This window comes from Candidatus Cybelea sp., from assembly GCA_036489315.1.
GTDB lineage: Bacteria > Vulcanimicrobiota > Vulcanimicrobiia > Vulcanimicrobiales > Vulcanimicrobiaceae > Cybelea.
This window is the reverse complement of sequence record DASXFZ010000060.1, coordinates 1-112,791: the sequence shown is the minus strand read 5'-3', so window position 1 is coordinate 112,791 and position 112,791 is coordinate 1. Positions and strand designations below refer to the sequence as shown.

119 protein-coding genes, 6 tRNA genes and 1 pseudogene (1 of these 126 only partly in view) are annotated in these 112,791 nt (G+C 61.3%); 45 read left to right on the top strand and 81 right to left on the bottom strand.

All coding sequences use genetic code 11. The features are described from left to right. Together rpsB and VGG51_14145 are read right to left on the bottom strand one after the other, a co-directional pair. Window positions 1-770: the 5' portion of a 30S ribosomal protein S2 gene (gene rpsB, locus VGG51_14150; protein ID HEY1884168.1), read on the bottom strand. 4 nt of this gene lie to the left of the window's left edge; only the first 770 of its 774 coding nucleotides appear in the window; it begins with the start codon at window positions 768-770; its stop codon lies off the left edge, out of view. Between the two features lie 311 nt (window positions 771-1,081). Further along, a complete protein-coding gene (locus tag VGG51_14145) occupies window positions 1,082-2,155 on the bottom strand; it encodes a methyltransferase domain-containing protein (GenBank protein HEY1884167.1) in 1,074 nt (357 codons plus the stop codon). A gap of 1 nt (window position 2,156) precedes the next feature. On the opposite strand from VGG51_14145, the gene VGG51_14140 reads away from it, so the two are divergent. Genes VGG51_14140 through VGG51_14130 form a run of 3 tightly spaced genes read left to right on the top strand, consistent with a single transcriptional unit; the run spans window position 2,157 to window position 6,709 of the window. Next, on the top strand, window positions 2,157-4,961 hold the full coding sequence (locus VGG51_14140; GenBank protein HEY1884166.1) for a LuxR C-terminal-related transcriptional regulator: 2,805 nt from the start codon (window positions 2,157-2,159) through the stop codon (window positions 4,959-4,961). Between the two features lie 33 nt (window positions 4,962-4,994). Next, a complete protein-coding gene (gene rfbB, locus VGG51_14135; protein HEY1884165.1) occupies window positions 4,995-5,978 on the top strand; it encodes a dTDP-glucose 4,6-dehydratase in 984 nt (327 codons plus the stop codon). Beyond that, window positions 5,975-6,709 (top strand): sugar phosphate nucleotidyltransferase, encoded by a 735-nt coding sequence (locus VGG51_14130; GenBank protein ID HEY1884164.1) that lies wholly within the window; start codon window positions 5,975-5,977, stop codon window positions 6,707-6,709. Before rfbB ends, VGG51_14130 begins: the two co-directional genes overlap by 4 nt. Here the strand turns inward: VGG51_14130 and VGG51_14125 are convergent. From VGG51_14125 to csrA, 4 genes are read right to left on the bottom strand one after another with little or no spacing between them, the layout of a single operon-like run. Then, window positions 6,706-7,488 (bottom strand): sulfite exporter TauE/SafE family protein, encoded by a 783-nt coding sequence (locus tag VGG51_14125; GenBank protein HEY1884163.1) that lies wholly within the window; start codon window positions 7,486-7,488, stop codon window positions 6,706-6,708. The genes VGG51_14130 and VGG51_14125 overlap by 4 nt on opposite strands. Further along, on the bottom strand, window positions 7,485-9,293 hold the full coding sequence (cysC, locus tag VGG51_14120) for an adenylyl-sulfate kinase (protein HEY1884162.1): 1,809 nt from the start codon (window positions 9,291-9,293) through the stop codon (window positions 7,485-7,487). Before cysC ends, VGG51_14125 begins: the two co-directional genes overlap by 4 nt. A gap of 17 nt (window positions 9,294-9,310) precedes the next feature. Continuing rightward, the gene (gene cysD, locus VGG51_14115) at window positions 9,311-10,120 is read right to left on the bottom strand and encodes a sulfate adenylyltransferase subunit CysD (GenBank protein ID HEY1884161.1); all 810 of its coding nucleotides are present in this window, start codon (window positions 10,118-10,120) and stop codon (window positions 9,311-9,313) included. Then, window positions 10,120-10,356, bottom strand: coding sequence for a carbon storage regulator CsrA (gene csrA / locus VGG51_14110; protein ID HEY1884160.1), 237 nt, complete (start codon window positions 10,354-10,356; stop codon window positions 10,120-10,122). Before csrA ends, cysD begins: the two co-directional genes overlap by 1 nt. 120 nt (window positions 10,357-10,476) lie before the next feature. On the opposite strand from csrA, the gene VGG51_14105 reads away from it, so the two are divergent. Continuing rightward, window positions 10,477-10,845, top strand: a complete 369-nt coding sequence (locus VGG51_14105) for a VOC family protein (protein ID HEY1884159.1) — start codon at window positions 10,477-10,479, stop codon at window positions 10,843-10,845. Here the strand turns inward: VGG51_14105 and VGG51_14100 are convergent. Next, window positions 10,842-12,611: an ABC transporter ATP-binding protein gene (locus tag VGG51_14100; protein HEY1884158.1), complete on the bottom strand. Its 1,770-nt coding sequence runs from the start codon at window positions 12,609-12,611 to the stop codon at window positions 10,842-10,844. The genes VGG51_14105 and VGG51_14100 overlap by 4 nt on opposite strands. A gap of 115 nt (window positions 12,612-12,726) precedes the next feature. Between VGG51_14100 and VGG51_14095 the strand changes: the two genes are divergently transcribed. Then, entirely contained in the window at window positions 12,727-13,299 is a 573-nt protein-coding gene (locus tag VGG51_14095; GenBank protein ID HEY1884157.1) for a DUF4870 domain-containing protein, read from the top strand. On the opposite strand, the gene VGG51_14090 is transcribed toward VGG51_14095, so the two are convergent. The 11 genes from VGG51_14090 to VGG51_14040 form a co-directional block, all read right to left on the bottom strand. Then, the gene (locus tag VGG51_14090; GenBank protein ID HEY1884156.1) at window positions 13,275-14,702 is read right to left on the bottom strand and encodes a deoxyribodipyrimidine photo-lyase; all 1,428 of its coding nucleotides are present in this window, start codon (window positions 14,700-14,702) and stop codon (window positions 13,275-13,277) included. The genes VGG51_14095 and VGG51_14090 overlap by 25 nt on opposite strands. A 15-nt stretch (window positions 14,703-14,717) precedes the next feature. Beyond that, entirely contained in the window at window positions 14,718-15,317 is a 600-nt protein-coding gene (locus VGG51_14085) for a hypothetical protein (protein ID HEY1884155.1), read from the bottom strand. Further along, the gene (locus VGG51_14080; GenBank protein ID HEY1884154.1) at window positions 15,317-15,862 is read right to left on the bottom strand and encodes an RNA polymerase sigma factor; all 546 of its coding nucleotides are present in this window, start codon (window positions 15,860-15,862) and stop codon (window positions 15,317-15,319) included. Before VGG51_14080 ends, VGG51_14085 begins: the two co-directional genes overlap by 1 nt. 75 nt (window positions 15,863-15,937) lie before the next feature. Continuing rightward, complete coding sequence (gene moaA / locus VGG51_14075) at window positions 15,938-16,930, bottom strand: GTP 3',8-cyclase MoaA (GenBank protein HEY1884153.1); 993 nt, start codon at window positions 16,928-16,930, stop codon at window positions 15,938-15,940. Beyond that, complete coding sequence (locus tag VGG51_14070) at window positions 16,927-17,553, bottom strand: hypothetical protein (GenBank protein ID HEY1884152.1); 627 nt, start codon at window positions 17,551-17,553, stop codon at window positions 16,927-16,929. The genes moaA and VGG51_14070 overlap by 4 nt, the downstream gene beginning before the upstream one ends. Then, window positions 17,550-18,704, bottom strand: coding sequence for a tRNA epoxyqueuosine(34) reductase QueG (gene queG / locus VGG51_14065; GenBank protein HEY1884151.1), 1,155 nt, complete (start codon window positions 18,702-18,704; stop codon window positions 17,550-17,552). The genes VGG51_14070 and queG overlap by 4 nt, the downstream gene beginning before the upstream one ends. Next, window positions 18,701-19,549, bottom strand: a complete 849-nt coding sequence (locus tag VGG51_14060; protein ID HEY1884150.1) for an aldo/keto reductase — start codon at window positions 19,547-19,549, stop codon at window positions 18,701-18,703. Before VGG51_14060 ends, queG begins: the two co-directional genes overlap by 4 nt. A 2-nt stretch (window positions 19,550-19,551) precedes the next feature. Next, window positions 19,552-20,655 carry a molybdopterin-synthase adenylyltransferase MoeB gene (gene moeB / locus VGG51_14055; GenBank protein ID HEY1884149.1) on the bottom strand — a complete coding sequence of 368 codons (1,104 nt, stop codon included), beginning with the start codon at window positions 20,653-20,655 and terminating at the stop codon, window positions 19,552-19,554. After that, window positions 20,652-21,374, bottom strand: a complete 723-nt coding sequence (locus VGG51_14050; protein ID HEY1884148.1) for an alpha/beta fold hydrolase — start codon at window positions 21,372-21,374, stop codon at window positions 20,652-20,654. The genes moeB and VGG51_14050 overlap by 4 nt, the downstream gene beginning before the upstream one ends. Beyond that, window positions 21,367-21,789, bottom strand: a complete 423-nt coding sequence (locus VGG51_14045; protein HEY1884147.1) for a molybdenum cofactor biosynthesis protein MoaE — start codon at window positions 21,787-21,789, stop codon at window positions 21,367-21,369. Before VGG51_14045 ends, VGG51_14050 begins: the two co-directional genes overlap by 8 nt. After that, window positions 21,782-22,027, bottom strand: a complete 246-nt coding sequence (locus VGG51_14040) for a MoaD/ThiS family protein (GenBank protein HEY1884146.1) — start codon at window positions 22,025-22,027, stop codon at window positions 21,782-21,784. Before VGG51_14040 ends, VGG51_14045 begins: the two co-directional genes overlap by 8 nt. A gap of 65 nt (window positions 22,028-22,092) precedes the next feature. Here VGG51_14040 and VGG51_14035 point away from each other — a divergent pair, with 65 nt between their 5' ends. The 3 genes from VGG51_14035 to VGG51_14025 all read left to right on the top strand — a co-directional run bounded on the left by VGG51_14035 (window position 22,093) and on the right by VGG51_14025 (window position 24,584). Beyond that, window positions 22,093-22,476: a hypothetical protein gene (locus tag VGG51_14035; protein ID HEY1884145.1), complete on the top strand. Its 384-nt coding sequence runs from the start codon at window positions 22,093-22,095 to the stop codon at window positions 22,474-22,476. A gap of 115 nt (window positions 22,477-22,591) precedes the next feature. Continuing rightward, entirely contained in the window at window positions 22,592-24,028 is a 1,437-nt protein-coding gene (locus VGG51_14030; protein HEY1884144.1) for a hypothetical protein, read from the top strand. 16 nt (window positions 24,029-24,044) lie between these two features. Next, entirely contained in the window at window positions 24,045-24,584 is a 540-nt protein-coding gene (locus tag VGG51_14025) for a histidine phosphatase family protein (GenBank protein ID HEY1884143.1), read from the top strand. A 6-nt stretch (window positions 24,585-24,590) separates the two neighbouring features. Here the strand turns inward: VGG51_14025 and VGG51_14020 are convergent, their stop codons facing one another. Genes VGG51_14020 through phoU form a run of 3 tightly spaced genes read right to left on the bottom strand, consistent with a single transcriptional unit; the run spans window position 24,591 to window position 27,042 of the window. Continuing rightward, the gene (locus tag VGG51_14020) at window positions 24,591-25,253 is read right to left on the bottom strand and encodes a hypothetical protein (protein HEY1884142.1); all 663 of its coding nucleotides are present in this window, start codon (window positions 25,251-25,253) and stop codon (window positions 24,591-24,593) included. Further along, entirely contained in the window at window positions 25,250-26,404 is a 1,155-nt protein-coding gene (locus VGG51_14015; GenBank protein HEY1884141.1) for an aminotransferase class V-fold PLP-dependent enzyme, read from the bottom strand. Before VGG51_14015 ends, VGG51_14020 begins: the two co-directional genes overlap by 4 nt. Beyond that, the gene (gene phoU / locus VGG51_14010) at window positions 26,401-27,042 is read right to left on the bottom strand and encodes a phosphate signaling complex protein PhoU (GenBank protein ID HEY1884140.1); all 642 of its coding nucleotides are present in this window, start codon (window positions 27,040-27,042) and stop codon (window positions 26,401-26,403) included. The genes VGG51_14015 and phoU overlap by 4 nt, the downstream gene beginning before the upstream one ends. Window positions 27,043-27,143: 101 nt before the next feature. On the opposite strand from phoU, the gene VGG51_14005 reads away from it, so the two are divergent. Further along, the gene (locus VGG51_14005) at window positions 27,144-27,929 is read left to right on the top strand and encodes an enoyl-CoA hydratase-related protein (GenBank protein ID HEY1884139.1); all 786 of its coding nucleotides are present in this window, start codon (window positions 27,144-27,146) and stop codon (window positions 27,927-27,929) included. Here VGG51_14005 and VGG51_14000 read toward each other — a convergent pair. Together VGG51_14000 and VGG51_13995 are read right to left on the bottom strand one after the other, a co-directional pair. Beyond that, window positions 27,926-28,462, bottom strand: a complete 537-nt coding sequence (locus VGG51_14000; protein ID HEY1884138.1) for a TlpA disulfide reductase family protein — start codon at window positions 28,460-28,462, stop codon at window positions 27,926-27,928. The two genes, VGG51_14005 and VGG51_14000, sit on opposite strands and share 4 nt — an antisense overlap. After that, entirely contained in the window at window positions 28,452-29,669 is a 1,218-nt protein-coding gene (locus tag VGG51_13995) for an acetyl-CoA C-acyltransferase (protein HEY1884137.1), read from the bottom strand. The genes VGG51_14000 and VGG51_13995 overlap by 11 nt, the downstream gene beginning before the upstream one ends. 78 nt (window positions 29,670-29,747) lie before the next feature. Between VGG51_13995 and VGG51_13990 the strand changes: the two genes are divergently transcribed. After that, window positions 29,748-30,695 (top strand): DUF2249 domain-containing protein, encoded by a 948-nt coding sequence (locus VGG51_13990; protein ID HEY1884136.1) that lies wholly within the window; start codon window positions 29,748-29,750, stop codon window positions 30,693-30,695. Between the two features lie 145 nt (window positions 30,696-30,840). Here the strand turns inward: VGG51_13990 and VGG51_13985 are convergent, their stop codons facing one another. The 12 genes from VGG51_13985 to VGG51_13930 all read right to left on the bottom strand — a co-directional run bounded on the left by VGG51_13985 (window position 30,841) and on the right by VGG51_13930 (window position 42,032). Beyond that, window positions 30,841-31,257 (bottom strand): carboxypeptidase-like regulatory domain-containing protein, encoded by a 417-nt coding sequence (locus tag VGG51_13985; GenBank protein HEY1884135.1) that lies wholly within the window; start codon window positions 31,255-31,257, stop codon window positions 30,841-30,843. A gap of 29 nt (window positions 31,258-31,286) precedes the next feature. Continuing rightward, window positions 31,287-31,838: a hypothetical protein gene (locus tag VGG51_13980; GenBank protein HEY1884134.1), complete on the bottom strand. Its 552-nt coding sequence runs from the start codon at window positions 31,836-31,838 to the stop codon at window positions 31,287-31,289. 2 nt (window positions 31,839-31,840) lie between these two features. After that, window positions 31,841-32,353, bottom strand: a complete 513-nt coding sequence (gene coaD, locus VGG51_13975; GenBank protein HEY1884133.1) for a pantetheine-phosphate adenylyltransferase — start codon at window positions 32,351-32,353, stop codon at window positions 31,841-31,843. Beyond that, window positions 32,350-32,895, bottom strand: a complete 546-nt coding sequence (gene rsmD / locus VGG51_13970; protein ID HEY1884132.1) for a 16S rRNA (guanine(966)-N(2))-methyltransferase RsmD — start codon at window positions 32,893-32,895, stop codon at window positions 32,350-32,352. The genes coaD and rsmD overlap by 4 nt, the downstream gene beginning before the upstream one ends. A 1-nt stretch (window position 32,896) precedes the next feature. After that, window positions 32,897-34,624, bottom strand: a complete 1,728-nt coding sequence (locus VGG51_13965) for a DUF885 domain-containing protein (protein HEY1884131.1) — start codon at window positions 34,622-34,624, stop codon at window positions 32,897-32,899. After that, window positions 34,621-35,322 carry an HAD family hydrolase gene (locus tag VGG51_13960; protein HEY1884130.1) on the bottom strand — a complete coding sequence of 234 codons (702 nt, stop codon included), beginning with the start codon at window positions 35,320-35,322 and terminating at the stop codon, window positions 34,621-34,623. The genes VGG51_13965 and VGG51_13960 overlap by 4 nt, the downstream gene beginning before the upstream one ends. A gap of 22 nt (window positions 35,323-35,344) precedes the next feature. Further along, the gene (locus VGG51_13955) at window positions 35,345-37,960 is read right to left on the bottom strand and encodes a pitrilysin family protein (GenBank protein ID HEY1884129.1); all 2,616 of its coding nucleotides are present in this window, start codon (window positions 37,958-37,960) and stop codon (window positions 35,345-35,347) included. Between the two features lie 88 nt (window positions 37,961-38,048). Then, window positions 38,049-40,208 (bottom strand): ATP-dependent DNA helicase RecG, encoded by a 2,160-nt coding sequence (gene recG, locus VGG51_13950; protein ID HEY1884128.1) that lies wholly within the window; start codon window positions 40,206-40,208, stop codon window positions 38,049-38,051. Then, window positions 40,118-41,062: a 2-dehydropantoate 2-reductase gene (locus VGG51_13945; GenBank protein ID HEY1884127.1), complete on the bottom strand. Its 945-nt coding sequence runs from the start codon at window positions 41,060-41,062 to the stop codon at window positions 40,118-40,120. Before VGG51_13945 ends, recG begins: the two co-directional genes overlap by 91 nt. Window positions 41,063-41,105: 43 nt before the next feature. Next, window positions 41,106-41,180 (bottom strand) — tRNA-Cys (locus VGG51_13940). 19 nt (window positions 41,181-41,199) lie between these two features. Then, window positions 41,200-41,273, bottom strand: a tRNA-Gly gene (locus VGG51_13935). 69 nt (window positions 41,274-41,342) lie between these two features. Continuing rightward, window positions 41,343-42,032, bottom strand: coding sequence for a hypothetical protein (locus VGG51_13930; GenBank protein ID HEY1884126.1), 690 nt, complete (start codon window positions 42,030-42,032; stop codon window positions 41,343-41,345). A gap of 90 nt (window positions 42,033-42,122) precedes the next feature. Between VGG51_13930 and VGG51_13925 the strand changes: the two genes are divergently transcribed. Both VGG51_13925 and VGG51_13920 read left to right on the top strand, forming a co-directional pair. Beyond that, the gene (locus VGG51_13925) at window positions 42,123-42,458 is read left to right on the top strand and encodes a DUF5069 domain-containing protein (protein ID HEY1884125.1); all 336 of its coding nucleotides are present in this window, start codon (window positions 42,123-42,125) and stop codon (window positions 42,456-42,458) included. Beyond that, window positions 42,459-43,148, top strand: coding sequence for a dienelactone hydrolase family protein (locus VGG51_13920; GenBank protein ID HEY1884124.1), 690 nt, complete (start codon window positions 42,459-42,461; stop codon window positions 43,146-43,148). 64 nt (window positions 43,149-43,212) lie between these two features. Here the strand turns inward: VGG51_13920 and VGG51_13915 are convergent. From VGG51_13915 to VGG51_13905, 3 genes are all read right to left on the bottom strand, one after another. Beyond that, a tRNA-Phe gene (locus VGG51_13915) sits at window positions 43,213-43,288 on the bottom strand. A 68-nt stretch (window positions 43,289-43,356) separates the two neighbouring features. Next, window positions 43,357-43,433 (bottom strand) — tRNA-Asp (locus VGG51_13910). Between the two features lie 27 nt (window positions 43,434-43,460). After that, window positions 43,461-43,532 (bottom strand) — tRNA-Val (locus tag VGG51_13905). Window positions 43,533-43,571: 39 nt separating this feature from the next. Here VGG51_13905 and VGG51_13900 point away from each other — a divergent pair. After that, entirely contained in the window at window positions 43,572-45,029 is a 1,458-nt protein-coding gene (locus tag VGG51_13900; protein HEY1884123.1) for a tetratricopeptide repeat protein, read from the top strand. A 1-nt stretch (window position 45,030) separates the two neighbouring features. Here VGG51_13900 and VGG51_13895 read toward each other — a convergent pair whose 3' ends face one another. Continuing rightward, window positions 45,031-45,228, bottom strand: a complete 198-nt coding sequence (locus tag VGG51_13895) for a hypothetical protein (GenBank protein HEY1884122.1) — start codon at window positions 45,226-45,228, stop codon at window positions 45,031-45,033. Between the two features lie 316 nt (window positions 45,229-45,544). Between VGG51_13895 and VGG51_13890 the strand changes: the two genes are divergently transcribed. Next, window positions 45,545-45,619 (top strand) — tRNA-Val (locus tag VGG51_13890). Window positions 45,620-45,758: 139 nt separating this feature from the next. Next, entirely contained in the window at window positions 45,759-46,982 is a 1,224-nt protein-coding gene (locus VGG51_13885; protein HEY1884121.1) for a site-specific integrase, read from the top strand. Window positions 46,983-47,014: 32 nt separating this feature from the next. Here the strand turns inward: VGG51_13885 and VGG51_13880 are convergent, their stop codons facing one another. The 4 genes from VGG51_13880 to VGG51_13865 all read right to left on the bottom strand — a co-directional run bounded on the left by VGG51_13880 (window position 47,015) and on the right by VGG51_13865 (window position 48,934). Next, window positions 47,015-47,452 carry a hypothetical protein gene (locus VGG51_13880; GenBank protein HEY1884120.1) on the bottom strand — a complete coding sequence of 146 codons (438 nt, stop codon included), beginning with the start codon at window positions 47,450-47,452 and terminating at the stop codon, window positions 47,015-47,017. A gap of 80 nt (window positions 47,453-47,532) precedes the next feature. Continuing rightward, window positions 47,533-47,934 carry a hypothetical protein gene (locus VGG51_13875; GenBank protein HEY1884119.1) on the bottom strand — a complete coding sequence of 134 codons (402 nt, stop codon included), beginning with the start codon at window positions 47,932-47,934 and terminating at the stop codon, window positions 47,533-47,535. 6 nt (window positions 47,935-47,940) lie between these two features. Further along, window positions 47,941-48,246, bottom strand: a complete 306-nt coding sequence (locus VGG51_13870) for a hypothetical protein (GenBank protein ID HEY1884118.1) — start codon at window positions 48,244-48,246, stop codon at window positions 47,941-47,943. A gap of 148 nt (window positions 48,247-48,394) precedes the next feature. Then, on the bottom strand, window positions 48,395-48,934 hold the full coding sequence (locus VGG51_13865; GenBank protein HEY1884117.1) for a hypothetical protein: 540 nt from the start codon (window positions 48,932-48,934) through the stop codon (window positions 48,395-48,397). A 1,320-nt stretch (window positions 48,935-50,254) separates the two neighbouring features. Here VGG51_13865 and VGG51_13860 point away from each other — a divergent pair. Next, the gene (locus tag VGG51_13860; protein ID HEY1884116.1) at window positions 50,255-50,509 is read left to right on the top strand and encodes a hypothetical protein; all 255 of its coding nucleotides are present in this window, start codon (window positions 50,255-50,257) and stop codon (window positions 50,507-50,509) included. A gap of 511 nt (window positions 50,510-51,020) precedes the next feature. On the opposite strand, the gene VGG51_13855 is transcribed toward VGG51_13860, so the two are convergent. From VGG51_13855 to VGG51_13845, 3 genes are all read right to left on the bottom strand, one after another. Continuing rightward, complete coding sequence (locus tag VGG51_13855; protein HEY1884115.1) at window positions 51,021-51,623, bottom strand: hypothetical protein; 603 nt, start codon at window positions 51,621-51,623, stop codon at window positions 51,021-51,023. A gap of 313 nt (window positions 51,624-51,936) precedes the next feature. After that, window positions 51,937-52,371, bottom strand: a complete 435-nt coding sequence (locus tag VGG51_13850) for a helix-turn-helix domain-containing protein (protein HEY1884114.1) — start codon at window positions 52,369-52,371, stop codon at window positions 51,937-51,939. Window positions 52,372-52,534: 163 nt separating this feature from the next. Continuing rightward, window positions 52,535-52,807, bottom strand: a complete 273-nt coding sequence (locus VGG51_13845; protein ID HEY1884113.1) for a hypothetical protein — start codon at window positions 52,805-52,807, stop codon at window positions 52,535-52,537. Between the two features lie 520 nt (window positions 52,808-53,327). Here VGG51_13845 and VGG51_13840 point away from each other — a divergent pair. From VGG51_13840 to VGG51_13830, 3 genes are all read left to right on the top strand, one after another. After that, window positions 53,328-53,660 (top strand): hypothetical protein, encoded by a 333-nt coding sequence (locus VGG51_13840; protein HEY1884112.1) that lies wholly within the window; start codon window positions 53,328-53,330, stop codon window positions 53,658-53,660. 156 nt (window positions 53,661-53,816) lie between these two features. Next, on the top strand, window positions 53,817-54,509 hold the full coding sequence (locus tag VGG51_13835) for a hypothetical protein (GenBank protein HEY1884111.1): 693 nt from the start codon (window positions 53,817-53,819) through the stop codon (window positions 54,507-54,509). 7 nt (window positions 54,510-54,516) lie between these two features. Then, the gene (locus tag VGG51_13830) at window positions 54,517-55,374 is read left to right on the top strand and encodes a hypothetical protein (GenBank protein ID HEY1884110.1); all 858 of its coding nucleotides are present in this window, start codon (window positions 54,517-54,519) and stop codon (window positions 55,372-55,374) included. Window positions 55,375-56,024: 650 nt separating this feature from the next. Here the strand turns inward: VGG51_13830 and VGG51_13825 are convergent. Then, window positions 56,025-56,510: a pyridoxamine 5'-phosphate oxidase family protein gene (locus tag VGG51_13825; protein HEY1884109.1), complete on the bottom strand. Its 486-nt coding sequence runs from the start codon at window positions 56,508-56,510 to the stop codon at window positions 56,025-56,027. A gap of 502 nt (window positions 56,511-57,012) precedes the next feature. On the opposite strand from VGG51_13825, the gene VGG51_13820 reads away from it, so the two are divergent. Next, window positions 57,013-57,504: a hypothetical protein gene (locus tag VGG51_13820; protein ID HEY1884108.1), complete on the top strand. Its 492-nt coding sequence runs from the start codon at window positions 57,013-57,015 to the stop codon at window positions 57,502-57,504. Window positions 57,505-58,170: 666 nt separating this feature from the next. Here VGG51_13820 and VGG51_13815 read toward each other — a convergent pair. Beyond that, window positions 58,171-58,338: a hypothetical protein gene (locus VGG51_13815; GenBank protein ID HEY1884107.1), complete on the bottom strand. Its 168-nt coding sequence runs from the start codon at window positions 58,336-58,338 to the stop codon at window positions 58,171-58,173. A gap of 1,442 nt (window positions 58,339-59,780) precedes the next feature. On the opposite strand from VGG51_13815, the gene VGG51_13810 reads away from it, so the two are divergent. Then, window positions 59,781-60,470: a recombinase family protein gene (locus tag VGG51_13810; protein ID HEY1884106.1), complete on the top strand. Its 690-nt coding sequence runs from the start codon at window positions 59,781-59,783 to the stop codon at window positions 60,468-60,470. Window positions 60,471-60,710: 240 nt separating this feature from the next. Further along, window positions 60,711-61,085 (top strand): hypothetical protein, encoded by a 375-nt coding sequence (locus VGG51_13805; protein ID HEY1884105.1) that lies wholly within the window; start codon window positions 60,711-60,713, stop codon window positions 61,083-61,085. Between the two features lie 415 nt (window positions 61,086-61,500). Here VGG51_13805 and VGG51_13800 read toward each other — a convergent pair whose 3' ends face one another. After that, a complete protein-coding gene (locus tag VGG51_13800) occupies window positions 61,501-61,842 on the bottom strand; it encodes an STAS domain-containing protein (protein ID HEY1884104.1) in 342 nt (113 codons plus the stop codon). A 792-nt stretch (window positions 61,843-62,634) separates the two neighbouring features. Between VGG51_13800 and VGG51_13795 the strand changes: the two genes are divergently transcribed. Beyond that, window positions 62,635-63,165, top strand: coding sequence for a hypothetical protein (locus VGG51_13795; protein HEY1884103.1), 531 nt, complete (start codon window positions 62,635-62,637; stop codon window positions 63,163-63,165). An 81-nt stretch (window positions 63,166-63,246) separates the two neighbouring features. Here VGG51_13795 and VGG51_13790 read toward each other — a convergent pair. Then, window positions 63,247-63,375: pseudogene (locus VGG51_13790) on the bottom strand (transposase). A gap of 307 nt (window positions 63,376-63,682) precedes the next feature. Here VGG51_13790 and VGG51_13785 point away from each other — a divergent pair. The 4 genes from VGG51_13785 (at window position 63,683) to VGG51_13770 (ending at window position 68,683) form a co-directional block, all read left to right on the top strand. Then, entirely contained in the window at window positions 63,683-64,645 is a 963-nt protein-coding gene (locus VGG51_13785; GenBank protein ID HEY1884102.1) for a hypothetical protein, read from the top strand. Between the two features lie 72 nt (window positions 64,646-64,717). Beyond that, window positions 64,718-65,926, top strand: coding sequence for a hypothetical protein (locus tag VGG51_13780; GenBank protein HEY1884101.1), 1,209 nt, complete (start codon window positions 64,718-64,720; stop codon window positions 65,924-65,926). A gap of 1,131 nt (window positions 65,927-67,057) precedes the next feature. Beyond that, entirely contained in the window at window positions 67,058-67,486 is a 429-nt protein-coding gene (locus VGG51_13775) for a hypothetical protein (protein ID HEY1884100.1), read from the top strand. 114 nt (window positions 67,487-67,600) lie between these two features. Next, window positions 67,601-68,683 (top strand): hypothetical protein, encoded by a 1,083-nt coding sequence (locus VGG51_13770; protein ID HEY1884099.1) that lies wholly within the window; start codon window positions 67,601-67,603, stop codon window positions 68,681-68,683. 624 nt (window positions 68,684-69,307) lie between these two features. Here the strand turns inward: VGG51_13770 and VGG51_13765 are convergent. From VGG51_13765 to VGG51_13740, 6 genes are all read right to left on the bottom strand, one after another. Then, the gene (locus tag VGG51_13765) at window positions 69,308-70,120 is read right to left on the bottom strand and encodes a nickel-binding protein (GenBank protein ID HEY1884098.1); all 813 of its coding nucleotides are present in this window, start codon (window positions 70,118-70,120) and stop codon (window positions 69,308-69,310) included. Window positions 70,121-70,143: 23 nt separating this feature from the next. Continuing rightward, the gene (locus tag VGG51_13760) at window positions 70,144-70,572 is read right to left on the bottom strand and encodes an OsmC family protein (protein HEY1884097.1); all 429 of its coding nucleotides are present in this window, start codon (window positions 70,570-70,572) and stop codon (window positions 70,144-70,146) included. A gap of 225 nt (window positions 70,573-70,797) precedes the next feature. Next, a complete protein-coding gene (locus tag VGG51_13755) occupies window positions 70,798-71,448 on the bottom strand; it encodes a tail fiber protein (GenBank protein HEY1884096.1) in 651 nt (216 codons plus the stop codon). Then, window positions 71,445-71,687, bottom strand: coding sequence for a tail fiber protein (locus VGG51_13750; GenBank protein ID HEY1884095.1), 243 nt, complete (start codon window positions 71,685-71,687; stop codon window positions 71,445-71,447). The genes VGG51_13755 and VGG51_13750 overlap by 4 nt, the downstream gene beginning before the upstream one ends. 264 nt (window positions 71,688-71,951) lie before the next feature. Next, window positions 71,952-73,811, bottom strand: a complete 1,860-nt coding sequence (locus VGG51_13745; GenBank protein HEY1884094.1) for an aspartyl protease family protein — start codon at window positions 73,809-73,811, stop codon at window positions 71,952-71,954. Between the two features lie 43 nt (window positions 73,812-73,854). Continuing rightward, on the bottom strand, window positions 73,855-74,226 hold the full coding sequence (locus tag VGG51_13740) for a helix-turn-helix transcriptional regulator (protein ID HEY1884093.1): 372 nt from the start codon (window positions 74,224-74,226) through the stop codon (window positions 73,855-73,857). A 516-nt stretch (window positions 74,227-74,742) separates the two neighbouring features. On the opposite strand from VGG51_13740, the gene VGG51_13735 reads away from it, so the two are divergent. Beyond that, entirely contained in the window at window positions 74,743-75,642 is a 900-nt protein-coding gene (locus tag VGG51_13735; GenBank protein ID HEY1884092.1) for a retropepsin-like aspartic protease, read from the top strand. Window positions 75,643-75,764: 122 nt separating this feature from the next. Here the strand turns inward: VGG51_13735 and VGG51_13730 are convergent, their stop codons facing one another. Continuing rightward, window positions 75,765-76,064 (bottom strand): hypothetical protein, encoded by a 300-nt coding sequence (locus tag VGG51_13730; protein ID HEY1884091.1) that lies wholly within the window; start codon window positions 76,062-76,064, stop codon window positions 75,765-75,767. A 126-nt stretch (window positions 76,065-76,190) separates the two neighbouring features. On the opposite strand from VGG51_13730, the gene VGG51_13725 reads away from it, so the two are divergent. Continuing rightward, window positions 76,191-76,322 (top strand): hypothetical protein, encoded by a 132-nt coding sequence (locus tag VGG51_13725; GenBank protein HEY1884090.1) that lies wholly within the window; start codon window positions 76,191-76,193, stop codon window positions 76,320-76,322. On the opposite strand, the gene VGG51_13720 is transcribed toward VGG51_13725, so the two are convergent. Both VGG51_13720 and VGG51_13715 read right to left on the bottom strand, forming a co-directional pair. Beyond that, complete coding sequence (locus tag VGG51_13720) at window positions 76,319-77,074, bottom strand: ferredoxin reductase (protein ID HEY1884089.1); 756 nt, start codon at window positions 77,072-77,074, stop codon at window positions 76,319-76,321. The two genes, VGG51_13725 and VGG51_13720, sit on opposite strands and share 4 nt — an antisense overlap. Beyond that, window positions 77,044-77,652, bottom strand: a complete 609-nt coding sequence (locus VGG51_13715; GenBank protein ID HEY1884088.1) for a sulfite oxidase-like oxidoreductase — start codon at window positions 77,650-77,652, stop codon at window positions 77,044-77,046. Before VGG51_13715 ends, VGG51_13720 begins: the two co-directional genes overlap by 31 nt. 175 nt (window positions 77,653-77,827) lie before the next feature. Here VGG51_13715 and VGG51_13710 point away from each other — a divergent pair, with 175 nt between their 5' ends. Next, window positions 77,828-78,100 (top strand): hypothetical protein, encoded by a 273-nt coding sequence (locus VGG51_13710; protein ID HEY1884087.1) that lies wholly within the window; start codon window positions 77,828-77,830, stop codon window positions 78,098-78,100. Between the two features lie 61 nt (window positions 78,101-78,161). Here VGG51_13710 and VGG51_13705 read toward each other — a convergent pair whose 3' ends face one another. Further along, window positions 78,162-79,517 carry an alkaline phosphatase family protein gene (locus VGG51_13705; protein ID HEY1884086.1) on the bottom strand — a complete coding sequence of 452 codons (1,356 nt, stop codon included), beginning with the start codon at window positions 79,515-79,517 and terminating at the stop codon, window positions 78,162-78,164. A 233-nt stretch (window positions 79,518-79,750) separates the two neighbouring features. On the opposite strand from VGG51_13705, the gene VGG51_13700 reads away from it, so the two are divergent. Then, window positions 79,751-80,011, top strand: a complete 261-nt coding sequence (locus VGG51_13700; protein HEY1884085.1) for a GlsB/YeaQ/YmgE family stress response membrane protein — start codon at window positions 79,751-79,753, stop codon at window positions 80,009-80,011. Window positions 80,012-80,095: 84 nt separating this feature from the next. On the opposite strand, the gene VGG51_13695 is transcribed toward VGG51_13700, so the two are convergent. The 7 genes from VGG51_13695 to VGG51_13665 all read right to left on the bottom strand — a co-directional run bounded on the left by VGG51_13695 (window position 80,096) and on the right by VGG51_13665 (window position 84,598). After that, a complete protein-coding gene (locus tag VGG51_13695; protein ID HEY1884084.1) occupies window positions 80,096-81,088 on the bottom strand; it encodes a hypothetical protein in 993 nt (330 codons plus the stop codon). Next, window positions 81,085-81,444, bottom strand: a complete 360-nt coding sequence (locus VGG51_13690) for a hypothetical protein (GenBank protein ID HEY1884083.1) — start codon at window positions 81,442-81,444, stop codon at window positions 81,085-81,087. The genes VGG51_13695 and VGG51_13690 overlap by 4 nt, the downstream gene beginning before the upstream one ends. Beyond that, window positions 81,441-82,118: a hypothetical protein gene (locus VGG51_13685; protein ID HEY1884082.1), complete on the bottom strand. Its 678-nt coding sequence runs from the start codon at window positions 82,116-82,118 to the stop codon at window positions 81,441-81,443. Before VGG51_13685 ends, VGG51_13690 begins: the two co-directional genes overlap by 4 nt. Beyond that, the gene (locus VGG51_13680) at window positions 82,115-82,570 is read right to left on the bottom strand and encodes a hypothetical protein (GenBank protein HEY1884081.1); all 456 of its coding nucleotides are present in this window, start codon (window positions 82,568-82,570) and stop codon (window positions 82,115-82,117) included. The genes VGG51_13685 and VGG51_13680 overlap by 4 nt, the downstream gene beginning before the upstream one ends. Before the next feature lie 121 nt (window positions 82,571-82,691). Next, window positions 82,692-83,147 carry a hypothetical protein gene (locus tag VGG51_13675; protein ID HEY1884080.1) on the bottom strand — a complete coding sequence of 152 codons (456 nt, stop codon included), beginning with the start codon at window positions 83,145-83,147 and terminating at the stop codon, window positions 82,692-82,694. A gap of 120 nt (window positions 83,148-83,267) precedes the next feature. After that, window positions 83,268-83,741: a hypothetical protein gene (locus VGG51_13670; GenBank protein ID HEY1884079.1), complete on the bottom strand. Its 474-nt coding sequence runs from the start codon at window positions 83,739-83,741 to the stop codon at window positions 83,268-83,270. A 200-nt stretch (window positions 83,742-83,941) separates the two neighbouring features. After that, window positions 83,942-84,598 (bottom strand): hypothetical protein, encoded by a 657-nt coding sequence (locus tag VGG51_13665; GenBank protein HEY1884078.1) that lies wholly within the window; start codon window positions 84,596-84,598, stop codon window positions 83,942-83,944. Window positions 84,599-84,680: 82 nt separating this feature from the next. Here VGG51_13665 and VGG51_13660 point away from each other — a divergent pair, with 82 nt between their 5' ends. Next, window positions 84,681-85,127, top strand: a complete 447-nt coding sequence (locus VGG51_13660) for a GNAT family N-acetyltransferase (GenBank protein ID HEY1884077.1) — start codon at window positions 84,681-84,683, stop codon at window positions 85,125-85,127. Here VGG51_13660 and VGG51_13655 read toward each other — a convergent pair. After that, window positions 85,124-85,654, bottom strand: a complete 531-nt coding sequence (locus VGG51_13655; protein ID HEY1884076.1) for a GNAT family N-acetyltransferase — start codon at window positions 85,652-85,654, stop codon at window positions 85,124-85,126. The two genes, VGG51_13660 and VGG51_13655, sit on opposite strands and share 4 nt — an antisense overlap. 79 nt (window positions 85,655-85,733) lie before the next feature. Here VGG51_13655 and VGG51_13650 point away from each other — a divergent pair, with 79 nt between their 5' ends. From VGG51_13650 to VGG51_13625, 6 genes are all read left to right on the top strand, one after another. Continuing rightward, window positions 85,734-86,228, top strand: coding sequence for a peptidylprolyl isomerase (locus VGG51_13650; protein ID HEY1884075.1), 495 nt, complete (start codon window positions 85,734-85,736; stop codon window positions 86,226-86,228). Between the two features lie 297 nt (window positions 86,229-86,525). Beyond that, complete coding sequence (locus VGG51_13645; protein HEY1884074.1) at window positions 86,526-87,122, top strand: short chain dehydrogenase; 597 nt, start codon at window positions 86,526-86,528, stop codon at window positions 87,120-87,122. Between the two features lie 102 nt (window positions 87,123-87,224). Next, window positions 87,225-87,950 (top strand): DJ-1/PfpI family protein, encoded by a 726-nt coding sequence (locus VGG51_13640; protein ID HEY1884073.1) that lies wholly within the window; start codon window positions 87,225-87,227, stop codon window positions 87,948-87,950. Window positions 87,951-87,956: 6 nt separating this feature from the next. Beyond that, window positions 87,957-88,625, top strand: a complete 669-nt coding sequence (locus VGG51_13635) for a hypothetical protein (GenBank protein HEY1884072.1) — start codon at window positions 87,957-87,959, stop codon at window positions 88,623-88,625. Beyond that, window positions 88,558-88,869, top strand: a complete 312-nt coding sequence (locus VGG51_13630; GenBank protein HEY1884071.1) for a hypothetical protein — start codon at window positions 88,558-88,560, stop codon at window positions 88,867-88,869. Before VGG51_13635 ends, VGG51_13630 begins: the two co-directional genes overlap by 68 nt. 10 nt (window positions 88,870-88,879) lie before the next feature. Next, the gene (locus VGG51_13625) at window positions 88,880-89,683 is read left to right on the top strand and encodes an AraC family transcriptional regulator (GenBank protein HEY1884070.1); all 804 of its coding nucleotides are present in this window, start codon (window positions 88,880-88,882) and stop codon (window positions 89,681-89,683) included. Between the two features lie 3 nt (window positions 89,684-89,686). Here VGG51_13625 and VGG51_13620 read toward each other — a convergent pair whose 3' ends face one another. From VGG51_13620 to VGG51_13600, 5 genes are all read right to left on the bottom strand, one after another. Further along, on the bottom strand, window positions 89,687-90,463 hold the full coding sequence (locus tag VGG51_13620; GenBank protein ID HEY1884069.1) for an alkaline phosphatase family protein: 777 nt from the start codon (window positions 90,461-90,463) through the stop codon (window positions 89,687-89,689). A gap of 551 nt (window positions 90,464-91,014) precedes the next feature. Further along, window positions 91,015-92,202, bottom strand: coding sequence for a hypothetical protein (locus VGG51_13615; GenBank protein HEY1884068.1), 1,188 nt, complete (start codon window positions 92,200-92,202; stop codon window positions 91,015-91,017). Between the two features lie 26 nt (window positions 92,203-92,228). Next, window positions 92,229-93,383: a hypothetical protein gene (locus tag VGG51_13610; GenBank protein HEY1884067.1), complete on the bottom strand. Its 1,155-nt coding sequence runs from the start codon at window positions 93,381-93,383 to the stop codon at window positions 92,229-92,231. 373 nt (window positions 93,384-93,756) lie between these two features. Next, a complete protein-coding gene (locus VGG51_13605; protein ID HEY1884066.1) occupies window positions 93,757-95,106 on the bottom strand; it encodes an alkaline phosphatase family protein in 1,350 nt (449 codons plus the stop codon). Window positions 95,107-95,254: 148 nt separating this feature from the next. Further along, window positions 95,255-96,580, bottom strand: a complete 1,326-nt coding sequence (locus tag VGG51_13600; protein HEY1884065.1) for an alkaline phosphatase family protein — start codon at window positions 96,578-96,580, stop codon at window positions 95,255-95,257. 361 nt (window positions 96,581-96,941) lie between these two features. Here VGG51_13600 and VGG51_13595 point away from each other — a divergent pair, with 361 nt between their 5' ends. From VGG51_13595 to VGG51_13585, 3 genes are all read left to right on the top strand, one after another. Then, complete coding sequence (locus VGG51_13595; protein HEY1884064.1) at window positions 96,942-97,733, top strand: alpha/beta hydrolase; 792 nt, start codon at window positions 96,942-96,944, stop codon at window positions 97,731-97,733. A gap of 39 nt (window positions 97,734-97,772) precedes the next feature. Beyond that, the gene (locus VGG51_13590) at window positions 97,773-99,290 is read left to right on the top strand and encodes an alkaline phosphatase family protein (protein ID HEY1884063.1); all 1,518 of its coding nucleotides are present in this window, start codon (window positions 97,773-97,775) and stop codon (window positions 99,288-99,290) included. Window positions 99,291-99,395: 105 nt separating this feature from the next. Further along, a complete protein-coding gene (locus VGG51_13585; protein HEY1884062.1) occupies window positions 99,396-100,166 on the top strand; it encodes a CPBP family intramembrane glutamic endopeptidase in 771 nt (256 codons plus the stop codon). 687 nt (window positions 100,167-100,853) lie between these two features. Here the strand turns inward: VGG51_13585 and VGG51_13580 are convergent. Continuing rightward, the gene (locus tag VGG51_13580) at window positions 100,854-102,092 is read right to left on the bottom strand and encodes a choice-of-anchor tandem repeat GloVer-containing protein (protein HEY1884061.1); all 1,239 of its coding nucleotides are present in this window, start codon (window positions 102,090-102,092) and stop codon (window positions 100,854-100,856) included. A 202-nt stretch (window positions 102,093-102,294) separates the two neighbouring features. On the opposite strand from VGG51_13580, the gene VGG51_13575 reads away from it, so the two are divergent. Next, the gene (locus tag VGG51_13575) at window positions 102,295-102,780 is read left to right on the top strand and encodes a nuclear transport factor 2 family protein (GenBank protein HEY1884060.1); all 486 of its coding nucleotides are present in this window, start codon (window positions 102,295-102,297) and stop codon (window positions 102,778-102,780) included. Here the strand turns inward: VGG51_13575 and VGG51_13570 are convergent. Next, window positions 102,731-103,714 carry a hypothetical protein gene (locus tag VGG51_13570; GenBank protein ID HEY1884059.1) on the bottom strand — a complete coding sequence of 328 codons (984 nt, stop codon included), beginning with the start codon at window positions 103,712-103,714 and terminating at the stop codon, window positions 102,731-102,733. The two genes, VGG51_13575 and VGG51_13570, sit on opposite strands and share 50 nt — an antisense overlap. A gap of 405 nt (window positions 103,715-104,119) precedes the next feature. Between VGG51_13570 and VGG51_13565 the strand changes: the two genes are divergently transcribed. Next, entirely contained in the window at window positions 104,120-104,692 is a 573-nt protein-coding gene (locus VGG51_13565) for a hypothetical protein (GenBank protein ID HEY1884058.1), read from the top strand. A 4-nt stretch (window positions 104,693-104,696) separates the two neighbouring features. Here VGG51_13565 and VGG51_13560 read toward each other — a convergent pair whose 3' ends face one another. From VGG51_13560 to VGG51_13550, 3 genes are all read right to left on the bottom strand, one after another. Continuing rightward, window positions 104,697-106,049: an alkaline phosphatase family protein gene (locus VGG51_13560; GenBank protein ID HEY1884057.1), complete on the bottom strand. Its 1,353-nt coding sequence runs from the start codon at window positions 106,047-106,049 to the stop codon at window positions 104,697-104,699. A 54-nt stretch (window positions 106,050-106,103) separates the two neighbouring features. After that, entirely contained in the window at window positions 106,104-106,379 is a 276-nt protein-coding gene (locus VGG51_13555) for a DUF4242 domain-containing protein (protein ID HEY1884056.1), read from the bottom strand. 86 nt (window positions 106,380-106,465) lie between these two features. Further along, entirely contained in the window at window positions 106,466-107,419 is a 954-nt protein-coding gene (locus VGG51_13550; protein ID HEY1884055.1) for an alpha/beta hydrolase, read from the bottom strand. A 359-nt stretch (window positions 107,420-107,778) separates the two neighbouring features. Here VGG51_13550 and VGG51_13545 point away from each other — a divergent pair, with 359 nt between their 5' ends. After that, on the top strand, window positions 107,779-108,573 hold the full coding sequence (locus VGG51_13545) for a hypothetical protein (GenBank protein ID HEY1884054.1): 795 nt from the start codon (window positions 107,779-107,781) through the stop codon (window positions 108,571-108,573). 13 nt (window positions 108,574-108,586) lie between these two features. On the opposite strand, the gene VGG51_13540 is transcribed toward VGG51_13545, so the two are convergent. Next, window positions 108,587-110,026 carry an alkaline phosphatase family protein gene (locus VGG51_13540; GenBank protein HEY1884053.1) on the bottom strand — a complete coding sequence of 480 codons (1,440 nt, stop codon included), beginning with the start codon at window positions 110,024-110,026 and terminating at the stop codon, window positions 108,587-108,589. Between the two features lie 115 nt (window positions 110,027-110,141). After that, window positions 110,142-111,539 carry an alkaline phosphatase family protein gene (locus VGG51_13535; protein HEY1884052.1) on the bottom strand — a complete coding sequence of 466 codons (1,398 nt, stop codon included), beginning with the start codon at window positions 111,537-111,539 and terminating at the stop codon, window positions 110,142-110,144. A 216-nt stretch (window positions 111,540-111,755) separates the two neighbouring features. Between VGG51_13535 and VGG51_13530 the strand changes: the two genes are divergently transcribed. Continuing rightward, on the top strand, window positions 111,756-112,127 hold the full coding sequence (locus VGG51_13530) for a hypothetical protein (protein ID HEY1884051.1): 372 nt from the start codon (window positions 111,756-111,758) through the stop codon (window positions 112,125-112,127). Here VGG51_13530 and VGG51_13525 read toward each other — a convergent pair. Continuing rightward, window positions 112,124-112,791 (bottom strand): hypothetical protein (locus VGG51_13525; protein HEY1884050.1); only part of this gene is annotated, 668 nt, incomplete at its 5' end. The two genes, VGG51_13530 and VGG51_13525, sit on opposite strands and share 4 nt — an antisense overlap.

The window sequence follows — 112,791 nt, the reverse complement described above, 5'->3', positions numbered from 1 at the left end:
CGTCCCGCCTCCGCCATCGTTGGGGCAGCTTCCTCGCCGTACGACGGCGCCGGCTCCTCATAGGCTCCTTGATCGTAGGCGCTCTCGCTCTCCGTCTTCCCCTCGATGATCGCGTCGGCGATCTTGCCGACCATCAGCTTGACGGCGCGGATCGCGTCATCGTTGCCGGGAATCGGATAGTCGATCTCGTCAGGATCGCAGTTTGTGTCGATCACCGCGATAATCGGGATTTTCAGCTTGCGGGCTTCGAGTACCGCGATGCGTTCTTTCTTCGGATCGACCACGAAGATTGCATCGGGCAGGCGGTGCATGTCTTTGATGCCGCCGAGGAAGCGCTCTAAGCGGTTCATCTCGTCTTGAAGGTTCGCGACCTCTTTCTTGGGCAGGCGTTCGAAGTCGCCCTGAAGCTTCATATTCTCGAGCTCACGCAAACGGGCGATCCGCTTCTGAATCGTCGCGAAGTTGGTCAGCGTGCCTCCCAACCAACGCTGGTTGATGAAATACGTGCCCGCGCGCTCGGCCTCTTCGCGAACGACGTCTTGTGCCTGCTTCTTGGTGCCGACGAAGAGAATGACCCGGCCCGCGCGCGCGAGGTCCCTAACGGCCTCGTAGGTCTCCCGCAGCTTCTGCACGGTCAGCGCGAGGTCGATGATATAGATACCGTTGCGCTCTTGGAAGATGTACGGCTTCATCTTCGGGTTCCAGCGGCGGGTCTGGTGTCCGAAATGGACGCCCGCCTCCAGAAGCTCGCGCATGGTGACGACGCTCATGAGATAACCTTTCTGGCTCCCGACCTCCGCCCATCCTGACCGGGGGTCCTCTTTGGAGCCATAGACACCCAGCCTCCCTGCCGGGTGGAGTAGGACAACCGCGCGATTATAGCACGCGAACCGCGCGGCTCCTAGGAGTCTGTCGGGTTATGGCAATTTTCGGATTTGGCGCCGAATTTTGTTCGAAGACGAGGCGCGATGAGCGACAAAAGCAGCGCTTTGCGAGCGAAGAGCAACGACGTATTCCGACAAAACGCGGCGCAGAGACGAGAATTTGGCATAACCCGACCGACTCCTAGAGTCCAAGAGGGCTACGGGCGGGCTTCGTAGATCAGGTTGAATGGGGTCTCGGACGCCCGCCGGAAGTGCGAAAACCCGGCGCCGGTGACCACCTTGCGGATCGCCGCCTCGCCTGCTTGCGCCCCCATCGCCAAGCCCACCTCTTGAGCGAGCGACGCCGGCGTGCAGAGCATCGTCGAGGCGCCGTAAAAGATCCGGCCGATCGGATTGAGGTTCTGCTCGAGCGCGTCCCCGGCGTAGGGTTCGACGATCAACAGCGTGCCGTTGGCCTTGAGCGCGCGGCGCGCGCCGGCAAGCACTCCGACCGGATCGCCCATATCGTGGACGCAATCGAAGCAGCAGATCAGGTCGAACTGCCCCTGAGGCATCGTCTCGGCGGTTCCGACCTCGAAGCTGACCCGGTCTGCGACGCCGGCTCGCTTGGCGGCCTTGCGGGCGGCCTCGATCGAAGCGGCGTGGTAGTCATAGCCGATGAATCGGGACATCCGGTAGGCCTCGGCCATCATGATCGTCGAGCTGCCGTACCCGCAGCCGAGGTCGGCGACGGTCGCACCGAGCCGCAGCTTTGCCTCCACCCCTTCGAGCGCCGGGATCCAGTCGGCGACTAGATGCGCCGCATACCCATTGCGGAAGACACGATTCGTCAGTCCGTACAGGCGCGAATCGTGCTCGTGCCAGCCGACACCCTTTCCGCTGCGAAACGCTTCGGTGATCGCTGGTTCGTCGGCGAACAGCGGCTGCGCCATCGCAAAGAGGCCGCACATGTTTACCTCGCTATCGTCGTCGGCGAGTACCGGAACGTGCTCCGCCGGCAGAGAGAAACGCTGCGTTCCGGCATCGTACGTGATGTAGCCCGATGCGGCTTGGTTTGCCAGCCATTCCCGAATGTAACGCTCGTGCGTTTTCGTCGCTTTCGCCAGATCCTCTGAGGTTTGCGGCCCGTTTTCCGCCAGTGCCTTGTAGAGCCCCAGACGATCGCCGGTGACGACCGCGACCGCGCTTATCGCGCTGCCGACGTCGCCGAGAAAGCGCAGCACGGCGGCGTGAAGCTTCTCCGGATCGAGCGGCGCGGTAGTAATACTCAAAGTGGTTTCCTCCGTTGAAAGATTTTCTGCACTAGCATACGGAAGCTATCGGAGTCGTGCATCGGGGCGTGTACGGAGGAAACGCCGCCCGAGCTCGGAGCCCGCTCATCGGCCGAGAGTCCGTGCTGGCCGAGCTCGAGGAGGTTTACCAGCGAGTCCGCGACGACGGTCGCGCGAGCTTCCTTTTGCTGTGGGGCGAGGCAGGCGTTGGAAAACGCGCCTGCTCGACGATTTCGGTGCGAGGGTGGCGACCGACGGCGCGCGCGTCGCGCTTGGTACGTGCGCCGATGGTCTCTGCCCGCCTTTTGCGCCGTTACGCGAGATCTTTTCCGCCCTCGCGCTCCCAGCGCCATTCGAGACCGGCGAGGAGCTCTCGGGCAGCGGAGCGGCCTCCGAGGCGAAGCGATATCGGGCCTTTGTTGCGGCGAGCGCTGCCCTCGCCTCGACGCAGCTTCCCATCCTCGTGCTGCTCGAAGACCTCCACTGGGCGGATTTTGCAACCTTGGAGTTTCTCGCGTTTTTCGCACGCCGGTTCGGAGCGGCACCGGTCCTCGCGATCGCTACCGTGCGTTCCGACGACCTCGAACGCGACCACGCGCGGCTCGACGCGCTCAACACATTGCTGCGAAACGGAGCGCGCCGCGTCAACGTCGACCCGCTGGGCCGCGACGACATGCATCGTCTGGTCGCGCTATTGCTGCCGCTCGAATCACCGCACCGTTCGCACCAGGTCGAACGCATCAGCGCGCTCGCCGAGGGCAAACCATACTTCGCCGAGGAACTGGTCAGCAGCACGGTGGCGCTCGATGCCCCGGCGTCCTTCGATGCGGTGCCGCTGAGCATTCGCGCGGGAATCCTCGCGCGTTTCGAGCGCCTCCCTCGCGACGATCGAGATACGCTGCTGCAAGCCTCGGTGATCGGCCAAACGTTCTCGCCGGTGCTGCTCGCCGAACTCACGAAACGAGATGAGCGCGGCGTTGCGGCCGCGCTCATCGGGGCGCGGGACCTGCAGCTCGTGCGCGAGATCGAAGGCAGCGGACTCTTCGCATTTCGGCACGCGCTTACGCGCGAAATCCTCTATCGCGAACTGCTGCAAGCGCAGCGGCAAATGACGCATCGCGAGCTGGCAGCCCTCTTGGAGCGCGCCAAATGGCCGGCCGACCCCGGGCAGATCGCTTTTCACTGGAGCGCCGCGGGCGAAAGCGCACGCGCAACCCGCGCCTACGAACTGGCCGGCGATCACGCGGCAGCGCGCAACGCGCACCGCGACGCGCAAGACGCGTACGGTCGGGCGGCACGCATGCGCGCCGAGCCGGGCGCGGACGTTGCCGCCCTCTACGAGAAGTACTCTCGCGCGCTCTCGATCGGCGGCAACCTCGCCGAATCGTGTCTCTATCTCGAGCGCTCCGTCGACGCCTACGAGGCGCGGGGCGATCGGCGCAAAGCGGCGTCGCTCGCGACACGGCTGGCCCGCAGATACTTCGAGTACGCGCGCCCGCACGACGCGTCGCGGGCCATTGCGCGCTCCCTGCAGCTCTGCGAGGGAGGCGGCGCGATCGCGTTCGACGCGCACGTGACGCTCGCGCACTTCGCCGCGCTGCAAGGACGTTTGCAGGAGGCCGACGCGCAGCTGCAGCGAGCGGCGCTCTTACCCGGCCGGCCGCCGCCCTCGCAGCGCCGCGATTTTCACATGGTGCGCGCGCTCGTACGGGCAACGACGGCACGTTTGCGAACCGCCTTCGAGGATTACGAACGCGCGGTCGCGATCGCGCGCGAGGTCGGCGATCCCGAGCAGCTCACGTGGGCCTTGAGCAACTATGCCAGCCGGGCGCTGGCGACCGGTTATACGGAGCGCGCGCTGGGCGCCTACGGTGAATCCGTCGAGCTCCTTCCGATCGACGAGTTCGGGAAAATTGGCATGCTCGCGAACCAGGGATTGGCGTCGGCGCGCCTGATGAGCGGGGATATCGGCGCGGCGCGCGCCACGCACGCGCGCGGACGCCAGGCGGTCTCCGAAATGGTGCTCGCGCAGACCGCGCAGGTCGCGATGGAGATCAGGCTCGCCTATCTCGCGGACGAAGAGCTTCCGTTCGATCGAAGCGCATTCGACGACGCCGTCGCGGCCGCGTTCGAATCCCGCGAGACGCAAAACATCGGACTGTTGTCGGGCGCGCTCGCTGCCTATCTCGATTCGACCGGGCAGACGAGCGAGGCGCAGAGATTGCGAACGCGGGCGATCGCCGCCATCTCGTCGGCAGATCTCTCGCTGTGGCTGATCGATCAGGTGGGCGCCGGCGAGCAGCGCACCGAGCGGGAGAAGGCACGCGCACTGCTCGCGGCAGCGGCCGGCGACGAGGCACACTTATCGGCGCGCGCCCACCTCGCGCTCTTCGACGCACGTGTTGCCCGCCGGCAACGGCAGCCGGCGCTTGCGAAGTCGCTCGCGTTGCGAGCCGCAGCGGAATTCGAAGCGATCGGCTGGCCTTGGGAACGAGCCGCGGCGCTCGAGGTCGCGGGCCGGCACGCCCAGGCGCGGGAAATCTACCTGCGGCTCGGTTATCATCGGCAGCTCCGCGAGCTGGATTCCGCTCGGCGACGGGCGCGTCACCGAGCCGCGGGCGACCGCCTTACGCCGCGCGAGTTGGAGGTCGCGCAACTGGCGGCCGGCGGCCTGAGCAATCGCGAGATCGCGGCGCGCCTCTTCATCGGCGAACGCACCGTCGAGACCCACATCGCCGCGATCTTCGATCGTTTCGACCTGACGTCGCGGCGCCAGCTCATCGCGCTCGTGGCCGCCCAATCGTAAAAGACTCCCTAAGATTTTCCGGCGGAGCACCGAATGCCGCGCGCAATGCGCTGGGTTGTCACCGGAGGCTTGGGCTTCATCGGATCGCACTTCGTTCGCCTCGTGCTGCGCGAGCGTCCAAACGTGGAGGTCGTCAATCTCGATGCGATGACCTACGCCGCCAATCCCAAAAATCTGCCGGACGTGCAAGGCAATCCGCGATATCGCTTCATCAAGGGGGACATCTGCGACCCCGCGGCAGTACGCGAGGCGATCGGCTCCGGCGCGGAGGCGTTGGTGAACTTCGCCGCCGAGACCCACGTCGACCGTTCGATCGCCGACGCACGAGACTTCGTCCGCACCGACGCCCTCGGAACGCACGTTCTCCTCGAAGCCTTGCGCGCCCAAAGAGTACCGCGCATGCTTCAAGTCTCGACCGACGAAGTCTACGGGCACGTCCCCGAAGGTGCGTCGCGCGAAAGCGATCCGCTGCGGCCCCGCAGTCCGTACGCGGCCAGCAAAGCGGCGGGCGATCTGCTCGCGCTGGCGTATCACGCGACGTACGCATCGCCGGTCGTCATCACCCGCGGCAGCAACACCTACGGGCCGAATCAATTTCCTGAGAAGATCGTCCCGCTCTTCATTACCAACCTGCTTGACGACCGGCGCGTTCCCGTCTACGGTGATGGATTACAGATCCGCGACTGGCTGTGGGTCGAAGATCATGCGCGCGGAATTCTCGACGTCTTGGAGCGCGGCGAAACGGGGCGCGCCTACAACCTCGGCGGGGGAACACCGATGACCAATATGGAGCTCACGCGGCTGCTCGTCGAAGGCTGCGGCCGTTCGATGGAACGCCACGTCGAACACGTCACCGACCGGCTCGGGCACGATCGCCGCTACGCCATCGATAGCTCGCGGCTGCACTCGCTGGGATGGCAACCGCGCGTGCCCTTCGCCGAGGGCATCGCGCGAACGATCGACTGGTACCGCCGCAACGAAGCGTGGTGGCGTCCCTTGAAAGCGGCGCCCGCATGAAGGGCGTAATCCTCGCGGGCGGGCTCGGCAGCCGTCTGCGCCCGCTGACGAAGGTGACCAACAAACATCTTCTGCCGGTCTACGACCGCCCGATGATCTACTATCCGCTGCACACGCTCTGTTCGGCGGGCATTCGCGACATCATGATCGTCACCGGGGGCGGCTCCGCCGGCGACTTCCTCCGCTTGCTGGGAAACGGCGCGGAGTTCGGCCTGCACGACATCTACTACACGTATCAGGAAGGCGAAGGCGGCATCGCCGACGCGCTCCGTCTCGCCGAGCACTTCGCCGAGGGCGAACGGATCGTCGTCGTTCTGGGAGACAATTTGCTTCAGGAGAGCATCGCACCGTATGTGGAGCGCTTCCGCGCCCAGCCTTCCGGCGCGCGCATTCTGCTCAAGGCGGTCGCCGACCCCAGCCGCTTCGGCGTTCCGGTGCTCGATGGAGAGCAGATCGTCGCGATCGAGGAGAAGCCGGCCGAACCGAAGAGCTCCTATGCCGTGACGGGTATCTATATGTTCGACCGCCGCGTCTTCGAGTTCATTCGTACGCTCGTGCCTTCGCAGCGTGGCGAGCTGGAGATCGTCGACGTGCACAATCGTTACATCGCGCAGGGCGATCTGCACTACGACGTTCTCGAAGGATGGTGGACCGACGCGGGAACCTTTGAGAGCCTCTTCCGCGCCAACGAACTCGTCGCGAAGGAGCGAGCGCCCCGCCTGCGCTCCTAGGAGTGCGGCGCGCCGATCGGCAGAAGGAAGAGCGCGACGATCACGAGCAGGCACGCCAGCGCGCCGCGGAACCACCGTTCCGGCAGCCGCGTTACAAAGTGCGCTCCGACGAAGACGCCCGGTATCGAGCCAAGCAGCAACGACCCGGCGATCATCGGATTGACGTCCCCGATCTTCCAGTGACCGAGCAGTGACGGTACGAGGACGACGACGGCGAAGGCGAGATCCGTTCCGACGAGGCGGCGCAGCGCAACGACCGGCGCAACCAACAGCAAGAGCGGAAGCGTCAGCGACCCGGCGCCGATCGACGTAATGCTGACCGTAATCCCAACAAAGAACCCGATCAGTGCGAGCCGCAGGGTGGGAAGCTTGTTCGCGGCCGTATCGGAGAAATCGCCGGCGAGCCTGCGATTGAAGATGATTCCGGCCGCCGAGATCAGCAGTGCGCCGGCGACCGCAAGCCGCAACGTGTGTTCGAGCTGCCGGATATCGAGGTGCTTGTGCAGCCAAACGCTGAGCGCAACGCCGATGATCGCCCCCGGGAGCCCGCCGATCGAGAGCCGCCAAAGGACGGAAACCTGCACCGTCCGTTTCTGCACGTGTGCGATCATGGCAACGAGCCGCGTACCAAGCGCGAAGAGCAGGTCAGAACCGATTGCCTTGTCCGTGCCGACCCCGAGGAAGATGAGCAGCGGCGTCGTGATGGCACCCGCCCCGACGCCGCTATACGCTGTGCAGGCTCCGACGATGAAGCCGACAACCACGTAGCTCCAAATCAAGGCTTGGTGTGCTCCTCGATATACTCGATGAGCGTCGCCGCCGACTCGGGGATCGACTGCCGGGTTGTATCGACCGCCAAGTCGGGATTCTGGGGCGCCTCGTACGGCGAGGAGATTCCGGTGAAGCGGGCGATCTCTCCGGCGCGAGCCCGCTTGTAGTGACCCTTGACGTCGCGACCTTCCGCCGTTTGCAGGTCGCAGGAAACGTAGACTTCGTGGAAGCCGCCGGGGTAGGAAGCACGCGCCTTGGTACGGTCGTCAGAAAAGGGTGAGATCAGCGCGCAGATCACCACGAAACCCCCATCGGCGAGCACCGCAGCCACGGCTGCCGTCCGCCGGACGTTCTCGGAGCGGTCCTCCTCAGAGAAACCTAGGTCAACATTCAACGAGGTCCGCAGCGTGTCCCCGTCGAGAACGTAGACGTGCCGGCCCCGATCGAAGAGCATCCGCTGCGCCGTCATGGCGAGCGTAGACTTACCGGCGCTCGGCAGCCCGGTGAGCCAGAAGACGCCGCCGCGATGACCGTTGCGCCAGAATCGCTCATTCGGCTGCACCGAGGAAGTCTGCGCGACGATATCGGTCGCGCCCTCCGAGCGCGGGCGCCCGATGACCGAGCGAACGCGGCCGCCGGCGACGACGTTGGTGCCGTGCAGCAGGACGAAACGTCCGATGCTGGTCGTCTCCAACTCATCGTCGGCGGCGATCAGCTCGCGCGCCGCGAGCGTGATGACCGCGACGTCGCTCTTTGCAACCACATCGCCGGGCTTGCCGGCGAGCGTGTCGGGATCGATCACTTCGTCGATGCGTTGTAGGGTAACGGGCATCTCGCGCGTTCCGATGCGTAGACGAAGCGTCTCGCCGGGCATGACCGGATCGCCGCCGAGCCAAACGACGGTCGCCTGCACCGCGTGTCCGAGTGCGGGTCCATCGCCGGGATAACTCGCCACCGCGCCGCGGTCGACGAAGATTCGCTCGTCGAGCGCGATCGCCACCGCGTCGCCGGCCTTTGCCTCATCGACTTCTTGCGGCCACCGATGGATCGCACTAACGACCGCGTCGGTCTGCAGGGGCCAGAAGACAACGCGTTCGCCCGCGCGAAGCGTGCCCGCCTCGACGAGCCCGGCGATAAGCCGATTGCCGTCGCGACGATAGACGTCTTGTACGACGAACCGCAGCGGGCCGCCGGCCGGTGCCGTATACGGATGAAGCTGGGCGAGCGACTCGAGCAGCGTCGGGCCCTTCCACCACGACCAGCGCTGGGTGGCCACCGCGATGTTATCGCCGTCGCGCGCGGCCAGCGGGATGATTTCGATCGGCGTGATGCCGAGCTGTTCGAGGAAGGTGCGAATCTCCGCACGGCGCGCCACGAACGCGGTTTCGGGCTCGTCGGAGAGGTCGAGCTTGTTGACCACGACCAGCAGCTCTTTGAAACCGAACCACTGCAGGAAGAGCGCCTGCCGCCGGGTCTGCAGCGTGATGCCCTCGTCGACCGCAACGACCATGATCGCTGCGTCGACCTCGGAAGCACCGGTAAGCAGGTTCCGGATCAGCTCCCGGTGGCCGGGCGCATCGACGAAGACGTAGTCGCGATCGGGCATGCGCAACCAGATACGCGAGATGTCCAGGGTGATCGCTTGATCGCGCTCGAGCTGGAAAGCGTCCAGCAGGAACGAGTACTCGATCGGGACGCCTCGCTTGGTACTGGAGCTCTGCAGCTCCTCGAGCTTTGCCGGCGTTACCTGGCCGAGATCGACCAGCATTCTTCCCAGGATCGTCGACTTACCAGCGTCGACGTCTCCAACCATGACTATCCGAACTTGTCTCACATGTACCCCGTTGTGCGGAGGCGTTCGAAAGCGTCTTCGCTTTCGCTATCCATCGTGCGGCCGGCGCGTTCAGGCTCGCGCGTCTTTTCCAACTCCGAAATGACCGCATCGAGCGTGTCCGCCGTGCTGGGAATCGGAATCGTAATGTTGCTCTCACCCAGAGAGCGGAAACGCATGCCGTCTTTGGCTAAATAAAGCGGCACGTACGGAATTCCCTCGCGTCGCGTGTAACGCCAGATATCCAGCTCCGTCCAATGTAAGAGCGGATGAATCCGAACGTGCGCACCATCGGGAACTTCGTATGGAAAAAAGTCCCACAGTTCCGGCGGCTGCGTTCGCGGATCCCACGAACCGTCCGCGTTACGGGGACTAAAAATGCGCTCCTTAGCGCGTATAGCTTGTTCGTCGCGGCGGATACCTAAGATGATTCCCCGGTATCCTTCTCGCGCCAGAAGCCCGCGCAGCCCCGCGGTTTTGCGCGCCGCATGACGAGCGGCCGGCGGCAGCGTCTGATCGACCGTGCTCTCCGGCGGACAGACTTCGTTGATGATCGGCAATTGCCACTCGCGAACGAGTCGATCGCGGAACGCATAGACTTCGGGAAACTCCATCCCGGTGTCGAGCAGCACGAGCGGAAAAGGGATCTCGCCAAGGAAGGCTTTGCGCACCATCCAGAGCAGTGCGGTCGAGTCCTTTCCGATCGACCAGAGCATGGCAATCGGCGAAACGCACGAGAACGCTTCGCGTAAAATGTAGATCGTTCGCGACTCGAGGACATCAAGGTCGGCATCGGTCTGTGTCGGCATCACGACGGTGTATCGGCCCCGGCGGAGCCTTTTCCTACCGGCGCCGGGCTCTGGGCCGCAGCGTCCGGTTCATTTTTTTCGTGAAGTTGATCGTAGATCTCGGATCGTCGGACCACCACGTCGCGCGGCGCCTCGATTCCGATCTTAACCTGATCGCCGTCGAAGCCGACGACGGTAACGCGAATCTCGCTACCGATCATAATGGATTGATTGGATTTCCTGGTCAGCACCAGCATGTACACCCTCCGTAATCGGCGCCTTCGCGCGAGCGGCAGTGCGCGCCTTTGCCCCGGCCGTTCGAGGACAGGTGCCGCGGCGGCCGATCCGGAATTCTGCACGCCCTCTAGGAGGATCGCATGGTCAAAGACATCGCCTTCATCGCCTACTCGGTTCGGGACGTCCCGCGGGCCCGCGACTTTTATCGTGATGTCCTCGGCCTCGTGGTCGGCGACACGTTCGGCGACCACTGGGTTGAATTCAACGTCGGGAGCGCGACGTTCGGAATCGGAAACGGCGAGGGCTTAGGCTTCATGCCGGGGGCTTCGAACGGCGCGGCGTTCGAGGTCGACGACATCGACGCGTTGCGCTCGCGCTTGAAGTCGATGGGTCTCGAGGTCAGTGAGCTGCACGAATTCCCTGCTTGCACGACCTGTTTTGCGAGCGATCCGGACGGCAATCGTTTCGCCCTCCACCAGCGCAAGCCGCCGCAGCGAGAAGCCGCCTAAGACGCCGATCGCGGCAAGCCGGCCGCAAACTGCGCCGCATGCAAGCGGGCGTACGCGCCGCCTCGGGCAAGCAGCTGCTCGTGCGTGCCGATCTCGACCACGCGGCCGGCCTCGAGGTAGAGCACTTTGTGTGCTCGCCGAACGGTCGATAAGCGGTGCGCGATGATCAGCGTCGTCCGCCCCGGCAGAAGCCGATCGAGGGCCTCTTCGATCATCGCCTCGGAGTGACTATCGAGCGCGCTGGTGGCCTCGTCGAGAATGAGGATCCGTGGATCTCGCAGCACGGCCCGGGCGATTGCAATGCGCTGGCGCTGGCCGCCGGATAGGCGAACGCCGCGCTCCCCGACTTCGGTCGCGTAGCCATCGGGGAAGTTGCGGACGTACTCTTCGACGTTCGCGTCGCGCGCGGCGGCACGCACCTCGCCGTCTGTCGCCTCGAGCCTCCCATACCGGATGTTCTCCAAGACCGAGGCGCGGAAGAGCTGCACGTCCTGCGGAACGATCGCGATCGCACGGCGAAGGTCCGAGAGCTTAGCGCGCGCGACGTCGACGCCGTCGATGCGCACGCTGCCTTCTTGCGGCGAATAAAAGCGAGGCACGAGGTTGACGAGGGTCGTCTTACCCGCGCCCGAGGGGCCGACCAGCGCGACGATCTCACCGGCTTCGATGCGCGCGACGACGTCTCGCAGCGCCGGCGGCTCGTTCGGATGGTAGCGAAACGTCACTCCCGCGAAATCGATTTGCCCGTCGACCGCCGGTAGCGTGACTGCGTCCGGCGCGTCTTCAACCTCGATGGGCAGGTCGAGCAGTTCGAAGACTCGTCCCGCCCCGACCATCGCCTTGCTGATGTCCCCGAAGAACGCCGCGACCCGGTTCATCGGATTCATCAGGTTCACCAGCAGCCCCCAGTACATGAAGACGCGCCCGGTGTCGAGCCTTCCGACGAGTACCTCGCGCACCGAGAGCCACATGATCGCGACGACGGCGGCGACCATGATCGTCGAGATCACGAGCGGCTGGGTCTGGATGAACTGTGTCAGTTTCATGTACGCGCCGAAGAAATCGTCGTTGCGCTGCCGGAAGCGCGCCACCTCGAACTGCTCGCGCCCGAACGACTTGACTACCCGCTGACCGCCGAGCACTTCGGAAAGCGTCGCGGTAAGGTCCGCGATGCGGCGTTGCGCGAGGTGCGTGCTCGATGAGATCAGACGCTGGAAGTTCGATACCGTGAACGAGACGATCGGCGCGACGAGAACGAGCGAGAGCGTGAGCAGCCAATCGAGATAGATCATCGTCGCAAACGACGAGATAAAGGTTGCCAGCGCTACGACCAGCTGCGGCACCGAGACGCTGACCGCATCGATCATTATTTGCAGGTCGGTGGAGAAGCGTGCGATCAGCTCGCCGGGGCGCCACTTGTCGAACTCGTGCAGCGGCAAGTTCAGAAGGCGCTCGAAGAGACGCACGCGCAGACGCGCAACCAAGTGCTGGCCGCTCCAAGCCGTAAGGTAGGTCTGGCCGTAGATCGCTGCGTTCGCCATCACGAGCGCGATCGAGGTGAACCCCAAGGAAAGGTAGAGGGCCCGCAGATCTGGCGCGTGTCCCGCCGGGGGCACGAGCACCTGATTGATGATGACGCGAAAAGCGAGCGGCGGGGCGATCGACAGAACGCCGGCGAGGATGCCCATGGCCATCGCAACCGCGATGCGAGAGTAGTAAGGGCGCGCCTCGCGGGCCAGGCGGTACAGGATCTCGCGACGGCTCAATTGCGACACTGCCGGTACCACGAATTCAGGCTGTTGCGGCCACGCCGCCGTGAAACCTCCCGCTGCCTGCTCCGGTACGTGGGAATGAAAGACCGTGGAGGATATCAGGAACTAAATGGATTGTTATTTCCACTCGAACGTCCCGTCCATCGCGCCGTGCATCGAATGCGGGAAGCGGATTTGCGCGACCTGTCGCGACGAACGCGGCGGCTGTCCGAGCTGCCGGCTCGCGGCTAAAGTCGAAGCCGCCACGGCAACCCGCCAGCAGATCCCCGGTGCGGTTCCCCCGCGCCCGGCGCCCGCCAGCGTCCGTGGGAACGCCACGGTAGCGACTGTCGGAGACCCCGTCGAATCCCGCGCGCTCGTCTCCCTCGGTTACCCGCTCTGGCCCCTCGCGCTCATCTCGCTGCTCGATCGCAAACAGTCGCGACAGCTTCGGAAACAGGCGTATCAGGCGCTTGGATTCAACGCCGGGTTCTTCGGCCTCTGGGCACTCCTTTCGCTCGTCGGGCAGATTCCGTTCGTTGGCTTCTCTGCTTGGATTCTCGTGCCGCTGCTCGCACCGATCTTCTTAGTCGCGAGCGTCTACTACGGCATCAAGACCTGGAACGGCGATGACGTGCGCGTGCCGATCGTCACGAGCTGGCTCGAAGACCGCCTTCCTCAGGGCGATACGAACGCCCGATAACGCTCCAGAAAGGCGCGCGCCGCAGGTTCGTGCTCGACGACCGGCGCCGGATACGAGTTCCCGTCGAACAACGCTAGCGATAGCTGAGTCGAATCCGCCGGCCGCCCGTGCCATGCGGCGGCCGGAAGGTGGCGCAGCTCGGGAATCCAGCGGCGCACGTAAGCGCCCGCCGGGTCGTAGCGGCGCCGCTGCCGCTCCGGGTTATAAATTCGTGGAAATTGCGCCATGTCGGCGCCGACTCCGGCGATCCATTGCCAGTTCCCCGTCGCCAGAGCCGGGTCGTCCTCGATGAGCAGCTGGTCCCAATAATCGCGCCCAAGGCGCCAATCGACACCCAGATCGAAGCACAGGAAGGACGCCGCCACCGCCCGCACTAGCGGATGCATCCAGCCGGTCTCGCGAAGTTGCCGGATACCCGCATCGACGAGCGGATAGCCCGTTCTTCCCTCGTGCCACCCGCCGAGCGCCGGATGAGCCCGCAAAGGCGCAAAGCCGCGCATCTTCTCCTGCAGCGCTTCACCGTTGGTTTGCGGATGAAACCAGGAGAGCTGCAAAAAGAAATCGCGTCGGGCGAGCGAGCGCAAAAACACCTTCAGCGAGAGCCGTTCCTCGGCAACCGCAAACGGATCGCCCAGACGCTCGCGCACCGCACGCACGATGCTGCGCGCGGAGATCGTTCCGAACGAAAGATGAGCGCCGAGCTCCGAGGTCCCGTCGTCGGCCGGCAATCTGCCCGCAGTCGCGTAGTGTCCGGCGCGTTCGGAGAGAAAGCGTTCGAAACGGCGGCGCGCACGCACCGGACCCGAGGCCGGCGGTTCGTGCGGCGAACCGAAATCGCTCGGCCTCGGCATGGGCTCGGAGTCGCCGTTGAAGGCGGCAAATCTGAGCAAGAGCGGATGCTCGTACGAGGCGACGCCCAGCGACGCCCAGCGGTCGAGATAGGCGGCGAATGCGCGATAGCCCTGTCCGCGCGCGCCTTGTGCCGAGAGGCTCTCTTCGGGCGGGATCGCCGGCGCATCGTGCACCGCCAGGGCGGAAAGGCCGGCTTCCTCCAGCTCCGATTGCAGACGGCGGTCGCGCTGGATGCCCGCCGCGTCGTAGGACGTCGCCCAGGCAGCGCCCGCCGCGCCGATCTCTCGGGCCAGCGACTTGAGGATCTTCGCGCGCCCGCCGCGGCGCACGATCAGAGTTCTGCCGCGATCCTGCAGTTCGCCGGCGAGCGCCGCGACCGCGCCGCAAAAAAAGGCCGCCCGCAACGGCGAGAGACGCATCCGGCGCTCCAGTGCGTCGTCGATGACGACCACCGGCAGCACTTCACCGCGCGCGGCGGCGGCCGCCAGTCCGGCGTGATCCTCTAGCCGCAGATCGTTCGAAAAACAATAAAGAAACGGCCGCTCCGCCATGGACGGCCGTTTTCGCTAATGCCCGCGCATCACCATGTTGCAGAGCGTTGCGACGAGCTTCTGACTGTTCGCGCGATGCAAGCCCTTGCAATGCGTCGGCTTACCCGCAGCGTCAAAGCTTACCTTGACCGTAATCGTCTGCGCGCCGTTCTCGCGGCCGCTAAAGGCCAACGATTCCACGTGGTGCTCGCGCTTGGGGACCGCCTGGGTGCCGAGTGCGGCGACGACGCGCGCCTCTTGTTCGGCGCTGACGCGGGTCTGCGCGGCGGGCGTCACGCTGTGTACGACCGACGGATGGTTTTGATACCCCTGACGAGCGACGAACACGACCAGCAGCGCGGCTGCTGCCGCCGCGGTCCAGCGCACGAACGGTCCACGGCTTTTCGCGCGTGAGAAAAGGCCGCGCGCTTGAGGCTGCCAGTGCTCTTGTGCGCGGGCCTCGGCGATGACGTTCATTACCCGCTCGATCTCGCGCTCGCCGCCGACCGAGACTAGGCAGCGCCGGCAGACCGACAGGTGTTCTCGGTACGCGTTTCGTTCGGCGTCTCCGGCCTCGCCCAGCGCAATCGCGCCCGCTAAGATTTCTGCTTCTCCGCAGCCGGCTCTAATTCTCATCAATCCCGTTCCTCGTTCATTACGTGCCGCAACGTCTTCATCGCGCGGCAAACCCGTTGGCGAACCGCATCCGCGGTCGTGCCGAGAATCTGCGCCGCTTCGGCGGAGGAGTAACCGGCGTAGCTCGTCATCAATAAGGCTGCGACCTGGTCCGAGGGCAGTCGTGCCAGCGCCGCCTGAAGGTCGATAGAGGCCGCACCCCTTTCATCGATCCGCCAGGAGCTGCCATCGAGGTCGCGATCCAGCGAGAGCACGTGCAGTATCTTTCGCCGGCGCATGAACGAGATCGCCGCATTAGTCGCCGCGCGGTAGAGCCAGCCGACGCGCAGCTCGCGGCTCGGGTCCGCGCAGAGCATCCGATAGGCAGAGAGAAAGACGTCTTGCGAGAGGTCCAGCGCAGTCTCCGCGTCCCCGACCATGCGGCGAAGATACCGCGCCAGCTTCGTCTGATGCTCGATGACGAGCGCTTCGACTCGGCCCTGCGCGATCGCCGTCGGGCCTACCGCGATGTAATCTTCCAAACCGCTTCTCATCCCCGTGCTCACGAGGCCTCCTGTACTTGAGAGCAACGGCTGGCCGCCGGCCTTTGTGACGACACGCTTGGGGAGCCCGACGGGCTCCTAGCCTCCGATCTCCGAAAAGGCCCGCATCCGTGAGGACGTCTCTCCGAGGCGCAGATGGTGCCGCGCCGGCTTGATCAGCATCGCCGAGCGCATCAGGGCGGCCAGTTCCTGCGCGCTCGCGCCGGAGCGCAGCGGGGTTCGGAGGTCGAGCGCGTGATCGCCGAAGAGGCAGAGCCGCAGACGGCCGTCGGCGGTCAGGCGGACGCGATTGCAGCGGTCGCAGTAGTCGTGCGAGAGCGGGCTTATCACCCCGACCGCACCGGGCGCGCCCGGGAAGGCGAAATAGCGCGCGGGGCCATTGCCCGCCGGTCCAACGTGCGGCACCAGCTCCTCGATTTCCGAGACTCGTTCGAGCACTTCGGCCGAGGAAACGTAGGTGTCGCGCTGCAGCGCGACGTTCTCGTGCACCGGCATCACCTCGATGAAGCGGACGAAGACCGGCCGGTCGCGGGTCAGCTTCGCGAACTCCGTAATTTCGTCGTCGTTGCTCCCGCGCATCACTACGCAGTTGATCTTCACCGGCATCAAGCCGGCCGCGATTGCCGCGTCGAGGCCGCCGAGCACGAGTTCCAGCCCGGGACGGCGCGCAATCGTCTCAAAGCGCTCCGGGCGCAGCGTGTCGAGCGAGAGATTGATGCGGCGCAGTCCCGCGGCCGCAAGCTCGGCGATCTGTTCCTTTAGCAGTAGTCCGTTGGTCGAAAGCGAGATGTCGTCGATCCCCGGTGTCGCAGCAATCGCCGCCACCAGACGGCTGAGATCGCGCCGCACGAGCGGTTCCCCGCCCGTGAGACGAATGCTGCGCACTCCGACGGAGGCCGCCGCCGTAACGATCTGCGCGATCTCTTCGTAGCTCAGGATCTCGTCACGGCGCAGCCACGGGAGACCCGATTCCGGCATGCAGTAGACGCAGCGTAAATTGCACTTGTCGGTAACCGAGACCCTGAGATAGGTTATCGGCCGGCTAAAGCCATCGACCAGCGTGCTCGTCATTGGCTCGAAAACAGATCGTCGGAAAGCGTTGGGTTGATCTTGTAGTCGTCGATCGTCGAGCTGATGTCGGCGTCGTAGCCGGGCTCGGTCACGTGACCGCTCTGCGATCCGATAACGAGGTTGCCGGCCTGCGTTGTGTAGTGATTGTTCATCTCCGCGTAGCCGCCGTTGGCGTAGTTCCAGCGCATCGTCGTTACCGTCGCCGTGCGGTCCTCGACGGTCGCGTCGATGTGGTCGACGTTGCCGTGCTTGCGCGGCACGAGCCGGAAGAGCGTCGCCGTCCCGTTATCCGAAACGGTCGTAACGGAATAGACGTCCGGCCATCGCGCCGGCGGTTCGATGTGCGCGTAGAGGTTGTCGAACTGCTTGGCGACCAGCGGCACGCCGCCCGTGAAGACGACCTTGTTTTTGTCGGGCTGCTTGTAATAGTACGTGCCGACGAGATCGGCGGATAAGAAGGGGAACGATTTCATCGCGACGTGCGCGTGCATCGTCGCGCTGAACGAACGCAAGTGCGGATTCAGCGCGGCCATGCGGTCGAGCAGACCGGAATCCGCAGCCCCGCGGGCCGTCGTGACGGTGACGGCGAGCAGCAGCGGGAGGACGGTCAGTCGATTGATCATGTCGTAGCTTTCTTCGAGCGTTCGGGCGGCTGGAAGGGGCGCAGTGCAGTCGCGATCTCCGCGCGAACCTCTCCTTCTCTTTCCACATCGAGCCGCCGCTGTAATGCCGAGATCGCTCTCGGCGACCCAATTCTTCCCAAAGCCCAGGCGGCATGACCCCTCACCATCGGATTTGCGTCCTCGGAAAGGCTCTCGATCAACGGCCCAACCGTCGAGCGGTCGAGTGCGTTGCCGAGCGCGACGGCGGCGTTGCGCCGAAGCACGGCGCCTCCTCGCCAGCCCATCGCCGTCGGGCGGTACTGTTTCTTGAACGCCGAGCCCCGCAACGCGAGGAGCTCGACGAGAGCAGGCTGCGCGGCTTCGGGGCCGCGCGGCTGCCACTGGGCGCCGGCCGTGATCCCGGCCTCGCGCGTCGGCGGGCAGACCGTCTGGCAGATATCGCAGCCCCAAACCCAATCGCCGATCAACGCCCGCATCGCCTCCGGGATCGAGTCCGTGCGCTGCGTGAGATCGGAGATGCATCGGTTCGCGTCGATCGTGTAATCGCCGCGCAGCGCTTGCGTCGGACACCCGTCGATGCAGCGCCGGCACGAACCGCAGTGCTTGCGCAGCGGCTCATCGGGCGGAAGTTCGAGCGTTGTTACGACCTCGCCGAGAAAGACGAACGAACCAAGCGTCGGGACGATGAGGTTTGTGTGCTTGCCGACCCATCCGAGCCCCGCCCGCGCCGCCAGTGCCCGTTCGGCGAGCGGCTTGGTGTCGCACGCGATTGCGGTCACCGGCTCTCCGGCGGCTGCGTCGATCTGCGTCGCAACCTCCGAGAGCAAGGCGCGCAGACGCCGGTGGTAATCACCCGACCACGCGTAGTTCGAAACGCGCCCGCGCAACGGGCCGCGGCTGCGCGCGCCCGGCATCGCGTACGGCAACGCAATGCAGATAACGCTCCGGGCTCCGCGGCAGAGCTCGCCCGGATCGGTCGCGCGGCGCGCGTACCGGGCGTCGTAGCGCCAGCAGAGGAAATCTCCCCGTTCGAACGCCGCCTGCATGCGGCGGCGCGACTCCTCGTCGGCACGCGCGCTCGTCACGCGAACCGCGCCCGCGCCCAAGGCAAGCGCGCTGCGCACGGCGAGCTCCTTGATCTTTTCGTTCACAGCGTCGCCAGCGGGCCCGGGCGCCCGCGCGCAAACGCGCGATCGATCGCCGCGAAATCCTCGGCGTCGAGCGTCATCGAGCCCCCGTTCGCATTTTCCCGGACATGCATGGGGCTCGCCGACTTCGGAATTGCAAAGACGTTGGACTCTCGCGTCAAGAAGGCGAGCGCGACTTGGCGCGGCGTCGCACCGTGCTTCTTCGCGACGGCCGTCAACACTTCACGTTGCGAGGCTTCTCGCAGAAATGCTCCGCGCCCGAACGGCGTGTACGCGACGATCGCGATGTCGTGCCGGCGCGCCGTTTCGGCCAGGCGGTGCTCGATCCCGCGTTCGTTGAGATGGTAGAGCACTTGATTGCACGCTAGCGGTACCTTGCGCAGGTAGGAGGCCGCTGCAAGCATTTCGTCGGTGTCGAAGTTGCTGATGCCCACGAAGCGCACCGTGCCTTGCTCGACGAGGTCCTCGAGCGCACGCATCGTCTCCTCGAGCGGATGCGAACCGGGCCAGTGAAGCAGATAGAGATCGAGATAGTCGCAACGCAGCCGTGCGATGCTGCGCCGCGCCGCTTTGAGGGTTCCTTCGTACGTGGCGTTCTCCGGCAAGACTTTGCTCGCGATGAATAGACCCTCGCGTGCGAGGCCGCCGATAGCTTCGCCGAGCAGCTCCTCCACCGCGCCCGCGCCGTACATCTCGGCGGTGTCGAGGTGCGTCATCCCCAGCGAGATACCGTGCCGCAGCGCGCGCTCCGCTTCCTTGCGGCCGGCACCGCTCTGCGGCATGTTCCAGGTGCCTTGGCCGATCGCCGGAAGCTCGACGCCGGTCGCGCCGAACGATTTGTGCTTCATCGCTAAAAGAACTCGAAGTCTTCCTGCCGCGCGGCATATGCAAGCAGCCCTCCGCGCAGGTGAGCCAAACGTCCGAAGCCGGCCTCGCGCAAGCGGCGCAGCGCCCACCGCGATTTCACTCCAACCCGGCAGGCAACGACGTAGCGCACGGCGGTATCGAGCTCGGACATGCGCGCCTCCAGCTGAGATGCGGGAATGGAGACGGCGCCCTCGATCGTACCCAGAACCGCTTCGTGCGGCTCGCGCACGTCGAGCAGCGTGGCCTCGCGCAGAGCCTCGCCCAGCACGCCGGCGTCGACCTCGGCGATCGTGCGGTCGAACCCAACTTCGAGCGGAGGAGCCGCGATGTCGAAGATCCGCGCAGCGGTTCCGCAGAGCGCGCACGCAGGATCGCGTTCGAAGCGCAGCTCGCGTACCCGTGCCCGCAGCGTATCGACCAGCAGAATGCGCCCGGCGAGGGGCTCGCCGATCTCGAGCAAGACCTTGAGCGCCTCCGCGGCCTGCCACGAGCCCATCACGCCGGCGAGCGCGCCGAGCACGCCGCCTTCGGCACAGGTCGGCGTCACCTCGGCGGGGGGCGCCTCCGGAAAGAGGCAACGATAACACGGCCCGTCGCCGGCGCACAGGACGCTAAGCTGACCATCGAAGCGAAAGATCGAGGCGTAGACGTCGATCTTCTTCTCGAAGAAACATGCGTCGTTGATCAGGTAGCGGATCGCAAAGCGGTCGGTGCAGTCGAGAACGACGTCGTAACAGCGGACGATCTCGCGCGCGTTTTGCTCGTCGAGCGCAAACGGCAACGGTTCGATTGCAATCGCCGGGTTGAGCCCGTGCAGGCGCCGTGCCGCGACGGCCGCTTTCTTCTGGCCAAGATCCGCCATCGAAAAAATCGTCTGCCGCTGAAGGTTCGTCTCGTCGACGGAGTCGTCGTCGATCACGCCGATCGTTCCAACTCCGGCAGCGGCCAGATACTGCAGCGCTGGCGAACCGAGGCCGCCGGCGCCCACGACGAGCGCACGCGAGGCGCGCAGCCGTTCCTGCCCCTGCAGGCCGACCTCGGGAATGAGCAGGTGGCGGCTATAGCGCCGCAGCTCGCTCGAATTCACGGCGCGCGATGACGAGCGTCGAGCCACTGCAGTACGGCGGCGCGCGAATGCTCGGCCGCGTAGGTATGATCGCTCTCGATCGTCTCCAAGGTCTTGGGCTCGGGCGCGCGATCGAAGAGATCGCGAACGCTGCGCGGGCTTACCATCGCGTCGCGGCTCGCGGCGATGTAGAGCGCGGGCCGCTGCGCGAGACGCGGGAGCAGCTCGTCATAGCGGCCTTCGACCCCGGCGACGAGCTCGGGAAGCGTTACGCCGGCGACGTATGAGGAGCGGAAATCCGTCACGCCGACTTTGCGCAGCGTCTCGAGGGAGGTCGGGCGGCCGTACCCGGTCGCGATGGCGATCGTTCCCGTGATTTGCGGATCGAGGGCCGCCGTGAAGAGCGCGGTCATTCCGCCCATGCTATGCCCCATCGTATAGACTGGGCTGGGCGAACGTTCGCGCGCAAACCCGACGACGCCGCGCATTGCGTCGATGCAATCGTCGACGCCGCGCAGCTCGCCGCCGCTCGTGCCAAGCTTGTGGCCCGGAAAATCCAGGCTGTAAACGCCGAAGCCGTGGCTTGCTAGAAACGAACAAAGAAAATCGAGGTTCTGTTTGCTCGAGGAATAGCCGTGCCCGGCGACGAGCGTCACCCCGCGCGACCGCCGGGGTTCGTAATACAGCAACGCCACGGGATTGTGCCGCGCCTCGATGCGAACGAGCTCGACCTTACTCATTGCTCTTCCAGCGAGCGTCCCCGCCGGCGTAGCGCTCCTTCTTCCAAATCGGTGCGCGCCGTTTGACTTCGTCGATCGCGTAGCGGCACGCGTCGAAGGCCGCGGAGCGATGCTCCGCAGCGGCGGCAACGGCAACGGCCACCGCTCCGACCTCGAGTTCTCCGACGGCGTGAACGATGGCGAGCCGAACCTCACCGAAGCGCTCGCGCGCTTCACCCGCGATCGTCTCGAACTCGCGCACCGCCGGCGCTTCGTACGCCTCATACGAGAGACCAACGACGGTGCGGCCGTCGTCGCTGCGACTGCGTACGACGCCCAAGAACGTAACGATGCCGCCCTGCGCGGCGCTCGCGAGAGCCTCGAGACAGCGCGGATCGACCGGCCCGCGGACGATCGAAAAGAGTTCCCTATCCACCGCCCACCGGCGGCAGGAGTGCGAGCTCGTCGCCCTCGAGCAGCGACTCCTCATGCGAAACGATCCGTCCGTTGCGGGCGATCCGCACCGAGGTGCGATGCGCGCAAAGCGCTGGAAATAACGTCTCCAATGCACTCCAAGCTTCGCCAACGCGCGCGCCCTGCGGCAGAGCGAGGCTGCGCGGCGAGCCTTCGAGGATCTCGCGCACGTTTGCGAAGGCGACCACGCGAACGTTCATGGGCTCCCTCTTTCGACGGGTATAGGCTCGACTCGTACCGTATTCGTAAAACGACGATTCTTCCGATGGACAGACTCCTGCTCGCGACAATGGTCGCAGTCGCACTCCCGGCCGCCGTCGCGGCCGCACCCGCCTGCACGAGCGAAACGCTCCTCGTCGGTCGCACGCCGGTCTCCGTCTCCTACTGCGTCGCCGGCCCTGCGCGCGCCACCGCAAGCCACGAGATCATCGTCCCCGTCACGGCAACCTTCTCGGCACCGGGGGGAACCCTGCGACGCGCTTCCGAGCTCCACTTTCTGGCCGAAGAGTCGACCTCACGGGTTCTGGAGAGCCTCGATCTGACGAAGCTGGGACTGACCGGAACGCTTCACCTGACGCTCGCCTATATCCAGGGAGCGGTTCGCGTCGAGGGGGCGCTGCTCACGCCCGGGGCAATTACGATCAAGTGAGTGCAACCCAACGGCCGGGCTGGGCGCTCTAAGGTCTGGTATGCGACGACGCTATATCGCCTTTAGCAGCTCCAAGATCCCTGACGGCTGTCGATAGAGGAGACCGCTCACCCATATGCCTTGTACGGCAACCATCCCCAACCTCACGCCCCGCGAGCAAGCGCACTACCTCTACGAAGCGATCCCGCCCGGCCTCTTTAGGGTTCAAGACGAAAACGACCGGATCGCATGGCGCGTCAGCCCAGAACCGTTTGCACTATCGAAAGACCAAGTCGCAACGATCGAGTCCTTAGGGGTCGATCTTCTTCGCTTCTACCGCGGGCTCAACAACCTGTATAACCGCAGCGCGCGCGGAACTGCCCCGAGTTTCATCGCCGAATACCTCGACCGCGGCAAGCCCGAACAAGTCGTCAAGCTCGCGCGCCAAAATCGCTTCAAACAAGAGCTTCCCGGCGTCATTCGCCCGGATCTGATCGTCACCGCCGATGGATTCAAGGCGACCGAACTCGACAGCATTCCTGGCGGCATGGGCTTCCTCGGCGGGATGACCGAAGCGTATTGTCAACTCGGGTTCGAGAGCGTCGGGGGGGACGACGGAATTCCAAAGGGCTTTGCGGCGATGCTCCGCTATACAACCGGCGTCGAAAAGCCGACCGTGGCAATCGTCGTCTCCGAGGAATCCGCGGATTACCGCAACGAGATGGCATGGCTCGCCGACGCGCTGCGCCGCTTAGATCTCGCCGACGCGTGGCTGCGCAAGCCCCAAGAGGTCACCTTTACCGAAGAAGGCCTCTTCATCGCCTTCGAAGACGGCCGCGAATCGCGGCTCGACGCGATCTATCGCAACTTCGAGCTCTTCGATCTCTTCAACGTCAGCAAACAAGAGCTGATGCTCTACGCCGCACGTCACAATCGCGTCAAGATGACCCCACCGCCAAAAGCGACCCTCGAAGAGAAGCTGGCCTTCGCGCTGCTTCACCATTACGCGCTTGCACCGCTCTGGCGCGGCGAACTCGGCAACGACGTCTTCGAACGGCTCCTCGAACTCTTCCCGAAAACCTGGGTCATCGATCCGCGGCCGATTCCGCCCCAGGGCGCGATCGCCGGCCTGCAAGTCGCCGGTGCGCCGGTCTCCGAATTTCGCGCGTTGACCGCCCTGCCCAAAAGCGAACGCGCCTACGTCGTCAAGCCCTCGGGGTTCTCGCCGCTGGCCTGGGGCTCGCGCGGTGTAAAAATCGGCGACGATCTAACGCGTGAGGAGTGGACCGAGGCGCTCGACAACGCGCTGGGGTCGTTCGACCGCACGCCCCACATTCTCCAGCGGTTCCACAAAGGCAAGCGCATCCGTCAGAGCTACTTCGATCGCGACGTCGACGACATCCGCAACTACGACGGGCGCGTGCGGCTCTGTCCGTACTACTTCGTTACGGGCGAGGAGAGCGTGCAGCTGGGCGGTATTTTGGCGACGATTGCTCCCGCCGACAAGCGCCTCATCCACGGAATGACCGACGCGGTGATGACGTCGTCGATCCTTCGCGAGCCCGCGCCCTAGGCAACGAACCCGCAGCGTGGGCGCGATCGTTCTCTGCCGGCACGCAGTGACCGCCGGCAATGCCGCGGGGCAGTTTCTCTCGCGGACCGACCTCCATTTAAGCGACGGAGGAGAGGCGCAGTGCCGCGCGCTGCAGCCCTTGCTGACGAAGTTCGACTTCGAGCATTGTCTGGTCAGCCCGATGCGCCGCTGCGTTCGGACGCGAGAGCTCGTCGCACCCGACGTTCCGTTCGAGACGCTCGAGGCGTTGCGCGAGGTCGATTTCGGCAGCTGGGAGGGCATGACGCTGCAGTGGGTGCAGGCCAACGACGCGCGGCGGCTCTCGCATCGCCAGCGCGATCCCGTGAATTTTCGTCCGCCGGCGGGCGAGAGTTTTGCCGATGTTGCAGAGCGGCTTTCGCCGGTCGTGACGCGTTTGCGAGGTGCGAGGTGTTCGCTCGTCATCGCGCACCGCGGCACGCTCGGCGTCCTAGAGCGTCTGTTGCGCGGCGTGCCCCTGCACTCGCAGGAAGTCCGGCCGTTGGAGCCGGCCGAGTTTCGTGCGCTGGTCGTCTAGGAACCGCTAACGAACGCGGGTGAGCACCGCGTTTTGCGACGGGACCGAGATCTGATCGGGGACGAGCGTCGCCGGATCGTACCAAATCGAGACCGCGATCGGCGAGGCGATCGAAAGCAGCACGTCGGCCGCTGAAACGCCGGCGGGATGCGCCTGCGATGCTGCCGATCCGGTCGTCAGAACCTGTGCCTGCGCGCTCGTGGGCGTGATCCAGGTAACCGCGGGGTCTTTCCACGACGCCAGCTGCGCGGGGAGCGCGAAGAGCCCGGCGAGCAGGCCCGGCTCGATAACGACGAAATGCCGCGTGCCCGCAGCGAGCGAGACTTGCTGCGCCTGGCTCGTCACAAGGCCCACCACCGTCGCCGAAGTCGGCGATAGCGAGACGCTGACGTTCGGACTTTGATTGGGCGTGCGATAGTGGCCGTCGTAACGCGTTGGGGAGAGATCCGCCGAGAGCATCAGCGCGGCTTGCGCCGCCAGCTGCATTCCCATCAAGGAAGCCGCGGAGGTTTCGTCGATCTCCGGGCCGGCTTGGGCGCTTTTCACATTTACCGACCACTTTCCCACCGGTTGGCCGTTGAGCGAAGCCGCGTACGAATAGGTTCCCGCGGGCGGGAACGCGGGAGCGGCGGAGGCGACCGCCGCCAACAGCAGGCTTGCCAACATCACTGCGAGACTTCCACGTTTGCGCGCCCAAGCCGCGCGACCGCGTTCACCATGTCATCGATCTCCTCTGCCGTCGTGTATCCGTGCGGCGATACTCGAATACCGCCGGTTCGGTACGTCGTGAGGATACCTTCCCTCTCGAGCGCCTGACCGAGCGCGATGCTATCGCTTCGGGGAATCGCGAAGGTGACGATGCCGGAGGAGCAATGTTCGCCTCGCTCCGTAGAGAAGGTAGCGCCAAGCTCTCGAAGACCATCGCAGAGTCGATCGGTGAGCATCAACACGTGCGCCGCGATCCGTTCCGGACCGCTTGCGTTGAACAGGTCGACCGCGCAGGCAAGCGACAACGTGCCCAGCAAGTTCGGCGTACCGCCTTCGAAGCGCAAGGCTTCGCGCGCGAACGGCTGCTCGTAATTGTGGAAATCCCACATGTCCTCGACGGAGCGCCACCCCGGCATCGCGACCTCGAGATCCTGCGCGATGCGCGGGCCGGCGTAGAGAAACGCCGCGCCGTGCAATCCGAGCATCCATTTTGCGGCGCCGCAATAGAGCGCGTCGACATCTAAAGAACGCACGTCGATGGGCAGCGCACCGAGACCCTGCATCGCGTCGACGCACAGCATTGCCCCCATCTCGTGCGCGACTGCCGCCAGGCCGGCCAGATCGTGCCGGTAACCGTCGAAGTAGGCGACCCACGAACACGTGACGACCCGCGTACGCGGGCCGATCTCGCGCCGCAATCGCTCCGGCGTCAAGCGTCCCTGCGCCGCCGGCAGCAGCCGCACTTCGACCCCGCGGCGGCGCAACGCCAGCCACGCGATGACGTTGGCGGGAAACTCGTTATCGCAGAGCAGCACCTCGTCGCCCGGTTTCCAGCCGATGCCCAGCGCAATCGTCGCCGCGCCCGCGCTGGTATTGGGAACCGTTGCGATCTCGGCGCCCGACGCGCCGATGAAGCGCCCGATCTTTTCCCGATACTCGACCATCTTGAGGTCGTAGGGAAAGGTTCCCAAGACGCCCGCGGCGGCGTGGGCGCGCGCAAACTCCTCGATCGCTGCAACCGTCGACGCCGGCAGCACGCCGGCCGCCGCGTGATTGAGATAGAGATACCGCTGCGTTACCGCGAACTCGCTTCGTGGAAGCGGAGTCGTCACTCGGCGCCGATCATGTCCTTTGTGTGCCAGGCGATGTTGCCGGCACGGTCGCCCACGCGTTCGAGCGATGCGAGCACGAAGAGATAGCGCGTTCCCGGACGGATGATCTCTGGGTCGGCGCGCATCTCGGATTGCAGCAGCTTGATGCTGCGCTTATACAGTTTGTCGACCTCGTCGTCGCGATCGATCACCGCGCTTGCGAGATCGGCGGCGCGCTCGGTATAGGCGCGCATCGCGTCGAGCAGCATGCCGTGAGCCACGCTGGCAATTCGGTCGATCTCGACTTTCTGCGGACGCATCGGCTGATCGGAGAGTTTGATCGCGTTCTTTGAAATATCCACCGCGTAGTCGCCGATCCGTTCGAGGTCGGTTGCGATCTCGAGCATCGCCGCGATTTCGCGAAGTTCGCCGGCAACGGGCTGCTGTCGCCAGATCAGCTCGATGCAGTGCCCTTCGATGCGTCGCCGCAGATCGTCGACGACGTCGTCGCCGGCCACGACCCGAGCGCCGGCAGACGCGTCACGATTATCCAGCGCGTCGACCGCTACGCGAATCGCATCGCCTACGAGCGCGCCGAGCCGCACGACGTCCAGCCTCGTCGATTCCAGTGCTTCGTGATACGCCGTCCGGACCGCCACCGTCACCTCCTGCAAATGTGCTTCTAGTATAAGTCGAAGGGGCTGTTCCCCGCAATGCGACGAGGGAACCTGCATCCTTTATGAAACCATAAGGCTCTCAGATGGCATTTGAAGATATTCTGGTGACGGTCGAGGAGCCGATTGGTTTCATTACCCTTAACCGGCCGGGCGTTCTGAATGCGTTGCGCACGCAGCTCCTGGACGAAGTCTCGGCGGCTCTGGATGACTTGGAGCGCGACGAGCAAGTGGCGGCGATCGTCGTCACGGGCAGCGGCGAAAAGGCCTTCGCCGCGGGCGCCGATATCGGCGAGCTCAACGCGCTGGCCAGCGCTGGGGCGGGCACGCAACAAGCCCGCAGCGGGCAACGCTTGACGCGCAAAATCGAACGCCTACGAAAACCCGTCATCATGGCGGTCAACGGTTTTGCGCTCGGCGGCGGCTGCGAGCTCGCGATGGCCGGCGATATACGCATCGCGAGTGAAAAAGCCAAATTCGGCCAGCCCGAGGTCAACCTTGGCCTGATTCCCGGTTACGGCGGAACGCAGCGGTTAACGCGCCTCGCGGGTAAAGGCATCGCGACGCATCTCTGCCTCACAGGCGAGATCATCGACGCCGACGAGGCGTTGCGGATCGGACTCGTAACACGTGTCGTTCCGGCCGCGGAATTGATGAACGAGACAAGGCGCATCGCGACGCTGATCGCCGCGAAGGCGCCGCTCGCGATCGCGGCGTGCAAACGCGCGATCAACAACGGTGCGCACCTGTCGCTCGACGACGCGCTCGAACTCGAAGCGCTCGAGTTCGGATCGCTCGTCGACACCGAAGATATCAAAGAAGGCACGGCCGCCTTTCTCGAAAAGCGCAAGCCCGTCTGGAAGGGCCGCTAAGGCCCCACCTGCTTTACGGCGTTATCCATCGCGAGTCCGATCGCCGGATTGAGGCCCTCCCACTTAGCGCGCACGTAACCGCGGCCGTCAACGACGACGATCGTCGGAAAGCCTTCCACCGAAAAGAGCGCCCGCGCGTTGCTTTGCGGATCCAACGCGACGTCGCGTAAGCGGTAGCGCCGGGCAAAATCGGCGGCCGTCGCGCGTCCTTCGCCTACGTCGACGGGCACGACCATCACTCCCCGATGGGCGGAGGCCCAACCCCTAACCAGCGGCAGCTCGAGTTTGCACGGCTCGCACCAGCTCGCGTAAAAATCGAGAAAAACGAGGTGTCCGCGCTGCTGCGCCAGGCGGAACGCACCGCCGTCGAGCCGATCGTAGACGGCGGCCGGCGCTCGATGCGCTCTCGGCGCTTCGAGAAAGCGCGGGGCGATGAGGATCTTCCAGATCGCAAAGCCGATCGCCAGCAGTGCCAGAACGTCCCAGAGGCGCCCGTAGGTAAAGAGCTTGCGCGCCGAATCGCTAATCCACACGAAGAAGCGCTGCGATCCCTTGCCCGCCTCCAATGCAAGCGGAGGCGATGCCGTACCCACCGCCGCGCGCTTTGAGTTCGTGCAGCGTCGTAAGCGCCAGGCGCGCGCCGGAAGCGCCCAAGGGATGGCCGAGCGCAATTGCGCCGCCGTGCGGATTGAGGCGCGAGTCCCCCGCTCCGTCCGCCTTCTCGCCCATCTCGCGCAGACACGCAAGCACTTGCGGCGCGAATGCCTCATTGATCTCCATGACCGCGATTTCGTCTTTGCCGACACCGGCTCGCTCGAGCGCTTTCGGAATCGCAAACGCCGGTCCGATTCCCATGATCGACGGCTCGACGCCCACGACGCCGGCCGAAATGAGCCGGCCCATCCATTGCAAACCGTCTTCGCGCGCCTGCTTCACCGTCGTCAGGACGACGGCGGACGCGCCGTCGGTGATTCCGCTCGCATTGCCGGGCGTAACGACTCCGTCTTTTGCGAAGCGCGCCGGCAGTTTGCCGAGCTTCTCCATATTGAGTCCCGCGCGCGGACCCTCGTCCTTCTCAACGCGTATCGTCGTGCCTTTGGGACCTGGAATCTCGACGGCGACGATCTCTTGCGCGAAATAGCCGCTGCTTTGCGCCGCTAGCGCGCGCTCTTGACTCACGAGCGCGAACTCGTCGCACTCGGCGCGCGACACGCCGTATTTCTTTGCAAGGTTCTCGGCCGTAATCGCCATCGGCGTATTGCCGTACGAATCGGTGAGCGCGGTCCAGAGGGAGTCCTCGAACGCGACTTGCTGTCCGAGGTGAAAACCCTTGCGCGCGCCGCGCACGACATGCGGCGCCTGACTCATGTTCTCACTTCCGCCCGCGAGCGCGTAGGTTGCGGTCCCCAGCGCCAGCGACTGCGCGGCGGAGAGAATTGCCTGCAGGCCCGAGCCGCAGAGCCGGTTGACGACCAGCGCCGGAACCCCGATCGGCAGCCCGGCGCGCAGGCCGGCGTGGCGGGCGAGGTAGATGGCATCGGGGCTGCTTTGAATGACGTTGCCGAAAACGACCTCGTCGATCTTCTCCTTGCGCACCCCGCTTCGCGCGATCCCCCCCTCCGCGGCCGCCACGGCCAGATCGGTGGCAGTAAGGGTGGAGAGCTCGCCCCCGAGATTGCCGAACGGCGTGCGGGCGCCGGCGAGAATTACAACGTCGTTATCACGGATGGAATTATTCATATCGCGCACGTCTATTCAGCGGCCCCCGCCGAGCGTCCCGGCAGGCGCCGTCGCGAAGCGTCACTAAACCCGCCCCGTATGCCCATCAACCGACCAGCCGCGATCGCGCTCGATGCCCGGTCGCTGCCGCCTGCGACAAAAACGGAGCAGATCCTCGAACAGTTCGACAAGCTGCAGATCGGCAGCGCTCTGGAGATTACCGAGGAAGCCTACCCTCGGGCGCTGCGCAACGAGATGGCCCAGCTTCGGCCGGGCCGTTTTTCGTGGGACGCTCGCAATCTGGGCGGCAACCGCTGGACCGTGCGCCTCGAACGCATAGACGAGAACGCGGACAACGACACCTTCCTCACCTACGTGCCGGCGTTTACGTCGGCCAAAGCCGCGACGCTCAAGGAGCTGGCGAACCAGGTGAGCGAGCGTACCTATCGCGCCGGTGAGACGATCTTCGACGAAGGCGAGGTCTGGCCGTACCTGGGCATCGTCAAGAGCGGTAAGGTGATCTACACGCTGCTCTCTCCCGACGGCAAGACGCATACGATCGGCGAGCGGCTGACGCACGACACGCTCAACGAGAGCGGCACGTTCGACGGCGGCGGCGCGACGACGCGCGCCGAGGCGCTCACCGATGCGACGATCGTCACGCTGCCGAGCGAAGCGCTGATCCATGCAGCCCGCAACGACGCCGAGCTCGCACTCGGCTTTCTGATCGCCTCCTCGCAAGCGCGCCGCCGGTCGATCGACACGATCGCAGATCTCGCGTTCGCGCACGTGCTGCAGCGCGTAGCGAAGTTCTTGCTCGGTTACGCGCGGACGTCGGTCGGAATGGCTCCCGGCTTACCCGGGGTCGAAAACCTCTCGCAGGCACAGATCGCCGCCGCCGCCGGCACCGTGCGCGATATGGCGGCGCGTGCTCTGCTGCGGCTCAAGAATGCGAGCGCGCTCGAACTCGATCGCGGCCGCGTCCGTGCGATCGACCGGGCGCTGTTGGAGGCGTTCGCCGACAACGTCCAAGCCCCACCAGTGTAAGGAAAGCCCTGGGTTCGTCCATTTCTTTGTCGCCGGGGGCCTCGATTACCTGATTGTAAACTTCGGCCCCCGGCTTTGCGATCTGAACGAACCCAGGGCTTCCTTTTAGATGAGTTCGGCAGCTTCCGCAGCCGCGTCTTGGCGGTTAGATTCGGTAGACGTCGGCGGTGACGTTGGGGTCGACTAAGGCGGGGTGCACGCGCGGGCCGCTGCACATAATCTGATCGTGACCGATCGCGATCTTCATGTGCGCGGTTTCGCCGCCCATCACGTCGTCAACGGCGCAGCCCTGGACCTTGCCCGGGAATCGCGCCATGATGACATACCGTCCCGGCTCCAGCGTGATATCGCTGAAAAAGCCGCGACCGTTCGTCTTGAGCTGCATGATGTGGTTCGGGCCGCCTTCACGATAGGGGCTGCGATAGTAATACAGCTGCGCGTTGGCGACCGGCTGCCCCGATTTTGCATCGACGACCGTACCGGAGATGCCGCCGAGTTCGTCGGCGAACGCCAGCGTCCAGAGCGAACCTCCGAGCGCGAGCATGACTGCTAAGTACTTCATGCTCTCCTCTTGCCCGCTTCTGGGGTTTTTTAGACCGATTCTAGAGCAGCGGTCTCGTCGCTTGCCGTCTGCATGTCGAAGGCGGCACGCTTGCTCTTGGCCGCCGCATCGGCGAGCGGCTGGTCGGCCACTGCACTCGCGCGCTGGCCCTCGAGCACGTCGCGCCCTTTGCGAACTGCGCTCAGCGCACCGGAGAGACGGGCCTCCATTTCGGCCAAGACGCCGCCCGCGTAGTGGTCGGCGCCTTCGCGTACCTTGCGGGCGTTCTCTTGAGCGCCGTTGAGCACGGCTTCGGCCGCCTCGCGCGCCCGCCGTACGATCTCGTTATCGTCGAGCAGCTCCTCGTGCTTCGACGCGGCCTCGTTGACGATCGCCTGCGCCTTCTCTTGCGCCGCTCGCATCATTCGCTCGTGATCCTTGGCGATCACTTTGGCACGCCCGACTTCCTCCGGAAGCGAGGCTCTGATTTTTTCCAGCAGTTCGAGCAGGCGCTCCTCCGAAAGAACGCGATAACCGGCCGGCAGCCACGTTCCTTCGTGGACGTAGGCCTCGAGTTTGTCAAGCACGCGATAAACCGACATTACTACCTCCGTTGTGACGTGCGCTTCGCCGTCATGACCGCGAGCACCGGCTTAGGAACCAACGCGGCGACGTCGCCGCCCAGAAAGAAGACCTCTTTGACTAGGCTCGAGCTGACGAACGAATACTTTTGATCGGACATCAGGAAAAGCGTGTCGACGTCGGAGAGCGAGCGGTTCATCATCGCAGCCGACATCTCGCTCTCGAAGTCGGAGACGACACGCAGGCCCTTTACGATCACATCGGCTCGCTCGGATTTGACATAGTCGGCTAAGAGACCGCGAAAATGCTCGACCCGCACGCTGAGAAACGGCGCGCAGCTCTCTTTGAGCATTTCCTCGCGCTCTTCCAGCGAAAACATTGGCGCTCGTTTTTGCGGGTTGACGACGACCGCAACGATCAACTCGCCGAAGCATCGCGCGGCGCGTTCGATGACGTCGAGATGCCCGTTTGTCAGCGGATCGAACGAGCCTGGATAGATGGCCCGCGTCACCCGCTCGAGCTTGCCGTTACTCAATTTTCCGGCGAAAGGAAGGCGAGCCCGACATCGCCGTAGACTTCTTCGCGAACCGAGCGATACCCGGGTATCTGCGGCAAGATCCGCTTGGCCGGATGTTCGTAGACGACCAACGCATCGGGAGCCAGCAATTTGCGCTCGAGCATCAGGCGAAAGAGCTGCAGCGGCAGCGGGTCCGCGTATGGCGGATCGAGATAGACGATGTCAAAGGGCCCTTCCAGGCGATAGAGCGCGCGCTCCGCCGGCGCGGGGAATACCGTCACGACACCGTCGACTCCCAGATCCTTAGCGGCCCCTTCGATCGCCTGCGCGATCTCTCGCTGCGCTTCGACGGAGACGACCCGCGCGGCGCCGCGTGAGGCCGCCTCGAATCCGATCGCGCCGGTGCCCGCGAAGAGATCGAGCACGCGCGCTCCGTCGAGACGATTCATCAAAATGGAGAAGAGCGACTCTTTGACACGCCCCGGAGTCGGCCGGACCTGCGTACCTTTGGGAGAGCGCAGCTTTCGGCTTCCGAGCGATCCGCCCGTAATTTTCGGCACGCTAAAAACTCTGCGGACCCAGCGGTGTCAGCGCGGGGCGAAGCCAGCCGTCGTCGCCGAGCCATTCGTAGCGAATCGTCGAATACGGAACGGTACCATAAGAGAGCAGTCGATCGTGAAAGGCCTGCAGGGTAAAGTTCGTGCCCTCGCGGTCGTGCAGCATCCCGATCAACGTTTCGATCTGCGTTTTGCCGGTGAGATAGTCGATCGCCTGGCCGGGATCCATCGCAAAGCGAGTCGCTTCGCCGCGCGCCGTAACCTCGTCGATGCCGGCGTTCTTCTCGAAGTACGCGATCGCTTGGGGCAGCGTCATCGCCCCGGTCGCGAGGCCGACGTCTACGCCGATGCGCGTCGCACGGTGGCGCATCAAGTGTATTACCTGCTGCCGCGCGCCGGGATCGTCGTCGTACAGTCCTTCTCGCATCAGCATCTCTTCGCCGTAAAATGCCCAGCCTTCGGCGAACACGCCATCCTGCTGAACGTGCCGGACGTAGTCGGGATTATGGTAGGCATAGGTAAACTGCAGAAAGTGGCCGGGAATTCCCTCATGCCCGAGCAGCGGCAGCACCGACTGGCGCGCCTGTTCGACGAAGAAGCTCTGATTGGCCGAGCCGAAGTCCGGAACGAAATAGAAGCCCTGCCGATCGTTGGAGAACATCTGCGGCGGGTTCATGAAGCCGCCCGGATACGTTGCTGCCAGCGCTTTGGGAACCTCGACGATGTGGAAGGGACCGATGTACGGCGGAATCGTGACGATCTGGCGCGAGTTGATGAACGACACGAGCTTTTGCAGACTGCGCTCGTAGTACGCGAGAAACTCTTCCTTCGTTGCGAAGGTCGGGGCCGGGGTCGCTTTCGGTTCGTGTGCGTCGCGGCTCTTCTCCCACACTTCGAGCGCGCGGTCGCGCGCGAGCTCGAGCCGGCCGATCGTCGCCACCTGGCTCGAATCGAACGGCAGCATTAGCACGCGCCGCAGGAACCAGTCGTACTGCTTGCGCCCGACGGCGAAACCGCCTGCGGGGAAGCTGGTCATATGCGAGTCGAGCCAGGCGCGATAGCCGTGCAGGCCGTCCAGCGCACCTTTTTGCGCCGCGGCCAGCTGCTGACGCGTCTGCGCCGACGTATCGCGAGCGACCTCGTCGAGACTCGTCGTGTAGAGTGCGTCGCCGTCACGGATATCTTCCGAGGCGATCTGCGCGAACTCGCGGACCGGCTGCGTGAGGTTCGCGCGCCCTTGCTCCAAGACGCGCGGACAGGCGCGCAGGCGGGCGATCGCGCTCTGGATGCGGACCTCGTCGCTATCGTAATGCCGCTTGATGATCGAAAAGATGCCGTTACTGCACTCGCCTTCGTAGACGCTTGGATTGCGCTGCAGCCCGCGCAATACCGTGCGATCCCACCAGTCGGCCTCGATGTTCGACCGGATCAGCAGGTAGTCGACGCGGTCGTGCGGACTCGTGCCGGCCGCCGGCTGCAGCGCGGCAAGCTCGTTGCGAAACTTGCGCAGCCGCACCATTTGGGCGGCCTGCGTCTGCGGCGAGTAGTCGGCAAGACGCGAGTCGTAGGTATGAATGCCGGCATCGGTCGCCGACGACGGATTCTGCTCGAACGACCACATCGTGTAGCGGCGTTCGAGATCGATCAGCCGGGCCTGGTAGTCGGCGGGCGCGGCCAGCGCCGTTACGGCCGAAAAGCAGATCGTGAAGGCGAGCAGCAGACGCAGCGTCATGGGGCAGGCGCCGCTTCCGGCACGAGCTCGAGCAGCTCTTCGAAGCGCGATATCGTGTGTTCGGGCGGGCGCAGGTCGGCCGGATACTCCCGGCGCTCCCAGTTTATCCAGATTGCCTGCATACCGGCCCGCTGCGCGCCGGCGATGTCGCCGCGCGGGTCGTCACCGACGTACCAGGTCTGCGCGGGCGGCGTCCCCAGCCGCTCCAGCAGGAGCTCGAAGGCCCCTGGATCGGGCTTGTTCTTGCCGATGTCGGTGCTCACCAGGACGGGTCCGGTGAAACCGGCCCGCTCCGCTTTTCGCAGCTGCAGCGGATTCCAGCCGTTGGTTAGCACCGCCATCTGAATCGAGCGCTCATGCAGCGCCTCGATCGTCGGCTTGACGTTGGGAAGCGGGACCACGAACTGCGGGACCATCGAGAGCACCTCACCGCGATACCAATCGAAGTAGCGGGCCCCGGGACGTATCCCGCGGTGCGCGACGAACGACTCGACCGCTTCCTCGAGCGTCAGCTCGGCGCAGCGCTGGCGGCGCAGCAGGTCGTCGATCGCATCGATTTCGTCGCTCAGCGTTCCCAGAGCGTGGCCGCCCTCGGCCTCGAGGAGCTCCAATAGGTGCGCAAACGCGACCCGCTCGAGCCGGTTATCGATCGCCAGCGTATGGTCGAGATCGAAACCGATCCCCCGTACCGCTTCCATTCCGAGCGCGTTCGACGCTGCGTTAGCTCGGTCCCGGACCGGTCACGACGCGCACGAATCCCTGCGGGCGCACGTATTTTTGAATTGCCTCGCGCACGCTCTGCGCGCTCGCCGAGAGCTCGGCACGCGCGTCGACCAGATTCTGATCGAGCGGGAGGCCGAGCGTCGCGTAGTCGAGCAGCTGCGCGGTTACGCCGTCGTAACTCGCTTCGCGGATCGGCACTTCTCCCATCAGGAGCGCCTTCGAGCGCAGCAGCCGATCCGCGGCGATCGGCTGTTGCGTCAACTGCGCGAGGATCCCGGAGATCTGCGATTGCGCCGGTGTGACGTTCTGCGGATCGCAGCCGTAGTCGAGGCCGAACGTCGCGCGCGTTTTACCCGCCGACACGCGGCTCTCGATGTTGTAGACGTAGCCGTGAATCTCTCGCAAGTCGTGATAGAGCAGCGAAGAGTAGAAGCCGCCGGTGAGCACGGTGTTGGCAACCTGCAGCTGCGGCCACGCCGGATCGCTGCGCACGAGCCCGAGCGTTTCGACCAGTCGGACCGACGACTGCACGCGCCCCGTCGCGGGAACGTGCACTTGTGCCGCAGCGCTTAAGGGGACGGCGGGAAACTCGACGTTCGGCTTCGGGCCGATCGCCTTCCAGCTCCCGAAGTATCGCTCGAACAGCGTTCGCGCCGCCTCCGGCGTCGTATCGCCGATGACGACGACCGTCGCCATGTCGGGCCGGTAGGCCGTCGCGTACCATTGCTTGACGTCGGCGAGCGTCAGGCTCGAGACGCTCTTGGGCGTCGCGAAACGCTGAGCCGGATCGCTTGCCGGATAGAGGGCCTTGTTGATCGCAACCTGCGTCAGGTGGTCGGGTGAGGTCATCTCTCCGGTGAGTCCGGCCGCCATCTGGCTCTGAACGATCTTGAAGTCCGCGTCCTGCATCGCCGGATGCAGCTCCTCATCGGCGAGCAGTTGGACGCCGCGCTCGAAGTGCGAAGAGAGGACGTTGACGTCGAAGTCGCTTCCGGCGGTCGCCGAAGCCGCGATTTTGTCGAGCTCCGTCTGAAGGCCGATGCGATCGTACGTAGTCGTTCCGTAGGGGAAGAGGGCGTCGGTAACGTCGCGGATGCCTTCTTGACCGGCCGGTTCCTGCACCGCCGGATTGCTGTCGATACTGCCGGAGACGACGACCGTTCTGGTGTTCTTCTCAGGCTGCACGATCAAACGCATCCCATTCGAAAGCGTCATATCCGCCGGTGAGATCGTCTGCTCGGGCACGGAGAGGTTTTGCAGGATGCGTTGCGCCCAGTCGGGCAGCGGCTCGTGCGTCGTCGGCGGAATTTCATTGTTCTCTTTGGCCATCTCGCCGCCGGCGCTCGTCGTGCCGCTGTTTTTGGGAACGGCGTAAAGGACGACGGCATTGCGGTTATCGACGTACTTGCGCAGCACGTTGTCGACGTCCGCCGGCGTAATCCGCTCGAACTGCGAGATCATGTCGTCCGGCGAAGAGAGCCCCTGAACGGCGATCGCTTGACTCCACTCGAAGGCTTGTCCTTCGATCGAATTGCCGGCGAACTCGAGCTGTGAAATCTCTCGGAGTTTGGCGGCCTCGACCAAGTCGGCGGGAATCCCGGTCTTCTTGTAGTTCTCGAGGATCGTGCGCATCTCGTCTGCGATCGTCTGCGGCGGGACCGTTACCGGCACCGCTGCAAACGCCACGCCGACCGAGACTTTTGGATAGTCTTGCGTGAAGAACTGCGTTCCAAGCGCCTTACCGGTAAAGGGAAGTCCGCCGAAGATGCTGCGCTGGCTCGTCAAGACGTCGCCGAGGATCTGGCCCGCCGCGTAGTCGGGGCTGTTGAGGCCGGGAAAGCGATAGCCGAACGCGACGCCGGTAAAGGCCTGATCCGACGTGTCGCGGTAGAGCGCCGCGTGCAGCGGTGCGAGCCGCACCGGGGGGCGCGGCGGCAGCTTTGCCGACGGCACGTCGCCGAAGAGGTCGCGCACGCGCGCGATCGTTTGCTGGGGGTCCACGTTGCCCGTGATGACGTAGACCGCGTTGTTCGGGTGATACCACTCCCTATAGAACTTCAAAAGCTGCGCGCTGTTGACGTTGTGAGCGAAGTCGCCGACGGTGCCCAACGTGTTCTTCGCGTACGGCGTCCCGCCGATGATGCGATTCTGCATCTTGACGAAAAGACGGTAGAAGGCGTTGCTGTTGTCTTGCTGTACCTCTTGCGTGATCGCGCCGCGCTCCTGATTCCAGAGCGCTTGCGACATCAAGAGGCCGGTGGCGCGCGAGCGTTCGGCGCGCAGTGCGATGTCGAGATAGGCCGACGGTACGGTAAAAAAGTACTGCGTCACCGTGCTGGTCGTATCGGCGTCGAGATCTCCGCCGGTTATGCCGATCGACTCCATCAAAGCCGAGGATGAGAGCGTCTTGCTCCCGCGAAACATCATGTGCTCGGTAGCGTGCGCGAGCCCGGGTATCCACTGCTCATCCGAGCCCGTTTCGTAGTTGAGCACCGCGGTAACGACCGGGGCGAGCGTGTTGCGCACGACGACCACGCGTAGGCCGTTGGCGAGCGTCGCGCGTCCGACGTCGGTGGACTGGCAGCGCGCGCTCGCGCCCATTGCCGCGAACAAACCAATAGCCGCCGCTGCGGCGAAAAAAATCCTCTGCCTGAAGGAGCTCTGCATGGACGGCGCTATTCGCGCCGGGGCTGCGGAACCCTCACGAGGAGACCAGCAACGCGCGCGTACTTGGCTGTGCGGCGAGCGTCTCGCGCAAGCCGGCGTGCTCGGCGCTCGCGAGCCCGGGATCGCGGGCGACGATCTCCTGCGCAGCGGTTTTTGCCGCGCGGTAGACCTCGATATCGCGTAGGAGATCGCCAAAACGCAAGTCGGCGCCCCCGGATTGAATCGTGCCGGAGAGATGCCCCGGGCCGCGCAGCCGCAGGTCTTCGTCGGCGATCTCAAATCCGTCGTTCGAACCGGTGAGGATCTCGAGCCGCTCGCGCTCGACGCTCTCGTCGGGGAAGACGAGGATGCAGAACGACCGCGCCGCGCCCCGGCCGACGCGGCCGCGCAGCTGGTGGAGCTGAGCGAGCCCGTAACGGTGCGCGTCGAGTACAACCATTGCCGTCGCGTTGGCGACGTCGACACCCACCTCGACGACGGTCGTCGAGACAAGCACGTCGAGCTCCCCGCGAACGAAGCGGCTCATGATCTCCTCCTTCTCTCGCGCGGCAAGCCGCCCGTGGAGCAAGCCCAGACGCAGATCCCCAAAGACGTCGCTGCGCAAGCGCTCCGCCTCGGCGACCGCGCTTGTCAACGCCCGCTCGCCCTCTTCGATCGCCGGCGCAACGATATAGGCCTGGTGCCCCGCGGCGACGTTCTCGCGGACGAAATCGTAGACTTTGCTCAAGCGGCTCACGCGAACCGCAAAGGTTTCGACGGGCGTGCGTCCGGGTGGGAGCTCGTCGAGCAGGGAGAGATCGAGGTCGGCGTAGACGGATTGCGCGAGCGTGCGCGGGATCGGTGTCGCCGTCATGTGCAGCGTGTGCGGCGAGGCACCCTTGCCGCGCAGACGCGCGCGCTGCTCCACGCCAAAGCGATGCTGTTCGTCGATGATCACCAGGCCGAGGCGATCGAAATCGACGCCTTCGGTCAGCAGCGCGTGCGTTCCGATGGCGAGGGCGGCCTGACCCCCGGCGAGTTTTTCCAGCGCGGCCTTGCGCGAGCGCGCGTTCTGGCTGCCAAAGACCGCCTCCACGCCGAGGCCGAAGGGCAACAGCAGCGGTGCGAGTTTGCTCGCGTGCTGCCACGCCAGCAGTTCGGTCGGCGCCATAAGCGCCGACTGCATTCCGTTTTCCGCCGCCGCCAGGATCGCCGCGGCTGCAACCAGCGTCTTGCCGCTGCCGACGTCGCCCTGCAAGAGCCGGTTCATCGGTACGTCGCGTCGCAGGTCGTTCCAGATCTCCTCGATAACGCGACGCTGCGCGCCGGTTAGAGCGAAGGGAAGCTGCTCCTCAATGCGCTTGAGAAAGCCGGCCGGCACTTCGAGCGGACGCGCGTCGTGATCGCTTTCCCGCTCGGCGCGGCGCAGCTGGGCGCCCGTTGCCAGCGTAAGAAACTCCGCAAAGATGAAACGCTCGCGCGCGCCGGCCGCTTCTTCGGGGGTCTGCGGCGCGTGAATCGAGCGGTAGGCATTGCGAAGCGGACCATACCCGCGGCGCTGCGCGATCGCCGGCGGTACGACGTCGGCCGCCGCAAGATCGAGCATGCGTGCGAGGTTCTTCTTTACCACCATCGCGATCTTGCGGCTCGCAAGATCTTTGCTGGCGCGATAGACCGGCACGAGCTCGCCGCGATAGCGTTCGTCTTCACCGAGCATGCCGTGCTGCGAAACGTTGACAACCGGCCCCGAGAACGTTCGCTCGACGCGTCCGCGAACGAAGAGCCGCATGCCCTCACGAAATCTTCCGACGACGTAACGGTTGCGGCCGATCCATTTCGCCGTAAACGAATCGCCCGCGTCGTCGCGCAGCTGCAGCTCGACGATTTCGAGGCCGCGCACACGTTTTTCTTTGACGGCGACGACCCGCCCCACGGCGTTTTCCTCTCCAGCGGTTTCTCCGAGGCGAAGCGCGGGCGTGGGAAAGCGCAGATCCTCGTAGCGAAACGGCAGATAATCGAGGAGTGCGTCTGCCGTATCGACCCCGAGCTCGCGCAGCAGCGCGGCCGTTTTTGGCCCGACGCCATCGAGGGCGGCAACGTCGAGGCTCGGCGGTCGTTCGGAGATCATCGGCTCGCGGCCGTTCGTTCGACAAGCTGCGCGTACGCGCGCGCAACGTTCGGCGTCGCGACGCCGGCGCGTTCGCCCAGCTCGCACACGGCGCCGAGTATCGGATCGATTTCGAGCGGCCGATGATTCTCGAAATCTTGCAGCATCGACGTCTTGACGTTGTCGAGCCGCGCCGCGTAGTCGATCCGTGCTTCGACGTCGACCTCGCCGACGACGCGCATCGCCTGTCCCACCCGCAGCGCCTCGGTCATCAGGAGACGCACCTCTTCGCGCGCGTCAGGGTTCTGCAGCATCGGCTTGATCTTCATCCCGCGCAGTACGCTGACCGCGTTGAGCCCGACGTTGTTGACGAGCTTGAGCCAGACGGTCTCGCGCACGTTCGGATCGGCTTCTGCGGCCAGGCCGGCGCTGCGAAAGAGCTCTACAAGCCTGCGGGCGCCGGCCGTTCCGCCATTGGGATCGCCGAAGATGTAGCGAAGCCCGCCGCTCTGGCGGATTCTTCCCGGTGCGACGATGTGTCCCGAGACGTGCACGACCGAGCCGATCACCTGAGAATCGGGAAAGAGGCGGCCGACCGCGCCGCCGGGATCGACGCTGCGCAGCGGCGGCTCGCGCACGAACCAGAACGGTACGCCGTTTTGCATCGTGGCCAGCCTGGTCGCCGTACCCGAAAACCGCGCGAGCCGCCCGAGTAGGCCGGGCCACTGATGCGCTTTGAAGGTCAACAGCACAAAGTCGAAGGGACCGCCGGCGCTCAGATCCTCGCTAACGCCAACGCGCACCGAAAAGGTGCCGAGGTCGCTCTCGACCTGCAGACCGTTGCGCTCGATTGCTTCGGCGTGCGCGCCTCGCGCGAGGACCACGACGGAAAGGCCCGATCTCGCGAGCGCGCCGGCTACGAATCCGCCGATCGCGCCCGCGCCGGCAACGGCTACGCGCACGCCCGGCTACCGGCCCGCTTCTCGAGGGGAAGCGGGACGAATCTGGAGGCGACGGGCAGATTCGAACTGCCGAATGGGGCTTTTGCAGAGCCCTGCCTTACCACTTGGCTACGTCGCCGGGAGTAATGGCCTTTTCGTGGAGCGGGTAGTGGGAATCGAACCCACGCATCAACCTTGGGAAGGTCGCAGGCTGCCATTACATCATACCCGCACACCTGCGCGCCAGGCGACCCTTCCGGTTCGAGCATCGTGACACGGCTCCTACAGTCGGGCCCAACCCTTAGATTAGGCTGACGGATCGGGCAAGCACGATCGCGACGGTGACCAGGGAGACCAGCGCTTCGATCGCCATCAGCGCTTTAGCCCAGCGGCTGAGCGGCATCGTGTCGGCCGGGCTGAACGCGGTCGAGTTCGTAAACGACACATAGAGGTAGTCGACGAACTGCGGCTTCCACAGCGGGTCGATGCACCTCGAGTTGCTGCCGCTGGCGATCGTCATCTGCATCTGTGGAAATAAAAAGTCCGCATTTTCGAATTCGGTTGCAGCGTTGGCGTGCGCGCGGGTGTCGGGGCCGTCTCCGTCGAGCTCCCAGTACCACAGTGCAAAGACGAGAATGTTCGTAACCCAGATTTGCGAGCCGGTGCGCAGAATCTCGGCCGCCGAATGCAAACTCGCTTTCTCCGGGTTAAAGAAGCCCGCGATGAGCAGCAGCACCGAGGCAAGGTTAAAAAAATTTACCAGCGCAATGAGGGTGATGCTCCCGAAGCGCAGTCCGCGCGTCTCCCGGTGGCGGTGCGGCGCGATGATCGAGAGCGGAAGCAGGACCAGCAGAATCAGCACTGCGGCGACCCAGCTCGGCCCGACGATTAGGCGCGGCGGAAGCGTAATATAGAGTATCAGCGCGCAGACCACCGCCAGCGAGGCGTGCCAGCGCGGCTCGGAACGCGGAAGCGCCCTTGGGTCCTTCATCTGAGGATCACCGTTCGCTCGCCCGCTGTACGCAACCCGCCGCACTCGCGCGGCCTTATGTGGCGCATGCCAACCGATTTTAGAGACGGAATGACCTTTCCACGCCGTGGCCGCCTAGCGATGGGCGACGCCCTCTGGCTGTTACGCGCCGCCGATAAAGGCCGCGCCGCCGCCGCCGGAACGATCCACGACTACATCTATCCTTGTCCGATGGACCAATGCGTGCTGGAGCGCTGGCGGATCACACCCAAAGACTTCGACGAAGCGCTGAGCAGATATCCGACCGACGAGGAACTCTATGGATGGTTTCGCGAGCGCGTCTCCCCTGAGGACGTGCAGCGCGCCAACGACTGGCTCTTACGCGAGCGAGTTGAAAACCTCGACCGTCAGGACTCTGAAGAGACGGCGCCGGTGGAGCACCGGTAGATGGGTTCGATGATCGAGTTCCGCCGGCCCGACGCAAAGACCGCGCCCGGCTACTTCGCCCCTGCGCCAAAAGACGGTTCGCCCGGCGTCGTGCTTTTCGAGGAATGGTGGGGACTCGACGACCGGATAAAAGAGACGGCCGATCGCCTTGCGACGCACGGCTTCAGCGTCGTCGTACCGGATCTGTTTCGGGGGCGCTCTGCCGCCACAGGCGAGGAAGCGAACCACCTAATGGAGGGGCTCGATTTCGGCGATGCTGCGACGCAAGATGCCGCCGGCGCCGCAAGTTTTCTCCGGGAACGCGGCGCAAAGCGCGTCGGCGTAATGGGATTCTGCATGGGCGGCGCGTTGGCGCTGCTCGCCGAGATGCACGGTAATGAATTCGATTCAGCGAGCATCTGGTACGGCTATCCGCCGGCAGAGGCCGGCGATCCGGCCACGATAAAAGTTCCGCTGCAGGGGCACTTCGCGCTCGACGATGGTCACTTCACCATCGACGGCGTCGAGGAGATCGAACGCAAACTCAAAGCGGGCGGGGTCGGTTACGAGTTCCACCGCTACGATGCCCAGCACGGCTTCTACAATAAGGGCGAACCCGGCAAGGGCGGCCTCGGCCACTATCACCCCGAGCACGCCGAAACGGCCTGGCAGCGTACGGTCGAGTTCTTCAATCGCACCCTGAACGCATAACGCCGTTTAACGGTGGGGGAATTACGACGGGGCCGCCTTTTCATAGCCGGCCCCGTTTCTATCTTGGTGCCAAGGGCCCGGATCGAACGGGCGACACCGCACTTTTCAGGCGCGTGCTCTACCAACTGAGCTACCTTGGCACGCCATTTTGGCGAGCGCACCGCGAGTTCTTCGATTTTACTCGTTGACCGCGATGCGCTCGAGAGGCTGGCGACGCTGATGGGGCTCGAACCCACGACCTTCGCCGTGACAGGGCGACGCTCTAACCAACTGAGCTACAGCGCCAAGACGCGGCCGCCAACTCCGGAGACTTGGGCACGGTTGGGATTGAACCAACGACCCCCCGCGTGTGAAGCGGATGCTCTCCCACTGAGCTACGCGCCCGTGCCGGTGACGGCTCCTCTCCTTGGAGAAATAGATGACGTGACCCTTCCCACCCTGATGATTGCCGTCGTGGTAGCGGCGGCTGCCTCGGTTCACCTCCCGGTATCGACGAACGTTCCGGCCGCACAGGCGGCGATCGACCGGGGCCTCTTCCTTTATTATGCGTATAACGGCGACGAAGCGGCGCGAGCTTTTGAAGAAGCTGCGTCGCGCGACGCGGGCCTCGCGATGGCCGGCTGGGGAATCGCCCTCGCCGACGGGCCCGACCTCAATACTCCGCTCACCGCCGCGCAGTTTGGCGCGGCGCAGGGCGCCATCCGGCACGCCGTCTCCTTGGAAGCCGGGGCGTCGCCGAGCGACCGGAAGTACCTCGAAATCATGGCGACGCGCTACGCCGGAACGTTTGCGGACTGGCAACACGACGACGCGGCCTATCGGACTGCGATGCTCGCGCTCGCCCAGTCCTCAAACGACGAGAACGCAAAGTTGCTCGCGGCCGAGGCGCTGCTGGAACATGGTGGCCTCAACTGGCAGAACGGACAGCTCTCGAGCGACGAATCCCGAACCGCGCTAGAACTCGTACGGGCCGTTTTGCAAAGTGACCCGCGTAACCCGATGGCGAACCATCTCTGCGTACACATCTACGACCTCGCTCCCGATCGCCGGCCCGCCCTTCCGTGCGCGCAGCGCCTCGACGCCGCCGCCTTTCCAGCTGAAGCGGAACACCTCACGCACATGCCGGCGCACTATTGGATCGAGACGGGAGATTACGCCGCTGCGCTCGCTTCGAGCGAACGCTCCTACGACGCGCTGCAGAAGCTGGAAGAGACGCCTGCCGGAACCCAGCACGCGAACCGCTACGTAAAGCACGATATTATGGTCGGCTACTCGGCAGCCCTCATGCTCGGAAACTACGAGACCGCTCGCCTGTGGTCGCAACGCATCAGCGGAGCGTACAACTCGAGTCTCGGCGCCTTGACGGCGCTGCGCTTCGGCCGTTATCCAAGCGCCTACGCCGCACCTGAGGCATCCTACGGCAATCCCAGCGTCCGCGGACTTTCGGCCCTGCATCTGAACCGTGCTGCTGAAGCGACCAGCGCTGTCACCCATCTCCCACTCGGTTCGAACCATGGATACTTGCCGCAGTTCCTTCTCTCGCGCATGGCCGAATCAAAAGGGAAATACGGCGATGCGCAGCGCCTGCTCACGCAGGCTGCTGATAACCAAGCCGCGACGTATTCCGGCGAGCTGATCCCACTGATTCCCGCCGGCGAAGCGCTCGGGTTCTTCCAACTTCGGCGCGGCGATAACGCCGCAGCGATCGCTGCGTTTACGCAGACGCTCGCCGCGTACCCGAACGACCCGCGCGCCCTTTACGGCCTAGCTACGGCGCTAACCGCGGCCGGGCAGAATGCGGCCGCGCAGCGCGCGCGAGTGCGTTTCAACGATTTGTGGAAGGGCGCCGACACAACGTTGGCCGGCGCCGACTTCCCCTGACTTAGACGGCTTCACCGTTTCGCAGGCTGCGTGCCACCGCCGCCAGCACATCGCTCATCGCCTCGGCGAGCTCAGCGATGCGGATGCGCGTCCTGAAACTTCGACCGTCTGCTGCGAGGCGTGCAAGCCGCGAGCAGCGGGCGTTTTCCAGAGCATCGTCACGGCGAATCCGGATTTCGTTTGGAATCCAAAGATCCATAATTCGCCTCATTTTTATTGAAGATTTTGCAGGAAAACTGGGAAATGAAAAGGCCCCCGATTCTTGCGGAGGCCTTCGAAGACTTTACGAAACCGATGCCTAGATCGGTCCACTCTCCGAAGGTCCAACGCACAGCGACCCTACGCCCTGATTCGACGTAGTCCGGGGAAGCTGACGGTTAATTTTCATCGTGCCTCCTTAGCGGCGTGCGAGTGATATGCGCCACTTTATCACGCACGCGCAGGCCCTGTCAAACGCCGGGAAGGTCCGAAACGCCAGGCTGCGAACCTTCGCAGACGACGCGCACAGGCGCCGCGGGCGGTTAGCTCAGTGGGAGAGCGCTTCCTTGACACGGAAGAGGTCATAAGTTCAATCCTTATACCGCCCACCATCGAAAAGGCTCGTAGTCACAGGCTTTTTTTCATATCTTGACCGCTTCCTTTTCTGTAGGCCCGATTTCTGCCCTGACCACTTATTGACCACTTATCGCAGCAGGTTCCGGCGGCCCCCTTGAACGAATCGACGCCGCAATGGCACGAAGAGCGAAGGGCGAAGGCACACTGCGTCACCGCGTAGACGGTCGTTGGGAGGCGCGTATTCCTAACGGTAACGCGACGCCGAAGATAATCACCCGACGAACGAAGACCGCCGTTCTCAAAGCCGTCGAAGAGTACAAGGCCGAGTCGAAGCAGACCCCCGCGAACGACGTGACGTTCGGCACGTACTCCAAAGAGTGGCTCGAATCGGAGCGCCTCAGAGTGGCACCTGCAACGTACCTGAGCCGCGCAAACGTCATCAACGTCCACTGCGAGCGGCTCGCTGATAAACCCTTGCGCGAGGTCAATGACAACGACCTGCGCGTCATTCTCCGACCGCTGGGGGAAATGAACGTGCGCCCCGTCAAGGACGGCAAATACGTCTCCGTCGGACCGGCTACCCGCGAAAAGATTCGCTCCGTTCTTCATCTGATGTTCCGCACCGCGATTCGCAAGAAGCTCCTCGAATCCAATCCGGTCGAACTCATGGACCCCGAGCGGGTAACGCACGTCAAAGAGATTCGGTCCCTCACGAAGGCCCAACTGGCGCGAGTCTTCAAGGCCGCGAAAGGTAACAAGTGGGAGCCGTTCTTTCGTCTCGCTCTGGCGACGGGCGCACGCCCCGGAGAGCTTTGCGCGCTGCGATGGAGTGACGTTGACTTCTCGGCGAACAGTGTCTCGATTCGGGCGAGCCTCGGACGTGAGTCCGCCAACAGTACACGCCTAGTTCGAAAGAGGACGAAGACCGGAGCTTCTGCCCGAACGCTCGGAGTGGAAGCCGAGGCCCTTGACCTCTTGAAGTATAGATGGAAGGCGTTGGGCAAACCCACTCAGGGCCTTATCTTCTCCGTAAAGTCCCGAGAAGACGCCGCTCCGGTTCCCGTCAACCTGAGGAACCTGAATAGAGTCCTTTCTGCGATAGCGACCAAGGCCGGTATTGACAGCATGACCCTGTATGACTTCCGCCACACGTTCGCGACGCTCATGCTGTTTGCCGGAGAGGACCTAGTTACCGTCGCGCACCTGCTCGGGCATAAAGGCACGAAGCTCCTAATGACAACTTACGCGCACGTCCTCGACGATATGAAGAAACGCGCCGCTAAGACCGCCGGAAACATTCTGCGAAAGGCTTTGGAAGAACAAGAGCCGCCCATTATCGAGGTTCCTGTCCGGTTCGGGACCTTACTCAATAAGGGCGGGAGACTACCATCCTTCTAAGGTTTTCGGTGTAGCTGCGTCTTCGGCCTTCGCTAGACGAGTTGGTCCAAGCGCGCCCTAACGGCGGGAGTCACGCAGTCGGCGACTTCTTTCTGCGAGAGGTTCTGCGTTTTCGCAATGTGAGCGATGGCATCGTCAAGGCCAACGAATCCAACGAAGCCACGCTCGGCGAGGAGCCCTGCAGCAAGTTTAGTTGCGGCGGTACTTAAAAAGTTCTCGGTGCCGAGAAGCCGACTTACTTTTACGACGGATTCCAACCGTTGCGAGTGATTTGTCGCGGTCGTCCAGGCCTCGGCGGCCTTTTTTAGTTCGACTCTATCGCGTTGGAGCGCGCGAGCCGCTTGTACAGCGCGCGCGGCTTCTAGAGCATTAGGCATAGTTGATTTCTCCTCTTTTGATTTCGTAATCGGCGAGTGGGTGAGTCTTTGGCGTTCGGTTTCGCTGCGTGAAGTAACGCGCTGCGGCTGCATCGGTCTTACATTTGACGTGAAAGATACAGCCGGAATCTGAGTGGTCGCGCTTCTTGCAGCCGCACCTCACGCATTTTGGATTATTGACAGTCATCGCACAAGCGCTTAATAGGAACGTCGAGTGGTCCGCAAAGCTCTTGTAGTCTTTCCTTAAGATGCGCGTGCCACTCGCGCGTTTGCACGCCGGGAACGATAGTAGCGCGATTCCAGACCAACTCGGGATGCTCGACGTATTCAGGCTTGCCGAACATAACGAGCAGGCTCACGACCGCCTGGGAAACGTGAGTTGTAAATGGAAGTTCGCCCGTGTCCAGGTCTAACGGACCTATCACTAGTTCGAGGACTGCTGCCTGCGCCTCAGGCTCTGCGCTTAAGTTATTTACGGCGAAGCTGTATGCTAACTTCGCCGCGATGAGCTTTCGAAGCCGCCGTCGCTCTTCCAGCAGGTGACAAAGGCGCTCGTGGAGGGATTCTGCGTTCATTACCTTCTAAGCTCCAGCAGACGGCAACAGAGCTACGCGAATCCGCTGCGTCAGTATGGGCCTATCAAGCATGCCACGAATGGTCCACGACACGTACCTGTAGCCGATGCCTACCTTCGCGGCAAGCTCTTTGTACGTGAGTCCGCTTTGTTGGAACGCTTCCTGAAGGTCGCGGTTGGGGTTGACAGGACGGCCCTGGGACTTCTTGGGGGCTTCGAGTATCTCTGCGGCCTGGACTAGTCGGCGCGCCTCTTGGCGATGCTCCTTGGCTTGCTGCCGAAGTTGCTCGGCGAGTGCTTCTGTATCTTTCATTTCTTGGTCCTTGGTGGGAGTACAATGCGTCTAGCTGCCCGCTCTAGCGCGACCGCTTTTGACGTTAGGCGCTTTGCTTTCGTCCTCAGAGAGTCGGCCTCGTCTAGAAGTGTGACGATAGATTCGGCCATGGCCGTTGTCGCCGTACTCATCGGTAGCTCGTCAGACGGAAGTGTTGTGTTTGTTCTAGGAGGCATACGAGGTCGGGGAGGTCGGAAAGGTGCCTTAGTTCACCCGAGCGCTCGACTCGCACGGTACGACCGTCCGAAACAGCTAAACCAAAAGCGAGCCATCCGGTCGTCGTGATAAACGACGAGCCCGACAGAGGCCCGGCGCTAACAGCGCCTTCATTCACTTTGTGATGCGGAGCAGTATAACCAAAGACGTAGGTTGCAATACCTTCGTGTCCAAACCGCAGCGTACCAAAGGTATCAAGGACCTTGGAGACGCGTTGCGTATGAAGGTCGCCGAACATCGGCCGCTCGATTTGTAACGCGAAGGTATTAGCCGAACGGATTCCGAGATTTACTTTACCGAGTACCGTGAACCCGTTGTCAGGTTCCCTCGTCCAATCGACGGTGGAATGGTATGGCGCTTGAAAGATGGGAAGCACTGTGTACTCGAAACCTAACTTGACGAACTCGTCGGCTGCCGAGGTTGCATCTTCCGATAGCACAAGTGATTGCATTATTTGGAACCTTTCAAGGATTCTTTCCTGAGGACTTGGGCTAAGCGAACCAGGTCCTGGCCGCGTATCTTCGTAGAGATGAGGTCCGCATCTACGACACTCTCGGGCATCTGAGCGGAAAAAAACTCGACTGCTTTCCGAAGCACCGATGGCCGTCGTAGCAGTCCGTCTGCGTGGCGACTGAGCGATGCCGTCGAGATTTTGAAATCCGAGGCCAGTTCATACTGTGGCTTTCCCACAAGACTGACAAGTGCCCGGAAAAGGGTCTGTGTTTTCATAGGTTACTCCCATAACGAATAGTTGAAGGACTGCACGTTACGAACGAGCAGGGACAAAAAACGTAAATGTACTCCTGATTGACCGCGACACCACGAGCCCGAAGCCTCGACCAAAAGGCTCCAGGCTCGCATGCGTCTGACTTCACTGCGGAGACTCGTGAGTGACAGTCACGCCTTGTTGCCAAGGAATACAGTGAGCCCGGTTCCCGCGTGCGTCGCACACGGAAAAGGAGAGTAGCTGCTGCCGCTACAGGTGACGCCGCGAGGTCGAAGGAAGCCGAGGCTAACCATTCGACCTGCATACGTCTTGCTGAAGCCGCTGCGAGCCTCGCGATGACCGTCGCGCCCTGCAAAGCAGGGAGGCAGTGTACTCAGCAGGCAACTCAATCGCTCACCACGAGTTGCATTTCCCACGCCTTCTTCGTAAAGCGTGGAAAGTGTCAGTTCGAGACAGGAGGGGCGGCTGTTAGCAACCTCCCAAGATTGGTTCTTATTGGCGAAGCACTCGAAACTCTTTTGGCTAGATTTTGGTCTTTTGCGCGACGGGCTCTTCGCCAAGTCGAACCGTCGCTAACTTACGACTATTATTTTGCAATATGGCTCGTATCGCACGAGTTCGTTCTGGAAGCTCAAACCTCAGCACCTTCGACTCTTCGCAGACACGAGCGTTAGCGACTGGGCTTCCCCACGTCAGGCCGTCTCGCGTCGCCTGTAAACTGACTTCGACGTTACCACCTGTCGCACTGACGAGCAGACTCGTGAGTGCGTCGGTGCAGGCGAACTCCGCTTCACAACCTTCGGCGGACTGTAGTGTAACCGTGACCACTCAGGCCTCCTAGAAAAGAGAAAACGCCCGGCTGAGCGTTTTCGGAATGGATTGCGACAAAGGTCGCCGTGTCTTGATATGAGAGTTTAAACCCTCTCAAAGAAAGGGACACTCCTGTATACACTTTTACAAATAGTCTATGGGATTCTTCTTGTCGCGATGATAAATGCGGGACATCTTTAGGCGAAGGAGTTTCATCGTAAGGTAGTTGCTGCCTTGGACTCTCTTTTTCGCACGGTGAACCTCGGGGCCGACCCGGTCGCGAAACTGCTCGTTGCTTTTCATTCCGAAGTGGCGAGCGCAGAGCGTCTCGACGTTTTCCAATGTTCGACCCCTTTTGGGGTCTACGATTCGGACGAAAAGCTTTCCAGCGCAGTCGCCACCATTGTCCCAATCGTCCTGCGACGGTCGCTTTCTGACACAGCCGCCATCTCGCTCGATAACGCTGTGGCGGAAGGCATCGGTTTTTAGGTGACGCCTGTTCCGCTCGTGAGAGGCCCGGACTCGGTGACCCGGACGGCAGTACTGCTTCGGACCGCGAGCCGGGAAAGTCTTGATGCACTGCCCCGTTCGGCGAGAGCGATAGGCGCATCGGACCATCGGGGGGATGGTTTTGGATTTCATATTTAGTCCTTGGTCATTTCGGTAGTTACTGGTAAAACAAGCCACAGGTGTTTTTTACTAGTTCGCTTGAGATAAGCACCGCGAACCGTCTTGAAGCGCCCCAGCGGCCGCAAAGGGTACGGAATCGGTATCCTCGTCGTGTGGCTACGCGGCCACGGTCGGAAGTCTGGTCTAGTCGCGCAGGAGGGAATCGAGCTAACCCGACTTACCGAAAATCAGTTCGAGGTCACTCAGCCCCGGTTCCGCAAACAGAGTCCCGCAGCGCCGAAACAGTTCCACCTCTAGCTCGGCCGCAACGCGGTCGTCGAGACATCGTTGAACCTCAAGCTCCTTAACGATTTCGGCGGTCGAGAGGCCTTTAAAACGGTATGTCATCGTCGAGGCCATCTTCGAAGACGTTGCTAGTCTGTTCGCGGGAGTCGAGCCGCTTTGGAACCAGCCCAAAGTCCGCAGCAAGTATCTCCGCCTTTACGTCCGCGCGTACATCGTCGGGTACGTCGTCAGGAGTTCCTTCGAATGACTTGAGCCATGCAATCCAGTCTGACGCAGAGGTTGTCGTGGGGATTTGCGCTCGCTGCGCCTCATTGAAGCAGCCGTGCCGGATACGACTAAAGGGTAATCTCGCCCATCGTGTACTGATAGAATAGTCCTGACGTACACTCGCGGTGAAGGTACCAACGGGATTCTCCGGCGGCTTCTTCATTGATGCGACTCGGGGCCGGAACCAGACTGCGTGAAACCAGACCTTTGCCGGGCCGTGCTCCTCGACGAGCTTGTCTAACGCACCGTTATTCGGGGGGTCGCCGCCAACTCGGCGCAAGGCTTCTGCTGCAGCTAACCAGGCGTCGTTCTCATCGAGTTCTGCGCCGTCTTCGCTTTGCCAGGGGGTCCCGTCCGGGCCGATGCGGCGCTTGAGAAGCTCCTCGCTGGAGTAGTTGCTGACGTTGATGAGATTGTTCATGCTGTTCCTTCTGTTTGGTGCTGATGTGCCTGGAGAGACACATCGCCACTTCTGTTTCTTTATGTTGTCCGGCCTTAGCCGGACAGTACCAACACCTAAACATCCCAGGCCGACAGGCCTGAACAGAATCACAGTCTCTAAATCTAAGTCATCCTCGCCTGAGTTCTCTCAGGCTCCAAGACGTATAATAAATATATTTAGAAAACTGTTGCTCTGTGTTAAGTGTTCTTAAGTGTTCTTCTGTTAGCGTGTCTGCCGAGACACATCAGATGTGTCTGGTGGAGCACATCGAAGATGTGTCTCTGGAGACACATCACGCAGCCCTTGGAAGAGACTTAGGGGCCTTTACCTTCGTATGTCTCGGGTCGGCTTTGGCGGCCTCAACGGCCTTCTCGACCTCTGCGGCCGACAAAAGCTTCTGGTCACACAAAGCCAGCAGACCGCTAAGGTCGTAGCGGTTCGCGCGACCGTGCCGCACCCAGTCTATGAGTCCCGCCTCCTTTAGCTCCTGAAGTGCCTCCTTGACTGTATGCCGGGAACTCTTCGACAGGCCGACTTCGAGCGCGATGGTTTCGTACTCAGGAAAGCAGCCGCCGTTCTCGGCATTGCGATGCATAAGCAGCACGGTAGCGACCCCTCTTGCATTGAGGTCCAAGCTGGGGTGCTGCCACAGCGCCGGAGCGACTGCGTAGATGAAGTGCCGGGGTGTAAACTTAGCTTTTGTTGGCATTGTTGTTTCGCGCCTCATTGCAGCGAATATTGATGAGGTAACCGGACTTGCGAAGGGTAGAGCGACGGCGGCGTACCATCGTGGGATTCACGCCGAACCGCTTTCCGATGTTCCCTGAACCTTCTCCTGAAAGAATCGCATGGTCGAGCCTGGCGAAGAACGCCTCTTTTGAGTCCATGCTTTACTTCGCACCTTTGGGTTTTGGACCGACGATAGAACGGAAGCTCTCAAGGATTGTCCGAAGTCTTCCGCCGCTAGAGCCGGGAACGTCGAGCGCGCCGGTGTTATAGATGCTGACGATGACCGAAGCGACGCCGTCCGTGGCGATGAAGTTCTTGTGGTAACTGTGCTGCGTCGGCACTCCTACGAACGAATAGCCTCGTCGCTCTAGGAATAGAGAAACTAGCTCCAGCGTCTTGGTGTATCCGGTGTACTTCTGGAAGTCGTCAATCATTTAGCATGAACCCCTCGCGCTTTGCGCGTGGTAAATAGGAAGGAACGAACGTCCGTAACTAACGGCGTCGTAGTGTTGCTGTGAGCGGAACCGAAGGGCCTAAAACCCGACACGCCTCCAGTTCCGCTTCTGACTCGCCCCGATGAGTGGAGGGAACATCGGCCCCGTTCCAGCTGGTCCTTCGCGCAAGTCTTAACGGTTGCGCGGCGCTCTCTCTACCCTTGAGCCGAATCAAAGGGCAGGCCAGTAAGGAGTTGCAACCGGCTTCGTTCGCGAGCACGAGCAAACGTTACACCTCAAGTGCATTGCTCCTGAGCAACAAACAAAGCCGGGCACTGCTGCTCGACTTGGGACCTTCGATTATAGGGGTGCGACAAAAGTCGGTTGGGCTCTAGCCCGATTAGCCCCTCCACAATAATCGTCTCATACTTTCGATAGAAAGTCAAGGAATCAGCCAAAAATCATACGTGATTCGAATGCTTCTGTCAACCGCGCGCCTTCGCACGCCGTTAGGCCTAAGGTGAACACCACAAACGCGGCTCTCACCTTAAAAAGAGCCTCCTCCCGGAACCTGCCACGCTGCGAAGGCCGCACGATGGCGTTTATCGAACACCTGTTCGCTATGGCGCGCAGGCCGGGCTCCGAGTCAGACGACCCCGACTCGTTCGCGGTCGCGAAGGCGAAGGAGACAATCAAGCAGCTTTCGCCTGAGGCACGGGCCTTTCTAATGGCATGGTTCGTGAAGTTCTACGGCGACTCGGGGATGATGTTCACACCGTCTTACACGCAGCGCCGCAAGCGCGTTGTTGTTGATGAAGAATCGTACTGGCTCGTAAAGATTCCCACAAAGTGACGCAAGAATGCGTCTCTTGTGCCCCTAGAACGTCTCGCATCCTCAATAACCGACGGCGTAACTCATTTATCGTTCGACAGTTGACACGTTTCAATCATGTAGTCGGCTGAGTAGAAGCGAGGCACCTGTACCCGCGAAAGTGCTAAACTCACAAGTATGACCGGACAACAAGATGCGCGTTCATTTCATGCCTGGAGCTATCTTTGGAGTGTGTTAGGGTCCCTAACGGCTACAGCTATCCTAATCGTCGTTCCTAAAGCTGTCGGCATCGCGGACATATTTGGTAAAGTCGCCTCAAACATACCTTTGTGGATTTCCTTCCCGGTGACGTTCCTTGCTCTACTCGGCCTAATCAGCATTGTTCAGCGAGTGATTGCATTGTCACAGCCCGAAAGACTGCACTTTGGGAACTTAGGCCCCATCACGGTGGCACCGCAGCCTCGAGGCAAGGACATTGATATAAGCTTACGCAGCATTGCTCCGCTTATCGTCCTGTTCACGACCCAAGTACCACAAATAAGCCTCACCCTTCGCCTTACGAACCTTTCGCTCTACGACGTTGAGGTCACTCACCTAAAAGCCGTGGTCTGGTTCTCACAACCAACCACTGAGTTAATCCTTTCTGCAGCGCTTGAACTAAGAGCCCGCTCAATCAGAGACGATATATATTTGAATAAGCTCCTTGAAGGTAAGGTCGCCGATGTTGTCCGAGCGTTTTTTGACCGCGACGAACCTACGAAACAAGTCCATATCGACATAACAGTCAGCGGCACGTCTGAGGGCGGCAGTTTCCAAACCGGCCAGCACTTCAGTCTTGGACAGCACGACATCAAAGGGATTGAAAGATAAGCGAACGGTGGACAACGTAAGAAGTGCGCTAACCCCGGCCGCGAACACCTTATGCGTCGAAGCGAGCAACCTGCTCAAAAAGAACATACAGAAGCTAAAAGAGGGCATTGCCAAGAGTGAGCCGGAGCAGTACCTACGGGACTGGGCAATCGTCTTGGGAGTGCTTGCGCGCGACGTGTTCGATTCAACCGTCATTCTCTTAAACGCTGGGCAGCTTCGTGGCGCGAACATGCTCAGCCGCGCCCTCGTGGATTATGACATTCGCTTGCGTTATTACGTCGTTCAATACATGAACGTGCGCGACAAGTACAAGAATAAAGCGCATGTTATGCTAAAGGATAAAATGGAGACCGCTCGTGACTGGGATAACTGGAACTACAAGCTCGGGAAAGTGCTAAATCTCTACGACCCCTCCGTTTGGCCTGAAGAGGTTCGCGAGAGCCTGACCAAGCTTATGAAATCTGAAGAGAAGGAACGCGGCTCGGCTTTTGCTGACATGGTGGCATTTTTGCTCAAGCATGAAGTCAGAGTGCGCCAAGTGATTTCCTATTACGCGGCACCTATGCATGACCGATACTCCAGCATGCGGGCGAACTGGAGGATGCAAAGTGCCTTCTTGCACGGGGACCAGGTTATCATCAGCGATGTAATCGAGTTTGATGGTGACGGCAAGAGGACGGGTAACATAATCGAAATTGGACCGGCAAGCCCAAACGTCATCCTATTTACCGCTCTTGACCACGTATTAGAGTTGCTCGCCTCCTTTGAAGAGATTCACGGCGACGCATCAGGGAAAGCCGCTTTCAAGGACAACGTCGGCGCTGTTTGGCACAACGAGTACGTGCCTCCGCAACTGTCCTCGTAGCCCTAGAACGGAGACATCGACCTTTGGTCTAGATACTCCATGACTGGTCGATTTTGCTTAATCACCCATTGGTCGTTTAGTATAGGCTGCGCGGGTGCTACTACAGTCTCGCCTGTCTCGTAGATTTGATACCGCGCTGGGTTCGGTGAATGGACCGTCGCCGTTACGTCGCTGTTGTTGACGAACCAAAATGTACCCAGACCACCGGCCGGAACCGAAAGAAACGGGCTTGTCTCTATGCCAATGGTGCGCGTCTTCGTGACGCCGGTCATCGCAAGTTGGACTTCCAAGAGGGGTAAACTCCCGAAGTTGAGCACCTCGCACCTCAAGAAGTCATCGGCCTTCGAGCGAAGGTACTGACCGACGAGAATGTCTCTGCTCAAACGGTCGCTAGATTCGAAACCGTCAGGAGAGTGGGGCTGAAAGTCGATGACTCCGTCCCCGTCCTTCGCTTCTTCTCTCGACGCCGTGTCACACAACCGGACGATAACGACCTTCCGCTCCAAGGACGTTTCCTCGTAGGTAAGTTGGGCGACCTTGTGCGTATCGTAAGCTAACACGCCGTGACCGCGGCGAGAACAACAGTTCCGAAGGCGACGACGTATGCTGCTCCAGTTTCGAAGTTCGTGCGACGAGCCATAGATGGCCTCTTACTCGGACGCTTCAGGGGACGCCACCTGCCCAGGGTAGCTCATCGTCCGTAGAAAGTAGGATTGGTCCCTCATCACCACAGACTGCGGTGTAAAGCGTACCATGAGGTCGAGGTTCTCGATTACGCTCCGCACAAATGCCGGATTCCAGTCCTTTTCTTCCCCGAGGTAACGCCCAAGCAGCCGATATAGGCGAGCCTCGTCCAGCTTCTCTACGGTCGCGGTTCCCCGCATTCCGACATGCAGCAAGACGCCCCGGTCAAGATGGAAGTCAACGAAGCCAAGAGCGCAGCGCGGTTCATCTTTAACCCGTTTCGGGAAGCTATCGCTCGACGTACCGACTAGCCAGACAGCACCGTCCTCCCAAAGAAACCACACCGGAGACTCACGCGGGCCGTCCGCCGATGCCGTTGCGAGGTGCGCCATTAACGGCCGCGCTAGAAAGGCATCGAGGTCAAATGGCTCGCCGCTTCGTTCGAGAATCATATAGGAGGGGTAATGGCGCGTAAAGAGTTAGGCGCTGCGTCCGTGAAAGCGTCGCGCTTCTTTCCGGCAGCGGTCTTGACTACCTTCAAGGAGTTGAGTACACGGGAGAGTCTCCGGCGCTCCGTCCTCCCACCCCGTACTGTGGAACTCGTGACCGTCCGCGCAACGATAGTCGGCTGATTTTGATGCTGTGCTCACACGATTTACCTCGTAGGTTAAGGAATGGTACTCGTACTTGTGCTGCTGCTAGTGCTTGCGCTAGAAATCGAAGCTGGGCAGAGGTTACTGAAGATACTCATCGGGCAAATGCCTTTCAACAGAACCGCTAACACAATAATGGAGCCGAGGACCGCCGCTCCAAGCAGTACCTTCTTCACGACGAGTGAGGTTCGACCATCGAGGCTGAGCACCTACTCGACGCAGTCTGCGAGGTCACGAAGTAAGGACTAATGGCTTTCCGCAAACAGAGGGGTCCTGGTGCGACTAACTATAAAGAGAATGAATGAAAAAAGCTTCTCTTATTCGTACTCGCTTACGGGGCTACTTTGATAAGCACGCCAAACCTCTTACGGTTGCCGCAATAGCGAACCACCATACCGACGTAAAAATGGTCACTCTTAACTATCATCTTCAGCAGATGCTCAAAGATGGCTTCCTCATCAAACCTAAGCGCGGTACATACCAGAAGAACTCCGGTCATCAGACTATCGAACAGAAACGGCAGACCGTAGCGCACCATATCGCAACGAACGGCTCTCGCATTCAAAGTGGCGAACCTTGGAAGCCCGGCCTTGAAGCATTGACAGAGACAGTCAACCCCGTAGCCTTTGCCCTTCTCGGGCGCTCGTTCGGCGAGTCCATCGTCGAACGGATGAGTGCTGCAGGCTTTACAAAGGCCGACGTGAGATTTATCGAGTCGCTGTTGTCGCGAATCTATCCGCTGACTACGGCGCAAAGGACGCAGGCAGAACGTGCTCATAACGTCGAGACCTAGGGAAGCAACTGAGAACACGTTTTGGCCGAAACTCCTTGCTAGAAACATACCTCGTGGAGGGCTGGCAATGAAATCGTGAGCACAACCCACGGCTCATGCTAACGGGCCAATCCCACGGATAAACGGAACAGACCGCGCACTGCTCTGACATTCATAGGAAGTAGGATTGGTCTCTCGCGACAACAGAGTGCGGAACGAAGCGAACCATGAGGTCGAGCGGATAGATAACGGCCCGCGCGAACTCCGGGTTCCACTTCTCCTCTGCGCCGAGGTACCGTTGAAGCAGACGATGCAGCCGCGCGGTATCTAAAGGTTCTACAGTCGCCGTCCCGCGCATTCCGACGTGCAATAAGAGGCCGCGCTCAAGTTGAAAGTCTACAAAGCCGATAGCGCATCGTGTATCGTCCCGAATCCGCCTAGGAAAGCTATCGCTCGACGTACCGACGAGCCAAACTGCGCCATCTTCCCAAAGAAACCAGACCGGAGACTCGCGGGGTCCATCTGCCGAAGCGGTAGCCAGGTGCGCCATCATTGGACGCGCCAGAAACACGTCAAGGTCGAAAGGCTTGCCGCTTTGCTCGACTATCACCGTCAAGCGGTTACCGTCAGTTTGAAAAAGTCCCGCTTACTTTTCTTCCAGCGGCCCCGTTTCCGAATCCACCTATGCTAGACGTATTGCCAAGCGCAGCCCTTCGCCGACCCCTTCTCGTTGAAATGGTGACACGGCGCGAAGCGCGTTCCCGCCTCGACGTGGTCTTCGATATAGTCATGTTCGACGCACTGTACCTTGCTGGTCTTCGGTACGATTTCGCCGGGCTTGTAAGTTTGAGCCATTGTGATGCGCCCCCTCGTACTGGAGAGTTCCGATATTCGGGAGACTTCAAACGGATTGCAGCCCAAAGAGACGTAGATTGCCGATTTCCCATAACCGGGTCACTTTTGTGGTTACGCTTTAACGAGTTCCGGGTAAGAAAATAACGGTTGGGAACTCTCGCTCGACCCTGAGGCTCTGATTCGACTGCGTCACACTTTCGCGCCGGGGCCTCGGCTTCCAGAAGATACGGCCACCGAGGCCGAGCCTCATAACTGCACGTCAGGACTGGCGATTCCTACCTCGCGAGGCCCAAAGCCCAATAAGGCCTATCGGGAGGAGCCACGACAAGTATCGCTCAGGAGAGACCCTCTCGTAATGAAGGTCGCAAGGCGAGGACGAGCATCACGGCCGGAAAGTCGCGGAAGATGAGTCGGATAGTTTCTGCAATCGTTTTATTCTGCCCCCGCGCATCTTGCCGTCGAGGGTAAGCTGCACCATTTCATGCGCAAGCGATTCTAAGTCTTCGTCGGACTTCCGTTCAAGTTTTTCGGAGGTACAGATGCATTGAACGCGGAGCTTTGCTTCTCGTACGCTGAGCATCGCAGGACGATTAGCGTACGAATCAGCGGCTCGCCGAATGGAACTCGAAAGACGGTCAGCTTCCGTCAGTGTCTGAGCGGTCACCTTTGAAACTCTTCCGAGGGTGCTGCCGCCACTTGAGCCTCGGAACGAGCAGCATCAACGCTTTCGTGCAGTGGCCATATTGCGCCCAAGCCGGATAGGTTCAAAAGGCGGCGCATCTGACGTGAAGGGACGATGCGTGAGTACCCGAGTTCATGGCGCATTCTTTCCTGCTGCACGTTAACGAGTGCACCCAAAACAGTAGAGTCAGTGTAAGTTACTCCCGTCATATCAAGTACGACGTTCTGGTGGGTCAGCGCAGGTTCTAGAAGCTTCGCCAACTCATCGCGCGAACTAAGGTCCCATTCACTCCGCACAAATGTGACGACTACGGGGTCGAGGTCTGCCATAAGGGCCTTTCGAACTGGGTTACGATGCTCGTAGATGTTACGAGGCTTTGAACTCCAGACTAAATCCCTAGGCAGCGCTATCGGGGACAGCGTAGAGGGCGGAGGTTTATTACTTCGGTGGGCGGCAACGGCTTACCCGCAAAAACGCCGCCTATATTTTCGAGAATCGAGAATCACGGATTGCCGAGGCATTTCTATTAGGGACCCATCCCCCGGTATCGAATCTAGAAATGAGACGTGATGGTGGGTGTGTGCTGGCGCGTCGGCGAGCCGGATTCCTTTGCTGTTGCATCCCATCCCCCGGTCTAGCTCTCGACTCGCGACACAAGTAGGTGGCGCGGGACTTTAGACTGGATTTAGCCGGTTTCAGTGCCGAAACAAACCTTGACCGAACGTCTATGATTTGTTACAGTCCTTCTATGAAGTGTCGATTGGTCGCATACTACCGCTGTTCGACGGAGAGACAAGGTCGTTCTCGTCTCGGTCTTGAGGGTCAGGAGGCCGCAGTCAAGCAGCACGTCCAGTCCACAGGCTGTGAACTAATCGGTGAATACACTGAGGTCGAGTCCAGCCATCGCGACGACCTCGACAACCGCCCTGAGCTACGGAAGGCCATCCGGCATGCGAAGCGGACGAAGGCCACACTCGTCATCGCCAAGCTCGACCGCCTGACGCGCAGTGTCTACGTCACCGCCGAGCTTATGAAGTCCGGTGTCGAGTTCGTAGCTTGCGACAATCCAACCGCGAACCGGCTGACCATCCAAATCTTAGCCGCTGTAGCAGAACACGAGGCCGAGGCCATCTCTGCGCGTACTAGGGCCGCCCTTGCGGCATACAAGGCCCGTGGCGGCCGTCTCGGTGCAAGCTTGCCGCAGTGCCGGAACTTGACCTACAAAGCGCGCCTGATGGGCGGGAAGGCCGCTGCAGCCATGCATGCCAAGCGCGCCGACGAAGCCTACGCCGAGGAAGTCTATCCGCGCGTCAAAGCTCTCGCGCGTCGTAACCTGTCACTTCGTGCAATCGCTCGCGCGCTTAACGACGAAGGTCATCAAACGCTCAACGGTAGGCAGTGGACAGCCGTCCAGGTCACCCGTGTTTTCGAGCGGCTCGGGCTGGAGTAACTGTCGGGGATTTTTAGCCCTGCCAGGCCCTTTGGAGTCCCGAGAGTATTTTCTAATAATCGTCGCTTAGTTTGGCGTTTGAGCACGAAACCTGCCTGTAGTCTGTTAGCACCCTGCCGCAGCCTATAGCCATTATTTTATTTGAGGTTTTCAAGCTAACGAATGCATGCTAACATGCTCGGAAATACCCACCGGCGCACGTCTATTGAGACGAGGCGACACTTCATATAAGGAGACACCTTGAGCGATTTTGAGACTGTCGATTCGGAGGCAGAATATTTTCCTCTGTTAGTTCTTGAGAATCCGCCCGAAGTAGTTTCCGTAATGCTCGACGATATTCGAGCCGAACTAGGCGCAGAGGTCGTAGATTTTCTACAGCAAGCCAGAGTCCTCGGACGAGTCGTAGCTGTGCTACTGGAATGCAAAGCCGCAGGGCACACTCCGAACCTTTTGGAGGCGGCCTGTCTCGCAGGAGTCGAACAGGAAATCGGAATCCTATTGAGAGCGCAGCATCCGATGACCTTCACTATAGAAGACCTTGACGACATCATCGCTCACGCTTTACCGGCCATGTCGGAGTTCGAGGCGGCTGCCATACGTCGAGAGGCCGCGTAGCTGCGCCTTAGAAGTGTCTCTCGACTCAGACACTGGGAGAGGTATTCGGAGGCCTAGGCGGCGTGATTTTGGAGCAAGGACTCTGGTGAAAAGACCGGAGCCTTCTTCTTTGCCTTTGGCACCTGTTTTACGGTACTGTGGCTGCGTTCCAGCACTGGCCGGAGTGTTCTGGTACTCGGGACCGGCTACCGTCGCTTAGAACGCCCGGATTCCGTCAGAAATGCGCGCGTGAATGAGCGGCCTGGGAAAGTCTCGCATCGTCGCAATCGCGCACTCCTTCTTCAGGTCTTTCAGCCGCCGACGTGGCTTCAAATCGCATTGCGTTGCTATAGACTGCAACGAAATAAGACTCGGAGTCGGAAATCGGGACCCTTTTGATACACCCTTTTTGCCAGTAGGCTTGTGCCCGGTAAGGCTACGTCCTGGGATGAGTTGCTTCTGCTCCCAGGGCTGCGAGGGCCTCGTCTATAGTCTTGTGAATCGGCCACAGGCGCTCGAACTTTGCGATACTGAAAAGTCGCGTTACTGCATATGTGTTGATTACGAGATGGCTCGGCGGATAGCCCGTGTTGACGACTCTGTCTGCGTACAGCTTGGCGAGCTTCGAGAGGCACGTCGAGTCTATATAGGTCACGGCGCTGAGGTCGATGATGACGGTGGGACAGTTCAGGGCGGGGGCGAGCAGGCGCTCAAACTCGGCGGCCGACGCGATGTCCCATTCTGGCTCTTCGAAACGGATGACGAGCGGTTGACTCATTTTACTCCTCCCGGCCCGTTGAAGTCGGACCCGACTCTATTGTGAGTAAGGTGCCATTTCCTTCTGCTCAGCGACTCGCGAGGATGGTCCCCCGACCTGGAGGCCGTTCGGTCGCTCCATCTAAACCTAGCTAGTCGAATGCTGCATCTATGCGAGCTTTGGGTTTGTTCCGTGTTGACGGCCTTTAGAGCAGGCGGAGTCCTTGCGTGAGCGATTCGGACGGCCCTTCCTTTGCCCCATTCGATGATGCGTATACGTCCCGCTTCGGGGCTTTAGCTAAGGCTATCGCGGCGGGCGATTCTTCGGAGTTGAGTGAGCTAGTCGAGCTTCTGGCTAATCCTGGGGCTCTGGAGCCTTCGACCCGGATGGCCTGGTCTATGAAGCGGCGCGTGGCGGTCTTTGCTCGCGACTCCTATACCTGTCGATACTGTAAGCGGCAGACGATTGCGCCTCCCGTGCTGCGCGTCGTGTCGCATCTCTTTCCGACGGCTTTTCGATTTCATCCAAACTGGAAGACGAGTGAGATTGACGCTGCCGAGCCAGTAGAGCAAGGGGTTTAACGTTGACGCTGCCGTCTGAACGGCCAACAGAGCGTGCGCGCCGAGACCCCCAGCGGTTGCTACCGTGCAGAACTTAAGTCGCTGGGTTGCATGGCTCTACCCAGTTGCCTTCATCACCTGCGGCGCGTGTGGTGCGGTGTTTGCATAAAGTCTGCTAAGAGGCCTTGACATACTCGCGTTCGCGTCTCTCTTTTCTGCGTTTGCAAGTCTTCTTGTTGCGGGCGGGACTCTTTTGCTGGCGTGGTACACTTCCGCCTCTGTTAGAACCACGCAGGCTATCCTCCAAAATCAAGCGTCGAACTTTCAAAAAGCTCAAACCATTGATTTAATCACTCAATACTTTCAGCTTCCCTTACAACTGAATAGTGATGTAGCGATTACGCCTTACAATGCCTTCTGCCAAATATTGCTATATGCCGACCGCCCTGCGGAGGCTCGCGTCCTCAAAGAGTTTTACAACAAACAGCGTCAAGACAACCTCGCCGATGAAAACCGGCGTAAACAGTACCGTGCCTTGGTCGAATGCTTTCCTACCATCTTGAACTTCTACATGCATGCCGAGCAACTTTACTCCGAAGATGTCCTAGATAAGCGAATGTTCGCCAATAGGTTTTCGCCGCAACTGCTGTCGCTGTGCGAGGCGATGCCAAAGCTCAATGACGTAATACAAGCAGTTACGCCTGATTCGCTTGAGCGGCTGACTCGGCTCAAGACCCTCTGCGAAGGCTGGATAGCGCGCACGTCTTCCCGAACCAAGAAATAGGAGTTCCCGGCCCTCTTCGGCCTTGACGCTGCTGCCGTCGAACGCCGTCACGGCGTTTTGGAGCAGTTGGGTCTTCCATTACGTGATGAGGTTAGCGTGGATGTCGAACTTCTTGGAGAGCTCGGCCATCGTGAGCTCGCCGTGTACGGCGAGCAGCGCCACTTTTGCCTTGAAGGCCGGGGAGTGGTTCCGGCGAGAACGTCGTGTCACGAGATGCTCCTGTCGTGTCACGAGATGCTCCTTCTGAAGGCTGTTTCGCCTTCGATGGAGCGAAGTCATCACTTAGACGGCTGTTCGATTATCCGAGGCCACCTCTCGCCACAAGTTGGCCTCCTCGTCAAACTTGGATACATCAGCAAATGTCAACCCATAAAGGTTAACCTAGCTTAGTTTTTCGTAGTCAGCCCGCCACGTTTTCTAGCCAAATCGCGTTAGTTGAGCGAGCGGAGCCACCTGTTTGGTGCGCGAAACCCCAAGCGGAAAAACCGAGCGACACGAGACTTATGGAAGGCTAACGATGAACGGACGATTCTGGCGTCAGGCTACCTACGCCATCGCTATTGCTGTGTTTCTTTCAGGTTGCGGCTCTTTTGCGCCGAGTAATGCACCCAGTGCGAATAGCGCGGTCCCTCAGCGAGCGCAAGTGGACGGCCGCACTGGCTCATGGATGGTGCCAGAAGCAAAAAGCCAGAATCTGCTATACGTTTCGGCGTATTCGGACGTACTCGTCTTTACTTATCCTGGTGGAAAGCAGGTTGGCGACCTCAAGGGCTTCACTTCGGCTGCCGGTGAGTGCGTCGATAGCAAAGGCAATGTTTTTATTACAAGCTTCAAACCTCGGGGAGCTAATGAATATGGTCACGGACGGACCAAGCGAATCGCCCTTTTTCCAGCAGATGCGATTCCTCTATCCTGTGCCATCAGTCCGACAACAGGAGACTTAGCAATCTGCGGCTCCGCAAGCTATCTTGAAATCTACAGAGCGGCGAAAGGCAAACCGATAACCTTCCGCGATAAACGCATGCAATACGGGACACTTGTTACGTACGACGACAAAGGGGACCTCTTCTTTCTCGGCATAAAGCCTGGAACGGCCCAACAGCAGCAGCTTTCCGAGTTGCGGAGTGGCTCCTCGCACTTTGTAAACGTGAAAGCCGATGCGTCTATTTACGTTGAGGGCGGCCTTCAATGGAATGATGGGCTTTTAACGGCGATTTCTAATACTAAAAAGGTCAATATCTATCAGTTTCAGATTAGCGGAACAAAAGCCCACAAGGTGGGCGCGACACCTCTTGGCGCACCAGCGTACATCGTGCTTCAGTACGTTATTGACGGCAAGACCGTTATCGTTCCAAATCTTCTGAGCACTACTCAAAGCAACGTGCTCTATTACAGATACCCTGAAGGCGGCGCGCCGACGTTTACACTTTCAGGAAGTGGCGGTGCTCGTGCCGTTGCTGTAAGTCGCGCAGCGTCCTAACCCGCGCTTGGACTTTCCTCATCTTCATTTAAAACTCTAGAACACGGAAAGGATAAGAAAGCAATGTCAGTTTTGAACGGCCTCTTCAATGTAACAGACACCACTGTGTGGGGTGCAGGAAACGCCTTGGTCCCGGACGGCAGCACCGACAATAGCGCCAATCTACAGGCCATGATAGAGTCCCTTCTGAACCCCTCAGGTATAACGAAAGGGCAAGGAGGTACCTTGGAGTTCCCATCGACCGGCGACCCCTCTGGTGGCTCGACTTATGCTTTCAGTTCAACGATAAGCATCGGGCCGGTCGGCGCGCATTTCTATCCCGCCAATATCATCCTTCGCGGCACCGGCGCTCAGGACCGCGGAAACCCTATTTTGCAGATGACTGATAGCGCCCAGGACTTTTTCCTCGTTAACAATCATTCCGATGCAATGGGTGCTCCAGGTAACGACAATATCGCCGGAGTCGTCTTTCAGGACCTGATGATTTCTTTCGTGAATGCGGAAGGCGCGGGAGGCGGGCGAGGCGTCGTCGCAGCACACGGCAACGTCCGCCTTTTGCGCGTAACCTTGGATGAGGTTCCTGATGCGGCGGTTCACTTTGTACAAAGCTTGCACTGCAGCATCATTGATTCCGACATCCGCGTTGAACAGGTCAGCGGTGGAGTCGGACTGCGCCTTGGTGACCCTGATGAAAAGCATTCGGCTATTGAAACGTACGTTGCGGGAACCACTTTCGGATGCTATAAAACCGGCGGGACTGGGATAGAGATATACGGCGCGGAGCATCTTCGCATGGTCAACACCCGTCTCGAAGGCTGGACGAACTCAATCAAAATCGAGCCCAACAACAACACGGACGGCGTTCGAAAGTTGTACTTCGGAAATGTAAGCTGCTTCTCCTCAGAGGTTGCGCTGCAAATCATCCCAAACGGCGGCGCTTCTGATACGAAGACGGTGTATGTCACGCAAGTTTGGTTTGCCCAGTGTGAGTTCGGGCCGGGAAGCAACGTTGGAGACGACAATCCCGCAGGTATCGTGGTGGGTCCCGTAGACGATTATAACATCATTGACACGGTGCGGTTTGTTGATTGCTTTTCGTGCCAATGGCCTGGCCCCGGCCTTCAAATAGACGGCGGGACGAGTATCGAGGTTCTCGGCGGCCATTATTCTTGCAACGGCAACAACGGCGGAGTCAAGCCGCCTGATGTCCAATCAAAAACCGTCCGCGAAAGCGGGTCAGCTCCAGTTCGATTATCTGAACTAACATTTGAAAGGATGTAACTGCCTACGTCTCGCGCGTACTTCTTGCACGTTGGGTCAGCTACGAAAGAGCTAACGGCGAAGACATCCGGCGCAGCAAGAACTCCCAGCAATACTTCAGCTTGCCAAATCGCTTGCTGACCTATTATATCGCTCGCGTCGGTGCCGGTAAGAGTTCCGAGCTTGAGGCAAAAGTTGATGTCGTATTGCGCCTTATTCAAGAGTGCGGACGTGTTTCCCAAGACTCGCTCACGCTCGCGGACCTGAGCAGGCGTATCACTTGGCATTTTTGCTATCGCCGTGGCACTTGTGAGGACGACACCTAGCTTGTCGGTACCGTCGCAAGCAGCCTTGGCATGAGCCGTTAAGGACAGCACCAAACCGAAAGAGACAAGAACAGCAATCTTAGTCAATCCGTAACTCCTCAAAGTAGACACGCTTCGCAGGCGTGACGCTCACAAAAGCGCGCCCCCTCCACCTCTTCCACCCCGTCCTAGTGTACCCCATTTTGGGATACGCTATAGAAGCCTTCTATCATCTGCACCATGGGGTCTCCCGGCGGGTGAGCAAGTTGCAGGCAAGTAGACCCCTTCGTTCCAAACGAAAGTAACTTCTTTATGATGCCAGAGCTTGAGCATGGCAGGCACGGTGATACGAGTTTCCGTAGAGGCCGCGAACCTCGGCGTCTGCACCGCCGCAATACTTGCAAGTGGCCTTCCCTTGAGCTTCGGGCGCGCTCTGGTCTTCTACCCTTACGGCGGCGGGTGTCATCGCGGCTGATGGAATCTCTCTCTGACAAAAGCGACAAACTGAGGCGCGAAGCGGTATCGAGGAAAGGCAGTATGGGCATTTGTGGAGTTCATCATCTCGGTATTCGGGCCGTGGCATGAACGCGAGAATGACCAGCGGAATCGGCCCGAAGAAAAACGTCGCGATAAGCCACGTCGGCGCATAGCGATTCTTGGCCCGGCAAACTGCAAACACTAACGACCACAGAACGACGACGAGTATCTGCCATGCAATGTATGCGCCGAAATAGTCAGTACCATGCGCCGCGTTGCCCGCGAAGCTCGTGGCTTTCGGGTGTACGCTCGATGCTTTACCATGCGAGGCTGAGATGATTGTGGAGCGTCCCGCTAGAACGCGAGTCAAATGAAAGAGCGCGGCGATGCTCTGCGAATGACTGAGAGTGATGTGATTCGTGCCGTTGTCAAACATCTGGAGGCTGACGGGTGGACCATTAAAAGCACCTGCACTGAAAAGCAAACCGGCATTGACCTTAAAGCCGAACGCGGCAACGAGGGATTCGTCTTGGAGGCGAAGGGCGGAACGTCAAGGAAAGAGGGAACCGGCCGTTACGGTAAGGGTTTTACTACCAATCAGCAGCGAGACCATGTTGCCAATGCTCTATTAACAGCATTGAAGTTGCATTCGAGTGAACCCAAGTCGCAAGTGGCGATTGCCTTTCCCGATACGCCAAGCCATCGCCGTCACATAACAGCGGCCGCAGACGCCCTTAAAACGCTTTCAATATGGGCATACGTCATTCACCCAGACCAACGGGTCGAACGAATCGTCTAGGTCTGTTGCCATTCAGAATCCTGAAAGGCTCGACACAACAGTGAAGCCGCGCTCGAAGAAGAAACTTCAAGAAGTATCGGTTTTTGACGGTAGCCTTCATGGTATAATCTGAACATGAGTAGCGGCTTTCTAGGCTTCTTCAAGAGAAGGCCACCAGAGCTAAAGACACTTGGCAAGTGGCTCTGGAACAATGACGTTGACCTTCTCGGTCAGACGCAAGAAAGAGCAAACGTCACGCTCTTCAAAGGGCTAGTCGAGTCCGATGTTATCAGCGTGGCGTCTGGAAACGCCTTTTCGAAAACCGAAGCGGACATTATCGCGGGACACCTGACGAACCTAGTAGACGGCGGGTATTTGTTCAAAGACTATGAGGCTAAGACCAAGGACGGTCGCCTAATCGACGCTGCGGAAAGAACTCGCGACCTAATCCTTACGGGCGAATATCCTGAGCTTAGCGCCCTCTCAGTGATGGTCGGTGCGCTTTTGGCTATCCGACTATGGTATGCACTGCGGTTCGAGGAATGCGTTAAAGTCGCGAGCCACGTCGTCTCAATCGCTAACGAAAAGGGCGGCGCTGAGGCGCTTCGCGTCCGCGGCTTTGCGTTCTTTGCCCTGGGGGATTACGCGGCTGCGCAAGCCGACATTTCGGAAGCGCAGCGCCGCGAGCCTGGCCTTGTCGGGATTAACGAACCGCTGAAGGCGCTTGCGAAGCTCACGAATACCCCGAGGCCGAAGGACCACGAGCCTGCGGGCGTTGCAAAGATGCGAGGGACGTTGCAGACGTTATTGCGCATCCTAAGGCTTGCTGCGGTCGCGGCGGGCAGCGCCGAGAAGTCGAAAACTCCACTGTCGGACTTCGCCGCCCGAGCGGAGCAAGTGGAAGGCATGATTAAGTCCGACGTGCTGGTCCGAGAACAACTTACTGCGGGAGACGTGGCCGACTTCGCAATGTGCGCAATGAGTGCGCAGATTGCTCTGACGCAATACCTGCTTACTAGCCAGCGTCCCGGCCAAGGCGCTCTACCAAGCGCACAAGAGATTCGAGAAGCCTTCGGCTACTGTTCGATTTACGTGGCCGGTACGCAAAGCATTAACCCGAACGTAGGCCCTGCGTTTGCGGAAATGGCGGAAGGCTTTCACGAGGCGGTAGAATCACTGTTCGCTCGACTCGATGAATCGAGGTTTGACCTTCGATGACAGGCGGTCATCTATACAGGGGCCAATCGTAAACCAAGGGTTTGACGGACGCGCTCCTGCAGGCTACAATCGGTGTGGTGGTTCTCCCGTACCATGGAGCCAACCACGCCGCCGAACCCGCAATCCAATGCGGTAGGAAACGGATGACGTTGGGTCGATGGAGTGTAAGCCAGAAGGCCGAAAAATCTAGTAAGATTCTTCTCCGCCTCGGCGATTGTTCTGACGAGAGCTTCGGTAGACGTGCCGAGGCTCTCGCGGCTTTTAAGGTCTTGTGCTCGAATCCTGACCCTCGTTTACGCACTGAAGGTAGTCCGCCATTGCGCGGTCCCCGTTGAGCACGAACTGCAGACCGGCTCGCCCCTCAGCGGGATGACCACTTATTGACCACTTATTTTCACGAGGAGGCTCGTTAGAATACACGCTCGGGTCTTCCGCCCCCTACGCGAGAAAGTCTTATTTTATGGGCTTTTTCGGCGCGTTAAGTGGTCGAAAAGGAACCTGTCGGGCTCACCCCAAAAATCCTTGACACGGAAGAGGTCATAAGTTCAATCCTTATACCGCCCACCATATTTATATAGCTTTTTGCGAGTCGAAGTTTGCCGCGTGTAGTACGCCGGAAACTGGTTATTGAACCAAGTGAACGCGGATCGTGCGCTCGAAGCCTTTGAGCCGAACTTTGCCCAGGTCCACAAATGCGAGGCCTTTGCCCATGCATAGCTCAGCGATCGCGTCCGAGACTAAGGTCTGCTCGGGTTTCGCGTGCGAGCAAATGCGCTCGGCTAATTGCACGGTCGATCCAAAGAGATCGTTGCTGTTTTCGACAGGTTCCCCCGCTGCGGCGCCGATTCGAACCGTGACCGCGCAATCGGTCCTTTGTGCCGGATGTTCGGCCAAACCCGCCTGAATTTGCGATGCGCACCGCACGGCGGAGACTGCCGATGTAAAGGCAGCCATGATGCCATCGCCGGTATGCTTGATCTCATGCCCAGCATTAGCCGCCAGAGCGTTTCGCACCACTGGGTCGTGAATCTCTAAAAGCTCCATGCAAGCCTCATCGCCAAAACGTTGCGTTAACGACGTCGATTCGGCGATGTCGGTGAAGAGAATAACGCGCACCCCAGAATCGCGCTCCCCCTTGCGCCCTCCAGGCACGAGAGCCGCGCCGCCCTCATCCACCTCGCACCCGCCTAGGAAACCGTTTGCTATCTCGGGGGCTACCTCAATAATCTTCTGCGCCATTAAACCGTGCGCTTCGCGATGCACTTGCGCGGCGGCCTCACTGTTCGGCGCGGTGCAGAGACAAAAAATCTTGCCTTGGCCTTCGTTTAGCCAATACTTGTGATACTCGACGCCGTACTTCGCTTGGACGTGTAAGTCGGCAAGATGCGCCTCGGCGACCGCTTCCGCCGTTGCTCCGGGAACCTCGTGGATGTCCATGTACATCGGCATGCGGCTTTAAGTCAATTGCTTCTGGATACGAAGATTTCCGGAGGCTGACGTAGGCTCTGATAAACGACGCAATAACGCTCTGTCAGTCGAACTAGCGTGTTCAGCTGTTCCTCGGTCGCATCGGAATCCAAGTCGAAGTGAAGTCTGATCTGCGTAAACCCGACCGGGACCTCTTTGGCGACGCCCAGCGTGCCGCGAAAGTCGAGGTCTCCCTCGACGCGTACGACGCCGTTTCGAAGGTCAACTCCAATGGCTGTTGCAACGGCGCCAAGCGTTACGCCGGCGCACGCAGCGAGCGCCTCGAGCAGCATGTCGCCCGAACACGCGCTCAAGCCGTCTCCGCCGCTTGCCGGATGCAGTCCGGCTGAGACGAGCGCCTTGCCTGTCTGTACGCTGCACGTCACGCCCTCGCCAAGACGACCCTCGGCCTTGAGAGTCACGACGGCCGATTCGGGCGACCGCTTATACCGTTCTTTTATTGGCGCTTGCAGAGCGCGAAGTTCATCAGCATTCATAAAACTGGCTGGTGATCGGTTCGGCGGGCTGGCGAGCGTTTCCTCGGCAGCCGATTCCTCAAAGCCTCACTGAGCTCGTCCGAATGCGAGTTCCCCTTCGCTGTTTTTCGCTGTACTCGGGCTTTTTTGCAAGACGTTTGGCGTTGAGCGTCAGTTCTGCGAGAGCGGGAACCTTCCGTTGGTGGCGATCACGTACGTTATTCCGGTTAGCAGCTCTTTTTCACGTAAGTCGGGAAGACCGAAAGTGGTTATGCCGTCGCCGCCAAACTTCGTGCCTAACAGCGAGTAAAGCGCGACATTGCCGTTGATCTTGAGGAGCTGACCAGCGCACTTTTCCCACCCGCGGGGCGGTAGGTACTTCGGAAGGTAGGCGACGAGCGAGAGCTGGCCGATCAGAGGATTGATCGCGCGGTTCGGGCGTTCGAAATCTTTTCGTCTAGGATAGATCCCTCGCGTTGCTATGAGATATGAGAGGCCTTTGAGCGGTTCGTGCCCGCGCAGATCCGGAAGCCCGTACGTCGTTTGGCCGTCGCCGCCGAACCGCACGCCGAGAAGCGAGAAGAGGATAACGTTTACCTTGATCGGCAAAATTTGTCCGGCGCACTTTTCGAAGTGTACGGGGACGTAGTCGTAGGGAGCTAACATGATCGAGCCGAGCAGCTGATCGTCGGTTTCTGCCGAAGCCTTATCCGGCGCGGCCGTCAAGGCAGCGCCGCCGACCGAAGCCGGTACCAAAGTTGAACTCGCACAGCCGGCAAGTGCCGCGCTTGCGCCGCTTAGTACGAACGCTTGGCGCTTCATGAGGGCGGAGCCCCGTTTGTCACGATGTAGTATTTCACATCTTTGATAGGCTCTTTCTCTCGAAGGTCGGGCAGCGCAAAGTCCGTTACTCCGTCGCCTCCGAATTGCGTTCCGAGCAATTTGAAAAGCTCGGAGCCTTTAACCGGCAAAAGCTGGCCGTCGCTCTTATCAAAGCCTTCGGGTGTGTAGTCGTATGGCAACAAAATCAGCGAACCTTCCAACCAAGGCGATTCGTACATGAAGTACCCTCCTAGTGCTGCGGCCGTTTCGGCTTTTCGAAAGCCGCGACCTCTGCTTGCTACACGGGCGAGCGTTCTGGCTATTCAGCATATGAAGCGCAACGAGCTCTTCGAGCGGAAGCGTACGCCGGAACGAGTCGCACTCGATCACGCGGCTTGCCCGCAGCATAGCCGGCGCGTACGATCGTTGAACGCCTTGCAACGCCCTCGGCGTGACCGACCGTTGGCGCAGGCCGCTTTATCTGGCGGCGTCCTTCCCACAGTTCATCGTAAGCGGAGTTCAACGCTTCTTGAAGTCGTTCCGTGCCGAACGATTAGATGCAGAACCGTTCCGGCGCGAGCCGTTACCAATTTCAACAGGTCGGCGCTGGAGAGCTCCTCTGCGCGCTCCCCATTGACGGTCGAAATCCTATCTCCAACGACGATCCCCATCGCGGCGGCGGGAGAGTTTTTCCGAACGGACACGACCTCGAAGTAGGCTGGCTCGTTTTTATCAAAGCCCAGGCCCGAGCGGTTTGGCGGGAATGCGAGCGGATGCAAAGCGGGATCGAGATAGAGCACGCGCGCTTTGTAATCGAACGTCGGAATGAATCGCGACAGCACGGTGAGCCCCAGGTCCCCGGCCTCCGTCCACGATGAAAACGCACCCGTCTTCATCTGGGTGAAGTCCGCCTTGAGGTTCTTGATATCGCGATCGCCGATGGCGAAGCTCGATAGCGTTTGCTTTTGACCCGTGTTTGAGCCCCCCGTGCCCTGACCGTGCACCACATCACCCTTTGCGTATTTTGCCAGGAGCCCCGAGTTGCGGAGAAAGTCGCCGTATAAGATCACCATTCCGGCATTTCCGGTATCGACGCCAAACGACCCGGCGCGACCGTCGGCCGCGGCGCGGGCGAGCGGCATGTCCTCTTGAAAACGGATTGGGACGGCGGCCCCACGGCCGCGATAGCTGAAGTTTCGCAGCGAGGTCAGCGTCAAGAGTCTTCGGGTGTAGTCGACGCGAATCGCGTAGCGCTCAAACCATTCGAGCCCAAGGATCCCGGCGAGGGGCACTCTTTGCCCGCGTTCGTAGAATGAATAGGGATAGGGAATAATCAAAAAAGGCTGATCCGTAAGCTCGGCGTTACCGATCCGCACGTTCGCTACCCGCGTATACTGGAGCGCGATAGTTCCGGCGCCGGCGCCGCCGCTGACGCCGGCTCCAACCCCGCCTAAGCCGAGGGTACGCGCGGCGACGGCATCGAGAATCGCATGGCCCCCGGTATCGAGAATAAACGGCATCGGCGAGCGACCGTTGATCGAAGCCCACACCAAGAGCTGATACCCTTCGAGCGTCAGCGGCACGACGGTTGAGCTGGCATTGTCGAGCATGCGCGCATTATCGAGCGCAGTGGGCTTCTTGAAATCGGCCGAAGCGCTCCGCCTCAAGACCTGGTAACGCCGGACGTCAATTTTGTAACCATCGGCCGGCTCGAATACCGTGCCGGAGGATATTGAAAATGGCAGCGCCAGACCGCTAACCATCCGATAGTCGCCAAAGGTGGTAACATCGGTCGACGTCGGCGTCCGAATAGCGATTGTGCTGATGAGACTACTTTCCTTATCGATCGATAGGACCGCAGGTATGCCGCCGGGAGGTTGAATTCGAACGAGTGATACGCCCCCCTTCGCGCCACTCGAAGGCGCCGCGCAGGAAAGAATCGCCGTCGTGCTCGGGTCGAGATAACCGCGCCGCGCGATGTACGATTCTGTAATGGCACGCGCTCGGGGATACCACGAGTCGTAGGGATGTACGCCCCCGGAGATGTCGCGCGACCAAACGGTCCGCCCGTCGAACACCTCGACGCTGGCACCCGCGACCGGGAGAGAAAGGCGCACGGCGTAGCGGCCGCCGCGCACGTCGTAACGGGTTTCGCCCACTCCGCGCAGTCCGGAGCTCACGGCCGGGCCGGAGGCGACGACCTCTCCGACGGGATTCCAAGACGCGCCTCCCGATGCCGCGCGCACACGCGCGAGCAATGCCGCAGCACTGCAGAATCCGCTCCCAGGTGAAGCGGCTACCGGATAGCCGGCCACGCTCCCGGCGAGCACGGTGAGAACGGTCCGACAAAGAGCAGCGGCCATGGCCTTAGCATAAGCCCTCGGCAAAACGCCGTCTTGAAGATTCTTAGCGCGTGAAGACGCGCCGGTAGCCGGCGGGCCCCAGCCCGAGCTCCTGGCTAAACGCGCGTGTCAGATGGCTCTGATCGCTAAATCCGCAGGCTAGCGCAATGCGGGCAACGGAGGCATTTGTCGTTAAGAGCAGCTTTGAAGCATGGCGGATACGAACGCGCAAACGATACGCGTTTGCCGTCATACCCACGTGCCGGCGGAAGGCGCGGCTGAAGTGCGTCTCGTGCACGCCGCCGATAACGGCCGCATTGCGCAGCGGCATCGGCTGCAGCCATGGAAACTTTTCGATGACGTACGGCAGCCAGCGCGGTCCGTCAGCCGGCTCCCCCGGAGGGCGATCGAGAAGAGCCGCCTGGAGTCGCTGCACCGCCGGCAGCAGTTCGTTCCGGCAAGAAAAGAACGATCGCACCACTCTTCGTACCAGCTCAGCAACCGGAGAGTCGTCGAGTGTAATGCTCGTGCGAGGATACCGTGTTCGCGCCGGCGGAAGCTCTACGTTAAACAGCGCGTGTCCCGCGTGAAAGCATCGGCGTGATTCTCGGCTGCATCGTGCACCACGATCATGCCGGCTCGGCAGCCATCCGGGACGGTCTCACAGACCTCCACGTACGACCCGCTGAGAACGATCGTTACAAATGCCGATTCGTGTCGATGACCGTGGAGCATCCCGCGGCAACGATGGTCCGTTTCGAAAACGGCGCCGGCATCGGTCAGGCACTCCATCGAGGGCTGCATTCGGCGGTACGCGCTTGATCCCCGTTGCCGTACGACCCTCTGCAGACGGATATCGGATCAACAAATGTCAAAACGCACTTGGCCCCCCTTGATAACTCTCGATTCGTCCGCCAAAGGAATGCAGTTAGCCGCCGTTAATGCAATGCGGATGTTAAGCCTTGCACTCGTCGGCGCACTCTCATCGCACCATCCGGGGCGGTCGACCATTCCATTTCAATTCGTCGACAACCGCATCGTCATAGAGTGCAGGATCGACGGTCAAGGGCCGTTCGCAATGATCCTCGATACCGGCTCGCCGTCGATCGCCATAACGCCGCAAGCGGCCGCTAAACTCGGGGTCGCCGTACAGAATGCGGGTACCGTGGCGGGCGCCGGAAACCGCGCTGCAAAAAACGGGCGGGCAATCATTGCGACGCTCTCGCTCGGAGACCTGACGTTCACGAAAATGGACGCCGACGTGCTCGATCTCACCGAGATCCGGACGAAGCTGCGTTTTCCGCGCCTGGACGGCATCATCGGCTATCCCGTGCTAAAGCAGTTCGCCACGTTCGTCGACGTTGATACGATGACGATCGCCTTCTCGCGCGACGAGCCGCCGCGGCCTTCGAACGCCACGGCAACGCACTTCGAAGGGGTCCTCCCTCAGATTTCCGGCGAGATCGACGGCGTCGCCGGCAAGCTGCTCGTCGACTCGGGCGATCGCTCCTCTTTGACGCTCTTCGGTCCGTTTGCGAAGCACAATGGGTTCTTCAGCCGCTATCCTTCGAAGAAGAACATCGTCACGGGATACGGCCTTGGGGGCCCCGTTTACGCCGACGTCTTCGAGCTTCCCAGCCTCGACGTTTTCGGCTCGCATCTCGTGAACGTTGTGACCCGTGCGTCAAGACAAACGGGCGGCGTCTTTGCGAGTACGGCCGACAGCGCGAGCATCGGGACGGGCGTCTTGAAACGCTTTAATATTGTCTACGACTATCCGCACAACTTGATCGTTGCGTGGCCCAGCGGTTACTTTAAAAAACGTGATGCCTTCGTTCCGCCCGGAACCTGAATCGCTTTCACATCCCAACGACGACGCCCCAGCATTAGCCACCGAGCGGTCGCCTTCTTCCCGATTTCCTCGCATGGCTGCGGGGCCCTGGCCCGCTCGAACTCCCGGCGTCCAGGCAACGCCTACCGCGGCGTCGGCGGCGGTACGTACAGCGGCGACGACATCGCCTTGATGTTCGCATAGCGTTCGAGATCCGCGGGAAGGCCCGCGATGACGTCCCCGAGATTGAGCGGTGCCGCGCATTCGCGACGAACGATCTCGCGCAGCATCGCGGGCAGCTCGCTCCAAATGGGCCCCTCACCCGAGATCTCCCGCAAATGGTTGTAGCGTCCCACATCTTTGGCTACGCTCATTGCAAGACGCGCCAGCGCGGCCGCGACGGCACTCGCAACCACGATCGTGACGATGCGCTTCGTTCTCATCCACTCGTTATTCCCGGGCCGCGCGGACCGAACCGCTTTCGGCGCTCGCTCCCTTTATAGAATGCCGGCGCATCGGGGTAAAGCAGCGCGTAGGAGCCGCGCGCAGCCAAAACGGAGACCAGTAAAATGAGTGAGGTACCGACACCGATTCCGACCCCGCAGCCCGGTGAAGAACGTCCGAACCCGGGCCCCGACCCCGTCCTGGATCCCGACGACGATGATGACGACGACGACGATGAAGATGACGAGGGCGTTTAGGATGTGCCGGTTGGACCGAACCGTTCCGTCTTGATACGCGCCGCCGCATAGCCCGCCTGCGTTAGGAAACCCGTTGCCGCCTCAACGAACCCGGTCGGCCCGCATACGTGCGCTATCGGGTTCTCTGATACGGCAAAGGCATTGGCCGCGATAAGCGGCGCATCGATGCGCTGCGGCCCTCGCGTCGAATCCACGGGCGCCGCTCTCGTGTAAGCGAACGTAACCGCGAGGCCATCGTTAGCGGCCGCTAGCGCGCGCAGCTCGTCCGCGTAGTAGATCGCTTCGGGCGAGCGCACGGAGTAGAGCAAGCGAAAGGGCGCGCTCGCCCCCGCCTGGCGTCGGCTGCGAATCATCGCCATCAGCGGGACGATCCCCGATCCGCCGGCGATCAGTTGTGCCGGCTCGCGCTGATCGGGCTTCCACACGAACCATCCGCCGATGGGTCCGAGTATCTCGAGCGGGTTTCCCGCCGCGATGGCCTCGACGAGATAGGGCGAAACTTCGCCCTCGGGCATCAGCTCGACCGTCAGTTCGAGCCGCTCGCCCATGGCTGCGCTCGCGATCGAATACGTTCGCACCGCCGTGTAACCATCTGCAGCACGGAGGCGTACGTCGACGTGCTGACCGGCATCGTGGCCGGGCCATCCGGGAACGTCGAACACCAGCGAACTCGCCGTCGGCGTCTCCTTCCGCCGTTCGACCAGCTTCGCGACGTACCAGCTCAGTCGCCCGTGTATCGCTGTTCCCGCCACGGATCTCCGTACATGTTGTAGCCCAGCCGCTCCCAAAAGCCCGGCTCGTCCGCGCGCATCAACGTCAATCCGCGCACCCACTTCGCGCTCTTCCAAAAATAAAGATGCGGCACGAGCAGGCGCGCGGGGCCGCCGTGTTCGGGCTCGAGCTCCTTACCATCGAAGGCAAACGCAATCCACGCCTTACCGCCGCGCAAATCCGCGAGCGGCACGTTCGTGCTGTATCCCCCGTACGAGTGGGCCATCGTAAAGCCGGCCGCGGTCTCAATCTCGCCAAGCAGCGTATCGATCGATACGCCTTCCCAGCGCGTGCCGAACTTCGACCAACGGGTGACACAGTGAATGTCCGTATGAATCTCTTCGCTGGGCAACGCGCGAAACTGCGACCAGCTCCAGGCCCGCGTCGCGCCGGTCTCCGTGACGACGGAGAACTCCCAAGCCTCCGGCGAAACCGACGGCGTCGGCCCGGCCGACAGGACGGGAAAATCCTGGGTGAGGTACTGACCCGGCGGCAGCGCGCCGCTGGTACGGCGTCGCTTCCCGACGAACCCCGGCGAGGTGAGCGGCGTGTCGTCCATCCAGCATGCTCCTAAACGTTCGGCTAAAATCCTGCGCACATCGCAGCACGAAATCCATCCGGCAGCGCTTCTTTTTCGCATCTGGTAGGCGGCATTTCTTACTTGGCGCCGGCGCTTGACCGCCCTCCGAGCCAAGCGTTTCACTTGTCCTTCTGGGTGGTATCTGGACTAAACTATGCCGCCCCTAACCGCAATAATCGAGATTGCCGACCAGCGCGAAGGTGACGCCGAACCCAAACGCGCCTCAACATTGATTGTTGACGCGCTGGGCTTTCGAGATCCACAAGGGTTGGGCAAAGCCGGCCAAGAGTCCGAAGTCCTTTCACTCGCCGCCGTGAATCAGCGATTGCTGACGCTCTTTACGCCCCAAGAGATCGCCGCCGTCCTCGATCAGATTCTGCGCCTGCGATTCGCGCTCGGCGTCGTTGCCAACGTCCCGCCGCTCTAAACGGCTCTCGGCGGAGAATTTGGAAAAGCGCCCGGCTGGGCGCACCAGGTCAGCGGGCTCCCTACTGCTCGTCCGGCGCGACATAGTCGTCCGCCGAATGATGCATGAAGAACTTCGGCGGGTGCGGCGCCGCGATGGGGATGAACGGCAGCGGCTTTTGCATGAAATCGAAGTTATCTTTGGCGGGTGAGGCCGCGCGCCGGTCGGCCGCAGCCATCTGCGGTAAGCCCCAGAGGTCCTCGGCGAAGCGCAGCACGCTCGCGGTTTCGAACCGCACGTGTGAGATGTGGCCGCGCTTGATGTAGGGTGAAAGCATGACGAGCGGCACGCGGAAACCGAGGCTGTCGCGATTGAGGTACGGCGGCGCGACGTGATCGTAGAGACCGCCCCAGTCGTCCCACTGAATGAAGATCGCAGTCGAGTTCCAGAACTTGCTCTGACCGACGGTGTTCACCAGCGCCGCCACCCACGACGGCCCGTACCCGCCGGGACAGTTCACGTGGTCGGAGTCGTCGCAGACCGGCGTTATCCACGTGAAGTTCGCAAGCTTGCCCGCGCGCACGTCGGTGATAAATCGCCAGTTCGGCGAAATGACGTCTTGCGTCCAGTCCGGTCCGTTGTAGATGTGATCGATCGCCTGATAGCTCGACCACGTCCCGCCGTCGCCGCTCGACGCGCTGCCGTATCGGATGGCATAGAATCGCCAGGTGCGACGCGCGTGGTCGAGCTCATCGCCCAAGGTCGTGTAGTTGAAACAGGCGGAAATCGACAAGCCGTACGTGCGCTGCACCGTGATCGTCCCGACGCGGTTGTCGCTGACCTCGCAGCCCCAGTAGAAGCTAGTGGGAAGGTTCACTGCCCACTGCGCCTGCGCGGCGATGATGTACTGATGCGCCACAAAACTCTCGTCGATCTGCGACTGGAACATATGGTCGGCCAGCGCCCCCTCGCGCGCCATTGCGAAGTAGGGCTTCGATTCGCCCGCCGGCGTGTACGTGTACTGAGGATGTAGGATCCCGTGGGCGTTGTAGTACTGCTCGCGGTCGAAACCGTTCATCCGGCAGTGCGTGCCCGGAAGGTCGCCCGGCGGCGCGTTGCAGGCGGCGAACATCGCGTCGGCCGAATGATCGATATCGTAGTGCGCGTTGAGGTCGACCGGGTGAAGCACGATCGTTTGTCCGTGCGAATTTTTCCCGCTCGAAACGGTATCTGCGCCCGGATAATTGTGGAAGAGATTGTCGAAGCTGCGATTCTCCTGAACGATGTAGACGATGTGGGTGATCTTCCCCGCGCCCGTCTCGTTCAGGCCAGCCATCATCGCGTCGCCGCGCATGTACGGCAGCGCCGGATTGCCCATGCCGCAGCCTGCCAGCACCAGTGCCGGAACCGCAAAGCCCGGCGGCCATCTTCTCTTCATGAAGCGCTCCCTTCGAACTGCGAACGAATGAGCCCGCTGCTACGTTTCTAGGATGTCGCTAGGAAAACTAGCAAAGGTCTGGGTTGAATGGTCGTCATTTCAGAACCTAGCGACAGACAAAAAGGCCCGGCGGGATCCCAAACCTGGGGTATCCGTCCGGGCCTTCTTGCGTTTGGCAGCCTGCTCGTTTGGGAATCACAACGCCAACGTCGCACGAGGAGGTATAGCGCAACATGGGCATTCTCGCATGGATCGTTCTTGGTTTAATCGCAGGCGCCATCGCAAAGGCTTTCGTACCGGGGGAAGGGCCCGGCGGAATTCTCGGCGACATCATCGTCGGGATCGTCGGCGCGCTGATCGGAGGCTTCGTCTACGGGCTCTTCGGCCACGCAGGCGTCACCGGGTTCAATATCGGCAGCATCATTTGCGCGATCATCGGCGCCGTGATTCTGCTCGCGCTCATCCGCGCGTTCACTCGCACGCGAACGGTGTAATCTACGCCGTACGTTTTGCCGTAAATAGCACGCGGCCGCAGCTCGTCGCCGCGATCGAGCCGGCCGCGTCGCACGTCAGCATGACTACACACCCCTGTCCTTCTGATAACTAATCGTGATTGCGTAAGGGTAGTCGATGCCGTGCGTGATCTCTCCGCTTACTTGTCCGCCGGCCGGATACTCCCACATTAGAACGGCGCCGCTGATCCCGACGTCGGCTCCGACAAAAGCTTGCGTCGCTTGCCCTCGTCCGCCGGGAAAATACAAGGTATACGGCCCGTCCGGGCGCCCCTCTTCTGGATACTGCAGCGGCGTGGCGCCTACGTAATAGGCTTGGCCGTGCAGCAACGCAACACGGTAAACAGCGTTGTCCGATATGGCAAAATCCTTGCCGTCCCAGGCCACGCCGTAGACTCCGCTCCAGTCCGAAGTCGTTCCGGAGCGCGGAATCGACAAATCGACGAGCTTTGTTCCGCCGCTTGGCAGCCACGCGAAATCCGAGTCGTACGGATATCCCTGAATGCCGTTGGTCACCAGCAGATTGCCGTGTGGATCGTAAGCGCAGCTTCGGAAAGCCCCGAGTGTCGGGTCTGTATAGCGCACCGGCTCGCCGCTTGCGTTGGTCCAGATCGCGATATTGCCCTCGTGCATGCCGTCGTCGTTCGCCACGGCGAGATTACCGGTCGTTGGATCGACAGCGCAGCCGTAGGGCGAGTCCGGGGCGTCGCTCAAGCTGCGCACCGGCTTACCCTTGCCGTGCGCGTATTCGACAAGCGTTTGCGCGGCGTAGTCGGAGATGTAGACGTTCCCGCGTGAGTCCGCGCAGCCGCCCATCGGCTGCGTAAAGCCCGTCAACACCCCAACGAGCTGTTGACTCTTATAGGTGTAGACGGTGACTTCGTTGTCGGAGTCGCTGACATAAAGCAAGTCACCGCTAGAGGCAGCGCTATTCATCCACGAAACGATCCCTTTGCTCGCGATCGCCGCGGGCAGCGCGCCGCCGCCGGTCGTCGCGGCGCCGCAGCCGGCAAAGAGCGCGCTCGCGGCGCACGCTGCGATGACGATAGGAACTCTCATATGCTCACCGCCGCGCCAACGGGCGCCTGATCGACGCTGCTATTGTTCAATGACGGCGCGCCGCCGCTCGGGAAGGGCCAGACGTACGTCGTGCTCGGCAACGACCTGCAAAAGTCGTAATCCGAACCGGCGATCGAGCCCTTATACACCACGGCCTGCACGAGATCGCACACTTGGCCGCCACCGGAGTCTTCCAGATTCACCGTACTCGTAATGCGGGCACTGGATTTTGCCGGAGCGAGCACGTAGAGGCAACTCGCGTATCGGTTGCCGCACGATTGATCGCCTACGATCAGCCGATTTGCCGCTGCGTCCCACTGCACCATGCCGGGATAATAGATCGTCCCGCCTGTCACGGCGATCGTTTTCGCCGACGAGGCGCCTTTCGCAAGCAACGAAAGCATGAAGTTTCCGTCGGCGTCGCTGCCGTCGAAATAGAGATCGCCCGTTGCGTCGTACCCCCGAAGCCGTAGTAGTACTGTTTCGGGTTCTGGTGCGAAGACGCTTCGCCGGAACCATGCTTGTAGACGAGGACATCGCCTGCCGAGCTTCCATCGAAGAGCACCATCACCGCCAGGTTTCCGGTCGCGGGGTCCCACGCACAGGCGTCGGGCGAACCGCCGGCGACCTTAAGCTCGTTCTCTAGGCGTCCCGCGTGGGTCACCTCGTAGACGGTTTGCGCGGCGGCGTCGGTGATCCACACGTTTCCCTTGTTGTCGGAGCACAAACCTTGCGGCTGCGCGAGCCCGGTAATCGTTCCTTGCACTGCCAGCGTAGCGAGGTCGTAGATATAAACCGATTCCGTTTCCGCATCGGAGACGAACAGGGCCGGAGCTTTCTTCTTCGCGAGGCGCTTCGAGAACCACGATGGGCGCCGATCGGGATGAGCGACCGGAAGCCGGTGCGCGATCGACGGGCCAAACCTGTCGAGAGGTATGCCGTTCGGAACGGAGCCGCCGCTGCCGCACGCAGAGGCCGCAACGATTGCGAGCAGCGCCGGCGCCGTTGCGATGAACTTCGTCGGCGTCATCGCGTGCGCAGGCTTACGGCTTCGCCGACCGGGTCGTCGAGATCGGCGGTGAGTTGGTGGACGGGAGCGCCGAGCGACGGGTACCTCCAGTAGGCCACGAAACTCTTGCCGCTGTCGCTCTCGCCGCCGGCGACAATATGCGTCGCCTGCGCCTTCCCGAGGCGATAGAGCGCGATTCCTGTAGGACGGCCGTATTCGCCCGAGAGGTGGAGCGTGTCGACCAGCACCGCCTTGATGTTGATCTTGTAGCGATAGAGGTTACCGTAGCTGTCGACTACCCAGTATTTGCCGTCGTACGCGATGCACTGCACAGCGGGCCAACCGTCGGACCTGGAGTAAGGGTTGGGCAGCATGATGCTGAGCAGCGACTTGCTCTTGTTCGGAAGGTAATAGAACTCGATATCGTAATAGGAATAGTAGTAGGAGTAGTTGTTCTGATCCGTCGTCAGCAAGTCGCCGTGATTGTCGTACGCGAGGCTGGTAAACCCGCCCGCGCCCTTGCCGTAGAATGTCGCCTTCGCCGCGCCTTTCTTGTAGATCGCGATGTTGCCGGTATTGCCATAGTAGGAATGGTTATCGATTGCGTAGTTCGCAACCGCAAGATTGCCGGTCGTCGAATCGACGGCGCAGTCGTACGGCTTGTACGGCGAGTCGTCGAAGGTTCTGATCTTTTTTCGTACCGCCGTGTGGGTACTCGACGATCCTCTCCGTACCGGAGTCCGTTACGTAAATGTTCTGCGCGTTGTCGGCGCACATGCCCATCGGCTTCGTGAGATCCGTCAGCACTCCGACGAGATTGCGCTGCCAGTAACGATAAATATTAACGAGTCCGTTGCCGTTGGAGACATAGAGGAGATTCTGGGGCCCAAGGCCGGCGGCGGCCCACGAGTCGCCGGCGCCCTGCCGTGCCGAGGGCGCCGCCGCAAGAAGTGACGGCGCAGGCGCGAAGCCGCCGTTGCCTGCGCATCCCGCGACGAGCGCCGCCGTGCCGGCGAAGAACCCCAGGCGAAGTTGACTAAACGTCTTCATAAAAAGCTTGCTCCTTTACCACGGTAAACCGGGCACGCTTCTCTTCGACTCGATGCCCGATCGACTTTTCCGGCAGCCGAAAAACGGACGCCAACGCGGCCCAAAATCCTTCGGTCCGGGCTACGCTCGCGCGCACGTGACGATGAGATCGTATGGTTGGTGATCCTCCGTGCCGCGAGCGTGCACCGTCCATTGTTTGGAACTCACCATTGTAATGACGTTCGTTGCGTTCGACGTCATTTTACCGTCGTTGAGCTTGCCGGTGTAGGTGACACCGTCGACCGACCTTTGCGACTCGCTCGCGCCGTTAGAATCGGCGCTGACCGTCCAGAATCGATGCGCCGTATCGTCGTAGCCGAAGTACGCGTCCTCCGAGCCTTGCGGTGAATACAGGTGCCCGTGCAGCCTGTTTCCCGGCGCTACCGCGTACTCGGCAGAATACGCGCTTCCACCGCCCTTGCAGTTCCACTTGCCCTCGAGCAGATAGTTATATACGCTCATCTTCCCGGTGAGCGCGGTCGACGCGGCGCTCGATGGAACGGCCGCGAAAAGCAGCGATACGAAGAAGGCAGCGGCTGCAACACGGATGTTCAAGAGAGTCCTCCCTTTTGCGGGTATCCACGCAATGGCAGACCGATTCGGCAGGGCGCACGCCTTTCCCAGCCCCGAGGGTTCCGCTCTCCGCGTTAGGCGCCCGCGCCCTGCGTTGCTCGATCTATCGGCCTTCGAAAAAAGAGCATCGTAGCAAAGACCACAGCGAAGCCGGTACGTGAGTCGCGGCGACTACTCCGACTTTACTTCCGTAGGTCGAGCGAACCGACGTCATAGGTGATGTGGTCGGCGGTAGCACAGGTCACATCGGTCGCACCTTCGATGCCGAGCTTGAACTTCGAGGGAATTGGCCTATCCGCCGATTTCGTAATACACGCGCTGACACGGACGGTGAGCAAGTCGAAGCGGTTTGCCGGAATATAAAACGTGTGCTCCTGGCTGAAGTTGCCCCCCGGTTCCAGTTCGCTCTCGTGGGCCGATGACGGGTCCCCGATGTCCGTAATGAAGCCGAAGCCGTACACCGGCGTCGGCTTCGACAACGTGAAGTACGTGTGCAGGCTGTCGCGAAGGTGTGGATCGTTGGTCGGTTGCGGCGAGAGCGTCATCTTCGTCCCCAGCACCGTTACGGCGTAGCCGACAAAATAGAAGCGCACCGCTCCGGAGTTCTTAAAGGCGGTCTTCAGCGAAATTCCCGTCGCGCCGTCGCGCTGGCTCGTCTTTTGGAGCGTTGCGGAGACCTCCGTCTGCATGTCGGTGAACGACGGGACGATCCGGTTCTCGTAAATGAAAACGTAGAACGCCCATGCGCCCGCCAGAACGATCGCGACGATCTCGACCACGTCGCGAACGAGGTGGATGGCGTGCGAGCGGTGCTCCGGGTCGCGGCTCGAAAACAGCATGGTCGCGTGCTAGGGCGTTTCACGCAATATCCTGCGGATCCCGCAGCCGAACCACGGGACCGGCGCGAAAGCATCCGCCTACATGAATTTCACCCTGCGGCCGGCGACGACCGGTGACCGGGAATTCGTCGAGTCCGTCTATTTCGAGTCGCACCGCTGGCTCATCGAACGCCTCTTCGGGTGGCGTGGTGATGAGGTCGAGCACGCGCGCTTCGCCCAGCACTACAAAGAGGCGCAGACCACGATCGTCGCGATCGAGGGTGAAGATACCGGATGGCTCTCCGTCGATCGCCGTTCGGGCGTGATTACGGTCGAGCAGGTCTATATCGCCGCGAAGTGGCGCAATCGCGGCATCGGAACGCAGCTTCTCTCCGGCCTCATCGCCGAAGCCGCCGCGGCCGGCATTCCGCTGCGCCTGAGCACCGCGAAAATCAATCCCGCCCTGCGTCTTTACGAGCGCCTCGGCTTTCGCGCGATCGGCGAAAGCGAGCATAAGGTGTTGTTGGAACTGGGCTCGCGCAGAGGCTAGCCAGTTGAAAGCAGATAGCGGCGGCGCTTCGGATCGAGGACGCGTGAATCGCCGATCCGCCGTCCCCCGCATTTTTCGATAACCCGCGCTGACGCGGCGTTGTCGTCGCGGCAGGTCACCAGCGCCTCCGTCACGCCACGCGACGCTAAGAACTTCAGCGCCTCGCGCAACGCAAAGGTCGCGATGCCCCGGTTGCGCTGCTCGGGGTGGACATCGTAGCCGATGTGGCCGCCGACCTTGTGCAGCCATTCGTTGAGCGCCGGCCGAATGCTGATCGCCCCGACGACGGTGCCGTCGTTGACGATCCAAAACTCGTGCGACGGCACCCAACCCTCGGGGAGCCGTTCGCCGCGCGCCCAGTGCTCGAGCAGCTCGATATACGCGAGCACGTCGGTGTGCGCGATCGCGGTTGCCCGCAGATTGTTCTCGGGCGACCATGGATCTTCGCCCGCGCGACGATATGCATCGCGCATCGCCGCAAATGAAATCGCAAGTTCGGTGCAGGGCCGGCGCAACTCGAGAGCCATCGCTTGCTTTTCTCCGGGGCGCGCTCCTTTCCGGCTATCGTGCGCAGGGAATCGGCGCTGGTTTGGCAACGAGTCCTCGATGAACTACGCTCTACCGCATGATGAAGAGCTCTCCGAGCTGACCGAGCGCGCGCGCAACTCGCAAGTGCGAATTGCCACCAAGCACGGTGATATCGTCTTCACGCTGTTCCCGGACGACGCGCCGCTTCACGCGGCCGCCTTCATCAAGCTCGCCGACGCGGGATTTTACGATGGTCTGTTGTTTCATCGCGTCGAGCCCGGGTTCGTCGTGCAGGGCGGCGATCCCAAAGGCGACGGCACCGGTGGCCCCGGCTATCGTTTGAAGGCCGAATTCAACGCGCGCCCGCACGTGCGCGGAACGGTCGCGATGGCGCGCGCGACGCCGCCCGATTCCGCCGGCTCACAGTTCTACATCTGCCTCGACGACGCGCGCTTTCTCGATAATCAATACACCGTCTTCGGCCAGATGAGTGAAGGCTTCGAGGCGCTCGACGCGATCCGGCGCGGCGATGCGATGACCAGCGTGAAGGTCGAGCCGAAAGGCTCGGCCTAGCCGTAAAGTCAAGCGCCCTGCTCTTTTCAGCTAAGGCAGGGCGCTTGGTCGAGGCGCGTTTTCATCCCCGAGTGGATGACTTCGCGCCTTGCTAGGTCCCGGCAGGAACGGCTACCCCATACGACTCAGAGCTCATGACGAGAAATGGCGTGCGTACCCATACTCAATTATCATTGCTTCGCGCGATTAGTTTTTAACCGACACCCGGACAACTGACCCGGACGACTCGAGAGGGCGTCCCTTTTTTCATCGGCATCCTCGCGCAACTTCCGCCGGCGCGCGGGGGTCGAACCGTCTATGAGGATACTCGTCGTCGGAGGCAATGGAATGATCGGCCGGGCGATCGTTGCCGAACTGCAGCCGCGCCACGAAATCGTAACCGCAGGCCGCTCCGGCGGGGACTTCCGCGTCGATATCGCCGATCCGAAGAGCGTTCGCGAACTCTACGCTGCGGCGGGTGAGCTCGACGCCGTTGCTTGTGCCGCCGGAAACGTCAAATTTGGTCCCCTTGAAAGCATGGCGGCCGAAGATTTCGACGCCGGGTTGCGCGATAAGTTGATGGGCCAGGTGAACCTCGTCCTCGCCGGCCGCGAGGCTCTTAAACGCGGCGGTTCCTTCACCCTGATCAGCGGCGTGCTCACCGACGATCCGATTCGCTTCGGATCCTCCGCCTCGACGGTCAACGGTGCACTCGAAAGCTTCGTCCGCGCCGCGGCCATCGAGCTGCCCGATCATCGTATCAACGCCGTCAGCCCGACCGTCCTGGAAGAGGCGATGGAAGGCTACGGCCCCTACTTCCGCGGCTACGAACCGGTGCCGGTGAAACGTGTCGGCCTCGCATTTTCGAAGAGCATCGAAGGGCACCAGACCGGACAAATCTACCAAGTCCTCTAGCGGTAACCGTCCATCGCACCGCTTATAACGACAGTTGCGTCTTGCGCCGTCTTTGATGGCGTTTGATGGACTCGCTCTCGCTGCACCGGTATAGTGACCTGCGTGAAACGCCGTCAAGCCATTCTCGCCACCGCCGCCTCCCTTGCCGCCGGAGCTCTCGCCGGTGCCGAACGAGCGACCGGGCGCGCCGCACAAACGCAGCAGAGGCTCGCGCTGCCGAACAACGGCGTCGTGCAGGTTGCAGTCGTCGTTGGAAAGGGCGCCACGGTCATCGACTTCGCCGGCCCCTGGGAAGTCTTTCAGGATGCGATGTCCCAGAGCGCCACGATGGGCTTTGAGCTGTTCATGGTCTCAGACCGTCGCGAAACGCTTGCGGCCACCGCGGGAATGCAGATCATCCCGCGGTACGCGTACGGCGACCCAAAAATGCCGCAGCCCAACGTAATCGTCATCGGCGCGCAGGGCGAACACACTCCCGCGAAGATCGGCTGGATCCGTGCTGCCGGCGCGCACGCCGACGTCACGATGTCGGTCTGCACCGGGGCCTTTCTCCTAGCGCAGACCGGCCTGCTCGACGGTCTCCGCGCGACGACGCACCACGACTACTACGATAAGTTCGCGGCGAAATTCCCCAACGTTACCCTCGTCCGGGGACCGCGATACGTCGAGAACGACGGCGGAAGACTGTGCACCGCCGGCGGCCTCGCTTCGGGCATCGAACTCGCCTTGCGGGTCGTCGAGCGCTATTTTGGCGAAGCCGAAGCCGAACGGACTGCCTACCTGATGGAGTACACTCGCTCTTCGACCAGACCCCTGAAGCCGGCGTAAACAAGCGTGCCGACCCGCCTGCGTTTCGTCGCCGCGATCGCGCTTCTCACGGTCGCACTCCTGCCGTTGAAGACGCCGGCGGTGCCGAACGTGCACGACCGTTGGCCGGCCTTCGCCCCGGACGGCCGCTCGATCGCGTTCCAGCGCTCGCAAGGAATGTCGATGGACATCTACGTCGTGAGCCTAGACGGTCGCGTAGTGCGCCGTCTAACCCACGCCTCGCCCGGCGTGCTCGCGATGAGCCCCGCCTGGTTTCCCGACGGACGTCACGTTCTCTACACGACCACCGACGCGACGTCGGATTACCCGAGCGGCTCGTTTTTCGAGATTCCATCCGAAGGCGGTCCGCCGCAAGCGCTCGCGCCCGCCGGCGCGCGGGGTCGCAGCCTCAGTCCCGACGGATCGCGGCTTCTCTTCCTGACCAGAGCGTGGGAAGTCGCACGGCTCGATCTGAAAACGGGCAGCGTGACCGTTCTCAGCCGGCCCGCCTCGGGAACGTGGGACACCGAAGCCGCGTGGTCTCCCGATGGTAAGCAGATCGCCTTCGGCTGCAATTTTTCACCGTCGCCGGCGATCGCACGCTCTGCCATCTGCGTCACGAACGCCGATGGCACCGATCGTCACCTGCTGGGCAAACGAAAACGGCGCCGCCGAATGGGTAACGTGGTCGCCTGACGGAACGCAGATCGCTTTTCAAAGGGACGCCAACAACTATACCAGCGGCGAGATCGTCGTCCGCAGCGTACGAACCGGAGCGGAACGCACCATCAGCACCAACAGCGGATGCGCGCTCAACGAGACGCCGGCCTGGTCGCCTGACGGCACGTGGATCGCGCTGCAAGTTAAGACCGCGCGCGGCTACCGCATCGCCCTGATTCACCCCGACGGCTCGGCCTTTCATCTCCTCACCGCAGAATGAATACCCGCTAGTGGCCACGCGGCTGGAACCGGGTACGTTCATCGGCGAGTCGACCTCGAAGCGCTTCGCAGACGCTATTCTGAGCGACGTCGTGCACTGGGAAGGGCGCTCGTTACCCGAGCATTCCCACGAGTGGCCGTATATCAGCCTTCTTCTTAGCGGGATGTACCACGAAAGCGTAAGCGGCAAGCAGGTCGTCTTCGCGCCTTTTACCGCGGTCTTTCACGACCGCGATCTGGTTCACAGCGACACGATCGGCGAAGGCGGCGCGCGCTTCTTCCTGCTCGAGTTCGGCCCCGAGTGGCGCGCCACGATCGAGCGCTTCGGCAACGTTCCGGGCCACGTGCACGAGCTCAACGGTGAGGGCGCCTCTTGGCCGATGCTGCGCCTGTACCACGCTTTCATCTCGGGCGAGCTCTCCGATGAATTGGTCGAAGAGGCCCTCTTCGAGATTTGCGGTTACCTGCCCAATGCCGGTGCCGTTGCGCAAACCGAGCCGCAATGGCTTACGGCGGTCGAAGCGTGGCTGCGCCGTAACTTTCGCGAAGCCTACAGCCTGCAGCGGCTGGCGCGTGACGTCCACGTTCACCCCTCGCACCTGGCGCGAACCTTCATGCGATTTCGGGGCCGAACGATCGGCGAGTCTCTCAGCCGCCTGCGCGTGCAAGAGGCGTGCCGTCAACTCGCCGATCTCGGGCACTCACTCGAGGAGATCGCGACCTCCGTTGGCTTTTCCGATCAGAGCCATATGACGCGCGTCATTCGGCACCTCTCGGGGAATACGCCGGCCGCGCTGCGCAAGTCGCTGCGCTAGCTGCTATCTCGACGGAATCTGCTGGAACGGCCGCGGCGACTGTTTGAAGTCGAACATACTCTCCATGCTGTTCGACGTCACGTCGGTCGTCCCGAGCGGCTTGAGGCCGAACGTCTCCTCGACGAAACGCACGATGCTGCCGAAGCCGTAGACGGTGTGCGAAACGTAACCCTGCGGCGTGTAGGGCGAAACCACCAGCATCGGCACGCGGAGTCCCGGGCCGCCTTGGTTATCGCGATTCGGCGGTGGAATAGGATCGTAGAAACCAGCCCACTGATCCCAAACGATCACGATCGCGGTCGAGTCCCAATACTGGCTCTGGCCGATCGCGTTGACGACGGAGGCAACCCATGCCGGGCCGCCGGCATGCGGATCGCCCGGGATGTCGGAGTTCTCGATCGAGGGGATCACCCACGACATCGCCGGCAGCGTGCCATTCGCGACATCCTTCAGCACGTTGGTCTCAGGGGACGAAATGTGCGCCTTCCACTCGCCTGGATTCTCGGCAACCGCCTGGATCGCGGAGAACGCGTTCCAACCACCAGCGACCCTTTTTGGCGCCGGCGCATAGTACTTCCAGGAGATGTTGCTTGGGTCCAAGCGCGTCTGCAGCGTATCGTATGTGAAGCACGGAAACGGCAGATTCCGGTGGGGCGGATCGAGAACTTTTCCATTTTTTGAGGATGATTCCGATCTGCGTTCCCGGAGGCGCGTCGCAGCCCCAAGGCACCTCGTCGGGACTGTCGATGACGCTCGCTCTTGAGCTGATCTCCGTCCCACCGCGAATGAGATCCTGATGCGCGGTAAAATCGCCGCTGCCCTGCGTTTGGAACATATGATCGGCGACGGCGTAATCGGTCGCAATGGCAAAGTACGGCCGAATCAGCCCGGGCTTAAGATACGTATACGCCGCGCGGCCGTTCACCTCGTAAAAGCCATCCATCCTACCGCTGCCCACCGATTTTATGAACGCGGCGTAGTCATCGCTCCGCGGGCCCCGTGCGTCGAAACCGACGGCCTTGAGGTGAATCGTGATGACGTGCGCCTGCCGCCCCTGGCCGACGCGCGCCTTCGCGGTCTTTGTCGTACCGAAGAGCGCGTTGAACGTGCGCGCCTCCTACACCATTACAACGACATGCTGAATTGGAGTCCCCGAACTGGCGCTACGGGATAGGTCCGGTGCTGCGCCGGGAAAACCGCCCGGCGTACCGCTCGATCCCTGCACGCCCGCGCAGCCGCAGAGCACTGCAATCAAGGCTCCCGCCGTAAAACTCATAAGACTACGCTCCATCGCCAATCCCCCTTACATCGTAGCGTCGTTTAAAGTCGTATTACTCTTCTAGCTCGTGAAGCTCGTTACTGTTCTTGTCGGTATAGTAGATGGCCGTGTTGCTGTCGCCTTTGCCGATCGCAAAGAGGCCCCATATCCCGGGGGTCTTACGCTTGTCGACGACCTTCGTCGCCAAGACCTTGCCGGTGGGCATCAGCTCGACCAGCGTGTTGTTTGCGGTATTGGCAACCACCATATTGCCGTTGGGGAGGATCGCTGCGGCAAACGGCTTGTTCAGTGGGGAACCCGCCTTCACGAGCCTGCCGCAGCTCGTGGTCGGGTAGAGGCACTTGAAGCTCTTGCAGCCGGCCCCGACCGTGATCTCGTCTTTGAGGAGCAGGCTGCTCACGTGATCGATCGCCACGATCGCGTTGCAGTCCCCGTCGGCAACGTACAGCGTATCGGCCGCGCCGTGTCTTTGGGTACAACGATATCCGCCGGGAAGCCCTCCGCACCAGTAGGCAAAACCAGACGGACCTTGTGCGTTCCAGCCGGCGCCCTTGTTCACCGGGAACCCGTTGATGATTTCCATGGGATGGCGCGTCCCGTAGCCGCCGAGGCTCAAGCTATCGACCGCTCCGGTATCGCCGTTGCCGGCGAAGATGAACTCCGGCGAATAGTCGTAGAGCTGCGGCGTTTCCAAATCCGCGATCGGCATCGTGAGAGGCTTGCCGTAGATCTTCTTCAGCTTCCCGCTCTGGTCTATCAAGGCCAGGAGGCCGCTGGTCATCCCCGACGCGTAGACCTGATCGCCGCCGGTCATGGCGTCACCGTCGCAGCCTTCGATCCTCGAGTTTTGGAAGAACCTGGCCGGCTTGGAGTTTGGGGTCGGGGAAAACTGTTCGATGGTCGTCCCCTTGCCCGCGTTTCCTTTAGAGTCGTCGAAGTTGCAGACGAGGATCTGATTCCGCTTCAGCTTCCCGTTACTCGTCATCACGACGCTGATCGCGCGCGGACCCTTGTCTCCATTTCTCGGATCCACGGTCGAGCCGATCGTCACGTCCTTCGTCAGTCTCTTGAGGATCGACGTCGAGTCAAAAGGCCTCGCATCGGCAGATGCTGAGGCCTTTTGTGAATTCGGGAGGGAGGAGAGCGTCGTCCCGTTCGGCGCGACGGCGCCTCCGCCGCACGCGGAGAACGCAACGAGGGAAGCGGCTAACGTGGACCGGCCGGCGTTACGAAGCTCCATGGCACGATTTCCCCTCTTTGTGAGTGCTACTGCTCCAGTTTGTGAAGCTCGTCGCTGTTGGTGTCGGTGTAGTAGATGGCCGTATTGGCGTCGGTCGTGCCAATCGCATAGAGACCCCATATCCCAGGGGTCTTGCTCTTGTCCACCACCTTCGTAGCCAACACCTTGCCGGTGGGCATCAACTCGACCAGCGTGTTGTTTCCGGTGTTGGCGACGACCATGTTGCCGTTGGGCAGGATCGTTGCCGCGAACGGTTTGTTCAGCGGCGAGCCGGCCTTGACGAGCTTGCCGCAGGTCGTGGTCGGGTACAGGCACTTAAAGGTCTTGCAACCCGCGCCGACGGTAATCTCGTCTTTGAGCAGCAGCGTGCTCGCGTTGTTGATCGCCACGATCGCGTTGCAGTCCCCGTCGGCAACATACAGGTCATCGTTGTGATTCTTGCATTGCTGCGATGGCGCTTTCTGACCGCAAGAATAGGCGAAGGCCGAGGGCCCCTCCGCGCTCCAGCCCGAGCCTTTGTTGACTGGGAAGCCATTGATGATTTCGAGCAGCTTGCCGGTACCATAACCGCCGAGGCTGAGGCTGTCGACCGTCCCCGTGTCGCCGTTGCCGGCGTAGACGTAAATGGGCGAGTAGAGATAGAGCGGCGGCGCTTCTCCAACGGCGATCGGCATCGTGACCGGTTTCGAGTACGACTTTTTGATTTTGCCGGCCGGCGTGATCCATACCAGCAACTTGCTGGTCATGCCGGCGGCATAGATGTCATCGCTGGAGGTAGTTGTCGTACCGGCGCAACCTTCAAGTTTCGAACTCTGAATGAAGGTAGTGGGTTTGGAGTTCGCGGTCGGCGAGAACTGCTCGATGGTCGTCCCTTTACCGGCGGCGCCGCTCGAGTTGTCGAAGTTGCAAACGAGGATCTGATTCTTCTTCAGTTTCTGGTTATTAATGGGGATGACCGTGATCCCACGCGGACCCTTGTCTCCGTTTTTCGAATCCACGGTCGAACCGATCGTTACGTCCTTCGTCAGGTTCTTTAGGATGGAGGTCGTGTCGGCGGGCATCGCACCCCCGGAATCAAGGATGTGCTGGGCATTACCGATGAACGGTTGGCTTGCAGGAACGCTGCTCATTCCCGCGCCGCCGCAGGCGGTCATTGCCATGGACGCGATGGCTAAGGCCACTAACGCGCGACTGTTTCTAAACGACATTATCGCCCTCAATAAAGTAAGTTGTAGCTGTAGTCATCCCCTTTAGGAGGCGCCGCGGACGTAACCTTCCGAGGTTAAATTAAGTCACCTTATTGATGCTGGCCAGCACCAGCCGCTTGCACCGCTAAACAGCATCCACTCCCGCGCGTGTCGAAGGAAACTCCCCGCGTGTCATCCTGAGCCAGTCGAAGGACTGTCGAAGGAAATGTCATCCTGAGCCTGTCGAAGGACTGTCGAAGGAAATGTCATCCTGAGCCTGTGGAAGGACTGTCGAAGGATGTCGGACCAAAGATGAGCTAGGTCGCTATCTCGCATACAATGCCCATCTGCCGATGCGCCACGGCCCTTATTCGTAGTCCGGCGCAAAGTAGTCGCTGGGGAACTGGCGCATGAAGAATTTCGGCGGTAGGGGTGCGGCGATCTTGACGAACTTCTGCGGGGTCTGATTGAAGTTGAAGGCATCCGCCGGCGAGTTTGCGCGGCGGTCCGCCGGAGCCAGTTGCGCGAGCCCCCAGAGATCCTCGGCGAAGCGCAGCACGCTCGCCGTTTCGTAGTGCGTATGCGAAACGGTGCCCGCGATTGCGTACGGTGACATGACGATCAGCGGAACGCGGAAGCCGAGGCTGTCGCGACCGAGATAGGCCGGCGCGACGTGATCGTAGAGACCGCCCCAATCGTCCCACTGAATGAAGATCGCGGTCGACTTCCAGAACTTGCTCCGGCCGACCGTATTAACCAGAGCCGCGACCCACGACGGACCGTAGCCGCCGTAGCAGTTGACGTGGTCGGAGTCATCGCAGACCGGCGTGATCCAGGTGAAATTCGCCAGCTTCCCGGCCTTGACATCGGTGATGAATTTCCAATTCGGCGAGATGACGTCTTTCTTCCAGTCTGGGCCATTGTAAATGTGGTTGACGGCCTGGTAGCTCGACCACGTTCCACCGTCGCCGCTCGAGGCGCTGCCATAGCGGCTTGCGTAAAAGCGCCACGACAGGTGCGCATTATCGAGCTCGTCGCCCAGGGTCTGATAGTCGAAGCACGCGCTCTCGGCCGGTCCATAGGTCCGCAGCGTGGTGATCGTCGACACCGTCACTCCCTTCTCCTCGCATCCCCACAGCCCGTAGGGCAGATCGACGGACCACTTGGCCTGCGCCGCGATGATATATTGGTGCGCGACGAAGCTTTCGTCGAGCTGCGACTGGAACATTCGATCCGCCAGCACGCCCTCGTGCGCCATGTCGAAATAGGGCGCAGACTCTTTGTGCGGGACGTACACGTACTCGGGATATCGCACGCCGGGCGGCCCGTCTTCGTTCCCCTCTTTGTTGAAACCGTCCATGCGGCAGTGCGTTCCGGGCAGGTCGCCCGGCGGAGCGTCGCACGCGGCGAACATCGCCGCGGCCGAGTGATCGATCACGTAGAACGCCTCGAGGCCGACCGGCTTCAGCTTCACCTTCCGCTGGTCCGAGGTGTATCCGTAGGTCGCGGTGTCCGCGCCCGGATAACCGTAGAACAGATTGTCGAAGCTGCGGTTCTCTTGAACGATGTAGACGATGTGGGTGATCTTGCCCGCGCCCGTCGAGTTGAGATGGGCCAGGGTCGCGTTGCCGTTCATATAAGGCATGGAAGAAGACGCGCAACCCGAGAGTGCCAACGCCAGCACCGCGGGAAACAATGCAATCCGAAAACCGATCACTCGCATACCAACCGTAACACTCCTCTGTAACGGGAACGCGCCGCGGGGCCAATCCGTTCGGCGAACCCCTCGACGGCGGGGTACTTCACCGCGGTCTCGCTCAGCTCATCGCATGGCAACCGGTCGCTCCCATACGGGCGCTCCCGCACTACTCCGTATCGGGTGGCTTGCCCGACTGTTCCTGATGCAGAAAAAAGTTCAGCGATTTCTTCGAGGTTATCACGCTGAACTTCCGGGGTTTCTGTGCAAAGTTGAACGAGTCGCCGATGCTCGTCGCCCGCCCATCCGGCAGCTGCATTGGGTTTAGATTCCAGTTCTCCTCGACGAACTTGAGGATGCTGGCCGTCTCGTACTGCGTGTGAGAAACATAGCCCGGCCGTCTGGGCGACCTCTCGCGCGCGTACGGCGAGACGATCATCATGGGCACGCGAAAACCCAGCCCACCCTGATCGTCGAAAAAGACCGGCGGCTCGTGATCGTAAAAGCCGCCCCAGTCGTCCCAAAGAACGACGATCGCGCTGCTCTTCCAGAAGCGGCTCTGGCCGACCGTATTGACGATCGAGGCAACCCAGGACGGCCCGAAATCGACGTCTTTATTTCCTTGAAGTTCTTGCGGGTGGTCGGAGTTGACGGCGTTGGGCGTAATCCAGCAGACCGCCGGCAGAAAGCCGGCTTTCATGTCCTTGAAGAACTGCAGATCGCTAGTCGTAACCTTGTTTCCCCATTCCTTGCTGTGGCGCACCGCAGAGATCGCATCGAAGCCGTTCCAAATGCCGGCGCTGTCGCCGCTAACCTTCTGTGTGTAGAACCTCCAGGGGATGTGGGCGCGGTCGAGGAGATCGCGCATCGTCTGATACTGCGTGAAGCACGGAAACGGTCCTTTTAAAATGTATTTGCCCGCCGTCGTGATCAGCGGCACCGTCGTGCCTGGGGGCGAGTCGCAGCCCCACGGAAAGCCTGTTGGGTCGTCGATGACGCTGTCGCTCGAGTCGATCGCCGTTCCGCCGGCGATCAAATCCTGATGCGCGGTAAAACTCCCACTGGCTTGCGTCTGGTACATGTGGTCGGCGAGTACGTACCGCTGGGCCATCTGCCAGTACGGCCCGATCTGCAGCGGATCGACATACTGATACGGATGCAGACACGCGAGCTGACCGCCGCCCGCGGGAATCGGATCGATATCGAAGCCATCCATCTTCCCGTTGTCGTAATCGACCTGAAAGTCCGAATATCGATGCCCGAAGTCATCGCCGACCGCGAGGTTCCCCTTGGCGAGCGGAACGGTCCCGGCTTGATAGATCGGACACTTTGGGCCCTGCTTCGAAACCGGAACCTCCGCGACTTGGCCGGTCGTCGTTCCATCGGCGCCCGGGAAGGTCGCAAAGAGATTATCGAAGCTGCGATTCTCTTGAACGACGATGATCACGTGCTGGATCGGCGTCAGGCCTTTGACTCGTCCTATACCCGCCGGCACAGCCGGCGTCAGACTCGACGAACCAGCGCCGCACGAGGCCAACATGAAAGCCGCGACCGGGGCAAACAACCAGCGCGCAATGCGGGGAAGCATCGATGTCCGGGTTCGAACCGTCCTTCTATCTTCCTACAATGGGGCGTTCTGCGGCGTCTCGTAGCTCGCCGCATTGCCCGGCCGGCTGGGGCGCCTCGTTTTGGGCCCCTTATTTGAGATGGGAACTCATCGAAGCACCACCGATCCTTTAGCGCGTGAGTCCGTCATTGGCAGTAGGTCTTCGAGGAGGTACCATTCTCAACACCTGTGAACTGAACGAGTTCTGTACTACATCGATGGGAGTGATACTATGCGTTCGAAAACAAGCATGAAGCGCGGTCGATTCCTGGCGACGAGCGCGGCAGCGGTCGGTGCCGCCGCGGCGAGCTACTCCGTTGCATCGGCGCAAACGGAAGTGGCTGCGACGACGAGCGGCGCGGGCAAGCCGAGCATAGTTTTCTGTCATGGTCTTTGGGCCGATGGGTCGTGCTTCACCAAAGTGATGGGGCCGCTGCAAGCGCAAGGCTACGATTGCATTGCTGCCCAGTATCCGCTCAGCACACCCGAAAACGACGTCACTTTTGCCAAGTGGGCGATGGACGTGGTGAAGGGTCCTATCGTGCTTGTTGGACATTCATATGGCGGCTCGGTGATCACGGCCGCCGGAACCGGTCCGCGTGTGAAAGCCCTCGTTTATATCAACGCGCTTGCGCCCGATACTGCTGCCGGCGAGACATCGCAGAGCATACAGCAGAAGTTCCCCACTACCGACGTGCTCAAGCACGTCAAAGTCGTCGATGGACGTATCTGGCTGACCAAAGAAGGCCTACAGTATTTTTGCGGCGATCTCTCGGCGACCGAGCAGCAGCTCGTGTGGGCGACGCAGGGCGCACCGGCTGCCAACATCTTCGCGCACGATGCGCCGGGCGTTGCGTGGAAGACCAAACCGAGTTGGTACATTGTCGGAAAGAACGATCACACCGTCAACCCGGATCTTGAGCGTTTTCTTGCGAAGCGCATGAAAGCCAAGACGACCGAACTCGATTCGAGTCACGTCCCGATGCTCTCGCAACCAGACCGCGTGGTCGAAGTAATTCTCAGCGCTGCGAAGTCCGTGTAGAAGCCGGAGATTGCTGCTCTGCCTTCGGCAGGAGGTTCAATGTCGACGTCCTTTCGAGCCGGTGTTCTCACAAGCTTTATCGCCGGCCTTATCGCGATTGCGGGGTGCAGCAATGGAGCTGCTCCGCCGTTACCAGCGGGCACCTCCGCGACGGCGTTGCACCACCGTTCGGCGACCGGCAGCTCGCCTATCCAGCACGTCGTCCTCATCATCCAGGAGAACCGCAGCTTCGACAATTTCTTCGACTGCTTTAAAGGCACTGCGTGCGTGAAGCGCGGCATGGAACGGGTAAAGCAAGACGGCAAGTACGTCGATAAACCGGTGACGCTGGCCGAGCGAAAGCTGGTTCCGCCAAAGGGGACCAATCACGATATTGGCCATTGCTACTACGCCTTTAGCCAGGCGTGGGATCAAGGCTCCATGGACGGCTTTAATCAGGAGCCGCTAGATTTTTGCCCCCGAAGTTGGGGCGGCGGCACCGGGGGGCCTCCGGCGAACACCTTCCCGTACCAATACGTGAATCATCAAGAGATAGCCCCGTATTGGGATATGGCCAAGCAGTATGCGTTGGCGGATGCGATGTTCCAGACGCAAGGCAGTTCGAGTTTCACCGCGCACCAAGATCTCATTCGCGGCGGGACCGCCATCGGCGGTGCCTACGGCTCCAGCGCCAGTTTAATCGACACGCCGACGGGAACCACGTGGGGCTGCGATGCCCCCGATCCAAAAGAAAGAACGAACTTGATTACCACCGCGCTCAAGTGGGAGGAAAACGCCGGCCCGTTCCCGTGTACGAGCGCGTTCCCTGGATCGGGTGCAAATTATACGACGCTGCGCGATCTGCTTGATGCGCACGACATCAGCTGGAAGTACTATTCCCCGTGCTACCCTCAAAGCAATACGCCAAAATGCGCGGGGAACAAATGCACCCAATGCGACGGAGCCCAGCTCAACGCTTTCGACGTGATCGCGCCGGTGCGCAACGGTCCCGAATGGGGAACGAACGTATCGATGCCGTCACAAACCATTCTCAACGACGTCAAAAAGAATCGCCTCCCCGCCGTATCGTGGGTAATTCCCGATCAGAACAACTCCGATCATCCGGGCGACACCGTCGATGACGGGCCCGAATGGGTCGCAAGCATCGTCAATGCCGTCGGCAAGAGCCCATACTGGAGCTCGTCGGCAATCGTCGTCGTATGGGACGACTGGGGCGGCATGTACGATCACGTCGCGCCGCCGGCACTCAGCAAGAGCGGCAGCGGCCGGGACGACCAGGGCGGCCTCGGGTTCCGCGTCCCAATGATTGTGATCTCGCCCTACGTCCCTCAGGGCATCGTCAGTCATACTCAGTACGAGTTCGGCAGCATCATAAAGTACGTCGAAGCGAATTGGAACCTCGGCTCGCTCAACACCACCGACCAGCGAGCTAATAGTATTGGAGACATATTCAACTACAAGCAGCAGCCGCGATCGTTTATACCGATACGGAGCCGCCTTTCCGCCGACTTTTTCGAACGTCAGCGCCCGTCGGATCTTCCCGCCGATAACGAGTAAGACGTAGCTCGACCGGTCCACACCCGCCGATAAACGGCGAAACCCAGGCGGCCGGCGCACCGTATCACCGTCGTGAACCGATCCTGGAGATGGCCTGTCGCCGGCGTGGTCGCAGCTATCGCCGTCACCTCGGCCATGGACGCCACCGGCCTATCGGCGTTCAGTTCGTTACCGCTGCTTCCGCTGCTCGCGATCTTCTGCTACCTTCAGCGATTCTCAGCAAGAGAGATCGGCTTTACTTGGGGTAGAGCGAAAGCGCTGCGATCCTACGCCCTGGCGATCACGTACCCGCTGGTCGTGATGGGAGCGATCGCCGCCATTGCCGCGCTCGCCGGTGCGCTGAATCCCGCCGGCGCGCCGCATGTTAAACACAGCTGGTGGTTCAATCTTCTCCTTGTCGGCGGCACAACGATCCCGGCAGCGCTGCTCACCGAGGAGGGCTTCTTCCGTGGCTGGCTTTGGGCATCGCTGCGGCGGACGGGCCAAGGGAAGGTCGCGATAGTGATCCTGACCAGCCTGGCCTTCGCGCTTTGGCACTGGTCGTCGGTGATGCTGCCGACGGGTTTCAATCCGCCGCTCGCTCAAGTCCCGGTCTTCATGCTCAACGCCGTCCTGCTCGGCGCAACCTGGGGCATGCTGCGCCTCCTTTCCGGCTCCCTCGTTGTTGCCAGCGTCAGCCACGGCGTTTGGAACGGTCTGGCTTACGTGCTCTTTGGCTTCGGAGATCGCGCCGGCGTGCTCGGCATCTCCAACACCGCGTTGTACGGGCCGGAGGTCGGGATTCTCGGGCTGCTGCTAAACCTCGTCCTCACCGCTGTATTGTGGCGCGTGTGCGCAAGCACGGGCGCGTTCGACGAAGACGGCGCAGCCCACTAGCACGTTGGAGCGCGCTCGTGGTTCTGTGACCTGGTTACTTCGCGGTCGTGCTGTTTGAGGTCAATTGGCGACCCGGGGAGCCTGGAGAAAAATCCGAATACCCCGCCGCCTCGAGCCCGGCGAGCCCGAGTTCGCAGAGGGAAGCGGCCCGCGTGATATGATCTGATGCTTCTATTTGATCTATTCCGGCGCGGTGGCCGGCAAGCTCCGAAAGCACACGGCGCGCCGAGGCAGCAATCTGCCCGATATGGCCCGCAGGTTCGGGCTCCTGTGAGCCCACACACAAGCGCGCTGGTAGCGCGGCACCAGCAAGCCGGTTGCGGCGACGGTAATCGGCAAGCTGAACGACTTTCGGTCGGGATTGCGGTAGGCTTTTACGTGCCAAGGAACGTGAAACTCCTTTCGGTGATCGACCCGGGGCCGGGCCTTATATTTTTATTTACGTCAAACAGCCTCGCAAAGTTGAGCGTTCTCTCCTCATCTTCACGCAATTCACGTCATCCGAACTCTGACAGGCGGCCCAGAATGGGCAGGGGGGCTCGTTTCCGCTTCGACTGGATCGGCGCGACCCGCAAATGCGTCGCCTATCTCGTCGCCCCTTGTTGACGTCTAAACGGTTGAAACGCTCGGCGTGACGGCGCAAAGGGCGTCCCCAACCGGGAACGCCCTCCTTCTACCGCGCAACGCCTACGGAGTGACTTCGAAAATCGTACCGCAGCCACTGCCGCTGCAGCCGGTTCCACCACCCAGATACGTCGTGCCGTACAACTCGCCACCGAGCTCGACAACCGATGCCTGCGGGCCGCTCCCGTCGCTACCGCCGGCGAAACTGTAGAGGACCGTTTCGCTTCCTCCGGAGGTTGGTGCTTCGAAGACGGTTCCGTCGCCGTTCGTTCCCCCTCCGTTAGTTGTTCCGTAGAGTTCGCCGTTATAATAAAGCAAATCCGCGGTCGGCTGATTCCCGTCGGGGATATCGGTAAACGTATAGAGCGTTTTCTCTGAACCACCTTTTGTGATCGAGAAGATCACGCCCGAGTTCTTCGAACCGCCGCCTTCCGTCGTACCGTACAGAACGCCCTTTACCGCGATGAGGCCGTTCGGATACGCCCCATCGGAAGCGCCGCCAAAGGTATGAAGGATCTTTTTCTTGCCGCTTTTCTTGAGTTCATATACGGTACCGCAGCCCTGCGAGCCGCAACCCGAGCCGCCGAAGAGCGTCGTGCCGTACAGCTTGCCGTGGAACGCGATGACGTTTGAGTAGTCACGCTCGCCATCCGTACCGCCCTTGAAACTATAGATTACGTGCTCAGCGCCGGTCGTGGAAATTTCGAAGACCGTTCCACAGCCCGCGCCGCCGCAGCCAGTGCCGCCGCCGTACACGCTGGTGCCGTACAGCTTCCCGGCGTCGAAGATCAAACCACCCTCCGGGCCTTGCGCGTCCGCACCGCCCTTAAAGCTATAGAGATTCGTTTCTTTGCCGCCTCGCGTGACACGAAAGACCATGCCGGCTGAGTTCGCACCGTTGCTTGACGCCACGCCGTACATAACGCCTTTCACGTTTGTCACCGGCGCAAACGGCCACGATCCGTCCTCCGCGCTATTGAGATTGCCGCGGAAATTATAGACTACATGCTCTTTCCCACCGTTTACGGAGAAGACGGTGCCGCAGCCGAGATAGCAGCCGTTGTTGCAGCTTCCGCCGCAATAGTTTTTCGAACCGTTGAGCGTGGTGCCGTACAACTTGCCCTTGATGGCAACCAGTCCAGCAAGCGGACTAGCGCCGTCGGGGTCTCCCTTAAATGCGTAGAGTTGCTGATAGCCCGACGACGACGCGCGATGCGGCGCCGACTGCGCCGCGGCGTTGCTCGTGGTCGGATTCAACATCCCGCCCGAGCCGCCGCATGCGGCAAGAATTGTCGCGGACAAAATGATACCAAATAGGGTGCGCAAATGCTTCACGCCGGTACCTCCAAGAAAAAAGGAAATTTACGCAGTCTTCGACGCCCGCTCCAAGACGCACTCCCTCGCGACCAATCCGAAACCAAACGACGGTCAGCCTGCGGCCGCCGGCCACTCGAGAGCACGCTCTAAACAGCGGGCGCTAGGCCAAACTGCGGCGGCTGCCGACTTGAACGTCGAGCTTCGACCCGGCGGCGCCCGTGAACGGAGTGGTTTTTATCGTCGCGTCGAAACCGGTGGGATGAAACACCGGGAGACTATAATCGAAAAGGCGTATTCGGCATTCAACGAGCGCGACATCGACGCTGCATTAGCGCTGATGGCGCAAGACGTACGCTGGCCCAAAGCCTCGGAGGGCGGCACGGTCATCGGAAAAGAAGAGATCCGTGCGTATTGGACTCGACAATGGGCTGAGTTTGATCCCCATGTCGAACCGCTGGCGATGACCGAGGAAGATGGAGGCAAGATCCGCGTCCGAGTGCACCAACTCGTAAAGGGCCTTGAAGGGGACGTTCTTTCGGACAGCCAGGTTTTCCACGTCTTTACCATGAGCGGCGATCGTATCGCCGCCATGGAGCTCGGAGATGAGGCCGCTCCAACCGGCTTTACTTCTTCACTGCCACCACGCCGAGCGGTTCGTCGAAACTTCCCGTAAAGACCGCCAGCTGCTTACCGCCGGCCGGGTATCTGAAAACCGAGCCGTTATCGTTACCTGCGTCCCCGCAGTAGATGACTCCCGTTGCGATCCAGGTCTGCGCGCAATCGCTGGAACCCGTGAAGGATACCGTACCTTTCAACGTCGCCTTCGTTCCGCTGATCGAGTACTGATACAGGTTGTTCGCTAGCTGATCGAAGACGGTAATGTACTTGCCGTCCCATTGCACGGAGCCGGGGAACACAACAGAGTTGCTCGTCGTGATCGTTTTAACGATCTTGCCGCCCTTCGGCAGCTCGACGAGCATGAAGGCATGATTGGCAGCAAAGCCGTCGGCAAAAAGATTCCCTTTCTCGTCGTATCCGTCGAAGAACTCGTTGGCCAATGGCGTCTTTACGAACGTGCCGGAGCCCTCCGCGTGTTTGAAGATGGCGACGTCGCCCGTACTCGCCCCAGCCAAGATCCCGACTGCAAGGTCGCCGCTGGTATTCATGGCGCAGCTCGACGGCATGCTGCTGGAAGGCACCGAGAGCGTCTTGATCGGCTTCTGGGGGACCCGGTATTCCGTGATCTGGTCGGAGCCGGCGACGATCCAAAAGGTTTTCTTGCCGTAGCCGTAGAGAACGTTCGTACATCCCTGGCCGCCGACGTTATCGATCGTACCGATTTGCTTAGTGCTCTTCGGATAGTTGAAGATGCCGGCGTAGCTGCCGTAATTGTTAATGACGTACTCGAAGTATTTCGACTTCGACTTCGCCGCTTGGTCGGGAACGACCGTCGGGCTATAGGGCAGCCCCCTCAGATTCGGGCGCGCTGCGGTCGATGGCCGGCCCACCGCGTTTGACGGCGCGACCGCCGAGCCGCTCCCGCACGCCGCGAAGATCGCAAGCGCAGCAAGAGCACCGGCGTTTCTCGTTAGACTAGTCGTATTCATTGGGTTGCTCCCTTACAAGTGGACGCACCGCCATTAGCTTCCGCCAAAGGTATGTCGACCCATTTCCGCCGCCGCGCCTGCAAAAGGGTCTTCGTGGTCGTGTCGAAAGCGGTCGTATGACGTACCGGGAACCGGGCCGTCGTGCTTGACGCCTATGCGATCTGGCTCCATGCTCGCGCTGCGGTAACCAGCGCGCAGTACCCGTCGCGCCTCGACTATACGATCGCGGTTGCCTGACTCGACGGCCAAGCACCAACATCGGATCACTACCGCGCGAGTTCCGATACCGGCGATGGTTCGGTTCGCATCTTTCCGATCAGCGACGAACAGCTTGCGAAGCCGCCGCCCGTTCCCCACGGCATCAGCTTCAGTATCAAGGCGGCGATCTGTTTGGGTTACTGCTGGGTGATCGACCAGCCCGTCGGCCACCCCGCACCATATCAGGATCTCATCGGCGAACCGCTGCTGGCGCCGACCTACATGTTCGGCCTGCGCTATGCGATCCCGCAGAAACCGACGTCTCAACAAGACGTCCAGACGACACTCCGCACGATCGCGGTCGTCTCGACCGGCGCGCCGGTTTATCGCGTCGAACTCGTCGATCGGCCCGATCTCGACGGCATCCCGACGTACCACCTTCGCCTAACGCCGCTGCGCAAGCCGAAAGAGAATCGCCTCCGCGAACTCTGGGTCGGCTCGAGCGATTACCTACCGCGCCGGGCCGTCACAGCCGGAAACTTCACGATCAGTCCGCTCACCGACGTACCTTGGACGGTCGATTTCACCGTCCTCGACGGCGCCCCGTTTCTCTCCAAGGAGAGCGCCGGCAGCGACCTCTACCTCGGGCACCGCCGCCTGGTACGCGATGCAACGATCGCCTTCGAAGATATTCGCGAACCGAGCGGAGCGATCTACGATCGCCCGATCGTCGCGCCCGAACCGACGGATACGACGCTCGTCGAACCCGCCGCCCCGTGAGCCGTTATTCGTAGTCCGGCGCCCAGTAGTCCGAAGGAAAGCGCTTTTCAAAGAATTTCGGCGGCAGCGGCGCCTTGATGCGAATGAATTTCTGCGGGCTTTGCGTGAAGTCGAAGCAGTCTTTGGCCGGCGAGTTTGCGCGGCGGTCCGCGGGCGCCATCTGCGGTAAGCCCCAGAGATCTTCGGCGAAACGCAGCACGCTCGCGGTTTCGTACGGAACGTGCGAAACCTTATTCTCGATCGCATAGGGTGAGAGGATGACCAGCGGCACGCGGAACCCGAGGCTATCGCGATCGAGGTGCTGGGGTGCGACGTGATCGTAGAGGCCGCCCCAGTCGTCCCACTGGATGAAGATCGCGGTCGAGTCCCAGAACTTGCTGCGGCCGACGGCATTGACGAGCGCCGACACCCACGAGGGTCCATAGCCGTCCGGACAGTTCACGTGATCGGACTCGGCGCAGACCGGCGTAACCCACGTAAAGTTCTCAAGCGTTCCGGCCTTCACGTCCTTGAGAAACTGCCAGTTCGGTGAGACGACGTCTTTCTTCCAGTCGGGGCCGTGATAGATGTGGTTGATCGCTTGATAGCTCGACCACTCGGCGCCGTCACTGACGGTGCCGTATGTGGCCGCGTAGAACCGCCACGTCAGCCCGGCCTTGTCGAGTTCGTCGCCGAGGGTCTGATAGTCGTAGCACGGAGACTGCACGTTGTTCGGGTTGATCGTCCGGTCGGGGCTGATGATCTCCACTTCGTCGGATTTTCCGCCCTCGCAGCCCCATTCGCCGTTCGGCAGGTTGACGCTCCACGCCGCCTGCGCCGCGATGACGTATTGATGCGCGACGAAGCTCTCGTCGAGCTGCGATTGGAACATTCGGTCGGCCAGCACACCTTCGTGCGCCATGTCGAAGTACGGCTTGCTGTCGCTATGCGGCACGTAGACGTACTCGGGATTCGGAGGGCCTCCGCTGGCGAATTCCTTATCGAAGCTGTCCATGCGGCAGTGCGTCCCAGGCAGATCGCCCGGGGGCGCGTCGCACGCCGAAAACATCGCCTGCGCCGAGTGATCGATGTCGTACTGGTGCGATAGCGGAACCGGCTGCAGCTTGATCGTTTGGCCTTTCGAGTTCTTTCCGCTGGAAACCGTATCCGCACCCGGATAGCCTTGAAACAAATCGTCGAAGCTGCGGTTCTCTTGAACGATATAGACGATGTGCTTGATCTTGCCCGCGCCCGTTCCGCCGAGCGCCTTCATCGCCGCGGAACTCTGCATGTAGGGTAGGGATGATTGCGTACCGGATGAACAGCCCGCGGTCGCTGTTATCAGCGCCGCGATGCTCAGAAAAGAGAGTCTCCTCATAGTGCTCCTGCGTTGGCGGCCCGCAGTCGCTGCAAGCCGCCCCCGTTAAAAAGTTTAATCTTGATAAAAATAAGGGTCGAGAACCGAAACCTGCGTCACGCTATCGACCGGGATGCCATTTTTCGTCGCCGACTCGCGAATCGCCGCCTCGTTGGGCCCGTCGTAGATGCAAAAGGTCTTCGTCTTATCGGCCGAGACGTAGGAATGCAGCCAGGTAACGCCGCTCTCGGCGTTGCGGCCGACGACCGTCAGGCAGGCTTCCGCCCCGTCGGGATTCGTCGGAACGTGCAGACCCTCGGAAAAGGTTCGCTCGACCAAATATCTAGGCATCACTATCCTCTTTCTTGTAGATTCGGAACTCATAGCAGAGCCCGGGCGTAATCAGTTGAACGCCGCGGCCATGCAACCCCTCTGCGTTACGTGACCGCCGCCGAGTAGACCGCCTCAACCGCCTGCAGGTCGACCGGCAGCGAGCCGTTCTGATAGCCGGCGGCGATCGCCGTCTCCGATGACGTATCGGGCGCGTATTTCAGAACGTGATTCATGCCGTTGATGACGATCAGCGCGGCCGTGGGGTCGCCCTTCTTGAGCGCGTCGGCGTCCACCATTCCGACCTGCACGTCGGCCGTCCCCTGAACGATCGTCGCTGGAATTTGAATTTTGCCGATTTCGACCGCCGGATCGTACTTGAACCACGAGACTAGATACGGTTGTACCGAGGAACGAAACAACGAGGCGAAGGCCGCCGGCGTGTTGGCGACCATATGCCCTTGCTGCAGTTGCGTGATGATGGCGTCCGCGGTCGCGTATTCTTGTGGGGAAGCTCGGCCTTTGAGTTGCTCGCGCAGGACCGCTGCGGCGGGGCGCCCTGCGCCCTCGAGGCTGACGAACGCCGCCGCGGGCGCCTTCCTTACCGCAATCATTCCAATCAGCGACCCCTCGCTGTGGCCGGCGACCGCGACCCGCGAAAAGCGCGCGTCGCCCGCCAGCAGCTTTAGCCACGCCACGGCGTCGTCGACATAGGTATCGAAGCGCAGATCGCTCTCCTGGGTCATCGCGCTTGCGCTCGCGCCGATTCCGCGTTTGTCGTAGCGCACCGAGGCCACGCCGCGCTGCGCGAGGTCGCCCGCCAGCAGGCGATACGTCTCAGGCGCGATCCCCATGCTGGAGTTGCCGCTGCGATCGGTCGGGCCGGAGCCCGCGACGATCAAGACGACCGGTGCCGGCATCTTCGGCGGTAATGTAAGCGTGCCGTAAATCGTCCCGGTCGGCGTCGATACGCTATAGTCGCTCTCCGCCGACCGGGCGGCCGCCGTCAGCGCCGCCGCGCCGACGGCCCCGGCGATAAAAATAAATTCGTTGCGTTTCACCTTTGCAGGGTTGGCGATGCGGCGGCCTTACCCGCTCTCCCGCCAAGCCCTCGGAATGAGGCGGGCGAACGCGGGCAGAACCTAGGTCGCGGACCCGCTATCCGCCGGAGAAAGACTTGATGATCGTCCGCTACGCACTCCTCCCTGCCGCCCTCGGAAGTGCGCTCCTCCTACTCGCTGATTGCAGCAGCACGCAGCCGGCGAGCCCGCTCGCCGTGCCGCCGAACGCAAACGCGGCGCAACTCACGGCGCAGCAAGCAGCGAACCGCGCGCGCCTCCAAACCTTTTTCGAACGGCGCCGGGGCGCTCGGCAACAATACGGTCACGGCGTTACACGGGCGTCGGCCAAAGCGAGGCGAATGAAGCATCTTCTCTACGTCACCGATGGCGGTAACGGCAACGTCTTGATGTACGGCTACCCCACCCTCAAGCCGCTGGGCGCAATTAGTAATACCGGTGACACGCAAGGCGTCTGCTCGGATCCCCAGGGCAATGTTTGGGTCGTTCCATCCGTCTTTCCGAAGATCACCGAGTATCCGCACGGGCTCGTCAAACCGAAAGCAACGCTCAGCGACGCGGGCGCCGAATACCCGTTGGCCTGCTCGGTCGACCCCACGACCGGTAATCTCGCGATGACGAACCTCGGGAGCCCGAGCGGCGGCGGCAACGTCTTCATCTGGACCGGCGCGAAGGGCACCGCTAACAAGATCGCCGACTCCGCGATGAGCTACGTCTACTTCTGCGGTTACGACTCGAGCGGGAATCTTTGGGTCGACGGGCTCGACAGCATGTACGACTTCGTCTTCGCCGAGCTTCCCGCCGGCGTCCAAAACTTCCAAACCATCGCGCTCGCGGGAGTCGCCTTCCCGGGCGGAATTGAATGGGACGGAACCGATATCGCCGTCGGCGATCAACAGTCTTCGACGATCGATCAAATCTCGGTCTCGGGGTCGACGGCGACGATCACCGGGACGACGCCGCTTAATGGAAGCTGCGACGTCGATCAGTTCGCCATCCTCAGCGGTAAGGTCTTCGCACCGGACGTCTGCGCCGGCGATGGCAACCTCTACCCCTACCCGGCCGGCGGCGCGAGCCTCAAGACCGTGGACAATTTGCAATACCCCGTTGCGGCGGCGATAAGCACCCGTCCCTAGGACAGGCTCCGCACTAGATATCGTCTACCGGCATGCGCGAGGGCTTCTGATGCATGAAGTACCTTCGTGAATACTTTGAGCCCACGCTTTGAAACTGGCGTGGGTACTGATAGAAATCGAACATGTCGTCGATGCTGTTCGCGGTGCTGTCAGTCGTGCCGAGACGCCCGAGGCTGAAGGTGTCTTCCACGAAACGCACGATGCTGCCGAACTCATAGGTGGTCTGCGAGATATAGCCCGGTTGGCTCGACGACGTCGTGCGCGCGTATGGCGAGATCAAGATCATCGGGACGCGGAACCCGGGCCCTCCCTGATCGTCGCGCGGCGGCGGCGGAACCGGATCGTAGAACCCGCCCCAATCGTCCCAGGTGATGATGATCGCCGTCGAAGACCAATACTGGCTCTGGCCGACGGCGTTGACGACGCTAGCCACCCACGACGGTCCGGTATCGGAGCCCTCGCCGGGGTGATCGGAGTTTTGCGAGTTGGGAATTACCCACGACATCGCTGGAAGCTGGCCGTTACCGATGTCTTCGAGAATGTTCGTCTCGGGCCACGAGACATTGGTGCCCCACTCCGGTCCGAAGCGGACCGGAGTGATCACGTCGAACGCGCTCCAAATTCCGCCCGCCGTGCCGACTTGCGGCGCGTAGTACTTCCAGGACACGCCGGCGTCGTCCATTAGGTCGCGCAGCGTCAGATAGTTCGTACCCGATCCCGGAAAATCGGAGGTGCACGGGAACGGGCCCTTGGCCTTCTTCACCACCAGCTGCGTCGTGATCAGCGAGGTCTTCGATCCGGAGGGCGAGTCACAGCCCCAGGCGTCGGTTGAATACCGCAGGTTATCGATGAGACTGTCCTTGGCATCGATCATCGTGCCGCCGCGAATCAGCGCCTGGTGTGCCGTGAAGCTCGCGCTGCCCTGGGTGGTGAACATCGCGTTGGCGAGTCCCCACTCGCGGGCGAGATCCCAATACGGTTGGATGGCCGACGGGTTGACGTATTGGTACGGTGCGGCGTCTTCAAGATGTGCGCCCGAGGCGCGTTTGATATTATTGAAGCTGTCCATCTTGCCGTTGTCCCAAGCCGTAAAAAAGCCGGAATACGCGTGATTGAGGTTCGACTTGACGAAAAGATTCGTCTCTTTGAGCTTGATGTTTTCGACCTTCAGGTTCCCTTTGACGTTGACCAGCCGCTTCCCAATCGTCGTTCCCGTCACGCCTGGAAACGTAGCGAAAAGATTATTCATCGTCCGGTTCTCTTGCACGATGAGGACGATGTGTTGGATCGGCGTGAAGGATCCCGAATCGTGCGTTGCGGCCGAGTGAGATCGGTTCGCCTGCTTTGAAATCGAGCTTGCTGGAATCGAGTTGGGGGCCGCGCCGCCGCTGCACGCTGCAAGGCTGAAAATGACGACCGCACATACCCAAAGGGTCGCTGCTCTTGGCTTCACCGCAATTGCTCCTCCCTGCGTAGCCGTAGGGAGAAACTATTCGCCGGTCCGCCGCGCCAACCATCGCGCACGCTCGCTCCCACGCCGAACGAGCTTTTGCGCTGTTAACGCGCCGCTATTCCGTGTCGACCGGCAGCCCCGACGGCTTCTGATGGAGGAAGTAGTTGCGCGAATACTTGGACGTGATCGGCTTGAACGCTCGCGGTTTCTGGCTGTAGTTCAGCATGTTTGAAATGCTCTTTGAGGTCGCATCGGTCGTTCCAAGCCGCCCGAGAGCGAACGTATCTTCGATGAAGCGCACGACGCTGCCGAAGCCGTAGATCGTCTGCGAGATGTCGCCCGAAACGGCATACGGCGAGATCACGATCGCCGGCACGCGAAAGCCCGGGCCACCCTGTTTATCGTGTTTGGGCGGCGCGACCGGATCGTAGAAACCGCCCCAGTCGTCCCAAAGCACGACGATCGCGGTCGTGTTCCAGTACGAGCTCTCTCCGACGGCGTTGACGATGCTCGAGACCCACGACGGCCCGGTGTCGTTGGGGTAGCCCGGGTGATCGGAGTTCGACTCGTCGGGAATCACCCACGAGACGGCCGGCAGGTGCCCGTTGGGAATATCTTTGAGCACGTTCTTCTCGGGCCAGTCGACGTTCGTGCCCCACTCCGAACCGTAGCGAACGGGCGAGATCACGTCGAACGCATTCCAGATGGCACCCGGCTGATAAAAGGCCAGCTGCGGCACGTAGTATTTCCACGAGACGCTTTTGGCATCTAAGAGATCGCGCAGCGTTAAGTACGCCGAACCCGACGACTGAAAGTTTTTCGTACACGGGAAAGGGCCGGAGTTGGCCATGTATTGCGGGCCGTTGATTAGCGAGGTCACGGTACCGGTTGGCGAATCGCATCCCCACGCTTTTGAGTTATCCGGATCGTCGATCAGGCTATCGCCTTCCGTGTCGATGACGGTGCCACCGCGAATGAGGTCCTGATGAGCGGTAAAGCTGCCGCTGCCCTGCGTCTGGAACATTTTATTCGCCAACGCATACTGCGAGGCCATGTCCCAGTACGGTTTGACGTCGGACTGCCGTACGTATTCGTACGGCTTGCTGCCTTCCATCTGTCCATTCGCTTGAAAGATGATCCGATTGAAGGCATCCATTTTGCCGTCGTCATAGGCGATCTTGTACGACTTGTAGAGATGGTTGAGGTTCTGCTTGTCCTCGAGCGGCACTTGGGTCAGCGCAATCGACTGGACCTTGGCCTTCTTGCCCTGCCCGATTTTCTCTTTACCGGTAACCGTACCGGTCGCGCCGGGAAACTGCGCGAAGAGATTGTTGAAGCTGCGATTCTCCTGCACGATCACGATGATGTGCTCGATCGGCGAAGTACCGGATTCTCCGACGGGAACGTTCGCGGTCCGCGGGAGCGCAAGGCCGCCGTTGCTCGCCCCGCCGCCGCACGCGGCAACAGCGCCGAGAGCAAGCATACATACTGCGAGGTGGCCGGCCGATTTCATCAAAAAAAAGCCCCTTCTTCTACGAACTGCTCGTTGCCCGGCGATTTCGGCGGCGCTCTTCCCCGGTCATGCTGAGCCTGCTTGCTTTTAATCGCTCTCGCGTTAGCCGATTTCACTCCCTTGCTTGATCCCGCTCGGCATCTACGTCGTGTTGGGGATGCTTGCGCTCGCGGCGTGGCCAAATATGCCCGAGAAAGAAAGTAGAGGCTGGAAACCATGAAGAAAATCAGTCGCTGGCTCGCAGGCGGCACGATGGCGTTGGCGGCGTGCGCGCATCCCCAACCCACGCACCACTTGAGTCACGCGGTGCCGCTAACGCGGCAAGAGATACCCTCCCGCGATATCATCCGCTCGCAAGCGGAGCTGAATAACTACCTGCGCCTCACTCCGAACAACTCTTCGCCGCTTCGATACCTCACGGCGGATGCGAGAGAACGATTTCTCGCGAGCCTTCGTTTCAACCAGCGCGGCGTAACGACGTTCGGTTACGCCGATTTGCAAGCCCAGCTACCGGCATCCGAGATTCACGAGATCCTCGCGTTATTCGGCCTGCAGAAGGATACATCGCTGATAGCCTTACGACGTTAACGCCTCGGCTGAGCGCTGCTGGGAGCGAGACTTACGGTAACCGCGCCAAAAAAGTGCCCACCGACCCCGAATTTCTTTATCGTGTGTGCCGGATGCGCACCTTTAGGATACTTCCAGATTCCAAGCTTGTTTGGCTCATCGCCATGCGTTGAAAACGGAAACGTAACCGTTCCGTCCCCGGCAATCCACGAGTAGCTCGCGTCCCGCATGTACGGCCCGAACTTTGACCGGCTCACAACCGTGCCCACGGAGCCGCTGATCGCGATGCGTGAAATCGTCACCGGCGCCCTGAGGTCCTGCACGGTAATGTATTTTCCGTCCCACTGAATTGAGCCGATTTCGCCGATGCTCTGGTCGAGAGCGATCGTTTGAAACTGACTGCTGTCGCCGGGGAGTTCCGCGATTTCGTTCCCGACGTCGAAATCGGCAAGAAAGAGATTGCCCTTATTATCGTAGCCGACCTTAGAGGCGAGCGGCGCTTCGTAGCGGGTCGCGTCGTCGCTGCCAGGCGGAAAGATCGCGAGATTCTGGTAGCCGCACGGCGGGCAGGAAAACGTCGCGGCAAGATTGCCCGAGGTTGGGTCGACCGCACAATTACCCATCTCTGCACCCGGAATATGCACGGTTCGAATTGGCTGCGTACCTCCGTGCGCGTATTCAATCA

Coding starts and splice junctions, on each gene's coding strand:
- rfbB (HEY1884165.1), top strand. CDS start 4,995: ATGCCGCGCGCAATGCGCTGGGTTGTCACCGGAGGCTTGGGCTTCATC.
- VGG51_14130 (HEY1884164.1), top strand. CDS start 5,975: ATGAAGGGCGTAATCCTCGCGGGCGGGCTCGGCAGCCGTCTGCGCCCG.
- cysC (HEY1884162.1), bottom strand. CDS start 9,293: ATGGTTGGAGACGTCGACGCTGGTAAGTCGACGATCCTGGGAAGAATG.
- cysD (HEY1884161.1), bottom strand. CDS start 10,120: ATGCCGACACAGACCGATGCCGACCTTGATGTCCTCGAGTCGCGAACG.
- csrA (HEY1884160.1), bottom strand. CDS start 10,356: ATGCTGGTGCTGACCAGGAAATCCAATCAATCCATTATGATCGGTAGC.
- VGG51_14105 (HEY1884159.1), top strand. CDS start 10,477: ATGGTCAAAGACATCGCCTTCATCGCCTACTCGGTTCGGGACGTCCCG.
- VGG51_14095 (HEY1884157.1), top strand. CDS start 12,727: ATGGATTGTTATTTCCACTCGAACGTCCCGTCCATCGCGCCGTGCATC.
- VGG51_14090 (HEY1884156.1), bottom strand. CDS start 14,702: ATGGCGGAGCGGCCGTTTCTTTATTGTTTTTCGAACGATCTGCGGCTA.
- VGG51_14085 (HEY1884155.1), bottom strand. CDS start 15,317: ATGAGAATTAGAGCCGGCTGCGGAGAAGCAGAAATCTTAGCGGGCGCG.
- moaA (HEY1884153.1), bottom strand. CDS start 16,930: ATGACGAGCACGCTGGTCGATGGCTTTAGCCGGCCGATAACCTATCTC.
- VGG51_14070 (HEY1884152.1), bottom strand. CDS start 17,553: ATGATCAATCGACTGACCGTCCTCCCGCTGCTGCTCGCCGTCACCGTC.
- VGG51_14060 (HEY1884150.1), bottom strand. CDS start 19,549: ATGAAGCACAAATCGTTCGGCGCGACCGGCGTCGAGCTTCCGGCGATC.
- VGG51_14050 (HEY1884148.1), bottom strand. CDS start 21,374: ATGAGTAAGGTCGAGCTCGTTCGCATCGAGGCGCGGCACAATCCCGTG.
- VGG51_14040 (HEY1884146.1), bottom strand. CDS start 22,027: ATGAACGTTCGCGTGGTCGCCTTCGCAAACGTGCGCGAGATCCTCGAA.
- VGG51_14035 (HEY1884145.1), top strand. CDS start 22,093: ATGGACAGACTCCTGCTCGCGACAATGGTCGCAGTCGCACTCCCGGCC.
- VGG51_14030 (HEY1884144.1), top strand. CDS start 22,592: ATGCCTTGTACGGCAACCATCCCCAACCTCACGCCCCGCGAGCAAGCG.
- VGG51_14005 (HEY1884139.1), top strand. CDS start 27,144: ATGGCATTTGAAGATATTCTGGTGACGGTCGAGGAGCCGATTGGTTTC.
- VGG51_13995 (HEY1884137.1), bottom strand. CDS start 29,669: ATGAATAATTCCATCCGTGATAACGACGTTGTAATTCTCGCCGGCGCC.
- VGG51_13990 (HEY1884136.1), top strand. CDS start 29,748: ATGCCCATCAACCGACCAGCCGCGATCGCGCTCGATGCCCGGTCGCTG.
- VGG51_13985 (HEY1884135.1), bottom strand. CDS start 31,257: ATGAAGTACTTAGCAGTCATGCTCGCGCTCGGAGGTTCGCTCTGGACG.
- VGG51_13980 (HEY1884134.1), bottom strand. CDS start 31,838: ATGTCGGTTTATCGCGTGCTTGACAAACTCGAGGCCTACGTCCACGAA.
- VGG51_13965 (HEY1884131.1), bottom strand. CDS start 34,624: ATGACGCTGCGTCTGCTGCTCGCCTTCACGATCTGCTTTTCGGCCGTA.
- VGG51_13960 (HEY1884130.1), bottom strand. CDS start 35,322: ATGGAAGCGGTACGGGGGATCGGTTTCGATCTCGACCATACGCTGGCG.
- VGG51_13930 (HEY1884126.1), bottom strand. CDS start 42,032: ATGAAGGACCCAAGGGCGCTTCCGCGTTCCGAGCCGCGCTGGCACGCC.
- VGG51_13925 (HEY1884125.1), top strand. CDS start 42,123: ATGACCTTTCCACGCCGTGGCCGCCTAGCGATGGGCGACGCCCTCTGG.
- VGG51_13920 (HEY1884124.1), top strand. CDS start 42,459: ATGGGTTCGATGATCGAGTTCCGCCGGCCCGACGCAAAGACCGCGCCC.
- VGG51_13895 (HEY1884122.1), bottom strand. CDS start 45,228: ATGGATCTTTGGATTCCAAACGAAATCCGGATTCGCCGTGACGATGCT.
- VGG51_13885 (HEY1884121.1), top strand. CDS start 45,759: ATGGCACGAAGAGCGAAGGGCGAAGGCACACTGCGTCACCGCGTAGAC.
- VGG51_13880 (HEY1884120.1), bottom strand. CDS start 47,452: ATGCAGCCGCAGCGCGTTACTTCACGCAGCGAAACCGAACGCCAAAGA.
- VGG51_13875 (HEY1884119.1), bottom strand. CDS start 47,934: ATGAACGCAGAATCCCTCCACGAGCGCCTTTGTCACCTGCTGGAAGAG.
- VGG51_13870 (HEY1884118.1), bottom strand. CDS start 48,246: ATGAAAGATACAGAAGCACTCGCCGAGCAACTTCGGCAGCAAGCCAAG.
- VGG51_13865 (HEY1884117.1), bottom strand. CDS start 48,934: ATGCAATCACTTGTGCTATCGGAAGATGCAACCTCGGCAGCCGACGAG.
- VGG51_13855 (HEY1884115.1), bottom strand. CDS start 51,623: ATGAACAATCTCATCAACGTCAGCAACTACTCCAGCGAGGAGCTTCTC.
- VGG51_13850 (HEY1884114.1), bottom strand. CDS start 52,371: ATGAGGCGCGAAACAACAATGCCAACAAAAGCTAAGTTTACACCCCGG.
- VGG51_13845 (HEY1884113.1), bottom strand. CDS start 52,807: ATGATTGACGACTTCCAGAAGTACACCGGATACACCAAGACGCTGGAG.
- VGG51_13835 (HEY1884111.1), top strand. CDS start 53,817: ATGACCGGACAACAAGATGCGCGTTCATTTCATGCCTGGAGCTATCTT.
- VGG51_13825 (HEY1884109.1), bottom strand. CDS start 56,510: ATGATTCTCGAACGAAGCGGCGAGCCATTTGACCTCGATGCCTTTCTA.
- VGG51_13820 (HEY1884108.1), top strand. CDS start 57,013: ATGAAAAAAGCTTCTCTTATTCGTACTCGCTTACGGGGCTACTTTGAT.
- VGG51_13815 (HEY1884107.1), bottom strand. CDS start 58,338: ATGGCTCAAACTTACAAGCCCGGCGAAATCGTACCGAAGACCAGCAAG.
- VGG51_13800 (HEY1884104.1), bottom strand. CDS start 61,842: ATGAGTCAACCGCTCGTCATCCGTTTCGAAGAGCCAGAATGGGACATC.
- VGG51_13785 (HEY1884102.1), top strand. CDS start 63,683: ATGAACGGACGATTCTGGCGTCAGGCTACCTACGCCATCGCTATTGCT.
- VGG51_13775 (HEY1884100.1), top strand. CDS start 67,058: ATGAAAGAGCGCGGCGATGCTCTGCGAATGACTGAGAGTGATGTGATT.
- VGG51_13770 (HEY1884099.1), top strand. CDS start 67,601: ATGAGTAGCGGCTTTCTAGGCTTCTTCAAGAGAAGGCCACCAGAGCTA.
- VGG51_13765 (HEY1884098.1), bottom strand. CDS start 70,120: ATGGACATCCACGAGGTTCCCGGAGCAACGGCGGAAGCGGTCGCCGAG.
- VGG51_13755 (HEY1884096.1), bottom strand. CDS start 71,448: ATGAAGCGCCAAGCGTTCGTACTAAGCGGCGCAAGCGCGGCACTTGCC.
- VGG51_13750 (HEY1884095.1), bottom strand. CDS start 71,687: ATGTACGAATCGCCTTGGTTGGAAGGTTCGCTGATTTTGTTGCCATAC.
- VGG51_13745 (HEY1884094.1), bottom strand. CDS start 73,811: ATGGCCGCTGCTCTTTGTCGGACCGTTCTCACCGTGCTCGCCGGGAGC.
- VGG51_13735 (HEY1884092.1), top strand. CDS start 74,743: ATGTTAAGCCTTGCACTCGTCGGCGCACTCTCATCGCACCATCCGGGG.
- VGG51_13730 (HEY1884091.1), bottom strand. CDS start 76,064: ATGAGAACGAAGCGCATCGTCACGATCGTGGTTGCGAGTGCCGTCGCG.
- VGG51_13725 (HEY1884090.1), top strand. CDS start 76,191: ATGAGTGAGGTACCGACACCGATTCCGACCCCGCAGCCCGGTGAAGAA.
- VGG51_13715 (HEY1884088.1), bottom strand. CDS start 77,652: ATGGACGACACGCCGCTCACCTCGCCGGGGTTCGTCGGGAAGCGACGC.
- VGG51_13710 (HEY1884087.1), top strand. CDS start 77,828: ATGCCGCCCCTAACCGCAATAATCGAGATTGCCGACCAGCGCGAAGGT.
- VGG51_13705 (HEY1884086.1), bottom strand. CDS start 79,517: ATGAAGAGAAGATGGCCGCCGGGCTTTGCGGTTCCGGCACTGGTGCTG.
- VGG51_13700 (HEY1884085.1), top strand. CDS start 79,751: ATGGGCATTCTCGCATGGATCGTTCTTGGTTTAATCGCAGGCGCCATC.
- VGG51_13695 (HEY1884084.1), bottom strand. CDS start 81,088: ATGAGAGTTCCTATCGTCATCGCAGCGTGCGCCGCGAGCGCGCTCTTT.
- VGG51_13685 (HEY1884082.1), bottom strand. CDS start 82,118: ATGACGCCGACGAAGTTCATCGCAACGGCGCCGGCGCTGCTCGCAATC.
- VGG51_13675 (HEY1884080.1), bottom strand. CDS start 83,147: ATGAAGACGTTTAGTCAACTTCGCCTGGGGTTCTTCGCCGGCACGGCG.
- VGG51_13665 (HEY1884078.1), bottom strand. CDS start 84,598: ATGCTGTTTTCGAGCCGCGACCCGGAGCACCGCTCGCACGCCATCCAC.
- VGG51_13660 (HEY1884077.1), top strand. CDS start 84,681: ATGAATTTCACCCTGCGGCCGGCGACGACCGGTGACCGGGAATTCGTC.
- VGG51_13655 (HEY1884076.1), bottom strand. CDS start 85,654: ATGGCTCTCGAGTTGCGCCGGCCCTGCACCGAACTTGCGATTTCATTT.
- VGG51_13650 (HEY1884075.1), top strand. CDS start 85,734: ATGAACTACGCTCTACCGCATGATGAAGAGCTCTCCGAGCTGACCGAG.
- VGG51_13645 (HEY1884074.1), top strand. CDS start 86,526: ATGAGGATACTCGTCGTCGGAGGCAATGGAATGATCGGCCGGGCGATC.
- VGG51_13630 (HEY1884071.1), top strand. CDS start 88,558: ATGGCACCGATCGTCACCTGCTGGGCAAACGAAAACGGCGCCGCCGAA.
- VGG51_13615 (HEY1884068.1), bottom strand. CDS start 92,202: ATGGAGCTTCGTAACGCCGGCCGGTCCACGTTAGCCGCTTCCCTCGTT.
- VGG51_13595 (HEY1884064.1), top strand. CDS start 96,942: ATGAAGCGCGGTCGATTCCTGGCGACGAGCGCGGCAGCGGTCGGTGCC.
- VGG51_13590 (HEY1884063.1), top strand. CDS start 97,773: ATGTCGACGTCCTTTCGAGCCGGTGTTCTCACAAGCTTTATCGCCGGC.
- VGG51_13570 (HEY1884059.1), bottom strand. CDS start 103,714: ATGAATACGACTAGTCTAACGAGAAACGCCGGTGCTCTTGCTGCGCTT.
- VGG51_13560 (HEY1884057.1), bottom strand. CDS start 106,049: ATGAGGAGACTCTCTTTTCTGAGCATCGCGGCGCTGATAACAGCGACC.
- VGG51_13555 (HEY1884056.1), bottom strand. CDS start 106,379: ATGCCTAGATATTTGGTCGAGCGAACCTTTTCCGAGGGTCTGCACGTT.
- VGG51_13545 (HEY1884054.1), top strand. CDS start 107,779: ATGAAGCATCTTCTCTACGTCACCGATGGCGGTAACGGCAACGTCTTG.
- VGG51_13535 (HEY1884052.1), bottom strand. CDS start 111,539: ATGAAATCGGCCGGCCACCTCGCAGTATGTATGCTTGCTCTCGGCGCT.
- VGG51_13530 (HEY1884051.1), top strand. CDS start 111,756: ATGAAGAAAATCAGTCGCTGGCTCGCAGGCGGCACGATGGCGTTGGCG.